Source organism: Acinetobacter sp. YH16051, from assembly GCF_013417135.1.
GTDB classification, from domain to species: Bacteria; Pseudomonadota; Gammaproteobacteria; order Pseudomonadales; family Moraxellaceae; genus Acinetobacter; species Acinetobacter towneri.
In genome coordinates, this window is record NZ_VPEN01000001.1 from 57,672 (window position 1) to 170,233 (window position 112,562).

125 protein-coding genes, 4 tRNA genes and 1 pseudogene (1 of these 130 only partly in view) are annotated in these 112,562 nt (G+C 41.9%); 85 read left to right on the forward strand and 45 right to left on the reverse strand.

Going from position 1 to position 112,562, the window contains the following annotated elements; all coding sequences use genetic code 11:
* Nucleotides 1-48: 48 nt before the first annotated feature.
* On the reverse strand, nt 49-672 hold the full coding sequence (gene gmk / locus FTV41_RS00270) for a guanylate kinase (protein ID WP_179995900.1): 624 nt from the start codon (nt 670-672) through the stop codon (nt 49-51).
* A 134-nt stretch (nt 673-806) separates the two neighbouring features.
* Here gmk and ispH point away from each other — a divergent pair, with 134 nt between their 5' ends.
* The 12 genes from ispH to rplS all read left to right on the forward strand — a co-directional run bounded on the left by ispH (nt 807) and on the right by rplS (nt 11,536).
* On the forward strand, nt 807-1,757 hold the full coding sequence (ispH, locus tag FTV41_RS00275; protein ID WP_179995901.1) for a 4-hydroxy-3-methylbut-2-enyl diphosphate reductase: 951 nt from the start codon (nt 807-809) through the stop codon (nt 1,755-1,757).
* A gap of 163 nt (nt 1,758-1,920) precedes the next feature.
* Nucleotides 1,921-2,472, forward strand: a complete 552-nt coding sequence (locus FTV41_RS00280; RefSeq protein WP_179995902.1) for a prepilin-type N-terminal cleavage/methylation domain-containing protein — start codon at nt 1,921-1,923, stop codon at nt 2,470-2,472.
* Complete coding sequence (gene pilV / locus FTV41_RS00285; RefSeq protein WP_168526218.1) at nt 2,469-2,993, forward strand: type IV pilus modification protein PilV; 525 nt, start codon at nt 2,469-2,471, stop codon at nt 2,991-2,993. The genes FTV41_RS00280 and pilV overlap by 4 nt, the downstream gene beginning before the upstream one ends.
* Nucleotides 2,990-3,904 (forward strand): PilW family protein, encoded by a 915-nt coding sequence (locus FTV41_RS00290; protein WP_168526216.1) that lies wholly within the window; start codon nt 2,990-2,992, stop codon nt 3,902-3,904. The genes pilV and FTV41_RS00290 overlap by 4 nt, the downstream gene beginning before the upstream one ends.
* Before the next feature lie 3 nt (nt 3,905-3,907).
* Nucleotides 3,908-4,648: a hypothetical protein gene (locus tag FTV41_RS00295; RefSeq protein WP_179995903.1), complete on the forward strand. Its 741-nt coding sequence runs from the start codon at nt 3,908-3,910 to the stop codon at nt 4,646-4,648.
* 15 nt (nt 4,649-4,663) lie between these two features.
* Nucleotides 4,664-8,302, forward strand: coding sequence for a hypothetical protein (locus FTV41_RS00300; RefSeq protein WP_179995904.1), 3,639 nt, complete (start codon nt 4,664-4,666; stop codon nt 8,300-8,302).
* A complete protein-coding gene (locus tag FTV41_RS00305) occupies nt 8,302-8,805 on the forward strand; it encodes a type IV pilin protein (RefSeq protein ID WP_168526210.1) in 504 nt (167 codons plus the stop codon). The genes FTV41_RS00300 and FTV41_RS00305 overlap by 1 nt, the downstream gene beginning before the upstream one ends.
* On the forward strand, nt 8,799-9,236 hold the full coding sequence (locus tag FTV41_RS00310) for a type IV pilin protein (protein ID WP_168526208.1): 438 nt from the start codon (nt 8,799-8,801) through the stop codon (nt 9,234-9,236). The genes FTV41_RS00305 and FTV41_RS00310 overlap by 7 nt, the downstream gene beginning before the upstream one ends.
* 138 nt (nt 9,237-9,374) lie before the next feature.
* The gene (gene rpsP / locus FTV41_RS00315) at nt 9,375-9,632 is read left to right on the forward strand and encodes a 30S ribosomal protein S16 (RefSeq protein ID WP_005094274.1); all 258 of its coding nucleotides are present in this window, start codon (nt 9,375-9,377) and stop codon (nt 9,630-9,632) included.
* 18 nt (nt 9,633-9,650) lie between these two features.
* Nucleotides 9,651-10,199, forward strand: coding sequence for a ribosome maturation factor RimM (rimM, locus tag FTV41_RS00320; protein WP_179995905.1), 549 nt, complete (start codon nt 9,651-9,653; stop codon nt 10,197-10,199).
* Nucleotides 10,200-10,241: 42 nt separating this feature from the next.
* Complete coding sequence (gene trmD / locus FTV41_RS00325; protein WP_179995906.1) at nt 10,242-10,991, forward strand: tRNA (guanosine(37)-N1)-methyltransferase TrmD; 750 nt, start codon at nt 10,242-10,244, stop codon at nt 10,989-10,991.
* Nucleotides 10,992-11,164: 173 nt separating this feature from the next.
* Complete coding sequence (gene rplS / locus FTV41_RS00330; protein WP_004974529.1) at nt 11,165-11,536, forward strand: 50S ribosomal protein L19; 372 nt, start codon at nt 11,165-11,167, stop codon at nt 11,534-11,536.
* A gap of 67 nt (nt 11,537-11,603) precedes the next feature.
* Here rplS and FTV41_RS00335 read toward each other — a convergent pair whose 3' ends face one another.
* The 3 genes from FTV41_RS00335 to FTV41_RS00345 form a co-directional block, all read right to left on the reverse strand.
* Nucleotides 11,604-12,572, reverse strand: a complete 969-nt coding sequence (locus FTV41_RS00335) for a triacylglycerol lipase (RefSeq protein WP_179995907.1) — start codon at nt 12,570-12,572, stop codon at nt 11,604-11,606.
* Nucleotides 12,573-12,748: 176 nt separating this feature from the next.
* Nucleotides 12,749-13,666 (reverse strand): triacylglycerol lipase, encoded by a 918-nt coding sequence (locus FTV41_RS00340; protein WP_225531238.1) that lies wholly within the window; start codon nt 13,664-13,666, stop codon nt 12,749-12,751.
* A gap of 414 nt (nt 13,667-14,080) precedes the next feature.
* Entirely contained in the window at nt 14,081-15,109 is a 1,029-nt protein-coding gene (locus FTV41_RS00345) for a lipase secretion chaperone (RefSeq protein ID WP_179995908.1), read from the reverse strand.
* A gap of 144 nt (nt 15,110-15,253) precedes the next feature.
* On the opposite strand from FTV41_RS00345, the gene truB reads away from it, so the two are divergent.
* Complete coding sequence (gene truB, locus FTV41_RS00350) at nt 15,254-16,159, forward strand: tRNA pseudouridine(55) synthase TruB (protein WP_179995909.1); 906 nt, start codon at nt 15,254-15,256, stop codon at nt 16,157-16,159.
* A gap of 203 nt (nt 16,160-16,362) precedes the next feature.
* Nucleotides 16,363-16,821, forward strand: coding sequence for a hemerythrin domain-containing protein (locus tag FTV41_RS00355; RefSeq protein WP_179995910.1), 459 nt, complete (start codon nt 16,363-16,365; stop codon nt 16,819-16,821).
* On the opposite strand, the gene FTV41_RS00360 is transcribed toward FTV41_RS00355, so the two are convergent.
* Nucleotides 16,818-17,696: a DMT family transporter gene (locus FTV41_RS00360; protein WP_004974539.1), complete on the reverse strand. Its 879-nt coding sequence runs from the start codon at nt 17,694-17,696 to the stop codon at nt 16,818-16,820. The two genes, FTV41_RS00355 and FTV41_RS00360, sit on opposite strands and share 4 nt — an antisense overlap.
* Here FTV41_RS00360 and FTV41_RS15075 point away from each other — a divergent pair.
* Nucleotides 17,650-17,805 (forward strand): hypothetical protein, encoded by a 156-nt coding sequence (locus FTV41_RS15075; protein ID WP_162164694.1) that lies wholly within the window; start codon nt 17,650-17,652, stop codon nt 17,803-17,805. The two genes, FTV41_RS00360 and FTV41_RS15075, sit on opposite strands and share 47 nt — an antisense overlap.
* Nucleotides 17,806-17,854: 49 nt before the next feature.
* Here the strand turns inward: FTV41_RS15075 and serA are convergent, their stop codons facing one another.
* A complete protein-coding gene (serA, locus tag FTV41_RS00365) occupies nt 17,855-19,087 on the reverse strand; it encodes a phosphoglycerate dehydrogenase (protein ID WP_178319397.1) in 1,233 nt (410 codons plus the stop codon).
* Between the two features lie 341 nt (nt 19,088-19,428).
* Here serA and FTV41_RS00370 point away from each other — a divergent pair, with 341 nt between their 5' ends.
* The 4 genes and pseudogenes from FTV41_RS00370 to FTV41_RS00385 all read left to right on the forward strand — a co-directional run bounded on the left by FTV41_RS00370 (nt 19,429) and on the right by FTV41_RS00385 (nt 23,026).
* A complete protein-coding gene (locus tag FTV41_RS00370) occupies nt 19,429-20,838 on the forward strand; it encodes an FAD-binding oxidoreductase (protein WP_004974544.1) in 1,410 nt (469 codons plus the stop codon).
* Between the two features lie 157 nt (nt 20,839-20,995).
* Nucleotides 20,996-21,367, forward strand: a complete 372-nt coding sequence (locus tag FTV41_RS00375) for a hypothetical protein (protein WP_179995911.1) — start codon at nt 20,996-20,998, stop codon at nt 21,365-21,367.
* 138 nt (nt 21,368-21,505) lie between these two features.
* Nucleotides 21,506-21,615 (forward strand): annotated as a pseudogene (locus FTV41_RS00380) (pirin family protein); the annotation flags it as partial.
* Between the two features lie 181 nt (nt 21,616-21,796).
* Entirely contained in the window at nt 21,797-23,026 is a 1,230-nt protein-coding gene (locus FTV41_RS00385; protein WP_096901250.1) for an MFS transporter, read from the forward strand.
* Nucleotides 23,027-23,149: 123 nt separating this feature from the next.
* Here the strand turns inward: FTV41_RS00385 and FTV41_RS00390 are convergent, their stop codons facing one another.
* The 4 genes from FTV41_RS00390 to FTV41_RS00405 form a co-directional block, all read right to left on the reverse strand.
* A complete protein-coding gene (locus tag FTV41_RS00390; RefSeq protein WP_179989060.1) occupies nt 23,150-23,446 on the reverse strand; it encodes a DUF3817 domain-containing protein in 297 nt (98 codons plus the stop codon).
* 340 nt (nt 23,447-23,786) lie between these two features.
* Nucleotides 23,787-24,275, reverse strand: coding sequence for a superoxide dismutase [Cu-Zn] SodC (gene sodC, locus FTV41_RS00395; RefSeq protein ID WP_249399394.1), 489 nt, complete (start codon nt 24,273-24,275; stop codon nt 23,787-23,789).
* 217 nt (nt 24,276-24,492) lie between these two features.
* Nucleotides 24,493-25,632: an AI-2E family transporter gene (locus tag FTV41_RS00400; protein ID WP_131260611.1), complete on the reverse strand. Its 1,140-nt coding sequence runs from the start codon at nt 25,630-25,632 to the stop codon at nt 24,493-24,495.
* Nucleotides 25,633-25,740: 108 nt separating this feature from the next.
* Nucleotides 25,741-26,385: a ParA family protein gene (locus FTV41_RS00405; protein ID WP_004974554.1), complete on the reverse strand. Its 645-nt coding sequence runs from the start codon at nt 26,383-26,385 to the stop codon at nt 25,741-25,743.
* A gap of 115 nt (nt 26,386-26,500) precedes the next feature.
* On the opposite strand from FTV41_RS00405, the gene FTV41_RS00410 reads away from it, so the two are divergent.
* Complete coding sequence (locus tag FTV41_RS00410; protein WP_004974557.1) at nt 26,501-26,974, forward strand: Holliday junction resolvase-like protein; 474 nt, start codon at nt 26,501-26,503, stop codon at nt 26,972-26,974.
* On the opposite strand, the gene FTV41_RS00415 is transcribed toward FTV41_RS00410, so the two are convergent.
* Nucleotides 26,971-27,597 carry a class I SAM-dependent methyltransferase gene (locus FTV41_RS00415; RefSeq protein WP_154320286.1) on the reverse strand — a complete coding sequence of 209 codons (627 nt, stop codon included), beginning with the start codon at nt 27,595-27,597 and terminating at the stop codon, nt 26,971-26,973. The genes FTV41_RS00410 and FTV41_RS00415 overlap by 4 nt on opposite strands.
* Before the next feature lie 171 nt (nt 27,598-27,768).
* On the opposite strand from FTV41_RS00415, the gene FTV41_RS00420 reads away from it, so the two are divergent.
* Nucleotides 27,769-28,335: a hypothetical protein gene (locus FTV41_RS00420; protein WP_131260609.1), complete on the forward strand. Its 567-nt coding sequence runs from the start codon at nt 27,769-27,771 to the stop codon at nt 28,333-28,335.
* A 166-nt stretch (nt 28,336-28,501) separates the two neighbouring features.
* Here the strand turns inward: FTV41_RS00420 and FTV41_RS00425 are convergent, their stop codons facing one another.
* Nucleotides 28,502-28,834, reverse strand: coding sequence for a HopJ type III effector protein (locus tag FTV41_RS00425; RefSeq protein ID WP_154320287.1), 333 nt, complete (start codon nt 28,832-28,834; stop codon nt 28,502-28,504).
* A gap of 234 nt (nt 28,835-29,068) precedes the next feature.
* Here FTV41_RS00425 and crcB point away from each other — a divergent pair, with 234 nt between their 5' ends.
* A complete protein-coding gene (crcB, locus tag FTV41_RS00430; RefSeq protein ID WP_004974593.1) occupies nt 29,069-29,446 on the forward strand; it encodes a fluoride efflux transporter CrcB in 378 nt (125 codons plus the stop codon).
* Between the two features lie 213 nt (nt 29,447-29,659).
* On the opposite strand, the gene FTV41_RS00435 is transcribed toward crcB, so the two are convergent.
* Nucleotides 29,660-29,908, reverse strand: coding sequence for a type B 50S ribosomal protein L31 (locus FTV41_RS00435; RefSeq protein WP_004974599.1), 249 nt, complete (start codon nt 29,906-29,908; stop codon nt 29,660-29,662).
* A 275-nt stretch (nt 29,909-30,183) separates the two neighbouring features.
* Here FTV41_RS00435 and FTV41_RS00440 point away from each other — a divergent pair, with 275 nt between their 5' ends.
* Together FTV41_RS00440 and FTV41_RS00445 are read left to right on the forward strand one after the other, a co-directional pair.
* Nucleotides 30,184-30,468 (forward strand): type II toxin-antitoxin system RelB/DinJ family antitoxin, encoded by a 285-nt coding sequence (locus tag FTV41_RS00440; RefSeq protein WP_218945131.1) that lies wholly within the window; start codon nt 30,184-30,186, stop codon nt 30,466-30,468.
* A complete protein-coding gene (locus FTV41_RS00445) occupies nt 30,468-30,788 on the forward strand; it encodes a type II toxin-antitoxin system PemK/MazF family toxin (RefSeq protein WP_004974601.1) in 321 nt (106 codons plus the stop codon). The genes FTV41_RS00440 and FTV41_RS00445 overlap by 1 nt, the downstream gene beginning before the upstream one ends.
* A gap of 158 nt (nt 30,789-30,946) precedes the next feature.
* On the opposite strand, the gene FTV41_RS00450 is transcribed toward FTV41_RS00445, so the two are convergent.
* The 3 genes from FTV41_RS00450 to FTV41_RS00460 form a co-directional block, all read right to left on the reverse strand.
* Nucleotides 30,947-32,245: an AarF/ABC1/UbiB kinase family protein gene (locus FTV41_RS00450; RefSeq protein ID WP_179995912.1), complete on the reverse strand. Its 1,299-nt coding sequence runs from the start codon at nt 32,243-32,245 to the stop codon at nt 30,947-30,949.
* Between the two features lie 145 nt (nt 32,246-32,390).
* Entirely contained in the window at nt 32,391-33,746 is a 1,356-nt protein-coding gene (locus tag FTV41_RS00455) for an MATE family efflux transporter (protein ID WP_179996008.1), read from the reverse strand.
* A gap of 44 nt (nt 33,747-33,790) precedes the next feature.
* Nucleotides 33,791-34,255, reverse strand: coding sequence for a DMT family transporter (locus FTV41_RS00460; protein ID WP_179995913.1), 465 nt, complete (start codon nt 34,253-34,255; stop codon nt 33,791-33,793).
* Nucleotides 34,256-34,377: 122 nt separating this feature from the next.
* On the opposite strand from FTV41_RS00460, the gene hemW reads away from it, so the two are divergent.
* The 5 genes from hemW (at nt 34,378) to FTV41_RS00485 (ending at nt 38,577) form a co-directional block, all read left to right on the forward strand.
* On the forward strand, nt 34,378-35,532 hold the full coding sequence (hemW, locus tag FTV41_RS00465) for a radical SAM family heme chaperone HemW (RefSeq protein WP_179995914.1): 1,155 nt from the start codon (nt 34,378-34,380) through the stop codon (nt 35,530-35,532).
* A 141-nt stretch (nt 35,533-35,673) separates the two neighbouring features.
* Nucleotides 35,674-36,783: a DNA cytosine methyltransferase gene (locus FTV41_RS00470; RefSeq protein WP_004974609.1), complete on the forward strand. Its 1,110-nt coding sequence runs from the start codon at nt 35,674-35,676 to the stop codon at nt 36,781-36,783.
* Complete coding sequence (locus FTV41_RS00475) at nt 36,767-37,618, forward strand: HpaII family restriction endonuclease (RefSeq protein ID WP_257221881.1); 852 nt, start codon at nt 36,767-36,769, stop codon at nt 37,616-37,618. The genes FTV41_RS00470 and FTV41_RS00475 overlap by 17 nt, the downstream gene beginning before the upstream one ends.
* Nucleotides 37,619-37,740: 122 nt before the next feature.
* Nucleotides 37,741-37,977 (forward strand): HpaII family restriction endonuclease, encoded by a 237-nt coding sequence (locus tag FTV41_RS00480; protein ID WP_373682942.1) that lies wholly within the window; start codon nt 37,741-37,743, stop codon nt 37,975-37,977.
* 81 nt (nt 37,978-38,058) lie between these two features.
* On the forward strand, nt 38,059-38,577 hold the full coding sequence (locus FTV41_RS00485) for a DinB family protein (RefSeq protein WP_179995915.1): 519 nt from the start codon (nt 38,059-38,061) through the stop codon (nt 38,575-38,577).
* 194 nt (nt 38,578-38,771) lie between these two features.
* On the opposite strand, the gene FTV41_RS00490 is transcribed toward FTV41_RS00485, so the two are convergent.
* Nucleotides 38,772-40,595: an acyl-CoA dehydrogenase C-terminal domain-containing protein gene (locus FTV41_RS00490; RefSeq protein WP_154320290.1), complete on the reverse strand. Its 1,824-nt coding sequence runs from the start codon at nt 40,593-40,595 to the stop codon at nt 38,772-38,774.
* 225 nt (nt 40,596-40,820) lie between these two features.
* Between FTV41_RS00490 and FTV41_RS00495 the strand changes: the two genes are divergently transcribed.
* A complete protein-coding gene (locus FTV41_RS00495) occupies nt 40,821-43,211 on the forward strand; it encodes a hypothetical protein (RefSeq protein WP_179995916.1) in 2,391 nt (796 codons plus the stop codon).
* 102 nt (nt 43,212-43,313) lie between these two features.
* Here FTV41_RS00495 and aroE read toward each other — a convergent pair whose 3' ends face one another.
* From aroE to hemF, 3 genes are all read right to left on the reverse strand, one after another.
* Nucleotides 43,314-44,102, reverse strand: coding sequence for a shikimate dehydrogenase (gene aroE, locus FTV41_RS00500; RefSeq protein ID WP_104852603.1), 789 nt, complete (start codon nt 44,100-44,102; stop codon nt 43,314-43,316).
* Between the two features lie 96 nt (nt 44,103-44,198).
* Nucleotides 44,199-44,405 (reverse strand): hypothetical protein, encoded by a 207-nt coding sequence (locus tag FTV41_RS00505; RefSeq protein WP_004974627.1) that lies wholly within the window; start codon nt 44,403-44,405, stop codon nt 44,199-44,201.
* A gap of 317 nt (nt 44,406-44,722) precedes the next feature.
* Nucleotides 44,723-45,667: an oxygen-dependent coproporphyrinogen oxidase gene (gene hemF / locus FTV41_RS00510; RefSeq protein ID WP_131260599.1), complete on the reverse strand. Its 945-nt coding sequence runs from the start codon at nt 45,665-45,667 to the stop codon at nt 44,723-44,725.
* Nucleotides 45,668-45,898: 231 nt separating this feature from the next.
* Between hemF and hemN the strand changes: the two genes are divergently transcribed.
* A complete protein-coding gene (gene hemN / locus FTV41_RS00515; RefSeq protein WP_096901232.1) occupies nt 45,899-47,272 on the forward strand; it encodes an oxygen-independent coproporphyrinogen III oxidase in 1,374 nt (457 codons plus the stop codon).
* A 44-nt stretch (nt 47,273-47,316) separates the two neighbouring features.
* On the opposite strand, the gene ribA is transcribed toward hemN, so the two are convergent.
* Complete coding sequence (gene ribA, locus FTV41_RS00520) at nt 47,317-47,919, reverse strand: GTP cyclohydrolase II (RefSeq protein WP_004974633.1); 603 nt, start codon at nt 47,917-47,919, stop codon at nt 47,317-47,319.
* 308 nt (nt 47,920-48,227) lie between these two features.
* On the opposite strand from ribA, the gene dxs reads away from it, so the two are divergent.
* The 8 genes from dxs (at nt 48,228) to FTV41_RS00560 (ending at nt 57,020) form a co-directional block, all read left to right on the forward strand.
* Entirely contained in the window at nt 48,228-50,138 is a 1,911-nt protein-coding gene (dxs, locus tag FTV41_RS00525; protein WP_004974635.1) for a 1-deoxy-D-xylulose-5-phosphate synthase, read from the forward strand.
* A gap of 104 nt (nt 50,139-50,242) precedes the next feature.
* A complete protein-coding gene (locus FTV41_RS00530; protein WP_019836885.1) occupies nt 50,243-51,073 on the forward strand; it encodes an inositol monophosphatase family protein in 831 nt (276 codons plus the stop codon).
* Between the two features lie 484 nt (nt 51,074-51,557).
* Nucleotides 51,558-53,408: a DEAD/DEAH box helicase gene (locus FTV41_RS00535; protein WP_179995917.1), complete on the forward strand. Its 1,851-nt coding sequence runs from the start codon at nt 51,558-51,560 to the stop codon at nt 53,406-53,408.
* Nucleotides 53,409-53,797: 389 nt separating this feature from the next.
* Nucleotides 53,798-54,616, forward strand: coding sequence for an ABC transporter ATP-binding protein (locus tag FTV41_RS00540; RefSeq protein ID WP_179995918.1), 819 nt, complete (start codon nt 53,798-53,800; stop codon nt 54,614-54,616).
* On the forward strand, nt 54,613-55,392 hold the full coding sequence (gene mlaE, locus FTV41_RS00545) for a lipid asymmetry maintenance ABC transporter permease subunit MlaE (RefSeq protein WP_004974646.1): 780 nt from the start codon (nt 54,613-54,615) through the stop codon (nt 55,390-55,392). Before FTV41_RS00540 ends, mlaE begins: the two co-directional genes overlap by 4 nt.
* Nucleotides 55,392-56,069, forward strand: coding sequence for an outer membrane lipid asymmetry maintenance protein MlaD (locus FTV41_RS00550; RefSeq protein ID WP_179995919.1), 678 nt, complete (start codon nt 55,392-55,394; stop codon nt 56,067-56,069). The genes mlaE and FTV41_RS00550 overlap by 1 nt, the downstream gene beginning before the upstream one ends.
* Before the next feature lie 15 nt (nt 56,070-56,084).
* Nucleotides 56,085-56,720, forward strand: a complete 636-nt coding sequence (locus FTV41_RS00555) for a phospholipid-binding protein MlaC (protein ID WP_004974651.1) — start codon at nt 56,085-56,087, stop codon at nt 56,718-56,720.
* Nucleotides 56,721-56,732: 12 nt separating this feature from the next.
* Nucleotides 56,733-57,020, forward strand: a complete 288-nt coding sequence (locus tag FTV41_RS00560) for an STAS domain-containing protein (protein WP_179995920.1) — start codon at nt 56,733-56,735, stop codon at nt 57,018-57,020.
* A gap of 224 nt (nt 57,021-57,244) precedes the next feature.
* Here FTV41_RS00560 and FTV41_RS00565 read toward each other — a convergent pair whose 3' ends face one another.
* The gene (locus FTV41_RS00565; RefSeq protein WP_096901036.1) at nt 57,245-58,258 is read right to left on the reverse strand and encodes a CorA family divalent cation transporter; all 1,014 of its coding nucleotides are present in this window, start codon (nt 58,256-58,258) and stop codon (nt 57,245-57,247) included.
* Between the two features lie 154 nt (nt 58,259-58,412).
* Here FTV41_RS00565 and FTV41_RS00570 point away from each other — a divergent pair, with 154 nt between their 5' ends.
* Both FTV41_RS00570 and FTV41_RS00575 read left to right on the forward strand, forming a co-directional pair.
* Entirely contained in the window at nt 58,413-59,015 is a 603-nt protein-coding gene (locus tag FTV41_RS00570) for a TIGR00730 family Rossman fold protein (protein ID WP_026438479.1), read from the forward strand.
* A 1-nt stretch (nt 59,016) separates the two neighbouring features.
* Nucleotides 59,017-59,430: an NUDIX domain-containing protein gene (locus tag FTV41_RS00575; RefSeq protein WP_179995921.1), complete on the forward strand. Its 414-nt coding sequence runs from the start codon at nt 59,017-59,019 to the stop codon at nt 59,428-59,430.
* 78 nt (nt 59,431-59,508) lie between these two features.
* On the opposite strand, the gene FTV41_RS00580 is transcribed toward FTV41_RS00575, so the two are convergent.
* Together FTV41_RS00580 and recG are read right to left on the reverse strand one after the other, a co-directional pair.
* Nucleotides 59,509-60,144: a ComF family protein gene (locus FTV41_RS00580; RefSeq protein ID WP_179995922.1), complete on the reverse strand. Its 636-nt coding sequence runs from the start codon at nt 60,142-60,144 to the stop codon at nt 59,509-59,511.
* Between the two features lie 18 nt (nt 60,145-60,162).
* The gene (recG, locus tag FTV41_RS00585) at nt 60,163-62,208 is read right to left on the reverse strand and encodes an ATP-dependent DNA helicase RecG (RefSeq protein WP_179995923.1); all 2,046 of its coding nucleotides are present in this window, start codon (nt 62,206-62,208) and stop codon (nt 60,163-60,165) included.
* Nucleotides 62,209-62,244: 36 nt separating this feature from the next.
* On the opposite strand from recG, the gene FTV41_RS00590 reads away from it, so the two are divergent.
* Nucleotides 62,245-63,066, forward strand: a complete 822-nt coding sequence (locus FTV41_RS00590) for an NAD(P)H-binding protein (RefSeq protein ID WP_179995924.1) — start codon at nt 62,245-62,247, stop codon at nt 63,064-63,066.
* Between the two features lie 53 nt (nt 63,067-63,119).
* On the opposite strand, the gene plsB is transcribed toward FTV41_RS00590, so the two are convergent.
* Nucleotides 63,120-65,684 carry a glycerol-3-phosphate 1-O-acyltransferase PlsB gene (gene plsB, locus FTV41_RS00595; protein ID WP_179995925.1) on the reverse strand — a complete coding sequence of 855 codons (2,565 nt, stop codon included), beginning with the start codon at nt 65,682-65,684 and terminating at the stop codon, nt 63,120-63,122.
* A gap of 304 nt (nt 65,685-65,988) precedes the next feature.
* Between plsB and FTV41_RS00600 the strand changes: the two genes are divergently transcribed.
* Together FTV41_RS00600 and FTV41_RS00605 are read left to right on the forward strand one after the other, a co-directional pair.
* Nucleotides 65,989-66,861 carry an acyl-CoA thioesterase II gene (locus FTV41_RS00600; RefSeq protein ID WP_004974677.1) on the forward strand — a complete coding sequence of 291 codons (873 nt, stop codon included), beginning with the start codon at nt 65,989-65,991 and terminating at the stop codon, nt 66,859-66,861.
* A 165-nt stretch (nt 66,862-67,026) separates the two neighbouring features.
* On the forward strand, nt 67,027-68,268 hold the full coding sequence (locus tag FTV41_RS00605; protein WP_179995926.1) for a dicarboxylate/amino acid:cation symporter: 1,242 nt from the start codon (nt 67,027-67,029) through the stop codon (nt 68,266-68,268).
* Between the two features lie 78 nt (nt 68,269-68,346).
* Here FTV41_RS00605 and FTV41_RS00610 read toward each other — a convergent pair whose 3' ends face one another.
* From FTV41_RS00610 to FTV41_RS00635, 6 genes are all read right to left on the reverse strand, one after another.
* Complete coding sequence (locus FTV41_RS00610; protein ID WP_179995927.1) at nt 68,347-68,760, reverse strand: VOC family protein; 414 nt, start codon at nt 68,758-68,760, stop codon at nt 68,347-68,349.
* A 216-nt stretch (nt 68,761-68,976) separates the two neighbouring features.
* The gene (gene yihA / locus FTV41_RS00615; protein ID WP_131260590.1) at nt 68,977-69,819 is read right to left on the reverse strand and encodes a ribosome biogenesis GTP-binding protein YihA/YsxC; all 843 of its coding nucleotides are present in this window, start codon (nt 69,817-69,819) and stop codon (nt 68,977-68,979) included.
* A gap of 130 nt (nt 69,820-69,949) precedes the next feature.
* Complete coding sequence (locus FTV41_RS00620; protein ID WP_004974689.1) at nt 69,950-70,393, reverse strand: Rrf2 family transcriptional regulator; 444 nt, start codon at nt 70,391-70,393, stop codon at nt 69,950-69,952.
* A 92-nt stretch (nt 70,394-70,485) separates the two neighbouring features.
* Entirely contained in the window at nt 70,486-71,697 is a 1,212-nt protein-coding gene (hmpA, locus tag FTV41_RS00625) for an NO-inducible flavohemoprotein (RefSeq protein WP_004974691.1), read from the reverse strand.
* 239 nt (nt 71,698-71,936) lie between these two features.
* A complete protein-coding gene (locus tag FTV41_RS00630; RefSeq protein WP_154320301.1) occupies nt 71,937-73,520 on the reverse strand; it encodes a helicase HerA-like domain-containing protein in 1,584 nt (527 codons plus the stop codon).
* Nucleotides 73,521-73,571: 51 nt separating this feature from the next.
* Nucleotides 73,572-74,762, reverse strand: a complete 1,191-nt coding sequence (locus FTV41_RS00635; RefSeq protein ID WP_179995928.1) for a PLP-dependent transferase — start codon at nt 74,760-74,762, stop codon at nt 73,572-73,574.
* 160 nt (nt 74,763-74,922) lie between these two features.
* On the opposite strand from FTV41_RS00635, the gene FTV41_RS00640 reads away from it, so the two are divergent.
* From FTV41_RS00640 to FTV41_RS00785, 30 genes are all read left to right on the forward strand, one after another.
* Nucleotides 74,923-75,660, forward strand: coding sequence for a type 1 glutamine amidotransferase (locus tag FTV41_RS00640; protein ID WP_179991489.1), 738 nt, complete (start codon nt 74,923-74,925; stop codon nt 75,658-75,660).
* Nucleotides 75,661-75,938: 278 nt separating this feature from the next.
* Nucleotides 75,939-76,250, forward strand: a complete 312-nt coding sequence (gene rpsJ, locus FTV41_RS00645) for a 30S ribosomal protein S10 (protein WP_000070912.1) — start codon at nt 75,939-75,941, stop codon at nt 76,248-76,250.
* A 59-nt stretch (nt 76,251-76,309) separates the two neighbouring features.
* Complete coding sequence (gene rplC, locus FTV41_RS00650) at nt 76,310-76,948, forward strand: 50S ribosomal protein L3 (protein WP_179991490.1); 639 nt, start codon at nt 76,310-76,312, stop codon at nt 76,946-76,948.
* A gap of 11 nt (nt 76,949-76,959) precedes the next feature.
* On the forward strand, nt 76,960-77,562 hold the full coding sequence (gene rplD, locus FTV41_RS00655; RefSeq protein WP_168418780.1) for a 50S ribosomal protein L4: 603 nt from the start codon (nt 76,960-76,962) through the stop codon (nt 77,560-77,562).
* The gene (gene rplW, locus FTV41_RS00660) at nt 77,559-77,879 is read left to right on the forward strand and encodes a 50S ribosomal protein L23 (protein WP_004974703.1); all 321 of its coding nucleotides are present in this window, start codon (nt 77,559-77,561) and stop codon (nt 77,877-77,879) included. Before rplD ends, rplW begins: the two co-directional genes overlap by 4 nt.
* Nucleotides 77,880-77,890: 11 nt before the next feature.
* The gene (rplB, locus tag FTV41_RS00665; RefSeq protein WP_004974706.1) at nt 77,891-78,715 is read left to right on the forward strand and encodes a 50S ribosomal protein L2; all 825 of its coding nucleotides are present in this window, start codon (nt 77,891-77,893) and stop codon (nt 78,713-78,715) included.
* Nucleotides 78,716-78,734: 19 nt separating this feature from the next.
* Nucleotides 78,735-79,010, forward strand: coding sequence for a 30S ribosomal protein S19 (gene rpsS / locus FTV41_RS00670; protein WP_004673001.1), 276 nt, complete (start codon nt 78,735-78,737; stop codon nt 79,008-79,010).
* A gap of 11 nt (nt 79,011-79,021) precedes the next feature.
* Nucleotides 79,022-79,351 (forward strand): 50S ribosomal protein L22, encoded by a 330-nt coding sequence (rplV, locus tag FTV41_RS00675; protein WP_001982638.1) that lies wholly within the window; start codon nt 79,022-79,024, stop codon nt 79,349-79,351.
* Nucleotide 79,352: 1 nt separating this feature from the next.
* A complete protein-coding gene (gene rpsC / locus FTV41_RS00680) occupies nt 79,353-80,105 on the forward strand; it encodes a 30S ribosomal protein S3 (RefSeq protein WP_004974711.1) in 753 nt (250 codons plus the stop codon).
* Nucleotides 80,106-80,108: 3 nt separating this feature from the next.
* Nucleotides 80,109-80,522 (forward strand): 50S ribosomal protein L16, encoded by a 414-nt coding sequence (gene rplP / locus FTV41_RS00685; RefSeq protein ID WP_004691317.1) that lies wholly within the window; start codon nt 80,109-80,111, stop codon nt 80,520-80,522.
* On the forward strand, nt 80,522-80,719 hold the full coding sequence (rpmC, locus tag FTV41_RS00690) for a 50S ribosomal protein L29 (RefSeq protein WP_004650482.1): 198 nt from the start codon (nt 80,522-80,524) through the stop codon (nt 80,717-80,719). The genes rplP and rpmC overlap by 1 nt, the downstream gene beginning before the upstream one ends.
* Nucleotides 80,716-80,973 carry a 30S ribosomal protein S17 gene (gene rpsQ / locus FTV41_RS00695; protein WP_004974714.1) on the forward strand — a complete coding sequence of 86 codons (258 nt, stop codon included), beginning with the start codon at nt 80,716-80,718 and terminating at the stop codon, nt 80,971-80,973. The genes rpmC and rpsQ overlap by 4 nt, the downstream gene beginning before the upstream one ends.
* Nucleotides 80,974-81,064: 91 nt before the next feature.
* On the forward strand, nt 81,065-81,433 hold the full coding sequence (gene rplN / locus FTV41_RS00700) for a 50S ribosomal protein L14 (protein ID WP_001982634.1): 369 nt from the start codon (nt 81,065-81,067) through the stop codon (nt 81,431-81,433).
* A 9-nt stretch (nt 81,434-81,442) separates the two neighbouring features.
* Nucleotides 81,443-81,760, forward strand: a complete 318-nt coding sequence (gene rplX, locus FTV41_RS00705) for a 50S ribosomal protein L24 (protein ID WP_004974717.1) — start codon at nt 81,443-81,445, stop codon at nt 81,758-81,760.
* 16 nt (nt 81,761-81,776) lie between these two features.
* A complete protein-coding gene (gene rplE, locus FTV41_RS00710) occupies nt 81,777-82,313 on the forward strand; it encodes a 50S ribosomal protein L5 (RefSeq protein ID WP_004974719.1) in 537 nt (178 codons plus the stop codon).
* 9 nt (nt 82,314-82,322) lie between these two features.
* Nucleotides 82,323-82,628, forward strand: a complete 306-nt coding sequence (gene rpsN, locus FTV41_RS00715; protein WP_004825185.1) for a 30S ribosomal protein S14 — start codon at nt 82,323-82,325, stop codon at nt 82,626-82,628.
* A gap of 12 nt (nt 82,629-82,640) precedes the next feature.
* Complete coding sequence (rpsH, locus tag FTV41_RS00720; RefSeq protein ID WP_004974720.1) at nt 82,641-83,036, forward strand: 30S ribosomal protein S8; 396 nt, start codon at nt 82,641-82,643, stop codon at nt 83,034-83,036.
* Between the two features lie 16 nt (nt 83,037-83,052).
* Nucleotides 83,053-83,586: a 50S ribosomal protein L6 gene (gene rplF, locus FTV41_RS00725; protein WP_004974722.1), complete on the forward strand. Its 534-nt coding sequence runs from the start codon at nt 83,053-83,055 to the stop codon at nt 83,584-83,586.
* A 14-nt stretch (nt 83,587-83,600) separates the two neighbouring features.
* Nucleotides 83,601-83,951, forward strand: coding sequence for a 50S ribosomal protein L18 (gene rplR, locus FTV41_RS00730; RefSeq protein WP_004281497.1), 351 nt, complete (start codon nt 83,601-83,603; stop codon nt 83,949-83,951).
* 2 nt (nt 83,952-83,953) lie between these two features.
* Nucleotides 83,954-84,451 carry a 30S ribosomal protein S5 gene (gene rpsE / locus FTV41_RS00735; RefSeq protein WP_004974725.1) on the forward strand — a complete coding sequence of 166 codons (498 nt, stop codon included), beginning with the start codon at nt 83,954-83,956 and terminating at the stop codon, nt 84,449-84,451.
* 6 nt (nt 84,452-84,457) lie between these two features.
* The gene (gene rpmD, locus FTV41_RS00740; RefSeq protein WP_004786899.1) at nt 84,458-84,634 is read left to right on the forward strand and encodes a 50S ribosomal protein L30; all 177 of its coding nucleotides are present in this window, start codon (nt 84,458-84,460) and stop codon (nt 84,632-84,634) included.
* A 3-nt stretch (nt 84,635-84,637) separates the two neighbouring features.
* On the forward strand, nt 84,638-85,078 hold the full coding sequence (gene rplO, locus FTV41_RS00745; protein WP_004974728.1) for a 50S ribosomal protein L15: 441 nt from the start codon (nt 84,638-84,640) through the stop codon (nt 85,076-85,078).
* A 45-nt stretch (nt 85,079-85,123) separates the two neighbouring features.
* Nucleotides 85,124-86,443 carry a preprotein translocase subunit SecY gene (gene secY / locus FTV41_RS00750; protein ID WP_171062591.1) on the forward strand — a complete coding sequence of 440 codons (1,320 nt, stop codon included), beginning with the start codon at nt 85,124-85,126 and terminating at the stop codon, nt 86,441-86,443.
* 20 nt (nt 86,444-86,463) lie between these two features.
* On the forward strand, nt 86,464-86,580 hold the full coding sequence (rpmJ, locus tag FTV41_RS00755) for a 50S ribosomal protein L36 (RefSeq protein WP_000867907.1): 117 nt from the start codon (nt 86,464-86,466) through the stop codon (nt 86,578-86,580).
* 107 nt (nt 86,581-86,687) lie between these two features.
* Nucleotides 86,688-87,044, forward strand: coding sequence for a 30S ribosomal protein S13 (rpsM, locus tag FTV41_RS00760; protein WP_004974734.1), 357 nt, complete (start codon nt 86,688-86,690; stop codon nt 87,042-87,044).
* Between the two features lie 19 nt (nt 87,045-87,063).
* Nucleotides 87,064-87,450 (forward strand): 30S ribosomal protein S11, encoded by a 387-nt coding sequence (rpsK, locus tag FTV41_RS00765; RefSeq protein WP_001040166.1) that lies wholly within the window; start codon nt 87,064-87,066, stop codon nt 87,448-87,450.
* Nucleotides 87,451-87,462: 12 nt separating this feature from the next.
* The gene (gene rpsD, locus FTV41_RS00770; RefSeq protein WP_004974744.1) at nt 87,463-88,089 is read left to right on the forward strand and encodes a 30S ribosomal protein S4; all 627 of its coding nucleotides are present in this window, start codon (nt 87,463-87,465) and stop codon (nt 88,087-88,089) included.
* A 17-nt stretch (nt 88,090-88,106) separates the two neighbouring features.
* On the forward strand, nt 88,107-89,114 hold the full coding sequence (locus FTV41_RS00775; RefSeq protein ID WP_004974745.1) for a DNA-directed RNA polymerase subunit alpha: 1,008 nt from the start codon (nt 88,107-88,109) through the stop codon (nt 89,112-89,114).
* An 18-nt stretch (nt 89,115-89,132) separates the two neighbouring features.
* Nucleotides 89,133-89,498: a 50S ribosomal protein L17 gene (gene rplQ / locus FTV41_RS00780; protein ID WP_004974746.1), complete on the forward strand. Its 366-nt coding sequence runs from the start codon at nt 89,133-89,135 to the stop codon at nt 89,496-89,498.
* Nucleotides 89,499-89,699: 201 nt separating this feature from the next.
* Nucleotides 89,700-91,190 (forward strand): NAD(P)/FAD-dependent oxidoreductase, encoded by a 1,491-nt coding sequence (locus FTV41_RS00785; protein WP_179989874.1) that lies wholly within the window; start codon nt 89,700-89,702, stop codon nt 91,188-91,190.
* 75 nt (nt 91,191-91,265) lie between these two features.
* Here FTV41_RS00785 and FTV41_RS00790 read toward each other — a convergent pair whose 3' ends face one another.
* Nucleotides 91,266-92,438 (reverse strand): acyl-CoA dehydrogenase family protein, encoded by a 1,173-nt coding sequence (locus FTV41_RS00790; RefSeq protein WP_179993949.1) that lies wholly within the window; start codon nt 92,436-92,438, stop codon nt 91,266-91,268.
* A gap of 185 nt (nt 92,439-92,623) precedes the next feature.
* On the opposite strand from FTV41_RS00790, the gene FTV41_RS00795 reads away from it, so the two are divergent.
* From FTV41_RS00795 to FTV41_RS15330, 5 genes are all read left to right on the forward strand, one after another.
* Entirely contained in the window at nt 92,624-92,881 is a 258-nt protein-coding gene (locus FTV41_RS00795; protein ID WP_004974752.1) for a succinate dehydrogenase assembly factor 2, read from the forward strand.
* Complete coding sequence (locus FTV41_RS00800; protein WP_096901367.1) at nt 92,874-93,296, forward strand: protein YgfX; 423 nt, start codon at nt 92,874-92,876, stop codon at nt 93,294-93,296. The genes FTV41_RS00795 and FTV41_RS00800 overlap by 8 nt, the downstream gene beginning before the upstream one ends.
* A gap of 445 nt (nt 93,297-93,741) precedes the next feature.
* Nucleotides 93,742-94,788, forward strand: coding sequence for a hypothetical protein (locus tag FTV41_RS00805; protein WP_004974758.1), 1,047 nt, complete (start codon nt 93,742-93,744; stop codon nt 94,786-94,788).
* A gap of 103 nt (nt 94,789-94,891) precedes the next feature.
* A complete protein-coding gene (gene rrtA, locus FTV41_RS00810) occupies nt 94,892-95,473 on the forward strand; it encodes a rhombosortase (RefSeq protein ID WP_104853260.1) in 582 nt (193 codons plus the stop codon).
* A 1,054-nt stretch (nt 95,474-96,527) separates the two neighbouring features.
* The gene (locus tag FTV41_RS15330) at nt 96,528-97,901 is read left to right on the forward strand and encodes a TRAP transporter large permease subunit (RefSeq protein ID WP_373682943.1); all 1,374 of its coding nucleotides are present in this window, start codon (nt 96,528-96,530) and stop codon (nt 97,899-97,901) included.
* 114 nt (nt 97,902-98,015) lie between these two features.
* Here the strand turns inward: FTV41_RS15330 and FTV41_RS00820 are convergent, their stop codons facing one another.
* The 6 genes from FTV41_RS00820 to rnr form a co-directional block, all read right to left on the reverse strand.
* A complete protein-coding gene (locus FTV41_RS00820; protein ID WP_004974770.1) occupies nt 98,016-98,909 on the reverse strand; it encodes a DMT family transporter in 894 nt (297 codons plus the stop codon).
* 101 nt (nt 98,910-99,010) lie between these two features.
* Nucleotides 99,011-99,421, reverse strand: coding sequence for a hypothetical protein (locus FTV41_RS00825; protein ID WP_104852579.1), 411 nt, complete (start codon nt 99,419-99,421; stop codon nt 99,011-99,013).
* Nucleotides 99,422-99,442: 21 nt separating this feature from the next.
* Nucleotides 99,443-99,652, reverse strand: coding sequence for a YheV family putative zinc ribbon protein (locus FTV41_RS00830; protein ID WP_171324836.1), 210 nt, complete (start codon nt 99,650-99,652; stop codon nt 99,443-99,445).
* A 40-nt stretch (nt 99,653-99,692) separates the two neighbouring features.
* The gene (locus FTV41_RS00835; protein WP_179995929.1) at nt 99,693-101,732 is read right to left on the reverse strand and encodes a M3 family metallopeptidase; all 2,040 of its coding nucleotides are present in this window, start codon (nt 101,730-101,732) and stop codon (nt 99,693-99,695) included.
* 74 nt (nt 101,733-101,806) lie between these two features.
* A complete protein-coding gene (locus FTV41_RS00840; protein ID WP_111885424.1) occupies nt 101,807-102,391 on the reverse strand; it encodes a hypothetical protein in 585 nt (194 codons plus the stop codon).
* Nucleotides 102,392-102,470: 79 nt separating this feature from the next.
* The gene (gene rnr, locus FTV41_RS00845; protein ID WP_179995930.1) at nt 102,471-104,894 is read right to left on the reverse strand and encodes a ribonuclease R; all 2,424 of its coding nucleotides are present in this window, start codon (nt 104,892-104,894) and stop codon (nt 102,471-102,473) included.
* Between the two features lie 264 nt (nt 104,895-105,158).
* Here rnr and FTV41_RS00850 point away from each other — a divergent pair.
* From FTV41_RS00850 to FTV41_RS00875, 6 genes are all read left to right on the forward strand, one after another.
* Nucleotides 105,159-105,248 (forward strand) — tRNA-Ser (locus tag FTV41_RS00850).
* A gap of 15 nt (nt 105,249-105,263) precedes the next feature.
* A tRNA-Arg gene (locus FTV41_RS00855) sits at nt 105,264-105,340 on the forward strand.
* A 49-nt stretch (nt 105,341-105,389) separates the two neighbouring features.
* Nucleotides 105,390-105,466: transfer RNA gene (locus tag FTV41_RS00860), tRNA-Arg, on the forward strand.
* 212 nt (nt 105,467-105,678) lie between these two features.
* A tRNA-Arg gene (locus FTV41_RS00865) sits at nt 105,679-105,755 on the forward strand.
* A gap of 193 nt (nt 105,756-105,948) precedes the next feature.
* The gene (locus tag FTV41_RS00870; protein ID WP_096901373.1) at nt 105,949-106,446 is read left to right on the forward strand and encodes a YcxB family protein; all 498 of its coding nucleotides are present in this window, start codon (nt 105,949-105,951) and stop codon (nt 106,444-106,446) included.
* A gap of 40 nt (nt 106,447-106,486) precedes the next feature.
* Entirely contained in the window at nt 106,487-107,125 is a 639-nt protein-coding gene (locus FTV41_RS00875; protein ID WP_154320311.1) for a fumarylacetoacetate hydrolase family protein, read from the forward strand.
* A 71-nt stretch (nt 107,126-107,196) separates the two neighbouring features.
* Here the strand turns inward: FTV41_RS00875 and msrA are convergent, their stop codons facing one another.
* The 7 genes from msrA to FTV41_RS00910 form a co-directional block, all read right to left on the reverse strand.
* The gene (msrA, locus tag FTV41_RS00880; protein WP_004974785.1) at nt 107,197-107,718 is read right to left on the reverse strand and encodes a peptide-methionine (S)-S-oxide reductase MsrA; all 522 of its coding nucleotides are present in this window, start codon (nt 107,716-107,718) and stop codon (nt 107,197-107,199) included.
* Between the two features lie 62 nt (nt 107,719-107,780).
* A complete protein-coding gene (locus FTV41_RS00885) occupies nt 107,781-108,248 on the reverse strand; it encodes an META domain-containing protein (RefSeq protein WP_004974787.1) in 468 nt (155 codons plus the stop codon).
* Between the two features lie 153 nt (nt 108,249-108,401).
* Entirely contained in the window at nt 108,402-109,457 is a 1,056-nt protein-coding gene (locus tag FTV41_RS00890) for a DUF4105 domain-containing protein (RefSeq protein WP_179995931.1), read from the reverse strand.
* Between the two features lie 70 nt (nt 109,458-109,527).
* Nucleotides 109,528-110,040 carry a dihydrofolate reductase gene (locus FTV41_RS00895; protein WP_004974792.1) on the reverse strand — a complete coding sequence of 171 codons (513 nt, stop codon included), beginning with the start codon at nt 110,038-110,040 and terminating at the stop codon, nt 109,528-109,530.
* Nucleotides 110,041-110,131: 91 nt separating this feature from the next.
* Nucleotides 110,132-110,974 carry a thymidylate synthase gene (gene thyA / locus FTV41_RS00900; protein WP_179989937.1) on the reverse strand — a complete coding sequence of 281 codons (843 nt, stop codon included), beginning with the start codon at nt 110,972-110,974 and terminating at the stop codon, nt 110,132-110,134.
* Between the two features lie 98 nt (nt 110,975-111,072).
* A complete protein-coding gene (locus tag FTV41_RS00905; RefSeq protein WP_004974797.1) occupies nt 111,073-111,456 on the reverse strand; it encodes an AzlD domain-containing protein in 384 nt (127 codons plus the stop codon).
* A 117-nt stretch (nt 111,457-111,573) separates the two neighbouring features.
* Nucleotides 111,574-112,562: the 3' portion of a hypothetical protein gene (locus FTV41_RS00910; protein ID WP_179995932.1), read on the reverse strand. 34 nt of this gene lie beyond the right edge of the window; 989 of the gene's 1,023 nt are visible here — the last part of the coding sequence; its start codon lies beyond the right edge, outside the window; the stop codon is at nt 111,574-111,576.

The window sequence follows — 112,562 nt, forward strand, 5'->3', positions numbered from 1 at the left end:
AACAGACTGTGCAGTATAAGGTGCTTTGCTTATAGACTCAAGTTTTAATCACGCGCTTGGCGGGCTAATTAACTTTTCAATCAGGGCTTGATGACGATGTGCCTGCTGCGCCGTCACCAAACGATTAGCCGTAATCACCGATTCTAAATCGTGCAGAGCCTTATTAAAGTCATCATTAATAATCACATAGTCAAAATTGACATATTGTTGCATGTCTTCAACTGCGCAGCCTAGACGGTGTTCAATTACATCGACTGCATCGGTGCCACGGTTAGACAAACGCTCGCGTAAATCAAACTGACTTGGTGGAAGAATAAAAATTTGCTTCGATTCAGGAAAAAGATTGCGTACTTGCTGAGCGCCTTGCCAGTCAATTTCAAGCAACACATCGTGACCTTTGGCTAACTGCTCTTTAACCGTCGCTTGCGCGGTGCCGTAATAATTGCCAAACACCTCTGCATACTCAATAAAACCGCCTTGCTCTACCAAGTCGATAAAATCTTGTTTTTGCGTGAAGTGATAATGCACACCATCGAGTTCGCCGGGACGTTGACCACGTGTTGTGTGAGAAACTGAAACGTGTAAATTATTCACACGCTCAAGCAGGGCTTTAACGAGGGATGTTTTGCCTGTTCCTGAAGCGGCAGAAACGACAAACAATAGACCCGACATGATATTTTTCCTGATATGATAAAATATCTTCTCTATTTTAGAGTAGACGCCCCTTAAACAAAATAGCCAAGATGGCTTTTGTTGGCATAAATTTTAAAACATCCCACCTATTTAACTTCAACATAGAGGGTTCTATGGAAATTGTATTGGCGAATCCACGTGGTTTTTGTGCAGGTGTAGACCGAGCAATTGCGATTGTAAATCGTGCCCTTGAGTGTTTTAACCCACCTATATATGTACGTCACGAAGTGGTACACAATAAGTTTGTGGTGGACGACTTGCGTCAGCGCGGTGCAATTTTTGTAGATGAATTAGATGAAGTGCCTGATGACAACATTGTGATTTTTAGTGCACACGGTGTATCTAAAGCAGTACAACAAGAAGCAGAACGTCGTGGCTTAAAAGTATTTGATGCGACTTGTCCATTGGTCACCAAAGTGCATATTGAGGTGACTAAGTATGCGCGTGAAGGCACCGAAGCTATTTTAATTGGGCATGAAGGCCACCCAGAAGTTGAAGGTACGATGGGACAGTACGACAAGAAAAATGGTGGTGAAATTTATTTGGTAGAAGATGAGGATGATGTGGCTGCACTTGCGGTTCAGCATCCAGATAAAGTGGCTTTTGTAACGCAAACTACTTTGTCGATTGATGACACTGCTAAAGTCATTGATGCCTTGCGCCAGAAATATCCGAATATTCAAGGGCCACGTAAAGACGATATTTGTTATGCCACCCAAAACCGTCAGGACGCTGTACGTGACTTGGCTAATCAGTGTGATGTGGTGTTGGTGGTGGGTTCGCCAAACTCATCTAACTCTAACCGTTTACGCGAGTTAGCCGAACGTATGGGGAAACACGCCTATTTGGTGGATAATGCAGACGAGTTGGAGCAAGCATGGTTTCAACCGAATACAAAGATTGGTGTAACTGCAGGCGCCTCTGCACCAGAAATTTTAATCAAACAAGTGATTCAGCGTTTGCAAGACTGGGGTGCAACTGCCCCTGAAGAGCTGGCAGGCCGCGAAGAAAATATTACCTTTAGTTTGCCCAAAGAGTTACGCATTCCTGTAACACAGGCTTAAACTGCGAATCATATAACACTTTAAAAAACTGATTAAAAATAGGCAGATAACCGTTAAATGACGGTTATCTGCTTTTTTATGCCTTTTATCCTGAAGTGTGAGGGTTTTGTAAAGTTGTTCGCTATTATTTTTAATAGGGCAAAGTCTGTGTCTTGGGGGGAGTATGCGAAAAAAAGAAAACGGGTTCACCTTAATTGAGTTGATGGTGACCATTGCGGTGATGGCGATTATCGCGATGATGGCGGCTCCGAGTCTTATGCCTTTAGTGTATAAAAAACAACTAGATACAAGTGCAAGAGAGTTAGCTCAAACGATGGCTAAAGTACGTGGAACGGCGATTGCTTTGCGAAAAGAAGTTTCACTTGAATTTAAAGATACAACAAACACAGACCATCAGTTTTACTGGTTGCCTGGTAATGATCAAATCCATGTTCTTGCAAAAGCAACTCCTGAAGGTATTACTTTTTCACCTGTAGGTTTAGCAAATAAAAGAACAACTTCACTTAAAAGATATGTAAGGAATCCTAATTACGATCCAAATTTGGATGAAGACCCATTAACTAATCCAAAGTTAATTATCGAATGGCAGGATACGGAAGATTTGGTGTTTGAATTATGTCATGAGAAGGTGAGAGAGATTAAGTCAATAAAAATATTCAAAAGTGGCTTGATTAGTAACATTGAAACAAAAGAAAAAGTGGGGAGTTGCACATGAATACTAAATATCAGCTAGGTGTTGGAATGATAGAGGTATTGGTGTCTTTGGTCTTACTTTCCATTGCTGTATTAGGTTTTTCTGCATTGCAGTTTAGGGCGCTAGATGCGATGCAGGAGGCGAGTGATAGAACTGTAGCAATGTCTTTGGCAAGAGATCTTGCTGAAAGAATAAGAGTAAATAGAACACAATTGGTTGAATATAAAACAAAAATTAATGGTTCTTCTTCTGGAGAGCCTAAGGCTTGTAAGGTAGCTGATTCCAGTGCGACAACAATTAGCACAACACCGATGTGTAATCGTGCTGAGATGGTGTCTTACGATGTGAGTCAGGTGCTTGGAGCTGCTAGACAAGCTGGGATGAAACTTGTAATAGATAGATGTCAGGGAGGGGATCGTGAGTGTGTGTATATCGCTTGGGGAAATACAATAATTAGTGCAACGAATGTATCTGCCTGTATGAGTGATGGGGTTTATGTAGCTGGAGCGACTTGTTTGGTGATGGAGGCATACGGAACATGAATACAGTACGTGGTTTTACATTACTTGAGCTTATGATTGCATTGACTTTAGGTTTGTTGATTAGTGCTGCAGCAATTCAGGTATTTGTTACAGCAAATCAGGGAATAAACTTTCAGCAAGGTGCGGCAAATATACAAAATAGTGGGATATTTGGTCTAGATTATATTGTTAAAGATATTCGTCGTTCTAATATCGATTCTAATCAGGCAGCCATGACTGTAGATACTCAGCATGGTGGTATCGTTCTAAAAGCTGAAAACCTTACATCTGTTGCATCCACTTTGTCCGATGATGTTAGAACTCAGTTAGAAAGTTTTTTGACAACTTCAGCAGTGGGGCCTAGTAATTTAAAAGATCTTAAGAGTGATCAGTTGGTCATTCAATATAAAAATACTATTGGTAGTCAATACAATTGTGAAGGAAAGCGGGTGCTTCCTAATCAATTTGTTGTGCAGCGCTATTTTGTAAAAGAGGAAAATGCATCTGGTGTTAAGTCATTTTCATTACGGTGTAAAGCTTATGAGTATTCAGGAGATAATGAAACTGTATTTAATTTGTCGGGTGATGGCGAAATGCTAATACCTAATGTTGAACACTTTAGAGTGCTATTTGGTATTGCTAAAGACACGGGAGTTTCTCCAGATGGGGTGATGGACCAGTTTGCATATGTTTCACCTTCCGAATATAAAAAACTTGCAGATAAGCCTCAGATTGTTTCTATACAAATGGGGATTTTATTGCGATCACCTGAAGCAGTTTCTAAGGGTACAGACAAAACAAGCTTTACTGTATTGGATTTGGTGAACAAAGAACTCATTTCCCACAATAGTAATTCTAAATATATAAGACAAGTTATTACTCAAACAATTGCTTTGCGTAATGGTTTTGGTGTGAAAAATCAAGCGGAGTAAGCCATGAAAACAAAACATACAGGCAATACCTTAATTGTGGTCTTGGTTTTATTGTTGCTGATAATGATTGTGGGGACTTGGGCAATTAGGGGGGCGATTACCTCATTGAATATTACTACTAATGCTCAAGCACAGTCTTTATTGGTACAGAACTCTGATGCTATTTTCTTTCAACTGGAAGCATATACCGATGATGCATTGAAGATTGCTGAATTACAGCTTGATAATGGCATGATTGGATTTGCGAATAAGAATGAAAACAAGGGTAAAGAACTTGTTTATTGTGTGCGTAAGAATGAGTCAACAGATAAATATAATTTAGGTAAAGCAAGTATCGTTTATTGGCAAGGTTCAACAATTAAAAAAAATGATTTAGGTCAGGATGGGTATTGTAAGAGCAATAAAAGTAATGACTATGTGTCTAATAGAAATGCAGTGATGACTCGAGTAGGGGTTCGGTCTGCTACAGAGAATCGTAAGGATTGGACGCACAAATATGAGGGTTCTGACTCAGAGACCTATGGTGGTAAAGATATTGGCACCATTATTGTGAACGCAACTTCATTTATTCCAAATTTATCTACAGCGTCTGCAGATGAAATTAATAAGTGTGTGATGGATTACCCAAGTTTTAATGTTGTTGTAGATGGTGTAACCAAAGATAGTGTTGCTGATTGTCTATCAAAATTGAATGTTCCATATAGTAGTCAAGAAATGGAATATCAGTTGCGCCAAGTGAATTAAGGTAGGAGAAATAAAATGAATATGAGTCAAATTTTAAATCATACTGCCTTAACTAAGGCAAGATTATCAGTATTGTCGGCATCTATTACAGCACTGATTTGTAGCAGTGTGGGTGCAAGTGATATTGATATTTATAAAGCACCAACAACGGGTGGTTCTACTACCACCTTAATGATGATGCTAGATGTTTCTGGGAGTATGCGTGTTACACATCCTACAAATAGTGTTGCCTTTGCTGCATGTGATTTTGATAAAAGTTTATCTTCATATGGATATTCAAAGTCTTCTAAAACTGTTAGTGGAGTAACATATGATAGGTATACATGTAATGGGTACAATAATAAAAGCGTTTTAGTTGATACTAAACTTGATCGTATTACAAGACTAAAAGATGCAATAGTATTGCTATTAGTTGGAGGGACGGATAGTAAAGGTACTACGGTTGAAAAATTAGATGATAAAATTATATTGGGTTTATCTACGTTAGGTGCTGTAAGCGGCAATAATACGCGTAATGCAGGGACGATATTGGTTCCTGCAAGAGCATTAAATGCAGATGTGATAGTGGGTGGGCGGACGATAAAACAGCGCCAGTTGATATTGGAAAAAGTATTGGCAATTAATCCTATTTCTGGCACACCAACAGCCAACTCCTACGCTGAAACGGCTGCATATTTAATGGGTAAAAGTACAAAAGGCTTAACGCCTACAGGGTTTGATTGGTCTGAAAGTTCGGTTGATACTCGTGATACAAGCACATATATCCAGCCTAAATCTATTAAAGATCAATATTCTTTGTCTGATGCTGCTAAAGAATGTCATGCGCAAGGCATATATGTGTTAACCGATGGTGAGCCGAATGATTTAGGAAATAATACGGGTACACGTGCTTTGGTTAGAGCAGCTTTAGATGATTCAAGTTTTGCTTGTGACGGAACAAAAGAAGGTTGGGATTGTATATATAAGTTGAATAACTCACTAGTTGATAGTACAAAAAATAAATCTAAAGTTAATTTTCTCACAGCTGTAATTGGTTTTGGTAAAGGATTTACAGTCATCCCTAATACAGCACAGACTGAAACGGCAATTGATGCATATTCTACTGTTTCACAGAATGTGCGAAATACCGCAAAATGGGGGGTTAGAGGTAAAGGAGGTTGGTATTCAGGTGAATCTACAGAAGATATTGTTAATAGTTTTAATAAGTTTTTGGGAGCGGTTAATACATCAATTCCTGGTATTAGTACTGGGACAGCAACTATACCTGTAGATGCCTTAAATAGCTCTGCTATACAGCCTTATGGTTATTTCCCACAATTTGTACCCAAGGTAGCCACAGAGCAAAAACAGCAAACATGGTACGGTAATTTAAAAAAATATTTTGCGGTCAATGGTTCTTTATATGGCACGAAAAGTGGTGCTCAGCCTGTAATGCAAAGTGATGAAATTAAAAATGTTATAGACCAATGGAATAACTCAAACTTTAGTAATAGCTCACCTGAAATTGCATTTCGATATGGTGCTTTAAGTCAGTTAATGCGAGGGTACAATGCTGACTTAAAACCTGAAGAACGGATAATTTTCACTGACTTTACATATAAAGATACTGAAATCGGGCAAAATCTACTTTTGAGCTCATTTGATCCAGACACAAATCAAATTGAACGTCAGGCAATTTCGACTTCATATAATTTAGATGCAACAGCACCATATCGTGAAGAATTAATGAACCTGTTGGGTTATGAAAATGCAACAGGTGGACAGGATTTGCAAGGGTTACCAGTAGGAGATATCTCTGACCGTGTAGCACAAATAGGAGCTATTTTACATTCAAAGCCTATTTTAATTACGCAGTCTGGAAAGCCATTTGTTAATAAAGTAACTAAGGCGGTAGATACTACAAATCGTGAAGATTATGTTCTGTTCGGCTCAACACAAGGCTTGTTACATGTATTGGATGCAGAAACAGGCAAAGAAAAATTTACATTTTTACCTAAAGAAATAATAGAAAATCAAAGTGAAGCATTTAAATATGATAGTGGTAACACTTTAGGTGGGAAAGAAAAATTATATTATGGTATTGATGGGGAGTGGACTGCACATACAGTTTATGTAAGTAAAACCGATGGGACGTTAACTGTGAATGGTGGTTCCCGCACAATTATTAATGATGATGATGATGAGGAGGAAATTAACTTAGAAGGGAAACAATGGGTATATGGTGGTATGCGTATGGGGGGACGAAGCTATTATGCGTTAGATCTTACTAATATTGATAGACCTCAGGTTAAGTTTCATATCGACCCAAATAATCGAAAAACTCATTATTTACATGGTTCAACAACTAAGTATCATGACATTTCTGAACTACAACACATGGGACAAAGTTGGTCTAAACCCACACTTGCATATGTAAATTGGTTCGGCACTAGAAAGTTGGTGATGCTTGTTGGTGGTGGTTATGATGCTGGTGGTACAGACGGAGATGGTTTATACACAACTAAACTTGTTGGTGGGGTTCGGGTTAAAGATAAAAGAAATGGTTATGAAGGATATGAAAAGCCTAACTATGATCAAACAAATAAAATCGGTGCTGGTGTTTATATGTTTGATGCAGATAATGGTGATTTGCTATGGTCTGTAAGTGGTAATTATACGAACACAACAACTGGCAGCCGAAATATTAAATTAAAAGGTAGCGGTGTTGGTATGGATTATAGTGTTGTAAGTTCAATCAAAACCGTAGATCGTAATAATGATGGATTGGTGGATCATTTATATTTTGCTGACCTAAAAGGTCAAGCTTTCCGTGTAGACTTTAACCCAACAAGTGGCGAATTTAATTCCCAAGTGAATAAAATTTTAGATATATCTTCGACAAAGCAGCGTTTTTATACCGAACCTACATTTACAATTCATTCTCAAGGTGTGGCTGTTGTAAGTTTTGCATCAGGGAATAGAAGTAGCCCAATGTATGGGAAATCTACAAGTGTGACTACTACAGATGGTTACGATGGAGTATTTGTTATATATGATTATGATAACTATTCAACCAAATATCCAACTACGGCTTTTAGCACTCGAACATTAGGAAATACAACTAATGGTGGGGTTTCTAAATTACGTCTATTAGATACACGAATGACTAATGATATATCGAGCGGCAACACTAAACGGCCAGTAATTAATAAAGAAGATGGTGATGGAGGTTGGTATTATTTGTTTGACAAAGAGGAGAATTTAACGGCTTCCGTATCTAAAGGTAAGCAAATTCTTAAGAGTTTTGCTCCATTGGTTGCAGTAGAAGGGGATCTTTATGTGCCTGTTTTTGATGCATCAAAAGCAGGAACTACAGGTAGTTGTAGTGCAGGTGTAGCCGGCGAGACAAGTTTACAGCGTTTCTGTTTACCTTATGGTCACTGTAAAGATAATATTTTCATTACCTTAGGAGCTGGTATAGGTGATCCGATTATGGGCGGTGGTCGAGATGGAGATAATAATAAGCGATCTTTTTTAATTTTAAATGAAGATAAGAAAAATGGAGGACCCTCAACAGGTGGTACTACGACTGTAACTCAAATCAAAGATTATGGAAGTGGATTGAAATTTATACCGAATCGCTGGTATGAGCAGTATGCTCAGGGTGGTGGTTAATGCAAACAGGAACTAAAGGTTTTACTTTAATAGAACTTATGGTTGTTGTGGTTATCGTAGCTATTTTAGCTGCGATAGCTTTGCCTAGCTACCAAGAGTATCTGCGTAAAAAAGATATGGCTTTAGCCCAGCAGGAATTGTTGAAATTAGCTGATCAATTGGAAAGGCACAAAGCTAAAAATTTTTCATATAAAAACTTTAATCCTCAGTTTTTATATGAAGGTACAACTAGTCCATTAAGTATTATTTATGTGCCAGGTGTTACTTTAGATGCAACAAAATCAAAATATAAAATTGAAATTAAAGATATAAGTTCAACTACGGTCACAAATTTACTTACAACAGATTTAGGTGCAGCTTGGTCTATGAAAGCTTCACCTGTAAATAATGATCCTAGGTTATATACTTTTCTAATCACAAGCCATGGCTTAAAGTGCAAAGCGCGTGAAAATAGCAACGTGTCTTTTGTTGCTTGTACAGGACAAGGGGTTGAAGAATGGTAGTAAACAAAGGACTTACTTTAATCGAGTTAATGATCGTGGTTGCAATAATCGCAATTTTAGCTGCTATTGCTTACCCTTCTTATCAGGAATATGTGCAAAGAACGAAGAGGGTCGAGGCACAAGTTGAGCTAATGGAAATTGCGAACAAATTGGCTAGTTATAAATTAGCGAATGGTTCATTTTATGGAGCGAATTTAACAAAGGTGTATGGCAGTAGTAGTATTTCTAAATCTGGTTCTGCAACATACAGCTTAGAATTATCAAGTACAGAAATAGATCCCACCCATAACTGGGTATTGACTGCTAAACCTATTGGTTCCCAAGCTAAGACTGGCGCTATGACGATAGATTCTACAGGGCGCCAATGCTGGTTTAAAGGTAAGGATTCACCAGTAACAACAGATACTTGTTCCGCTTGGTCCGATAAATAAATTCTAACTGCTGATAACCTAAAATTTGATCTTTCATTCAGGGCGAAATTCACGTAAAATACTGCCCTCTATGAAAGGGGTTTGAAATGTATCGATGGTCGATGCAGGGATAATCCGTAAAAACTATAAGGTTGTATCATGGTAGTTATTCGTCTTACTCGTGGTGGTGCTAAAAAGCGTCCATTCTATCAAATCGTTGTAACTGACAGCCGCAATGCGCGTGACGGTCGTTTCATCGAACGTATCGGTTTCTTTAACCCAACAGCGCAAGGTAAAGCAGAAAAACTTCGTTTAGATGCTGACCGTTTTGCTCACTGGGTTTCTCAAGGTGCTCAACCTTCAGATCGCGTTGCTTCTTTAGCTGCTCAAGCTAAAAAAGCTGCAACTGCTGTTTAATATGGTAGTAGATTGCCCATGACACCAACACAGAATGTGCCCGAAGATCGTATTCAGATTGGACAGCTACGTTCAGCATATGGATTAAATGGGTGGCTCTGGGTCTATTCCAACACAGAACCTATGAGCAACATATTTGACTACCTGCCTTGGTACATTGAAACCAAAGCAGGTTGGCAAATGGTCGATGTAAAACGTTGGAAACCACATGGCAAAGGCTTGGTGGTCAGCTTAAAAGGTGTGAGTGATCGTACCGCAGCAGACAACTTGGTTGGCGCAAATATCTGGATTTCAAAAGCGCAACTGCCTCAACCAGGCGTGGACGAGTATTATTGGTCTGATTTAAAAGGTCTAACAGTGTTAGGTCTGGACGATGACGAACAAGAAGTGAACCTCGGTCAAATCCATGAACTGTTTGAAACAGGTGCCAATGACGTGATGGTGGTTCGCGCAACTGCCGATAGCGTCGATAGCGAAGAGCGTATGATTCCATGGCATAAAGATGTGGTACAACACGTTGATCTCGAAGCGAGTCGCATCTATGTCAATTGGGGCGTAGATTATTAATCCTTTTAGGATTCGCAGAGCAGGAAAATAGAGGAGTCTGCGGTGTTTTTTGCAGTCATTACGCTTTTTCCTGAAATGTTTGAAGCGATTACAGCTTACGGTATCAGCGGACGTGCAGCAAAACGTGACTTGATGCAAATTCATTGCATTAATCCACGTGATTATGCACAGGGCAACTACAAAAGGGTGGACGAACGTCCATTTGGTGGTGGTCCAGGTATGGTGATGATGGCAGAGCCTTTAGCGCAAGCAATCCAGCATGCCAAACAGCTTGCACAGCAAGCAGGAGCAGTTCATGTACCTGTGGTGTATATGTCGCCACAAGGTAAAACCTTAAACGAAACTGCAGTACAACAATTCGTTAAATATGATGGATTAATTGTATTGTGTGGTCGCTATGAAGGGGTCGATGAGCGTTTAATCCAAAACTATGTTGATCAGGAATGGTCAATTGGGGATTATGTTTTATCGGGTGGCGAGCTACCTGCGATGGTGTTGTTGGACAGTATTATCCGGAGACTTCCGGGTGCTATGTCTGATGAGCAATCTCATGTGCAAGACTCATTTGTGGATGGTCTTTTAGATTGCCCACAATATACCAAGCCAGACGATTTTGAAGGTTTGGATGTCCCTGAAGTACTAAAGTCGGGACACCATGCCAATATTGAAAAATGGCGGTTTTTGCAGCGTTATCAACGGACTTTAGAGCGTCGACCTGAGTTGATTGAAAAAGTTGAGTTGAGCAAGCAGCAAAAAAAATGGCTAAAAGATTCGCAAGGACAGACCAAGTAATCGGTTTGTCTAAGCAAAATTGCTACAGACAGTGTGTTTGTAGTTTTTAAATAGGCTCTTTATGCATTGAAGCGGTCAGGCATAAAGGGAAAGTCAATCGGGTCTATGCGCTTTAGCCTCTATACCCAGTGGAAATCAGACCTCTTCTGACCCACACATATTGGAGATACCCCATGAGTGGTAAGCATCCTTTAGTACAAGCTGTTGAGAATGCACAGCTTAAGCAAGACATCCCAGCTTTTGCACCAGGCGATACAGTTATCGTTCAAGTAAAAGTAAAAGAAGGTGATCGTGAACGTCTTCAAGCATTTGAAGGTGTTGTAATTGCGAAGAAAAACCGTGGTTTGAACTCTGCGTTCACAGTACGTAAAATTTCTAGCGGTGTTGGTGTTGAGCGTGTTTTCCAAACTCACTCTCCAATCGTTGCGAAAATCGAAGTGAAACGTCGTGGTGACGTTCGTCGTGCTAAACTTTACTACCTACGCGAATTGTCTGGTAAAGCTGCACGTATTCGTGAGAAATTACCAGCACGTAAACAAGGTTAATTTTAACTTTGCTTTACAGCTAAAAAATGCGCCGTTTAGGCGCATTTTTTATGTCTGCTATTTGAGTTTATAAACCTTGTAGTTTTAAGCGATTGGCATGTTGACGATACACATCAACAGGATCTGGTGCAAAAATATCTTTCATGCCCAAGAGTTGATTGACTTCGTCCAAGTGGTTCCAATAGTAGTTATCACGAATGGTTTTACCAAATTTGGCGCTGCAGCGTGATACCAAACCATCATTATCACGACCATTATCAATCAACAAACTGGTCGCCAACATGGCTGAGTCTGGATCAAGTAAATTAGTGACAGCCGTATTGCCCGTAAATGAATAGAACTGGATGCCTTTTTCTTGATAAGCGCCCTCACCACAACTGGTGGTTGGCATACCCATTGGGAATTTGCTGTTAAATTGTGCTGAACCTGTGGTGCTCAAACTGTTGGCACCTGCCAACGAATCATGTGGATAGCTGTTTGGATCTAAACCTTGTGCCCAAGTGATGGTTTTGGAAACTAAATTGACCATGTCGATTAATGGCTTTTCAAGTGGTGTGCCTTGTACTTTTAAAATAAAGTCAGCTACAGGCGAGCCTTTGTTAGGTGAACCGACTGCAGTCAGTGATGCGACTTTGGACGGCATTACACCTGCTACATAACGAATGGTTGGTCCGCCATGTGAGTGACCAATTAAGTTGACCTTGCTTGCGCCTGTAATCGCAAGAATTTCATCGACTTGTTGTGCCAATTGTTCGCCACGAACTTCTGATGAGTTAAATGGAGATACGCGGGTTGCCCAAGCGTTAGCACCGTTACGTGCTAAATTGGGTAAAATTTGGTACCAATAATCGACACCGAGTTGATCGCCACCAATATTGATAAAACCTGCCATACCGTGAGTAAACACAATCGGATATTTGGTTTTGGCATAACTGGAGATCACGAAGTTAGATTTGACCTGTTCTGCATTGGATGCGTGCGCGGTACTGAAGGTACTAGCCGTAATTAAGCCTGCAATGAATAATCCATATTTCATATAACATCCTCTATTTTATTGTGCTTTCCTAGCATGACAATATCTATTGTCAAACATCATTATTCAGGAAATTTGCTAGATTGCAAGTTCTGAATGATTCATGGTTATTGAACTTCTTGCACTTGAGTTTCAAGCACAGGAAGATGGTTTTGCCAAGATTGAAATGAGCTTTACTATTACAAACCTTGTAATTTCAATCGGTTGGCATGTTGTCGATACAGTGCAACTGGGTCAGGTGCAAACAAGCCCGTTAAGCCAAACATCATGTTGGCAAGGTCGGTATGATTTAGTCGGTAGTTGTCACGAATGACGTGTCCAATGTGGGTACTACAACGTGCGACCATGCCATCGTTGTCTAAATTGCCATAAGACAGTGGGCCGAGTTGCATTAAAACAGTGTCAATATCCAGTAAATTGGTGGCTTGTGCTACACCTGTCCATGAATAGTAATGAATCCCGCGATCTACTTTGGCACCGCTGCTGCTACAATTTGCGGCCAAGGCTGTGGTTGGAAAACGACGGTTAAAATCTGCAGACGCTGTTTCGGTTAAAGAAGCCATCGATGCATCAAAATCGACAGGCATGTCTGGCTGTTGCTGCGCCCAAGTAATGAGAGGCGCCACCATATAGTCGCCTAAAATATTAAACGCGGTGCGTGATAAACGATTATTTTGAATATCATCGGCAACTTTGGAGCCACGGAATGTACCTGCAACGCCCGTAATTGATGCCACATATTCAGGTTTGGTCGCAGCTACATAACGTACTGTTGGGCCACCATGTGAGTGACCAATTAAATTGACTTTGGATTTGCCAGTGATTGCCATGACTTCTTCGACTTGGGCAATTAGTTGCTCACCTCGAAATTCAGTACGGTGTGCAGGGGAGAGTTGTGCGGCAAATACGGTTGCGCCATTACGTGCCATATCTGGCAAAATTTGATACCAATAATCCATATTAAAGGTTTCATTGCCAATGCGTGACCATCCGAGCCAGCCGTGTACCATGAGCAATGGATATTTGGTTTTGGCATAGTCAGATTTGGCCTGTTCCTGAATAGGCAACACGCTTGGAGCAGCTTGAGCGACACCCATTGAACCGAGCAAGCAGCCAGTGACAGCCAATGTAATTGCCCGTATGTTAGAGATGATGGTCATAAAACAATCCTGTGTTCTTTATTTTTATTACAAGTGAAGTGGTGGCTTCGCTTCCCTCCTGAAAGCTCAGATATGCAAATTGCCGTTGGTTACGGCACATTATTGTGAGTCATCCTCGACTATTTTTTGTACGCTCAGGTATTTTTTCATGCGTAATTTAGAAAAAACATATCATTTGGGGACAGTTATTGCGCATTGTCCCAGAGATTTGTAAATCTACATGCATATTGATATCTATTTAATATTTATAGACATTTGTATATTAAATCGTTGTGGTGAGTTTGTACTAAAACAGCTTTTCAGGCATAAAAATAGGGCATGTTGAATGCCCCAGTTTCCTATGTAGATATGTTAGTCAGCAAAGGGTAATTTTCCACCTTGATCATGTACCTGTTCAAAGGTTTCTAAACGCAATTGCTCTTGTGGATTTTGAAAATGCTGTCCGCGTAATTGTTTCACGGCTTGTTGCTTGGCTTGATCATTCATTCCACTTTGCATGATTTGATCACGCGCACTTAAATAATCCTCTACTCGTGATTTCCACTGACTGCGTTGCCCATCTAATTGTTCTAAACGTTGGGTTGCTTCTGGACCAACCAGATTTAAACGCATTTGGCGGATTTCAGCAGCAGAACCACCACGTGCTTTAATTGCCGCAGTCAAGCTGCGTAAATCTTGCAAGGTGTTCAGCTGTTCTAAATTTTCTTGCCAATCTTGAGGTAATTGTTTAAATAATTCCTGCAATTGTCGTGCTTTTTCAGCTTCAGATAATTTTTTATCATCCATGACTGCCATGCGCTTTAGGGTATATTCGTGATAGGCATCTTCCGTACCAAATAAACCTTCAATTTCATAATCAGAAAAATATTGTTTACGCAGATTTTGCATGCTGCTAAAAATGCTGCGGTAATATTGCGGATCTTCCTGATTTAAATTCGGTGCTTGCAGTTGTCCAAGCGCATTGCGATAGTCCAAATAACGCTGCCATAAATCTAAAATTTGCGATAAGGCAGGCTCTTTATGCCCTTGTTGAATATAGCTTTTAAAATCACCACGAATCTGTTCAATGCTTTTTTCGCCATATTGGGTAATAAAATATTCAAAACAGTTACGGGTTTGCTCATTCACAATCAGACGATGAGTTGCATCGAGTTTAAGCTGACAATTGACTTCGGTGTCCTGCTGACTTGGGCTTAAAAAATTTGCAGCAGGGTTATTTTGCATGGCTTGCTGCATGCTCAAAGCTTGAGCTGTTTCATTATTTGAGCTTAGCTGAGGCGATGTATGGGCAGAGGTTGATGGTGGCATTTGCCAATACACCAAAGCCGCAATCAGCAGTATCACTACGCCTAAAACAATCCATATTTTATGTTTCTGCATTCCAATGCACCTGTTTATCCATTTTATTTTTTTAATCCTAAGCGCCCAAATATGCCATAAAAGTAAGTCGCTGTTCTAGAAATGTTGTCATTTATCGCGGCAGATTGTTACCATGACGCAGTTTTGCTTTGACCTATGTGTGCTATGAAATCATCTGCGGCTAAAATCCAGCGTCGTGCCATTAGTGGTGTATTTTTATTGAATAAGCCTTTGGGCATCAGTTCCAATGCAGCGTTACAAAAAGTGCGTTGGTTATATCGGGCGCAAAAAGCAGGGCATACAGGAGCATTAGATCCATTGGCTTCGGGTTTGCTGCCGATTTGTTTGGGTGAAGCGACCAAATTTTCGCACTATTTACTCGATTCGGTAAAACGCTACCAAACCACCATTCAATTGGGACACAGCACCACCACGGGAGATGTCGAGGGTGAAGTGTTGTTGCAGCAGGCTGTACCTGCATTGAGCCAAGAAAGCATTGAACAGGTATTGGCACAATTTCAGGGCGATATTATGCAAGTTCCGCCCATGTATTCTGCCTTAAAAAAAGAAGGTCGTCCGTTATATGAATTGGCGCGACAAGGTATTGAAATTGAACGTGAAGCGCGTCCAGTCACAATTTATGCCATTGAATTGCTGTCTTTTACTGAACAGAGCATCACTTTGGATGTGACTTCTTCGAAAGGTACATATATTCGTGTTTTAGGTGAAGACATTGCCAAAGCCTTGGGTACTTATGGACATTTGACCTATTTGCATCGGATTAAAACGGGGCATTTTGACCTGATTCCGAGCTATAGCATTGAATATTTAGAAAGTTTAAGTGAAGCAGAACGCGAGGCTTTATTGCTGCCTGCTTATGCGCCTGTACAGCATTTTCCACAGGTTCAGGTGCCTGAAGGTCGGGCTGAATATTTTAGCCGAGGCATGGAAAGTAATATCGACCATCCTGCTGTTGCACAAGTATTGGTGTTTGATGGTGAGCGTTGTTTAGGCTTGGCAGAAATTACCGACAAAAAACGCTTGGTGCCTAAACGAGTGTTAAATCTTTAAAATGCAGTGAGATAGCTTATTTAAACTTGTGCTATGAAGACGTAAAGTTTCTCATACAAATCTTTGCAGGATTTCAGCTTCATGCCCTATACAGTAATTAGAGCTAAAAACTGAAATTAAAAACCGACAATAAAACCGAGCGTTGCGTTAGCCAGTGACATTTGCTTGCCAGCCAGCATCGGTTTAAAACAAGAGGTCTGCATATGAATATTTTTGAAGCTTTGCGCCAGAGTCACGAGATTCAACGAAATTTAGCCCACCAACTGACGCAAACTTCAGGTGATAGCCCTGAACGTAGAGCGATATTTGAACAACTTAAAAATGAATTATTTGCGCATGCAGTGGCAGAAGATCGCTATTTTTATATTCCCTTAATGATGACTGATGCGGGTTTAAATATCACTCGCCATGCTTTGGCAGAGCATCATCAAATGGATGAATTACTCGAACAATTAACCGAAACTGAAATGAGCAACACAGGTTGGTTGGCCATTGCAAAGCAACTGTCAGATAAAGTGCATCATCATTTAAAAGAAGAAGAACATGGCTTTTTTCAGCAGGCAGGCAAAATTTTGTCTGAACAGCAAAAACAAAGTCTAGCCAAGCAATATTTGGCAGAGTATGAAAAATACCAACAGATGTCTAAAAACAGTTTGGTTTAAACATTCTGCGGCTGTTTGGATTTTTTTACTGCTCTAAAAGTAACACCGACCGAAGCTAACATAATGCAGCATAAGGCGAGCCATTGCAGTGAAGTAATTTTCTCACCCAACAATACCAAGCCTGTCAGTGCAGCCAAAGCAGGCGACAAACTGGACAGTGTGCCATAACTCATTTTGCTGAGTTGTTTTAAGGCTTGTAAATCCAGCGCATAAGGAATGGCCGTGGCAAGCACTGCAATGGCAAGCGCCTTACCCCAATACTGGGTTTCAAACAGTGCGGGGGCATTGTTATACAGTCCGAAGGGAATCAAAGCCAAAGCCGAAATACTGATAGCGATGGTCAGTGCGTGCATGCCAATATTTTGTTGCACCACTTTTTGTCCAAAATAAATATAAAAAGCCCAGCACAATCCTGCACCTAGGGCACACGCTGCACCAAACAGACTAAAATGATCACCCTGCGCTTGTCCCCAAGGCACCATAAGAATAATGCCTAAAATTGCCAACAATACCCAGACATAATCTTTACGGTTTTGAATGGACAATAAAGCCAAGCCCAAAGGCCCGACAAACTCTAAACCCACCGCAATACCTTGTGGCAATTTACCTAAAGATAGATAAAACAGAATATTCATTAAGCCCAAGGCTGCGCTATAGCACAATAAATCACGCCATTTTAAATGTGCGAGCCGCGACAGAATTTGCCATGAGCGAAACATGATTGCCACAATTACACTGGCAAAGCACAGTCGCAAAATCGTCACAGTAAGCGGGTCAAGCACCTGAAACAATTGTTTGGCAAAAGAAGCACTGATTTGATAGGAGATCATGGATAAAACCATGAACAACACCGCAGTGAGTTGGGCGTTTGGCATGGGGCAGAAAAATACTCAACAGTGTGGAAATGGGAAGGTCAGGCAGATTATAGCAAGTTTAAAAATACAGGGCTGTGGCAACTCAAGGTTACTCATAGATCAGGCATAAAAAACCACAGTGCTAAGACTGTGGTTTTTTGTAGCACCAGCGTGTGGTCTTAGAACAAGACACGTACGCGAATTGTGCCTTCAACTTCGTGTAAAGTATCTAGTGCTTCTTTAGATGCAGTCGCATCAACATCCATCACTAAATAACCGACATCACCTTTGGTCATAAGTGATTGACCAGAGATGTTGATGCCGTGTTCAGCAAACAAGTTGTTGATTTTAGACAATACACCTGGAATATTTTGGTGAATGTGTAATAAACGGTGCTTGCCTTCAGTCAATGGCAGTGCAATTTCAGGGAAGTTCACTGCAGACAAGGTCATACCTTTATCTGAATATGCAACAAATTTCTCTGCCACTTCTAAACCAATGTTCGCTTGCGCTTCCATGGTCGAACCACCCACGTGCGGTGTTAAAATCACGTTTGGTAGGTTACGTAGTGGGGAAACAAATTCTTCACCATTGGCTTTTGGTTCTTTCGGGAATACGTCAACTGCAGCACCTGCAATATGACCAGACTTGATGGCATCTGCCAAATCTTCAATCACCACACAAGTACCACGTGCCGCGTTAATGAAAATTGCGCCTTCTTTCATTTGTGCAAATTGTTCTTTTGCCATGAAATTGCGGGTAGAGGGTACATCTGGAACGTGTAAAGAAACCACGTCAGCATTTGCCAATAATTCGCCCATAGAGCCAACTTGACGTGCATTACCTAACGGTAACTTGGTCACAGCATCATAATAAATGACCTGCATACCCAAGCTTTCAGCCAATACTGAAAGTTGAGAACCGATTGAACCGTAACCCACGATACCTAAAGTTTTACCACGTGTTTCAAATGAACCTACAGCAGACTTGTTCCAGCCACCTGCATGTGTATCGGTTGATTTTTCAGGTACGCGACGTAGCAATAAAATTGCTTCAGCCAATACCAATTCTGCAACCGAACGGGTGTTTGAATAAGGGGCATTGAAAACTGGAATACCACGTTGCATTGCTGCAGTTAAGTTCACTTGGTTCGTACCAATACAGAAACAACCTACCGCAATCAGTTTGTTCGCAGCTTCAAAAACTTCTTCAGTTAGCTGTGTACGTGAACGAATTCCAATGAAATGCGCATCTTTAATCGCTTCTTTTAACGCATCGCCCTCAAGCGCTGTTTTACGATAATCGATGTTGGTATAACCCGCTGCATTTAACACGTCGATTGCGTTCTGGTGTACGCCTTCTAACAACAAGAAACGAATTTTATCTTTAGGTAGTGAAAGATGTTGGCTCATTACGGCTCCGCTACAAAGGCCAAATTTAGTGGCGGTATGATAACATAGGAGATGGGTCGATATACATTTCCTTTATGACCAAGAGTGCAGGTATTTTTTGTCAGATATAATCTCTTTCAGAAATATTGCCCAAAATTACCCTGTTCTTACCACGTTATATTATTGGAATTGCCAATATTCAAAGGTTTTTCAAAAAAATCGCTTATAATAAGCGGCACACATGAAAGCCAACCCACGCTGTTGCTTTGATGTACATATTTAGTCTGCAGTATCTTCAAATTGATCAAGATATGCAGACAGTCGCTTTTCTTCCTGTTTAATTCTTGCTAGGTCTGCAAACGATGAATGCTCCAGTCGCTTTAACCCCTGAGTTATTGACCCAATTAACGGCAATAGTCGGTGAAAACCGTATTAAAACGGATGCCGATAGCCTCCAAAACTGGGGTCGTGACCATACAAAGCATTTTGATCCGAACCCATCGGTCATCGTTTTCCCATCAAGCACAGAGCAAGTACAAGCCATTGTAAAACTGGCGAATCAGTTTAATGTGGCCATTACTCCATCGGGCGGACGTACAGGTTTATCTGCGGGTGCGGTGGCAGCCAATGGTGAAATTGTAGTCAGCATGGACAAGATGAACCAAATCTTGGAATTTTTCCCTGCAGACCGTATGGTACGTGTGCAAGCGGGTGTGGTGACTGAGCAACTACAAAACTATGCCGAAGAACAAGGCATGTATTATCCAGTCGATTTTGCATCTTCAGGTTCTTCACAAATTGGCGGTAATATTGGTACCAATGCGGGCGGTATTAAAGTCATTAAATACGGCATGACCCGTAACTGGGTGTTGGGTCTGACTGTGGTAACAGGCAAAGGAGATATCCTGCGTCTGAACAAAGGCATGATCAAAAACGCAACAGGTTATGCGCTGCAACATTTATTTATTGGCGGTGAAGGCACACTTGGCTTAGTGACCGAAGCTGAAATTAAGCTAGAACGCCAACCGCAAGATTTGCAAGTGATGGTGTTGGGCGTACCTGATTTTAATTCGGTGATGCCTGTATTACATGCTTTCCAAGCTAAAATTGATCTGACTGCATTTGAATTCTTTGGTGAATTGGCGATGCAAAAAGTCTTGGATCATGGTCATGTGCAACGTCCATTTGAAACCCAATGTCCATTCTACGTGTTACTTGAATTTGAAGCGCCATTTGAGCCAATTATGGACAAGGCGATGGAAATTTTTGAACACTGTATGGAACAAGGCTGGGTGATGGATGGCGTATTGAGCCAAAGCCTAGACCAAGTTGAAAGTTTATGGCGTTTGCGTGAAGACATTTCTGAGTCGATTGCACCGTTTATTCCATATAAAAACGATATTTCAGTATTGATTACTCATGTTCCTGCATTTATTCAGGAAATTGATGCAATTGTGGCAGAAAACTATCCTGACTTTGAAATTTGCTGGTTCGGCCATATTGGTGATGGTAACTTGCACCTGAACATTCTTAAACCTGCCGATTTAAGCAAAGACGAATTCTTTGCCAAATGTCAGGTGGTAAATAAGTATGTATTTGATACTGTGAAGAAATATGATGGTTCTATTTCTGCAGAACACGGTGTAGGCATGACCAAAAAACCATATTTGGAATATTCACGTTCAGCTGAAGAAATTGAATATATGAAAGCGTTGAAAAAGGTTTTTGACCCTCAAGGCATTATGAACCCAGGCAAATTATTTGATTTGTAATTCCTTTCGCCTTTCATTTATTTAAGTGAATTGAAAAACGCATCCTCGTGATGCGTTTTTTTATGCCGCTGTTTTAATTTTACATTTCTGTTCTAGCGTTTCTGCTCGAACAAGGCATCATAGAAGCATAAATAATAATCAACATTTTGGAGGAGTTATGTTGCGTTTAATCACGGTTTCCGCATTGGGTGTTGCGTTATTGTCAGGCTGTGCGACTACACAGAATATTATTTCACAAGTTACGCCTGCAGAAACACCTTTGGCGCTGGTGCTCAAACAACGTCCAGATTTGCGTAAAGAATTGGCTACCGTTGAAATTCGTCAATACTTTAACCGTGTCGAAGCACCAACTGCGGCAGAAGTAAAAATTACCGAAACAGGCTTAATGGATGATTCGGTACGTTCAATTCGTAGTATTTATCACTTTAAAAATATTAATGGACAATGGCAGCAGGGTGATGTGCAAACCGCTTACTTATGCGCACGTGGTAAAAATACCAAGACTTTCCAAAGTAAAAAATGTCCTTAAATTGCTGTAGGGCTTAGGTAAATCTTGCATGATGTTCTAAAAATGCAACAAAGCGTCTGTGGATAATACTCGTGTTATCCACAGCTTTTATTTAGGATGACTTCATTCGATTCAAAAACGTGTGAGCGCAGCATGTCCATCAAAACGCTAGCATTTCTACACTGTAATGATCGCCTCATTGCCGTGGGTAGTTTTATCCTGTACTTTCGGTATTTTCATATTATGAATTGGGCAATACCGTATCGCCTTAACCCGCTGAAGGAGGTGATGCCTAACTTGGTCTGATGTCACATCAAGTGCCGCAATTTATTTAACGGACTTAAAAAATGCGCCATAAATTTGCCATTCAACTCTGTTAAACTGCAGCTCAATTTTCTATTTTTATGGGCTAAACGCGGCTGACTTGCATCGTTTTGTCCTTTATAACTCATGCCACAGCAGCAAAAAAATACCATTCAACGTGCCACACTCATGTTTCCCTTGGCTTTGGTCTTGTTTGAGTTCGCGGTTTATATTGGCAATGACTTGGTTCAACCCGCAATGTTGGCCGTCACACAAGATTTTGGTGTCAGTAGTGCATGGGCAGCTTCGTCCATGTCATTTTATTTGCTGGGGGGTGCTTGTGTGGCGTGGTTATTGGGGCCACTCTCTGACCGTTTGGGACGCAAAAAAGTATTATTGGGCGGCGTGGCATTTTTTACCCTAACCTGTTTATTGATTTTATTGACTCAGAACATTGAAAGCTTCCTTGTTCTTCGTTTTTTTCAAGGTTTTGGTTTGTCAGTCATTAGTGCAGTCGGTTATGCGGCTATTCAGGAAAACTTTGCAGAACGTGATGCAATTAAAGTCATGGCGCTCATGGCGAACGTCTCTTTACTTGCTCCCTTGCTCGGCCCAGTCTTAGGTGCATTTATGATTGAGCATGTTTCTTGGCATTGGGGTTTTATCGGCATAGCACTGTTGGCATTTTTGAGTTGGTTTGGACTGAAAGCCAAAATGCCTGAAAATCAGCAGCGTATTCCCAAACCTCCATTTCGAGATGTATGGGATGATTTTAAACAAGTTTTTCAAAATACCAGATTCTTAGGTTTGACATTGGCGCTGCCCTTATTGAGCATGCCTTTAATGTTGTGGATTGCGTTATCTCCTGTGATGTTGGTGGAAGAGTTAGGCTTTAGTAGTCTGCAATACGGTTTGGCGCAGTTTCCTGTTTTGGGTGGTTTGATTTTAGGCAATCTGGTACTGATGAAAGTCATTGACCGTTTACCTTTAGGAAAAACAGTCTTGATTGGTTTACCTTTAATGTTGTTGGGTAGTGTGCTGATCGTATTGGGGGCAATTTGGCAAAGCTATTTTGTTTGGTGTTTGGTGATTGGTATGAGCTTGATTAGTTTTGGTGAGGGAATGAGCTTCTCAGTCTTATACCGTTTCGCCTTAATGTCATCGGAAGTGTCTAAAGGTACTGTTGCTGCTAGTGTTTCAATGATATTGATGCTGTGCTTTTTTATTGTGATTGAACTGGTGCGTGTTTTATATATGCGGTTTGATATTTGGGCGTATAGTTTGGCTTGTTTGGTGCTGATAACGCTCTGGTTTAGTTTGCCACGCATGATGCTTAAACAGGTGATGCAGGAGCGAGTTGCTGCAGGGCAGTTTTAAGGGGTTAAATTTTTCAGCTGCATCATAAAACAAGGTGATGTGGCATCACCTTGCAAACATTTGATTTATAAATTAAATTTCAAAAAATGTGTAATATGATGAAAGCTGAAAAGGACTTGCAGATTAAGCTTGTACTGGTTGTTCCATCTTTTTCAATTTAGCATCAAAAACAAACGGGCCAAAAGGTAAAATTGAAGCAATTAAGCCCAAAATAAACATTTTAAGAGACCATTTTTGTTTTTCGCAAACCACAAAAAGCACTACTAAAAATGCGATAAACAATACGCCGTGTCCCATACCTACATATTTCACTAAAATTGGGTTATCGAACAAATATTTCATGGGCATAGCAATAAATAACAACAATAAGAATGAAATACCTTCTAGGAACCCAACCCAACGTAATGTTTTAATATTCATGCCTAAATCTTTTTCATGTCGATAAAACAGCAGTGTAGCGCAAATAGTGACAATCGCAAAGACGAGCTGTTGGGAGCTCTGCACATTGATGAGCTAGATACGATGGCTGCAAAATTGAGCTAATTTTTTGCAAATTAGTAGCAAGTTATTCAAAAACGAGTAAGTGTGGTTATGAAAGACGACCGATATAAAGCAAGAAGACCTGCATTGAGCGTCGTTTGAGAATAATCCTCAAAAAGATAAATTTTACTTTTTGCGGATAAGTCGAAAGGCATGTGTATAACCCTTAACTTATCCACAATTGGTAATAAATGTTTTATTGAAAATGCATCATGCTCGCTTAAATAATCCCACAGGCAATTCGCTCACCGCCGCCGCCCAATGGTTTTGGATGGTCAGCATAGTTATCACCGCCTGCATGAATCATCAAGGCCAATCCTTCAACTTGTGCCAATGTTAAACGGGGTGCAATCACGGTCACTTTGGCTGTTCCGTCGTTTGCAACACTTAAAGCCGGTAAGTCCCCTAAATGTCCTGTCAGCGGTGTACCATGATTCGGGATATTTTTGGGATTAAAATGTCCGCCCGCTGCCAAAGCAGCAACCATTTTTCCATCTTTTTCTGCTGCTGCACATGAACCTTTTTCATGGATATGAAAACCTCGTTCCCCTGCAGGGAGTTGCTGGAGTTGGGTGTGAATGACTAAGCCTGCTGCACTGTCACGCAGTTCAACCGTACCTAATTCCTTGCCAATCCCTTGTGCTGAAACAGCATGCATTTTTAAGATTTTAGATTTTTGTTGTGTGGTCGCGGTGGTGCTGCAACCCATGAGTACTAGGCCACTAAAAGCAGCAAGACTGGCAAATTTGAGTATTGAGCGCATAAAAGACATCCTATTTGTTGTGCATAATATTTAGGGATGTCTTGATTGAAGCAAAGTTAGCTCCGTTACAATACAACGTTTGCGTAGTAGTATGTATGTACTGTGTTGAGCTGATTTATTCAGATCAACACAGCCATGTGAGCAATATGATCAGTAAAACAGCTTAATCAAGCTTTGAATTGGATGATGAATCGTCTTCAGGGAGATCATGCGCAAGCGTGGCTTTGGGCAACATTAAAGCTTCGGGCTGGTTATTTTCATGCAACCATTCACGCCAAATAGCCAGTAACACGGCCAAAATCACAGGGCCAATAAATAGACCAATCAGACCAAAACTGGCAATTCCACCTAAAACTCCAAACATGATTAACAGGAATGGAATTTGAGTTGCACCTGAAATCACCAAAGGACGAATCACGTTATCGGCAGTGCTGACCACACATACGCCCCATGCCATCACGCCAATCGCTTCCATCGTATGCCCTTGGCTAAATAACCACAGCGAAACCGAACCATAAGCTAAAGGTGGGCCAAACGGAATTAAGGCAAATAAGAAAGTCACAATGGTTAGCACCATTGGGTTAGGTACCCCAGCGACAAAATAGCTCACGCCTGCGAGTAAAGCCTGCGCAATTGCAGTGAGTCCAACGCCATAAACCACAGCACGTGTGGTTTCAGAAATAGTATCTAAATAGTGATGAATACGTGGCCCAATCACCATTTCTAGCGCTTTGCTGACTTGATGCAAAATGGTGTGACCATCGCGGTAGAAAAAGAATAACGATAGCAGGGCAAAACCCAGTTTGATCAGGTTTTTGCTGACTTCATTAATCACCACTTTACCGTAATTCAAATGCCCTTGAATCCATAAGGAAATGGATTGCACAATGCTGTTCGGATCGTGATTAATTTCTTTAAGGGTGCGGGTGACTTCTTTACCAATAATAGGTAAATTGCGAATGAAATCAGGGACATTTAAGTGTCCGGAAAAGACCTGTTTTTGTAATTCGTAATATAAGTTGCGACCTTCATGTTGCAGGATAAAAATGGCAAAAGTGAGTGGAATGCCGACCACCAACGTGACCATCAGCATCATTAAGGCTGCGCTAAGCGTAGGACGATGACCGCATAAACGTAGCACCGACTGATATAGTGGCCAGCTCATATAGGCAATGATTGCTGCCCAAACAACAGGAACAATAAAATATTTGAGTATGTGAAAACCCAAAAAGATCAGGACAAAAAACAGTCCAAACAATAAAATTTTTTGTAATGTTGGCGCGTACTGTTGCACTGAATTCACTGAAACATTCCTAAGGTCATGTGCCATATTAACTGAAAAAAAAGCTCCCGAAAACGAGAGCTTGGTAAGTTCTGGTGAATAAGTTCTAAACGGTGGCGATTCTAGGCTTTAAAACCATTGAGCAGGGTCATCTACAATGGCATTCAGTACAGGCTGCCATTGATCTTGCATTTGCAGATAAGTTTTTTGGGTTTTATCAAAAATACTTAAACCTTGCATTGCCAATTGTCCATAGGCTGCACGTTCTGAAATCCATGCCACAGGCTGTTGCTCGATTTTCTGGAAAAAATCCTGAATATCTTTAGAGCTGGCAGAGTTGGGTTTGACCCGATTGGCCAACAGCAAAATTTGGACTTTGCCTTTACGAATCCGCTTAATGTCTTGTAAGTGTTTTAAGAAGCGACGGGTGGAGTCAATGTCAAAAAATGAAGGCTGTAGAGGTGTGATAATGGCATGTGCTTCGCTAATCAGCTGCTCGGCATGCTCACCCGATAACGCACCAGGTGCATCAATAATTAAATATTCAATGTTTTTGGGTGCATCGCCAATCGACTTTTCATGACGCCAATCTAAACTTTGAATTGGAGCGGCTGTTTCTGGTCGTTGTTTTAACCATTGCAGCGCAGATTTTTGATTGTCGGCATCCGCCAAAGCAACTTTATAGCCTTTTTGTGCAAGCGCAGATGCTAAACTAATAGCCGTAATGGTTTTTCCACAGCCACCTTTTTGGTTGGCAATTAATATAGTTTTCATGACCCTCGAATCGATTTTAATCTGCTCATCCCTAGCATATCATTGTTTTGTGCTCGGAATATGACAGTTGACAAAAGTCGTATCGAGTTCTGCAAAAAAGGTTTAGGAAGGTTTTATGTCAATCTGGATGGCGATGCTGATAGGTGCCTGTATAGGCGTGGTGCTGACCACCTTAATTTTAAGCAATAGCCGCAATGGACGGATTAAAGCCGAGTATGAACAATATATTGCAGAAATTGAACTGTCACATCAGCAGGCATTATTGCAGGCACAAAAGCGCAGTGTAAATACCAGTCGTGCGGTACTGAAAGGCAAAATGGCAGAGCAATTAGCACCGATTATGCCCGAATTTCAGTATTTACCGAGCGATGCCAAATTTTTAGGTGATCCTGTTGATTATATCGTGTTTGATGGCTATACCGATTATCGGGATGGCAATGGGCATGCCGAAGATATTGCAATCGTCCTAATTGATATTAAAAGTGGTGGCGCACGTTTGACCAAAGGTCAGCAAGCAATTGCGCAGGCCATTCAGCAGGGCAGACTGCGTTTTGAAACCATTCGGATTGATTTTGAGGATTGTGATTAAAGAGGTTTATGTACTCGCGCCAATAACATGCGCTGTGCAAGACTTGGAATGCCTGCAATATCAATATATTGGACTTCACCCAATTCAAAACCAGTTTCGAGTAGGGCAATTTCAATGTCACGGTTTAAGTGACAGCCATCTGCAACTTTCTTTTGAATTGGTGTGAGCAGATGTTGCAAACGCTGAATATTCAAGTTGTGTCGATTTAAAACGTGTTCTACGAGGTGCAAAGTGCCGCCCGGTTGTAAGACGCGATAAATTTCTCGCAGGCTTTGTTCTAGGTCTGGAATACTGCACAACGTCCAAGTGGATACCACATGCTGCAATTGATCATTTGTAAAAGGCAATTGTTCTGCGCTTGCGGTGATCTGCTCAACCACGAACGGTGTTGCATCAATTCGTTCCTGCGCCAATTGGAAAATTGCTGTATTGGGTTCTAAGGCATATACAGTATCTACACCTTGATAAAAAGGTAAATTTAAACCTGTGCCAAAGCCAATTTCCAAAACTTCGCCCGATACGCCAAATAAAAGCTCACGTCGTAAATCCATTAAGGATGGAGTTTGCATGACCTGATTCAGCAAGTGCGGGAAAATATGTTTTTGATAAAATTTATAGAGCATGTGCAGATCTGATTATTGATTTTTATACCGACAAGCTTAGCTGAAATTACAGGGTTTTTGCCATGTCAGAATGAGCCAATGACTGCATTTTGTTACCAATTTCAACTATTGTATTCATGATCTGTGATTAAGATAAATATAGATACACGAACTTGATAGGCAGATTTTAAGATGAACACGCATATTTCGCTAAAACTCACGGCATTGTTACTGACTCTGGCTTTGCCATGTTCCGTCTATGCTGCGGTCGAGCGTAATATTGCCAAAGGCTTGCCTCCTGTATTGAAAAGTCAGTCGATTGAAGTGTTGCAACCCTTTAAAGGTGATTTTCGGATTTTGGGTTCAAAAATCTATCAAGATGATGCCCAAGCCAAATTTTCTCCGATTGATTATGCGGTGAGTTGGGGCTTGTTTGCTGAGCCTGAAATTGCCCGTCATATCACAGTCAATCAATATGACCGCTATTTAAACTGGAAAATAGACCGTTTACCTGTGCCTGCTGAACAAGCCATGCAAATGGTATCTAATATGCACATCATTCCTGCCAACCCAAAAATTGCCAAAGACATTCAAAAAGTAAAACGAGGTGATTTGGTACGTTTAAAAGGTGAGTTGGTTGAAGTGAAAGATCACGACTTGGTTTGGACATCCTCTCTTACACCCACCGATACGGGGGATGGTGCTTGTGAAGTATTTCGCGTTAGTTCAATTCAGTGGATTGAAAAAGTCAAAAGCTGAGTGTGATGTTTAGTTTAGAGTTTGAATTGTAGATAGTTGCCGAAACCGCATCTTATACACGGTAAATAGCTTCAGTATTGCTCCACGTGAAACGTACACATCCCTAATAAAAAACCGCATGATTAGGTTTAACTTTCATGCGGTTTTTGCTTGGTTAAAGTTGTTTTTATTTGGCGCTAAGGGCTAGCGTTTCAAACTGAATACCATCCCAACCGTGCTGCATAAACTGGCGGATATTTTGATGATCAATTCCTTCAGGTGTCGCAAGTACCGAAGCATAATGTTCCGCAAATAGGCTGAGGGTTTGCGCCTGATTTAAGCCATTGAGTTTCGCAAATGAAAAGATTTTGGCACTGCCCTGATTTTCAGTGGCCGCATTGTTTTGTTGTCCATTTTTAAATGCGGTTGGGGTGTGGTTATAGTGTGCTTCAATGAATGCAATCACATCGGCAAATGTTGCACTGCCTGCCTCAACTTGAGCCAATAATTCTTTTGCCATGACATCCTCCACATGTGCCTAAATTGAAATAATATGCAGACTAGCGCAATTTGGTTTTGAGTGGAAAACTTTTTCGTGTATTTAACTTATGTGATTTAGGAAGATGTAAAATCTGAGCAAAGATATGGATGCTTCGGGCAAGAATATCTTGAAATACAGAGAGAGATCACATGTGACTAAAAATTATGGCTGTGAGAAATACACGACATAGCCGCAAAAAGGACAGTAGAACAGATGAATTGGCTATTGGTGGCAATTGGTGGTGCATTGGGGGCAAGTTTACGTTATGCCGCAAGCCTGTATTTATTTAAATCGGCACAGCATTTTCCATGGGCAACGTGGTCGGTCAATCTGTTTGGCTGCTTTTTGGCAGGTGTATTTTTTGCATTGAGTCAGAAATATCCTGTGTTGCAGCAGGAAGCCCGCTTATTACTGATGGTAGGTATTTTAGGTGGCTTTACCACTTTTTCCAGTTTTAGTTTGGAAACTTGGCAACTCTTAAGACATGGACAGCAAGGTATGGCGTTTAGTTATGCGCTTTCCAGTGTGGTTTTGGGAGTGATGTTGCTGGGATTGGGTTTTTATGTGATTCAACAGTTTTTAAAACATTAGATTAGGGTCTGTACCAAATCAATCGTTGAGTAGAAAAATCCATTAGATAAAAATTATAAATAAAAAGAAGCCCAAGCTGGAGGAGAGTGCTTGGGCTTTGAAGATAGAGGATATCCCATCGTTTCGATGAGCAATCTTGCTATGTTTAAAATATAAAACAGAAAACTTAACTGAATATGAAGTGATTGTGAGATTTTGCAATAAAACTCAAGCTTAGCGTTTGAAACGTGCAAAGCGTTTGTTGAAGCTCGCGACACGTCCTTCATTACTGGTTTGACGTTGTTCGCCTGTGTAGAACGGATGCGATGCGCTTGAAATATCCAAAGTCACATAAGGATATACTTTGCCTTCATATTCTTTACTTTGGCTGCTTTGTAAGGTGCTGCCAATCACAAAATAGGCATTGGCGTTGGTGTCGTGAAATAAAACTTCACGATATTCTGGGTGGATATTCGGACGCATGAGATTTCTCCAGACTAAGTGTGTAATTTGTGAAATGTTATAACATAACAATTAATTTGGCAAATAAAACCCACATGCATTCTTTCTAGTGAGTTTTACATCAAAAATTATCCAATCCCTTTTTAAACCTGTTGTATAAGGGCTGTCATTGAGGGAATAGTGTCTGCACAGATTAAATAATTTTTTCTATTGGAAGTGAAAAGGCATCGTAAGAACAAGTTTGACCCATGCCATTTTAAGGCATAAAATGGTATTCAGTGGTATGTATGGAGTAGATGGTGACAACATTGGTAAAAAAACGAGTTCAATACACGGTTGATCAGGCAATTATGGAATCGGCAGAATACATTATGACAAAAGTTGGTCTGACGCCTGCCACTGTAATGAGCATGGTTTACGCTGAAATTGCACGAACTGGAAAAATACCTGTCACGACTCAAGTGAGTGACGAGGATTTGAATACAGCAAGATTAATCGCTATGAGCCATAATGTTCCTAGTGTAAAAGTGTCTAGCGCTGCGGATACTGCTGCTTTTTTAGAAGATGATGGCGGCTACTAATGACCCAACAACTCTATTGGGCTTATGTTGGCTTTACAGATATTGCCGATGGTAAGACCAGACCTGTGTTGTATATTCGCCAAACGGACACCGACTATGTTGTATTCCGTTTAAGTAGTCAGTACGAAAATAAGTCTGCTTTTATTAAAAGCAAATATGTGGAAATTAAAAACTGGCAACAGGCTGGTTTAAAAAAGCCATCGTGGATTGATACAGTACAAACATATCAGCTGCCTATCCAAAAAACACAACTCACTTATATTGGACAACTGTCTGCCGATGATCTGGAATGCTTAATCAAACACCTTGAAATTCAATAATTTGAATTTCATCGTTTCAACTTGAATGAATCGGTTTAGATAACAAAAAATCCTCCTACATTTGGGAGGATTTTTTGTCTGGATTATAATTTTAGTTACGGAGCATAAAACAGATTGGGCTTTATTTTCAGCATCCTTTGCTGAGTCCAAAGTTGAGTCTAAGCTCGCGGTGAAACCAACTCCTCAAAAATATCATTTAAATTATCATGTACTTTTAAATGAATTAAATTCCAATAATGCCCTGAAACAGTTCGATTCACCATTAAGGTATCGGGAGAAGGCTTAAACACATCCCAATATTTCAATGAACTTTTGACCAACTCAACGCCATCATGATGGGCAGAATTTTCAGCAAAATCATAATGTGTGGTTAGCGGACGCATCAGCACTTCTAACCATTGCAAATATAAATCTTCAGGGAATTTACCCAATGCAGAAATTGCCTGCAGTGCATCTAGATGCTGTTCAATTTCGGCAATATCTTGCGCACGCGCAGCATGAATCAGTTGTCGAAAATGATGCACTACATCATTCGATAGAGTTTTGACGCCGCCGTAATCATAAATCACCACAGAACCATCTTGGCGGAACGCAAAGTTGCCCGGATGCGGGTCGCAATGAAAGCGTTTTAAATAAAAGATTTCTTGACCCATGGCACGCAATAAACGTCGTCCCAAAGTGTTGCGGGTACGCTGTGACCATGTGCTTGCCGTTTCTATATTTTCACCTTGTTCCAAACTTAAGGTGAGAATATGCCGCGAAGAATAGTCTTTAAACACTTGTGGGATAATAATTTTATCATCCAAAGCCGCGTGAAAGGTACGCGCTACTTCTAGGTTTTGTGCCTCAATCTGGTAGTTCAGCTCATTGTCTAAACTTTCCTGAATTTCCTGAAATAGACGGTCTTGTAATTTACGGTCTATTTTAAGTACACCCATTAAACGCAGTGCCAAACGGACTTGTTTCAGGTCACTTTCGCAGGCTTCATCGACCCCAGGATATTGCACTTTGACCACCACTTGCTCGCCATTGGGTAAAATGGCTTTATGCACTTGCCCAATAGATGCGGCTGCAAACGGAGTTTCATCAAAGTGTTTAAAAATTTTGTCGAGCGGTTTACCGAGTTCTTTTTCAACTTGTGCCTTAATTTCAGCAAAAGGCATGGCAGGTGCTTGGCGCTGTAATTTACTGATGGCTTTGGCAACTTCAGGCGGAAAAATATCTTTATATTGCGAGGCAATTTGCCCGACTTTCATCACCGCACCTTTCATTTCGCCTAAGGTATCAGCAATTTGGATACCAATATCCTGAAACAATTGGCTGCGTGCCGCATTTTTTTGTTCTTCATCTGCGGTGAGGTTTTTAATCGAGTTCGATACCGTTTTGGTTGCAATACTTGCTGTCATGCTCGCAAGTTTCATAAAGCGACGACCAGGTGTACGCGCCGTTTTTGCCATGCGATGTTCCTCAAGATCATCTTTACTATCTTTTGATCATAAGTGTTCGTGAGCAAAATGCCTACTTTTAATTGTTAAAGTATTTTTTGATCACAAGACCCACGTGCCAAAACGTATTTTGGCATGTAGGTGAGTAGGCTGAGGTTTATGCTGTAAATTGGCGTTCCAGTCGTTGATTGTTGAAATATAAACGGGTTAAGAGTAACACGCAGGCAATACTTAAACCAACAATCAGCCCAACCCAAACGCCTGCTGCACCCATGCTGCTGTAACGGGTTAAATACACGCCAATTGGGAAGGCGATGACCCAATAGGCAAGCATGGTAATCCACATTGGGCCTTGCGTATCTTGCATGCCACGTAAGCAACCTGCCGCACTGATTTGCCAAGCATCCATGAGCTGATAAGCAATGGCAAACAACAATAAATATAAAGTGACTTGCGCTACTTGCGGGTCATTGCTGTAAATAGAAATAATTTCAGGGCGGAAAAACCACATCAGTGCCATGGTGGAAAACGCAAACAGGGTGGCGGTGGCAAAACCCAATACCTGTACTTTACGCATGGCATGAATGTTCTGTTCACCATAATAGGTACCAATACGAATGGTCAGGGCAATTGCCAACGACATAGGAATCATAAACAGTTGTGAGGTCACGGACATGGCAATTTGATGTGCAGCCAATGTCGTTTCACCCAAAGGACTAATGACGATGGCAGCAGTACTGAAAATACTGACTTCAAAGAAAATTGCCAGACCAATTGGCATGCCAAGCAGCAAAATGCGCTTGATCCAGACTGCATCAAGTGCTTCCCATTGACTAAAAACCTGAGTGCTTTGATAGGCGCTGCTTTTAAAAATATACAGAGCTAAGCTAAAGAACATAAGCCATTGTAAAATTGCGGTGGCAAAACCACAGCCTGCACTGCCTAATTCAGGTAATGGCCCCCATCCATACATAAACATAAAGTTGAGAGGCACCAACAAGACCAAAGCCAACAGGCTAATGACCGTGACGGGACGTGGATAGCCCAATGCTTCAGAATAACCGCGCAAGGCGGCATACATGGTTACGGCAGGCATCCCAAAACCAATGGCATGTAAGAATAAACCTGCTTTGGGTTGTAAACTTTCAGGCACACCAAACACAGGCAGCAGAGCAGGCATGAACTGTAAAATCAGGCCTGCAATCACGCCTAAAATAAAGGCAATCCATAAGGACTGGCGGGCAATAGTGGCAATTTTTTCAGGGGTTCGTGCCCCTTTGGCTTCTGCCACCAAAGGTGTGGTGGCAATCATAATGCCACTAAACAGCAGCATAATGGGCATCCATAACCCGACCCCCACCGCAATAGCAGCCAAGTCGGTAGCAGACATGTGGCCTGCCATAATGGTATCAATCAGCCCGAGACCTGCTTGGGCAAACTGGGTGACCAAAATTGGAATCATGAGCTGAAACAGTTGTTTTAACTCAAAACGGGTGCTGGTCACAGAATTCATTTTTGACACAAAAATCTCAATATATGAGGTGCTTAGCGTTTCGGTTATGAGCGTTGTAAAGTGAGAAGCACACCAATAAAAATCACCACGCTACCTAAAAGACGTTGCCAGTTAATGCTGACTTTTTCCGTACCCAAGAACCCAAAATGATCAATCAGCATAGAAGCGAGCATTTGCCCAAAAATAATCCCCCCTGATAAGGTGAGCAAACTTAATTTTGGCGCACTATAAATACTGATGCTAATTGCATAAACCCCTAAACATCCACCCATCCATAAATACCATGGAATGTGTTGCAAGGTACTGAAGCTAGGTTTTTCGACTTGTTGGAAAAAAACCAAAATGGCTAAAACTATTGTACCAACCAAAAAAGAGAAAAGGGCAGCTTGTAGCGGAGAATATAAATATTCACGCAATTGGCTGTTAATTGCGGTCTGGAAAGCCATGGCAATCCCAATGCCCATGGCGAGCGGCAAAAGTAAGAATAGTTGACTGGAAATCTTCATCATTTTATCGCTTTTTCTTATTGGTGATTTTCTAGTCTAAAGCAAATTGTAGGGAATACAGCGGTGTCCTGCTGTAGTCATGTTAAAATCTGTATCACCGTTCTGATTTTGCACTGAGCCTTGCTTTGAAGCCCTTAATACCCACAGATATTCCTTTGTCTTTATACATTCACATGCCGTGGTGTGTGCGTAAGTGCCCCTATTGTGATTTTAACTCGCATGCTGTGCCTGACGGTAAGTTGAGTTTAGATTTAGAACAGGAATATCTACAGGCTTTGCTGGAAGATTTTAAAACCCAGACTCAGTTTGCGCAGGGGCGGAAAATTCACAGTGTTTTTATTGGCGGTGGCACACCTTCGCTAATTTCAGCACAGGGGTATCAATGGTTATTTACACAGCTGAAAGCCGTGCTAGCTTTTGAAGATGACTGCGAAATTACGTTGGAAGCTAATCCGGGAACAGTGGAGCATGATCCCTTTGCAGATTATTTGGCTGCAGGCATTAACCGTTTGTCGATTGGCGTGCAGAGTTTTAATACTGAGCATTTAAAAAAATTAGGGCGTATTCATTCTAATGATGATGCGATTGCCGCAATTGGCTTGGCGCGTGAAGCGGGCTTTCAGCGAATTAATGTCGATTTAATGCATGGCTTGCCTGAACAGACTTTGCAGCAAGCACTGCAGGATTTAAAAATGGCAGTGGAACATGGTGCAACGCATATTTCATGGTATCAATTGACTATTGAGCCTAATACTGTTTTTTTCCGCACTCAGCCAATTTTACCTGTAGATGATGTCTTGGAAGAAATTCAAGCGCAGGGTGAAGCCTATTTAACTGCGCAAGGTTTTGTGAATTATGAAGTGTCTGCATGGCGTAAAGAGTTGCCGTCTGCACATAATTTAAATTATTGGCAGTTTGGCGATTATTTGGCGATAGGTGCGGGGGCGCATGGCAAAGTGACTTTGCATGATGGTGTGTATCGCTTCCAAAAAACCCGTTTGCCGAAAGATTACTTAGCCAAAGTACCTGCGGAAAACTTGCAGTTTAAAGCAATTGCAGCCGATGAGTTGCCATTTGAATTTATGATGAATGCACTGCGCCTGAATGATGGGGTTGAGGCAAACTTGTATACTGCCCGCACAGGTTTAAACTTGGATGATTTGCAGGATATTTTAAATACATTGCGTCAGCGGCAATTGTTGCAGGATGATCCGAAGCGATTGGCATGTACTGCGCAAGGGCATGTGTTTTTAAATTCGGTGTTGGAAGCGTTTTTGTGATTTGAGTTCAGCTCAGGCATCTGTCCTAACGCTTATCGAATATTGTGCTAGAGCGACAGCTTGTGTCTTGCACTGCATGCTATTTAAGGTAAATTTTGTTATTGTAATGGCTTTGTTATTGTATCGCCTTGAAGGTTTGAGATGAATTCTACTAGTCCAAAAGTTTTAAAGGCTCATGGTGAATTAGTGGTAAACAAAGAGGAAAACCTTTCCCTCTTTGAATCAATCCCTTTTTATCCAGAATACCCAAGTAAATTTAAATTTATTGACCTATTCGCAGGAATTGGTGGATTTCGGCTAGCGTTACAAAATCTTGGTGGCGAGTGCGTATTTTCATCAGAAATAGACCTATATGCCCAAAAAACATATTCCGTCAATTTTGGTGAAACGCCTTATGGTGATATCACTTTAGAGTCTACTAAAAATGCGATACCTGATCATTTCGATATTTTATGTGGAGGCTTCCCTTGTCAGGCTTTTTCAATTGCAGGTAAAAGATCTGGATTTGAAGATACACGCGGTACGCTATTTTTTGACGTTGCGGATATTATAAAACGGAAACAACCTAAAGCTTTCTTTTTAGAAAATGTTAAAGGCTTAATTAGTCATGATAAGGGAAATACACTTAAAACTATTTTAAAAACATTAAGAGATGATTTAGGTTACTACGTTGCTGAGCCTCAAATTATAAATGCTAAAGATTTTGGTGTTCCCCAAAATAGAGAGCGAATTTTTATTGTAGGCTTCCATAAAGATACTGGAATTCAAAATTTCTCTTATCCACAACCATTAAATAAAAAAACCTGTTTTGCCGATATAAAGGAAACTCAGGTTGTACCTACTAAATATTACTTATCTACACAGTATTTAGATACCTTGGAAAAGCATAAAGCTCGACATGAAAATAAAGGAAATGGTTTTGGTTACGCTATTATTCCAGATCACGCAATTGCCAATGCCATAGTTGTAGGTGGAATGGGGAGAGAGCGTAATTTAGTTATAGATCATAGAATTACAGACTTTACTCCAACTACTAGAATTAAAGGAGAGGTAAATCGGAAAGGTATTCGGAAAATGACGCCAAGAGAATGGGCACGGTTGCAGGGGTTTCCAGATCATTTCAAAATCGTGGTTTCAGATGCCTCAGCCTATAAACAATTTGGAAATTCTGTTGCTATTCCAGCGATACAGGCAACTGCAAAAGAAATATTAAAAGCATTGAAGATTGGTGAGTATGATTACAGCAAATAAGGGGGAATGGAGTGAACTCTATGCCATTTTTAAATTACTATGTGATGGGGAGTTAAGTGCGGGTGATGAAAACTTAAATAAAATAAATAATTTAATTTATCCTGTAATTAGAATTTTACGTCAAGAACATCATCATTTATTCACTTATGTACCGCATAAATCAGAGGGTATAGTAGAGATTTTGCGGGGTGAAGATGTTTTTCAGATACCATTACAGGAACTCAGAGATATTACTCAGTTTTTGCTGGCAGAATTACAGAAAAAGCAAACGGCATCATTTACTATTCCAGATGTGGAAAACTTTATATCCAGATACCAATCAAATAAGATTAAAGCAAAATCTAGTGCGAAAAGTGATATTAGAATCGTAATTTATGATGCAAAAATTGGAACAATGCCTGAATTGGGATTTAGCATAAAGTCAAAATTAGGTAAACCATCCACATTGTTAAATGCAGGAAAGACAACAAATTTTATTTTTGAAATAAAAAATATTTGCCTAACCGAAAAAGAGATTGAAGATTTTAATCAGCTTGCATTGCCACAACCAATTATTAAATCTCGTATAGCACATTTAAAAATGTTGGGAGCCGATATTAAATTTTCCCATTTAAATAATGCTGTATTTGAGAATAATTTAATTTTGTTGGATAGTTTACTACCAAAAATTATGGCAGAAGCTATATTTAAATATTACACATCAACTCTTAATTCAGTTAAAGATATTTTTAATGAAATTTCTTATGAAAATCCAATGAAATATTCTTTTGAACATCAGCATCCTTTTTATCAGTTTAAAATGGCTTTGTTGCACAAAGATATCATAACTATATGATTTTAAAAGTTTTGATTATTTTTTGATCCAAAATTAAATTTATTTAAATCAGATGCTTACATATTTATGCAACAAAGCCGTTTAAAATTAAAAAATTATTGTGTGAAATAGCAATTGGAATGATGCCTGGTACAGTTTGGACAGGTAACGAAATTGATTCTACAGGTGGATATTTAGTAATTAAAGAAGATGGCGAGATCATTTGCTATCATCTGTATCATCGCCATGAATTTGAAGAGTATTTATACAATAATACAAAGTTTGAGATGGCAAGTAAAACCAAGCATGATTTTGGTCAATTATTTCTAAAGGACAATAAATTGTATCTGTCTTTAAATCTACAAATTCGCTTTAAATGATTAAAAATATATCTTTTATCTTAATATAGTTTGAACTTTTGATTCAATTTTCATAATAAAACTCAAATAGGATAATTTTAAATGGATTTAAAAACGTTTGAGTTACTTGCCCGCTATAATCTTTGGGCAACTCAAAAACTAAATCAGACTTTGCTATTGGTTTCAGATGATGATTTTTTCTTGGATCAGGGCTTATATTTTAAAAGTATTTTTGGCACTCTGAATCACTTGTTGGTCGGTGAGCATCATTTGTGGTTTCCACGTTTTGCTTTGCACAACTCACCAATTTTGCCATTAGATAGTATTGTGGAAACCAACAGAACACAGCTTGTTGAGCAACTTGAAAAGAAGGCTGAAAACTGGATTTATTTTTTAAATCAGGTGGATGAGAAAGTTTTTCATCAAGAGCTGCACTATAAAACATCAACTGGCGTGGAGATGCACTTACCCTATGCTGCAACCCTAATGCATGTGTTCAATCATGCAACTCATCATCGTGGGCAAATTACCGCGGCTTTAACCGCAATGGGATATGTCTGTCCTGAGCTTGATTTAATTTATATGTTGCTAGAAGACAAGGCTAAGAAGCGAATTGAATGAAACGACTAGAAATTTTATGTCTAGTGATTTTAATTTTTCTGATTTTATATCTGATTCAGTGGGTATTTCATGGTTTTCCAACAGCACATTAAAAGTAATTTTAATTGATGTGTAGATTCGAGTACTGACTTTCTGAAGTAAACACCAAAAGAGCGCATTACGCGCTCTTTTGATTTACATCTGCTTAGAATATTTTAGTAGTCAAAACTAAAATGTTCTGGTGCTAATGCAGTCATGGTTTTAGATGGATTGACCATTGCTTCTGCATGACCTTGGGTACGTGGCAATAAACGCTCAAAGTAGAAATCTGCAACTTTGATTTTGGCTTTATAGAACTCAGGTGTTTCCTGACCATTGCCTTCAGCCAATTTGGTCGAAGCCACAGCCGCTTGTTGCGCCCAGAAATAAGCCATCATGACATAACCAGAGAACATCAAGAAGTCTACTGAAGCACTGGATACGATGTCACGGTCTTTACGTGCTGCCAACATAATGCGCACGGTTAATGCGTTCCATTGAGCACATAGCTTGGTTAAGTCCCATGCAAAACGACGCATGTATTTGTTACGTGCATGCTGACCACAGAATTTCAAAATTTCAGCGGTGTAGTCACGAATCACTTTACCTTTAGAGCTTAACAACACTTTACGACCAATCAAGTCGAGCGCCTGAACGCCAGTTGTACCTTCATACAGGGTAGAAATACGTGAATCACGTACAATTTGCTCCATGCCCCATTCTTTAATATAGCCATGACCGCCGTACACTTGCATGCCGTGGTTGGCAGCTTCATAACCCATTTCAGTTAAGAAGCCTTTTAAGATTGGGGTATAGAAACCTAAATGGTCATCATGCGCTTCAAAAGCTGCAGTATCACCACGCATTAAAGCGTCGTTCATTTTATCTGCCAATTGTGCAGCATGATAAATCATGGCACGACCACCTTCTGCCACGGCTTTTTGCGTTAAGAGCATACGACGTACATCGGCATGGTGAATGATTGCATCAGCTACTTTTTCAGGGTCTTTTTTACCTGAAAGGGCACGCATTGACATACGTTCTTTGGCATACGGTAATGCACCTTGGAATGCCAATTCTGCATGGCAAATCCCCTGAATTGCTGTACCAATACGCGCAGTATTCATAAAGGTAAACATGGCATGTAAGCCTTTGTGTGGTTCACCAATCAAATAACCCACGGCATTGTCAAAGTTTAGGACTGCAGTTGCAGACGCGCGAATCCCCATTTTGTGTTCAATTGAGCCACAAGTGACAGGATTGCGTTCACCCACCGTACCTTCTGCTGTTGGCAAGAATTTCGGTACGATAAATAATGAAATACCTTTCGTGCCTGCAGGTGCATCTGGGAGGCGCGCTAACACAATATGAATGATGTTTTCAGTCAGGTCATGTTCGCCTGCAGAAATAAAGATTTTGGTGCCTGAAATTGCATAAGTACCATCAGCCTGCGGTTCTGCTTTAGTTTTTACCTGACCTAAGTCGGTACCGCATTGTGGTTCAGTTAAACACATGGTGCCTGACCAAGTACCTGCAACCAAGTGCGGTAAATAGGTATCTTTTTGCGCGTCTGTACCAAATTGCATAATGGTGTTGATACAACCCACGCTTAAACCTGGATACATTTGGAATGACCAGTTTGCTGTACCCATCATTTCAGATTTAATGAGGTTTAGCGACATTGGCAGGTTTTGACCGCCGTATTGTTCAGGATAAGACAGACCTTGCCAGCCACCTTGCACAAATTGGTCATAGGCTTCTTTAAAGCCTTTCGGTGTGGTCACATTGCCATTTTCAAAATGACAGCCTTCTTCATCGCCTGATTGATTGAGTGGAGAAAGTACATTTTCACAGAAATCTGCTGCACCTTCCAAAATCATATCGACTGTATCTGCGTCCGCAAGTTCACCGTTAGAAAGATTTTTGTAATGGGTCGGGTAATCAAGCACTTCGTTCATTAAGAAACGAATATCGTGTAATGGGGCTTTATATGCTGGCATAGTCTTAATCCTAATTTAGAAATAGTTTTGGATTATCTGTATCGATATGTTGATTATTCACACTCATGATCAAAAAACATTGATAAGAATAGCGAATAAAAATGTCAGAAATGCGAATACTGAAAATTATTCACCTTACAAAAACGAATGAAGTGTTATGTTACAATGTATCATAATCTATATGTTTTAACAGACCAATCTATAATGAATATAAGGTGTTTAGCAATGAAGATACAATTAAAATATTTATCTTTATGTCTTTTTAGTTTAGCTGCTACAGGTTGTTCGCAGCATGTCATTAAGACCAATTCCAATCAGACGGTAAGTATAGAACAAAAGGCAATTACGGGGTTAAATGCCATCTTTGAAACACCTAGTTATGATTTTCAGGGCAAATTACGGGTACAGAGCAATTTAGTTGAAGCAACACCAAAAGTAACGGATATTGCTCCTACCACACTTGATCCTGTACTTAAAAAGCAATTAGATCAGTATTTAAAACAGCAAAAAGTCCGTTTAAGTACACAAGAAAAACAAAACTTATATACGGCAATGGCTAAGGAACAAAACTCTGCTTCCTATGCTGCAGGGGCAATCGAAAAATCGAGTCCTTTTAATTTTCTGTTGAATGTATTGAATGATACTGAGTTTAGCTACGATGGCTCGGTGCATTATCGGCAAAAAATTGCTGCTTTGAATGTGGCAGCACGCTATGAAAAACCGACACTTTTGGTGCAAATGAAAGTACCGATGGTGGTCGATTTTAATGAATATAAGTTCTATACCAACTATTTTTCTTTGTTGCCTTATTTGGTGAATAAAGACAGTCAAAATGACTTTGCCTATATCGACTTTTCTAAATACAAAGCCGATTTTGAGCGGATTAAAGTGGCACAATTTGCCGAATACTTAAAAGCCATGAATGCGGTGCCGTATGTATTGGCAGATTCTAAACATATTCAAAAGTTATCTTTAACTGCACAAGACCGTCAGCAAAAAATTAGTGAAAAAATTCGTTTGAACAGTAGTTTGGAAGATATGTTGCTGCAGCTTGCCATGTTTGATCAGGTCAATGCACCGTATTTGCAACAGACTGTATTGGGGCAGGCGACCACAACCGAAGATGCTGCTGAACAAGCTGAAATTACGCAAGATACATCGGCCAAAGAAAGTGTTGAAGACTACTTGAAACACAATGAAACTGCTGAAGATTATGGCATGAGCCAAGAGGCTTTTGTGGCGTATCAAGCCACCCTTGCTTTACGTGATTTGGTCAGTCAGAAATTTTATGCAACTGAAACGACAGTGAGTAATGTGGCAGATTATTCAGCAGATGCCAGTGAAGATGCCATGATCGCAGCTGAACAAGCCGTTGAAGCGGCTGCTGAGCAGGCAGAAGATTCAGCAAGCACCGCAAGTATGCTAAGCGAACAAGACTGTCAGCGTTTGATCGAAACAGCAAAAACAGCCAAAGTTGGAGATTTAACCTACTGTGCTTATGCCTATGAATTAGAAGCATTTAGCCCAAGTCGTGCTGAGCAGGCACAATCGGTTTTAGATGAGCACTTTGCTTCACCGCAAGAAAAGCTAGCTAAAGTTTTTGAACCATACCGTTCGGAACAATTGGTCGATGCCGCTGCTTTTGCAGCTTTGTGGCAAAAACATCAGGCTGAAATTCAGCAGATTATGAACGCTACACCTAAAGATAAAAAAACACCGATTCAAATTGATGTGGCTTTAGATGATCAGGGGCGTGCTGCAAAAATTGATTATGCGTTGCAATTTAAACGCGAAAATTACGGCACAATTCATGTGTATAACGATGTCAGCATTGCGAATTATGGGCAAGCCAGCAAAATTGACCGTAGTGCGCTGCGTCAAGCCAAATCCATTCAAGAGGTCAGCAAAGACTCAATTTTAGAAAAATGGGTGACAAATTTAGGGCGTACCTTGGAGCAGGAAACTGCAGAAAATAAAGATAAGACCACTGCAAAACCCGCCTTAAGTTATGATGAAGAATTAGCGCAGTTGGCACAAAAAACCTATCAGCAAACAGAATCTTTTAGTCAGACTTATCAGACTTTATTTTTAGTGCACATGGCAGCAGAGCAAAGTGCGTGGGTAAAAAATCTTAGTCCACAAACCTTGCAGGAAATGGCAGAAGTGTATGCCTATTGGTTTAGTGATGAGCGCTACTATGACCCGAAAGGTACGGCGCTAAAACGGATTGAAGCCTTACAAGCCAAGCATCATTTAGAAGAAGATGAGCAATTTAATAATGCAATTGGTCGTCGTATCAATAATTTGACTGAAGATGCAGTCGATGAAAATAAAGTCGCACTTGAATGGCGTAAGCTGAAACAGCAATACAAGCAACCACAACAGATATTTGCTCAGCAATATTTAAAAGCCTATGAAGCAGCTTATGATTGGGATGTGCCTGACTTGGAAAATTTAAAGAAAACGGCAGATATTTTAGGGCAGACGTATGTTGATCGTCAGCAGGGCAAATTGAGCCAAAATTCAATTCGCACTTTAACTGAAGATCAGGCTGAACAGATTGATTATGAGTTATATATGGATGTGTATGAAGATATGCAGAAATTTGTAAAATAAACCGTGGGTGAAAAATGGGCAATCAGCGTTCAACAAGATTGCCCAGTTTAAATAAAAAAATAGCCCTTTGCTGCTCAAGGGCTATTTTTATTTGGTGATGATTTAGAGGAAATCTTTTAATTCAGGTTTCACGCCATTCCAAATATAAAAAGATTCAATCGCCTGTCCGACCAGCATGCCAAAACCTTCTGAGGTCGGTACGCCACGCGCTTTGGCTTGTTCTAAAAAGCTCGAAGGTTTGCCATAAGCCATTTCATAAGCAAAATTAAACTGCAAACACTCAGGCAAGGTGAGGGCATCTCCCGTTAAGCTGGCAGACGTCGCATTAATGGCTAAATCAAATTGACCTGTTAAATCGGTAAGTGCCATGGCTTGTAATTCTGCTTGCGGTACGGCAGCTTGTAGGTCAGCAACCAGTTGTTCAGCACGGGCAAGGGTGCGGTTGGCAATCACAATTTTTTTTGCGCCTGCTTGTACCAACGGATAAATTACCCCGCGGGTTGCACCACCAGCGCCAATAATCAAAATATCACTGTGCTCTAAATTCCAGCCCAAAGCACGAATGGCATCAACCAAACCCTGACCATCGGTATTGTCGCCATGCAAAACACCATCTTGCATCCACAAGGTATTGACTGCTTTGGCAATTTTGGCACGTTCGGTTAATACGCCACATTGGGCAAATGCTTGCTCTTTAAAAGGCACGGTTACATTCATGCCTACACCGCCCTGATTAAAAAAGTCTGCAACACTGTCTCTAAAACCATCAAGAGGGGCAAGGCGTTTGCTGTATTGCAGGTCAATGCCTGTTTTTTCTGCAAAGGCATGATGCAGTTCAGGAGAACGTGATTGTTCAATTGGGTTGCCAATCACGGCAAATTGTTTGCGCATTTGCCAAAATCCATGTGCTGAAATGTGCATCAATATACGTCAAATTCAGCGCGGACTAAAGCCTATGGTGGTATAAAACGGTGGGAGTCTTTGGACTTAAGGATTACAAATCTCTAAAACGGTTTCTAATACCAAAATAGTGGCAATCACGAACATGGCAATGCCCGCTAAAATGCTGCTACTAATGGCTAAGCCATCTGAAAGATGACTTTCAAAAATAAAGGTCATGCAAATTGAGCCAAGTAACATGGCAAAGGTTGCCCAAAATAAAAAGATTTTGTGTTTGAACAGCGGGCTAAACATGCGGATCTCCTGACAGATGTGGCGCAGTGTGACATAAGGCTTTGACAGTTTGATGAATTCGCCTTTGACTCATGGTTTGATGTATGGATAGTTAAATCCTATTTGTGCATGGTCGAATAGGGTGCGCGGTCACATCATCTATTAAAATCCATCCGCACTATCATGACAGTTAATTCATGCTGTGCATATTTATTGATTTGAAAATAAGCAATAAAGTTTGTAAGTAAAAAAGCGATTCGTGGAAGAATCGCTTTTTTGAACCTTGAATGTGATCTTTTTTACACTGCGATGTAGCAAGGTTTCACCAGTCGCGAGCTTTAACTCGTCTTGAGATTTAACCAATCGCGTGGTTTTAAATAATAGTCAGTGAGTTTTTTCTCTGCGGAATCTTCTGCCCATTCAGGACGGTACGACCATCCCGCCAAGTTCGGTAAGCTGACTAAAATGGACTCAATCCGTCCACCTGTCTGCAAGCCAAATAAAGTGCCACGGTCATAGACCAGATTGTATTCCACATAACGTCCACGACGGTAAAGCTGGAACTCACGTTGTGCTTCGGTATAGGCTTTGTCACGATTACGCTCAAAAATAGGCAGAATTGCAGCCAAATAACCGTTACCCACCGCCTGAATATAGTTGAAACAGGTGTCAAAGTCCCATTGATTCAGATCATCAAAAAATAAACCACCCACGCCACGCTGTTCATCACGGTGCTTTAAATAAAAATAGTCATCACACCATTGTTTATGTTCTGCATAGACTTGATCGCCAAAAGGCGCACATAAGTCATGTGCTGTTTGGTGCCATGCCAACACATCTTCATCATTTGGATAAAATGGTGTCAGGTCAAAACCACCACCAAACCACCAAATTGGCGGTTGTCCTTCAGGTTCAGCGACAAATAAACGCACATTGGCGTGCGAGGTGGGTACATGCGGGTTTTTCGGGTGAATTACCAATGATACACCCATCGCTTGCGCAGGTGCGCCTGCAATATTGGGATGACGCTCAGTTGCAGAAGCAGGCAGTTTGGAAATATTGATATGCGAAAACATCACCCCGCCTTTTTCAATGACTGTACCGTTTTGTAAGACACGGGAACGACCACCGCCACCTTCAGGACGTTGCCAGTCATCAATTTCAAACTGTGCGCTTCCGCCACCTGCCTGTTCTTGTTGTTCTAAAGCCGCACAAATTCGCGCCTGCAAATCGAGAAGAAATTCACGTACACGTTGAATATCCGCGTGAGTAGGATGCGACATGGCCACCTCAGGATAAAAATAAAATGGCTTACATCAAAACATAAAACTGTCTAAAAATTAAGGGGTTTATCCAGTTTGCTGCAAATCGCTCAGGCAATTGCGCAAGGTGCTTTGTATTTCAGCATGTATTCCGAGCAAAAGACTAGGTTGATTTCCATGCCTAAGCTCAGCACAATAGTTTTTACAATCTAAATTTTAGTCAGCAGCAATTAACTGAATGGGGCAGAGTGGATGACACAGCAGGCAAATTCTTTAATTCAAAAATACAATGTGCCTGGACCACGTTATACCAGTTATCCAACCGTACCTTATTGGGATGATGCTACTTTTTCAGCCGAGGCATGGCAGCAGACGCTGAAGCGTTCTTTTGATGAATCTAATGCCAGCGAAGGCATTAGTCTGTATATTCATTTGCCATTTTGCGAAAGTCTATGCACTTTTTGTGGCTGTCATAAACGTGTCACCAAACGCCATGAAGTTGAACAGCCATACATTCAGGCGTTATTAAAAGAGTGGGACTTATATTGCCAATTGCTCGAAAGCACTCCCATCATTAAAGAAATTCACTTGGGCGGTGGCACACCAACTTTCTTTTCTGTCGAACATTTGACGCAGCTCATTCAAGGCATTCTGGCAAAAGCCAAAGTGGCAGAACAGCACGAATTTAGTTTTGAAGGTCATCCCAATAACACCACCCGCGAACATTTACAGGCCTTATATGACTTGGGTTTTCGTCGGGTCAGTTATGGCGTGCAGGATTATAATGAAAAAGTGCAGCGCGCCATTCATCGGATGCAGCCTTTTGAGCATGTGCAACGTGTGACCGAGTGGGCGCGTGAAATTGGCTATGATTCTATTTCACATGATTTGGTTTTTGGTTTGCCCTTTCAAAATCTAGACGATGTACTGAATACCATTGAGCAGACCCAACGTTTAATGCCAGACCGTTTGGCATTTTACAGTTATGCGCATGTGCCATGGATTAAAGGCAATGGGCAGCGTGGTTTTAAAGATGAAGATGTACCTAAAGATGAATTAAAACGTCAGTGCTATGAAGAAGGCAAACAGCGTCTTTTGGCCTATGGTTATCATGAAATTGGGATGGATCACTTTGCCTTAGAACGTGATGGTATGTATCAGTCGTTTAAAAATGGTACCTTGCACCGTAATTTTATGGGCTATACCGCATCTAAAACGCAGCTTATGATTGGCTTGGGTGTTTCATCTATTAGCGACAGTTGGTATAGCTTTGCGCAAAATGAAAAAAGCATTGAAGATTATTATGCCCGTTTAGCCTGCAATGAAATTCCTGTGTTTAAAGGGCATGTGCTGGATCGGGAAGATTTGGTAATACGTCAGCATATTTTAAATTTAATGTGCAGCTTTGAAACGTCGTGGGCCAGTCCAGAATTGGCATTTCCTGAAATTGAGCAAGTGCTGCAACAGTTACAGGAAATGCAGGAAGATGAATTACTGCTCATTCAAGATCAGCACATTCAGATTTTGGAAAAAGGTAAACCTTTTGTGCGCAATATTTGTATGGCCTTTGATTTGCGTTTAAAACGCCGTATGCCGAATAATCGTATTTTTTCGATGACGATTTAAGTAAGTTGAGTAGAAATTATTTAATTCAAAAATTAAAAGGTGACTCAGAAGTCACCTTTATCATACATGTGCGCCATGCGTTCGTGTTTGGTTTGCAAATATTCTTCATTGAATGGATTTAGACCCACAGTTAAAGGCACACGGTCTACCACCGTAATCCCTTGTTCCTGTAATGCTTGAATTTTCAAAGGGTTGTTGGTGATTAAGCGCACAGCTTTAACCTGCAAATGATCTAGCATAATGCTGCACATATCATAGCGACGTGCATCGGCAGGTAAATTCAGCATTAAATTGGCATCCACCGTGTCATGTCCTTGATCTTGCAGGGCATAAGCACGAATTTTATTGGTCAAGCCAATCCCGCGACCTTCTTGGCGTAAATATAAAATCACACCTTGTCCTGCGTCATTAATCAGACGTTGAGTGGCTTGAAGCTGTGGGCCACAGTCGCATTTTAAAGACGCGAAAGCATCGCCAGTTAAACATTCTGAGTGAATCCGTACCAGAACGGGCTGGGTTGGCGCAGTGTCCAAACCTTTGGATAATGCCACGTGTTCTTCGCCAGTTTCAGGATCTTGAAATACCGTAATGTTGAATTCACCAAATGCGGTCGGTAATCGTGAGGTTGCGACAAACTTAATCGGCACTGTTTAACTCGTGAAATAGTCGATAAATTGTTTAAAGTATAGCGTAATGCTCAGACATTAGTAGAATAGCGAACACGAATTTATACAGAAGATTTTCTTTTTTGTATAAAGCGCACGATAATGGTTGATAAATAGTTAGATTATTCAGGATAATCTACCCACCCAACGTGTGCCCAACTGAAATCACTGCTCAAAACTACATCGCTAGAAATGTGGCTGATTGAAGGTAATACCATTCGGTTATATGATCGAGTAATTCCCATTGACCTCGCTTAGGATTTGCCAGGCTTTAGAAGGCTTTGCCACATATGCTGTATACAGAAATTCCAACTCAACGCCCTGTAACACCATTGCTCGATGAGATTGACCATCCGCAGCAATTACGTTTACTCGCGCAAAGCCAGCTTCCACAGGTGGCAGATGAGTTACGTCAATTCATTTTGTATGCCGCAGGTCAAAGTGGAGGACACTTTGGCGCAAACTTAGGCGTGATCGAACTGACCGTTGCGCTGCATTATTGCTTTAATACCCCACACGATCGCTTAATTTGGGATGTCGGTCATCAGGCTTATCCGCATAAAGCCCTAACAGGACGCCGCGAGCAACTCACCACCATTCGCGCCAAAGATGGTTTGGCTGCATTCCCTGCGCGTGAAGAATCTATTTTTGATACCTTTGGCGTTGGTCACTCCTCAACAGCAATTTCTGCAGGATTGGGGATGGCGTTGGCACGACGTTATCAACAAAACCCGTGTGAAGTTGTTGCCATTATTGGCGATGGTGCTATGACAGCAGGTATGGCTTTTGAAGCCATGAATGATGCAGTGGCTCACCAAGCCGATATGATGGTGGTGCTGAATGACAACGATATGTCAATTTCATGCAGCACAGGCGGCTTTGCTAAACATCTTGCTGCCATTTGGGAACGTGGTGAATCGGTTTATGTCAGTGAAACTGGCGAAGCTTACGTGCAGCCACATCCGAAATGGACGTATAACTCGCGTTTACACTGTGCTGCCACTGAAGCTGCAGACAACTTATTTAAAGCGATTGGGTTTGATTATTTCGGCCCTTTCGATGGACATGATGTTGAACAACTCACACACGTGTTTAATGCGCTGAAAAAACGTAAAGGCCCACGTTTAATTCACGTTTACACTAAAAAAGGCAAAGGCTTTGCGCCTGCCGAAGCTGATCAAATTAAATATCATGCCATTGGTAAAATTCATGCCAAAGCTGCACCAGTTAGCGCACCTAAATATTCTGATGTATTTGGGCAGTGGTTATGTGATCAGGCAGAACAAGATTCACGATTATTGGCAATTACGCCAGCCATGTGCGAAGGTTCGGGCATGGTGCAATTTGCCAAACAATTTCCAGAACGCTATTTTGATGTCGCGATTGCCGAACAGCATGCGGTGACTTTGGCTGCGGGTATGGCCTGTGAAGGTTTGAAGCCTGTGGTGGCGATTTACTCTACCTTCTTGCAGCGTGGTTATGACCAACTGATTCATGATGTCGCTTTGCAAAATCTGGATGTTACTTTTGGTATCGACCGTGCAGGTTTGGTGGGTGAAGATGGCCCGACCCATGCAGGTGCTTACGACTATGCCTATATGCGTACCGTACCGAATATCGTCATTATGGCACCAAAAGACGAAAATGAATGTCGTCAAATGCTGCACACGGCTTATTTATATAACGGCCCTGCAGCAGTGCGTTATCCACGCGGGCATGGTTTGGGTGTCGAAATTCAGCAGCAAATGACAGCAATTCCATTAGGACAAGCTGAAATTGTGGCGCAGTTCAATCCACAATATGATGACTATATTTCAGTGCTGGCTTTTGGTAGCCGTGTGCAAGCGGCAGTTGAGGCGGCAGAAGCATTTGCTCAGCAGCATGATGTCGCAGTACGTGTGGTGAATATGCGTTTTGTGAAGCCATTGGATGAAAAACTGTTAGCTGAGATTGCAGACAGCACTGCATTATTCGTCACTGTAGAAGAGCATGCGATTATGGGTGGTGCAGGCAGTGCCGTGAGTGAATACTTGGCGAAGGCCCAGATTGTCAAACCGATTATTCATTTAGGTTTAGAAGATAGCTTTATGCAACAAGCGACACATGGTCAAATGCTGCAACAGGCAGGTTTAGATGCACAAGGCATTGAAAAATCAATGCAAAATGCTTGGCAAAAACTGCATCAATCTATATTGAATTAATTTTTAGCAACACTTCTTCCCCAAAAGCCTCAATATTTGCTAAAATATTGGGGCTTTCATGCATTATTCTTTATCAAACTCTTCAAATTTGTAGTGGGTGTTCAATGGAACCTATGGTGGTGATGGCTGCGCGTGCGGCTCAAACAGTTGGTCAAGAGCTTTTAAAAGCGCATCAGAATCGTCATAAACTCGATCTACAAGTCGAAGAAAAAGGCATTGATGGTCCTGTAACGCGCGTAGATCGTTACCTCGAGCAATTGACCATTGATACATTACGCAAAAGTTATAAAAATCACAGCTTCCTGGGCGAAGAATTTGGCATGCAGGAAGGCAAAGGTCACGATGCCGACTGGTGTTGGGTGATTGATCCTTTAGATGGCACGCTAAACTTTGTTCACGGTTTCCCTCATTTCTGTATTTCGATTGCAGTGCAACACAAAGGTGTGACACAGCACGGTGTTATTTACGATCCTGTAAAAGATGAGTTGTTCTCTGCGAGCCGTGGCCGTGGTGCGATGATGAATCAACGTCGTATTCGTGTAAATGTAAAAGACAGTTTAGACAACACCTTCTTGGCAGTGGGTCATGCTTATCGTGCTAAGCGCGATGGCGAAATTGTTTCTTATGCCAAAAACCATTTTGAAAGTTTATTGAATGTGACAGAAGCAGGCGCTCAATACCGCCGTGCAGGTTCTGCTGCATTAGACTTGGCTTATGTGGCTGCAGGTCGTTTAGATGGTTATTTTGAACTTGGCTTAAAACCGTGGGATATTGCTGCGGGTGAGTTAATTGTGAAAGAAGCGGGCGGTACTGTGGTCGATGCACGTGGTGGCAGCGACTCTATGGAAAATGGGCAAGTTTTGGCATGTTCAATGAAAATGTTAAAACCACTTATGAAAGCGGTTGTGCCTGCTTGGGGCGAAGCAGCGAAATAATCAGCTGATCATATTTATACTTAAATAAGACACTTAGCAAAGCTCTCATCCTGAGGGCTTTTCTTTTACCTAACGGTCTAAAACTGCTGGTTTTAAATCTGTTGTTATCGTCCATATACTAGCCATAAAAGCAGAATCTATCACTGTTTACACAAAAAACTGCAAAAGTCGATTAAATAAGGTGACTTTTAAAATAATCCTGCTATAATCCGCGCACGCACTTAATTTCTGTTCATTACCTGAACATTTCTCTTCTAATCATTGTGTATGCGCGTGCGGTCCAAAGAGAGGACGATATCTCGCGCCCCAATCGCTAAAGCGATTCCTTCAGGTTAAGCCGTAATCATGCGTGCGTTATATCACATCGTCGTTACTCGGATCGCCGCTGAATCTTAAATTGTCAGCGATAATTGCTGTACCGCTTTTTGCCGATGTCCATCTGACTTTATTTAATGGAGCACCCATTTTCAGGGTGAAAATCTCTATGAGCAAAACTTTTGCTGATTTTTCTTTACATGAATCTTTACAACAAGCTTTAGAAGGCTTGAACTTTACTACGCCGACTCCTGTTCAAGAACAATCGATCCCAGCGGCACTTGAAGGTAAAGACTTATTGGTATCTAGCCAAACAGGTTCTGGTAAAACTGCTGCATTTTTACTCCCAACTTTAAACGTGCTTGCTAATCAAGATACTTTCGTTCCTTTTAAAGAACGCATGAAAGCCATTACTCAGCCATCTATTTTGGTACTTTGCCCAACACGTGAGTTGGCGCAACAAGTGAGCCAAGATGCGATTGCATTTGTACGTCACATGAAAGGTGTACGTATTGCAGCAATTATGGGTGGTATGCCTTTTGGTAAGCAAATCCAACAATTAAAAGGTGCACAAGTGGTTGTAGCGACTCCAGGTCGTTTACTTGACTTGGTGAACCGTCGTCAAATCAAACTTGATAAAGTTGATGCCTTAATTGTAGACGAAGCTGACCGTATGCTCGATTTAGGCTTCTCTGAAGACCTAGAAGCGATTAGCGATTTAGCTGCTAACCGTAAGCAAACCTTGATGTTCTCTGCAACTTTTGCAAGCCGTATTATCACACTTGCAGAACGCATGATGAATGAGCCTGTACGTATTGCGATTGAAACAGGTCACTCAACGAACATGGACATCACCCAGACTTTACACTGGACTGATGGTTTCGAGCACAAGAAAAAATTATTGTCACACTGGTTATCTGATGAAGGTGTAGATCAAGCGGTTGTATTCGCATCTACTCAAGAAGATACCGATATGTTGGCTGAAGAATTGGCTGAAGCGGGTCACTCGGTTGTTGCACTACACGGTGCAATGCCACAGACTGTACGTAACCGTCGTTTACGTAGCATTCGTGAAGGTCGTGCAAAAATTTTGGTTGCAACTGACGTAGCAGCACGTGGTTTAGACGTACCAACGATTTCTCACGTGATTAACTTCGGTTTACCAATGAAAAATGAAGACTATGTACACCGTATTGGTCGCACAGGTCGTGCGGGTCGTACTGGTAACGCGATTACTTTGGCAACTTACCGTGAGCGCGGCAAAATCCGTGCGTTGGAAGATTTCTTAGATGCACGTTTAAGCGTTTCTGAAATTGAAGGCTTAGAGCCATCTCCACCTCCAGCACGTTCTGGTCGTGACGGTGGTCGTGGTCGTCGTGATGGCGGTCGCGGTGGTCGTGGCGGTTTTGGTGGCGGTCGTCGTTTTGAAGGCGAAAGCAACTTTAAACGTCGTGAAGGTGGTGATGATCGTCCACGTCGCAGCTTTGATGACAAACCACGTGGTGAACGTCCTGCATTTGGTGAAGATCGTCCGCGTCGCGAGTTCAACTCAGACCGTCCACGTCGTGAAGGTGGTTTCGGTGATCGTCCACAGCGTTCATTTGAAGACCGTCCACGTCGTGAATTTAATTCAGATCGTCCACGCCGCGAAGGTGGTTTTGGTGATCGTCCACAGCGTTCATTTGATGATCGTCCACGTCGTGAATTTAATTCAGATCGTCCGCGTCGCGAAGGTGGCTTCAACGATAAGCCGCGTTTTGATGCGAATGATGACAACCGTGGCAACCGCGTAGATTACAAACCACGTCGTGAAGGTAGCTTCGGTGATCGTCCAAAACGTGATTTTGGTGATCGTCCTGCACGTCGTGAAGGTGGTTTTGGTGACCGTCAACCACGTTCGTTTGATGATCGTCCTAAGCGTTCTTTTGGTGGCGAAGATCGTCCACGTCGCGAGTTCAATTCAGATCGTCCACGCCGTGAAGGTGGTTTTGATCGCCCACGTCGTAAATTTAACGACTAAAACCGCGATAGTCATTTGTATAAAGAAAAACCAGTGCTCAGCACTGGTTTTTTTATGTTAAATATTTTTGCTTTAGATAAATAAAATGTATAATAGGTCACGTTTTTAACTCTATTTGCTAATTATGAACATCAATAGCTTACGATTGCTCATGCAGACGAGAGAGGGAATGATGCCGTATATTGGTTTAGCACTCATCTTATGCAATTTAATGTATTATATTATTTCTTCTTACTTTTAAATTGTTGCTGTCCTAAAAGTGATTTAAATAACAATAATAAGACTGCTTGAACAATACGTGCACAGTTTTTAAAAATTTGCTAGATAACATTTTGCGCTTCAATCCTTTATAGTATGCGTGCTGAAAAAATGCAGGAAGACCCTCAGCTATGAATAATCCAATGCCTCAACATGAGCCGTCATTGATTGAAGTCAATGAACTGAGCTTTAAACGAGGGAAACGTGTCATTTTCGAAAATGTCAGTTTAAAGATTCGCCGTGGTCAAATTACTGCCATTATGGGACCTTCAGGTACTGGTAAAACCACGTTATTACGTTTGATTGGTGGTCAGTTGACTCCCGATCATGGTGATATTTTTCTGGATGGAAAAAATCTTGCGCAAATGTCGCGTCAGGAGTTATTTGCTGCGCGCGCACGTATGGGCATGTTATTCCAAAGCGGTGCGTTATTTACCGATATGAGCGTATATGAAAACGTCGCGTTTCCATTGCGTGCACATACCCAGTTGCCTGAACATTTAATTGCAGAATTGGTGGCTTTAAAACTTGAAGCAGTCGGTTTGCGTGGTACAGAACAACTTATGCCTGCAGAACTCTCAGGCGGGATGAACCGTCGTGTGGCATTGGCACGTGCGATTGCGTTAGACCCTGAATTGATCATGTACGATGAGCCGTTTGCAGGGCAAGACCCGATTGTAAAAGGTGTGTTGACCCGTTTAATCCGTTCCTTGCGTGAAGCGTTGGATTTAACCACCATCATCGTCTCGCATGATGTTGGTGAAACTTTATCAATTGCCGACTACATTTATATTATCGCGGAAGGCGTGATTCAGGGCGAAGGTACACCTGCAGAATTACAACAGCATGAATCGGCATTTGTACGTCAGTTCTTAACAGGCGCTGCCGAAGGGCCAGTCGATTATCAATTTAGCCATCGGGCTTATTTAAGTGATGAGGTGCGTTCATGAATGCTATTGCCGCATTAGGTCAACGCGTCATTGAGCGTGTTCGTGGCATTGGTGTCGCCACCCAAATGTTGTTGCAAATTCTATTTTCCATGCCAACCCTGCTTGGGGTGAAGCTGTTCCTGTACCAAATGTACCGTGTTGGCGTGATGTCGTTATTGATTATTGCGGTGTCGGGTTTATTTATTGGTTTGGTCTTGGGCTTACAAGGCTACTCCATTTTGGTCAATATCGGTTCAGAAGCCATGTTAGGCACCATGGTGTCTTTGACTTTATTGCGTGAGCTTGCACCTGTAGTGGCTGCACTGTTATTTGCAGGACGTGCAGGCTCTGCCTTAACAGCAGAAATTGGTCTGATGAAAGCCACAGAACAATTGGCCAGTATGGAAATGATTGGGGTAGACCCACTCAAGCGTATTGTGTCACCACGTTTATGGGCAGGAATTGTCAGCCTGCCAATGCTCTCCATTATTTTTGCTGCGATTGGCATTATGGGCGGCAAAATGGTTGGGGTCGATTTTCTAGGTGTCGATGAAGGCTCTTTCTGGGGCGGTATGCAAAGCAGCGTGCAGTTCTATAAAGATATTTTTAACGGCACAATTATTAAAAGTTTTGTTTTTGCATTAATTTGTACTTGGATTGCAGTATATCAAGGCTATGCCTGTGTCCCAACATCGGAAGGCATTGCGACGTCGACCACACGAACCGTGGTGTATTCTTCATTATGTGTTTTAGGTTTTGATTTTGTGTTGACTGCGGTCATGTTCGGAGGTGTTTAATGAAATCACGTACAAGTGAGCTGGCCGTAGGTGTATTTGTCATTTTGACAGGCATTGCATTGTTTTTCTTGGCCATGAAAGTCAGTGGATTGGTGGGTACCAATTTGCGCGACAGTTACAATATGACCGCAACTTTTGACAACGTGAATGGTTTAAAACCACGTGCTAAAGTCACCATGAGCGGTGTCACCATTGGTCGTGTTAATGATATTACTTTAGACCCTGTATCGCGTTTGGCTACAGTTGAATTTGAACTGGATGGCAAGTTGACCAGTTTTAATCCTGAACAAATAAAAACAGTGCAAAATTATGCGCTTGAAGAATTGCGTTACAGTGTAGAATACCAAGAGGCAAGCCCTCAGCAACAAAAAGAAATGGAACAACAACTGTTGGGTAACATGAAATCCATCACCAGTATTGATGAAGATGCTTACATAATGGTAGCAACCAATGGTCTATTGGGTGAGAAATATCTCAAAGTGGTTCCAGGTGGTGGTTTGAACTTTGTGAAGCGTGGCGAAAGTATTGCCAACACGCAAGGCACCATGGATTTAGAAGATTTAATCAGTAAGTTTATTACTGGCGGTGCAGCGAAAACATCCAACGCAGCGTCAGACGCAGATAAAGACACAGCGACAGCTGAAACAACAGATGCAGAAGTGTCATTTGTTGAGTAATGAAGGAGATTGTCCGTGAAAACACTTTTAAAGCAAACTCTGGCGGTAAGTGTACTTTCAACCATGTTGGCAGGAACTGCATTTGCTGCACCTGCAGAAGCGCCACCAGCTTTTGTGAAAAAAGTTGCCGATAGCTTGATTGCACGTTTAAAAGCAGATCATGCTAAATTGCAGAACAATCCAGCATTGGTCAAAACGATTGTGCGTCAAAACCTTGATCCGTATGTAGATGCGCAAGCATTTACCCGTATTGTGATGGGTACTTATGCGACGAACCAATACAGTTCAGCAGCACAGCGCGCGCAGTTTGAGAAAAACTTCCGTGAAACCTTAATTGAGAACTATGGCACAGCGTTTGCGAAATTTAGCAACCAAAGCTACACCATGCGTCCTTATAAGGCGACCAACAGCAAGAACCCAGTGGTGACCATTGACTTCTTGCATAATGGTGAAAAAATTCCTGTGTCATTCCAGTTGGCAGACAAAGGCAGCCAATGGAAAATCCGTAACATTAACGTGTCGGGTATTGATTTAGGTTTGCAATTCCGTAACCAGTTTGCAGCGAACGTGAAGCGTAATGGCGGCAATATTGATAAAGCCATTGCAACCTTTAAGCCAGATGCAGAAGCTGCTGTTGAAAAGAAAAAATAGGTTAGGTGTGGCGTGATTGAATTATCAAATCAGGAATTATGTGTTTCTGGAAAAATAGATTTCAGTAATGCAAAGCAATATTACCAAAAAGGTCTGCAGTTGATTCGTCAGCAGCAGTTGCCTTTGGTGGTCAATTTGGCGCAGCTAGAACACGGGAGTACTTTAGCTTTGGCCGTTTTGGTGCAATGGTTGCGTCAGACGCCTGAAGCCAAAGGCTTACAGTTTAAAGCGGTTCCTGAAAAAATGATGAAGATCATTCAAGCCTGTCATTTGCAAGATGATTTGCAGCTAATCGTCTAAAACTGAAAAAACCATCAAAAAAGCACCTTCTTGTAAGGTGCTTTTTTATTGCGTTTAGTTTCCCGCTTTATTCAAGTGAGGTAGGCTTGCAAAGCTCTCTAACCCGCTGCTAAAAGGAGAAGAAAGATTGCAAACCTTTCTAACCCGCTTCTAAAAGGAGAGAAAAGATTGCAAACCTCTCCCTAACCCTCTCCTAAACCTAAAAAGAGAGGGAATAAAAGGCATCAAATCCATTTTTTCCATCTAAAGTAAATTAATGGGCCAATAAAGAAGCCAATTAAAATAATACTGACCACTATAAAACTGGTGGTGCCTTTGGCAAAAGGTAACACGTCGGTGTTCATGCCATAAACACTGGCAACTAGCATCGGTGGCGCTAACATACTCGGTAAAATCGAGAATCGACGAATCGTGTCGTTCTGTTCGGTGTTAATGAAGCCTGAAGTGGTATCGAGCAAGAAGCGCACTTTTTGGAATAAGAAGGCATCGTGTTCGACCAGTGAGCGTACATCTTCACTGAGTTCTCGAATGTCGGCATCGTAAATATGACTACCCAACGCACGCGGACGTGCCAAAAAGGTCAGGACACGACGTAAATCAATCAAACACAATTGCGCTTTTCCAAGCATGTCTTCTAATTGTGCCAGTCGGGTAATCATGTCATCGAGGTCTAAAATTTGCTCACGATGACGGTTATTCAGAACTTCTGTGGAATACTTTTCCAAGTCCTTGTGGATATCTTCTAAGATATCCGCAAGTTCGTCCAGTTTGGCTTCAAGCAAGCCTAAAAGCACCCAAGTCGGGTCTTTATAGTCAATTTCGTAGTCGTTACGTCGTGCACGCGCCCGAAATGCCCGAAACGCCACTAATTTTTCACCACGTAGGGTAAACAAGTGTTCTTTATGTAAAATAAAGGCGACGGTTTGCACAGTGGCTAAAATACTGGAATTGTCTTCAGTTTCGCCATCGACTTGATAGTTTTTATTTTTAGTTAAAAAATAGGTACTAATGTGTAAAATACCGTCATCATCGCGGTAGAATCGCGCTGAAGATGAAATATCTTCCAAAGATTTTAAGGTCGGTAAATTTTGTGAGTATGCGTCTAGTACCCATTGCTGTTCTTCTTGTGAAGGGGCAATTAGGTCAATCCAGACCAGATCTGGATGCAAATCAAAACCACCGTTAATGGTGGCATCTTCCAGACTACCGCGCTCTGTGGCATAAAAGGCTTCAAGCATTCGTCTTTTCTCCTTGCGCAGTATGGGTTTTGTGGATGGGTGTATTTTAGACAAGGATCTTACTAAATACACTGCTCAGAATGCTATTTTATTTAAAAATCTCCCTGAAGTTTAATTTTATGGCATGACAGCCAGATAACATGGTGAAAAAATGATGTCGTCAATTGCTATTTTCTGTGGTTCTGCCCCAGGAAAAGATTCAGTTTTTGTTGAAAATGCACGAAAAGTGGGTGAAACATTGGCTGCACAAGGCAAAACTTTAATTTATGGCGGTGGACGCTCAGGCTTAATGGGTGTGGTGGCAGATAGTACTTTGGCCGCAGGTGGGCGTGCAATTGGTGTCATGCCTGAAAGTTTGGCAGAGCATGAATTGGCGCATCCGCATTTGACCGAATTACACATCGTAGAAAACATGCATGCCCGCAAAATAAAAATGTCAGAATTGGCCGAGGGCTTTATTGCTTTGCCGGGTGGTTCTGGAACTTTAGAAGAAATTTTTGAGCAATGGACGTGGGCACAATTAGGAATTCACTCAAAACCCTGTGCCTTTTTTAATGTAGCTGGCTTTTATGATGATTTGCTGAAGTTTTTAAGACAGACCTCTGAAAAAGGTTTTACTCAGCCACGTTTTTGTGAGGCATTGATTGTATCGAATTGTATTGACAATATTTTGCAGCAATTTGAACAATACCGTGTTCCTGAAATGAAATGGGAAGTGCCTGAGCTAGAGTGGGTACAGCAGGAATTGGCGAAATAGAATGGCTGAGATCAACAGCAACATCATTACTGTTGCAGCCGCAATTATTTTAAATGCTAAACAGCAGTTATTGGTGGTGCGTAAACAGCACACTGCGTGTTTTATGCAGGTCGGTGGCAAATTAGAACCCAATGAAGCACCTGAAACGACCATGTTGCGAGAAATTGCCGAAGAAATTGGCTGTCAGGCGCAAATTCAACAATTTATTGGACGCTATGAAACAGCAACAGCCAATGAACCTGACTGTCGTTTGGTCAGTTATGTGTATTGGGTGCAGCTAGACCAGGCACCAAAAATTGCTGCTGAAATTGCCGAAATGAAGTGGGTGGATTTGGATGATCAAGATACTTTGTTAGCACCGCTGACCCATGAAGTGGTGATGCCATGGTTAAGACAATATTTACAACAAAATTAAGAGCTGTTGATCATTCGTCTATATTTCAAGTGCAATTTTTTAATGCGCTAAGCATATTCGCCTGAATAGTTTTGTTTTTTATTCAGCACTGGCTAGACAGACTGCTTCGACTTTTTGACAGCCGAGCTTGAGTAACTGTTGTTTGAGTGCATGAATCGAACTGCCCGTTGTGACCACATCATCCACAATTAAAACCCGACGATAACGGATTTTAGGTGCAGTCTGAATTTGAAATTGCTGTTGGATATCTTCCAATCGTTCTAAGCGACTTAAGCCTTTTTGCGCATGTTGTTGCAAACGGGTCACAGGTTGCCAAATCGGAACATTTAAATGCCGCGCCAGTCCTTTTGCTAACAATAAAGATTGATTGTAGCCGCGTTCAGTCAAGCGGGCAGTGGAAATGGGCATCGGTACAATGGCTTGAATTTTAGGATAAGACAATTGTTTTAGCGCGCCTGCCAAAAGCAGTTGGTAATGTAACTGCTGTTCATATTTAAATTGTTGAATGATGCGATTAATTGGATAGTGATAATCAAAGGCGACTTGAATCTGTATTTCTTGTCGTTGTACTGCTTGGCTACGCCACGGTAATTGTTGCCAACAGGTTTGACAGACTGAATGTTGCCATTGCGTGTCGCTATGGCAAAGCTGACACGGCTGCAGTTGGCGCAACCATTGTATGCCACGTTGTACTAGGCTAATCGGCTGAGTCATCTTGCGACTGTAATCCGTTTAAACATAGGCATAACGTGGTGCCTCAGGCAGCCAGCGTTTCAGCAAAGCTTCGGCATGTGCAGGATAATCTTTTAAAATTTGCTGTGCCACATGATGTGCCTGCGCCAGTAAATGATCATCCCGTTCTAATTTAGCCACCCGAAAGCCCATATCTCCTGTCTGTTTGGTTCCCAAGAGTTCCCCAGGGCCACGCAGTTCTAAATCTTTTTCTGCAATTACAAAACCATCGTTGGTTTCGCGCATAATCCGCAAGCGTTCTTGTCCATTTTGCGAAAGTGGATTTTTATACAACAGGGCACAAAAACTGGCTTTGGCACCCCGTCCGACTCGTCCACGTAGCTGATGTAGCTGTGAAAGTCCTAAACGCTCGGCATTTTCGATCACCATAATTGAAGCATTCGGTACATCGACCCCGACCTCAATTACTGTGGTGGCAATCAGCAACTGTAATTGATTGTCTTTAAATTGCTGCATGACGGCTTGTTTTTCATCGGCTTTCATTTTGCCGTGTACCAGCCCAATATTCAGTTCAGGAAAGCGTTCTTTAATTTCAGCAAAAGTCGCCTCGGCAGCTTGCGCATCTAAGGTTTCCGACTGTTCCACCAAGGTACAGACCCAATAGGCTTGTTTGCCTTCGGCACAATTGCTGGCAATGCGTTGTAAGACTTCTTCACGCCGATCTAGCGGAATAGTCACCGTTTGAATAGGTGTACGTCCTGGCGGTAGTTCATCAATCACCGAAGTGTCCAAATCGCCATAGGCGGACATGGCTAAAGTTCGCGGAATAGGCGTTGCAGTCATCACCAATTGATGCGGTGTAGTGTGATTGGCACCTTTATTGCGCAAAGCCAGACGTTGATCGACCCCAAAACGGTGTTGTTCATCAATAATCACCAAACCTAATTTGGCAAATTGCACATTGTCCTGAAATAACGCATGTGTCCCAACCACCAAATTGGCGCTACCATCTTGAATGCTCAGTTCAGCCGCTGCGCGTGCTTTGCCTTTTTGTTTGCCAGACAACCATGCCACTGTTAAGCCCAATGGTTCAAACCATTTTTGAAAGTTCAGATAATGTTGTTCAGCCAAAATTTCAGTCGGTGCCATCAGTGCAACTTGCCAACCTTCTTCTAGGGCATGGCATGCCGCAACCGCAGCAACCAAGGTTTTACCTGCACCGACATCGCCCTGTACCAAGCGCAGCATGGGTTTATTACGCTGCAGATCTTGCATAATTTCATGTGAAACCCGTTGCTGTGCGCCTGTCATTTGAAAGGGCATGCTACTGAGTAAAGCAGGTGCCAGTTTTTGACTAGGGGCAAATGCAGGCGAGGCAATTTGCTGAATATAGGCACGGCGGGTCAGTAAGCTGATTTGATGTGCTACCAGTTCTTCAAAAATCAGGCGTTGCTGTGCAGGATGTGAGCCTTGCGCCAATTGTAGCATATTGGCATCGGTGGGCGGATGATGAATATAGTCCAGTGCCTGCTTGAGTGCATAGCCATTGGTCATTTTTTCTGGCAGTAGCTCGGGTAAATCATCGCTATGTTGTGCCAAAGCTTGTTTGACGTATTCGCGTAATTTGGCCTGAGTCAGACCATCAGTACTTGGGTAAATTGCAGTCAGTTGGGTTTTAGGCAGAGGAGTATGTTCGGTAATCAGTTGCAGTTCGGGATGGTACATTTCCAAACCACGTGCACCCACCCGTACTTCACCAAATACTCTTAAACGGTTGCCATATTTGGCGCGGTCAGTAATACCTTTATAAATATGATAAAAACGCAAAGTGATTTTGCCAAATTCATCTTCTAAATTGACCGCCATCGACTTGCGTTTGCCAGGAGGGAAATCCACCCCTTTGACCACACCTTCGAGTAAATAGCTGCGCCCCACACTCAATTGGTTCATGGGGATGATCGTGCTACGATCTTCATAATCACGCGGTAGATGAAACAGTAAGTCATCTGTGGTGAAAATATTTAGTTTTTCGAGTAATGCAGCAGAGGCAGAGCCTACCCCTTGCAACTGATGGACTGCAGCCATGTCCCCTCAACTTCAAATGCTATGATTAGGTGCTGAATGCATATTCTATTTATTGGTTATGGTAAAACATCGCAGCGTGTTGCAAAACAACTATTTACGCTCGGTCATCAAATTACCACAATTAGCCGCAGTCCGAAAACAGATCCTGATATGACGCACCTTGTTCAGGAAATTCATCAGCTCGATTTATCACATATTCAACCTATTGATGCTGTTTATGTGTTACTTGCACCATCACGAAATATGGCTTTGAGTCCCGTAGAGGTGTATCAACACACTTATGTAGATTCTGTACAGCCGATTACAGCTGCCTTAAAAGCTCATCCTGTAAAACGAATCATTGTGGTGTCCTCTACACGAGTTTATGTTGAAAATGCAGGTGAATATATAGATGATGATACGCTGCCTAATCCGAGTGATGCACAAGGGCAGTTGTTGTTGCAGATGGAGCAATTGTGGCAACAGGCTTACCCTGAACAATGTGTGATTGTGCGCCCTTCAGGTATTTATGGTACTTCGGTTGCACGAATGCTCAAACTTGTGGAAAGCACGCAAAGTTACCCGAATATCCACTGGTCAAATCGAATTCATATTGATGATTTGGCACGCTTCTTAGCAGATTTACTTCACGTGGAACATCCTGAAAAATCATATATCTGCAGCAATAATCAGCCACTGCCTTTGCATGAAATCATTTTAAAACTTCAGCGCGCATGTGCTTTAGCTGAGTTGGTGCTGGAAAGTGAGCAGGAAACGGGGAAAAGGATTTTTGCTACGCGGATGGAGAAAATAGGATTTCAGTTAGAACATGCAGATTGCTTGGAGGATTATGCAAAGTTATTCGCAGAAATAGAATAATAAAAACTCCTTCTCTTGCGCCATATAGGGTGCAAGAGAAGGAACTTTAAAAACTATTTCTTTTTACGTTTCAAACGTTTCTTCGCTTGTTGTGCAGCCAGTGCATCTAAGGCTTCACGCAACTCTTCATCACTGAAGGTGGTGATGTGTTGTAACATTTGCAAAGTCACATCATCTAAAACCAAGTTGGCATATTGCGCGACATTTTTAAAGTTGTCGTCAAACACAATCGCATTGTCGCTATTGGTACTGATATAACCCTGTTGCGTCAGTACTTTAATAAAGCTTTGGAATAAAGCTTTATCAAAGAACTCAGGTGAGTTGAATTCATATAGAACTGATAAACGCTGACCGACCAAATGGCTCAATTCTTCGACCTGACGTGCCGAAATATTGCCTGAACCACGTTGTGTGATTAAAGCCAAGGTCATGTAATAACGTTCTAAACTCTGCATTACAGGTGCAGCTAAGACCACCAACTGGTTATGATCTTCACTGTTTGGTGCAGGAGAAATTAAATTGCCTTCAGTATCTTCAGAAATCAATTTGGCCTGAATTAGAGCTTCTACATAGGCACAAATTTTTTCTTTAAGCTCTTGATCTTGCCATTTTAAGAACAATTCAGCTTTCAAGAATGGATATAAAGTACGAATGACATTGATGAGATCGCCACGACGAATCGAACCGTTGTGTTCTACCAGCGCCGCAATTAATGATGGCAAAACAAAGGCATGCAAAATGTTGTTGCGGAAGTAGGTGAGCAGTACCGCCTGATTATCTGCAATTGCAATAATATCACCCAATACGTGCTGTACGCGTTTAATCAGTTTGAGCTTTAAGCCGTAGGCAATAATTTCTTTGCCTGACAATGGAGTGACTTGGGTGCGCTCATCATAAGGCAGGGCAGTGAGCAGATTACGGTAAGTGTCTAACTGCTTCACACAAATTTCTTCATCCAAGGTATGTTTTGGTGTTGCCAGTAAAATCAGCGATAACAAAGATACTGGGTTAATTACCGCAGCACGGTTAATGTTTTCCAAAATCGCATGTGCCGAAGTATTCACTGCATCTGACACTTGTGGTGGAATAGGATCATCATTTTTTTCAATGCTGATGTGTTCGGCATCGTGTTGTTTTAGAACATCATCTAAAAACACAGGTTCGCCAAAATTGACATGCACCTTGCCAAAAATCCGTTCAATCTTGCGCATGGTTTTTAAAATGCCCATTAGCGATTCAGATTCTTTTGGCTTGCCTTGCATTTCACCGACATAGGTTGAACCTTCCATCAGGCGTTCATAACCAATATAAGTTGGCACAAAAGCAATCGGTTTAGCACGACCACGCAAATGACTGTGAATGGTCATGGCGAGCATGCCTGTTTTTGGTGGCAACAAGCGGCCTGTACGTGAACGTCCACCTTCAATAAAGTATTCAAGCGGCGTGTTACGCGACAAAATACTGAATAAATATTCTTTAAAGACGGTTGTGTATAAGCCGTTGCCACGGAAAGTACGACGGATAAAAAACGCACCGCCACCACGAAGCAATTGACCTACAAATGGCATATTCAGGTTATCGCCCGCAGCAATGTACGGCACCATCATGCCGCGTTTGTAAATCACATAAGACAGCAATAAATAGTCGATATGACTGCGGTGACATGGGGTATAGATAATTTCATAGTCTTTGGCCAGTTCGCGCACGGTACTAAAATTATGCACTTCCACGCCATCGTACAATTGTGTCCATAAGCGGGTCAGTGCCATATCGGCAAAGCGTACCGCTGCATGAGAGTAGTCCGACACGATTTCATTTAAATAACCAATCGCACGACGCTCGGCTTCAATCACGCTAATTTTACTGCGTAAACTTTCACGACGAATGGCATCTTGCACATCGGGAGATTTAATCAGACTGAGCATGACATTGCGGCGGTCAGACAAGTCTGGGCCAAGTACGACTTCACGTTGTCCATCTAAGTAATTATTTAGAGTGTTAACAATAAAGGTCGCAGGCGACAGGTTCGGATGCTCAGTTTTGGCATGTTCAATTAAAGCGCGTAATGATTGTGGCTCGTGAAATTCCAAATAAGACTGACGACCATGCACCCCAATATTCATTAACTGCTTGACTGTGCCAGGCGTTGCCCACGTATCGGTAAACAGTAGTTTAAACCACGAATCCTCTTTGTCTGGAGAACGTCCCCACAACACGGTCACAGGTACCAATTCAATATCAAGTTCTGGGTGTTGTTCTAATTGTTCAATTAAACGTAACAAGCGTGGCGGAAAAGCATAAGGTGGTGGATTGAGTAGGTTGTTCTCATCGTGATGCTGTAAAAACAGAATCGAGGCTTTTTCTTTATGTGAACCCATCACCAATGGATCAAGCGCAGGCGTGAGTTTTAAGCGACGTGTTTCGCCATCGACCACCAAGGCATTGCTGCGTGAGTGATTTTGCAATACGTAGCAAGTTATCTTGGTGCGAGTGGCATTTGAGTCTACACTTTGCGCATCCTTGACAGGGACTTCACCCAAAACATGCGGTGTCACCACAAGGTCAAGCAGCTTACCAGAAAGCTGACGATACATTTGACCAAAACCACGCTTGGACATATTCACTCCTACTTCATCACCTAAGTCCCTAGCCAGTAGGGAATTTATTTTGCGTCATTGTATCTAATAATCGCGCTGCATTTTTAGATAATTTGCATGAATATTGTTAGATTTTATCGTTAAAAATCGTATTTTTAGCAAAATTGATCGGCTAAGTTGTGACACAGCGGTCAGTCTTTGATGGGTAAAAGATGCAGAATCTATGGCAAAATAGCAGGCTTAAAATAGTCAGTTTATTTTGACGATTTATTTTTTCATCGACTTCGATCCCGCATCCCCAATTTCCGCCATACATAGGTTAGTTATGAACGCACTCACACAAGAGCTGGTTGAACTTCTTTGTTTAGAAAAGTTAGAAGAAAATATCTACCGAGGTATCAGTCGTAACTTGGTGGGTAAACGTGTTTTTGGCGGACAGGTTTTGGGACAGGCTTTACGTGCTGCATCTTATACCACTGATCGTCCTGCGCACTCATTGCATGCCTATTTCTTGTTTGGTGGCGATGTCAACGCACCTATTATTTATGAAGTTGACCGTTTGCGTGATGGTAAAAGTTTTTCTAGCCGTCAAGTACGTGCCATTCAGCATGGGCGTACCATTTTTACTGCGATGGTGTCCTTTGCGCCGTTGGAAGACGGTCTGAATTATCAAATTTCAGAGCCAAACTATCCTGCAGCAGAAGCTTTAAAAAACGAAGCGGAACTCAAACAGCATATTGTCGAGTTTGTACCTGAAAATGTGCGTGCCAGTTTTATGCGTGATCGCTTGGTGGAGATTCGCCCGATTAATCCGAGCAATCCATTTTTACCGCAGCCTGAAGCACCTGCTTATGCACACTACATTCGTACCCATGACAGCATTTCACCAGAGGTGGATGAAGTGTCTTTGCATCAGGCAATTGCGGCATTTTATTCAGACTTCACGTTAATGACCACAGCACTGCGTCCGCATGGTTTGAGCTATTTATCACCAAGTTTGCAGTGTGCCAGTATTGACCATGCCATGTATTTCCATAAACCGTTCCGTGTGGATGACTGGATGCTGTACGACATGGAAGCCACCATTAGCACTAGTTCGCGTGGTTTGAACTTTGGGCGCATGTGGCAAAATGGTGAATTGGTGTGTAGCACCAGTCAGGAAGGCTTGATTCGTTTACGTGAAATCGAAACGCAATAAAATATAGCCTTTAAAATCTACATTCATCAGCCGACATTCATGTCGGCTTTTTTACATCCTGAAGCACGATCTGAACCTAATCAAAGTGCGCTAGAAAAATAATACTCGATTCAATTTCAGCCACATGGCATAGTCCACACATCACATTAAAAAACTCAATTGCGTATGAGCCTCAATACACAAATTCTAATTGCCGCAATTTTGGGTGTGGTGTTTGGTTTTATTCTGAATCTATTTCCAGACAGCACATTTTTTAGCGCCAGTTTGTATGGCATTGGTTTAATGAGCAGTATTTTTATTGGTTTACTGAAAATGCTGCTGATCCCACTAATTTTTAGCTCAATTGTGGTCGGTGTGTCGAACTTACAGGCTGTAGGGCAATTGAGTCGAGTCTGGAAAATTACGTTGGCGTGTTGTGTCACCACCACGACTTTGGCTTTAATTTTAGGTTTGGCGTGTGCGCATTTATTTGCAGTGGGTAAAGGCGTAGATATTGTGATGTTTCAAGATGCTATGGCGCAGCATCAAAGCCCAGACACGCTTACGCCGTCTTCGTTTTTTACCAATTTCATTCAAAACACCTTAATCAATCCGTTTAAAGCTTTTGCCGAGGGTAATGTTTTGGCAGTGGTGATATTTGCCTTATTGGTGGGTGTGGCGCTGGTCAAAGGCGGGGAGCACTTTAAAACGGTACGTAAACTCAGTCAGCAATTTTTTGAAATTATGATGTTGATGATTGGCTGGGTAATGAAACTGGCACCTTTGGGGATTTTTGCTTTATTGGCTAAGTTGGTTGCAACCGAAGATATTTCAGTCCTGAGTCGTTTGGCAGAGTTTGCTGCAGTGGTCACGGGCACCACGATTTTTCATGGTGTGGTGGTCTTGCCTTTGCTGTTGTGGATATTTGGCAAAATGGATCCGATCACCTTTTTTAAAGGCACACGTGCTGCCTTAATTACGGCTTTTGCCACCAGTTCCAGTTCTGCCACTATGCCACTTTCGATGAAATGTGCGCAGGAAAATTTAGGTGTGCGTCCGCAAACTGCAGGCTTTGTGATCCCGTTAGGTACACAACTGAATATGGATGGAACAGCATTGTATGAAGCTGCAGCGGCTTTGTTTGTTGCCAATTTAATGGGGCTGGATTTAAGTTTAGGACAGCAATTAATTGTCTGTGCCACAGCCATGATCGCTTCTTTGGGCGCGCCTGGTATTCCAAGCGCAGGTATGGTGACGATGATTATGGTATTACAATCGGTGGGTTTGCCTGCAGAAGCGATTGCGATTTTATTGCCGATCGACCGTTTGTTGGATACTGTGCGTACTGTGGTCAATGTGCAGGGCGATATGATGGTTAGTGTGGTGGTCGATCGGCATACTCGTGATGACCCTGCACTGCATTCCTGATAATGGGTTTAAAATCGAATCAAGTTTTCAGCATCATCCTGTTTTATTGTGCTATGTAAAGACATGAGCCAAAGCAGATTAATCCCAACATGGGCTGTAGGCCACTTCCCAAATATGACCATCTAAGTCCTGAAAATAACCTGCATAACCGCCGTAAAAGGTGCTCTGTGCAGGTTTTAAAATTTTCGCACCTACATTTTTTGCTTGTTTCAATACCTGATCGACCTCGAGTGGGCTATGTACATTATGTCCTAAAGTGATTTGTGCAGCACTGCTGGCTGTACCTGTTAAGCCTGTATCTTGTTGTAAACTTTGTTTAGACCATAAAGCCAGTTTTAAGCCTGCTTGCAGTTCAAAAAAGACCACCGCACCTTGTTCAAATTCCTGTCCAATAATGCCTTCAGTTACAAGTCCTAAGCCGTCGCGGTAAAAATCGAGTGCACGTTGTAAATCTTCTACCGCTAAGGTAATCACTGAAATGTGTGCCTGCATGTTTGATCTCCTTATCTTATGTAATTGTTTAAACGTTTAATTGTTATGATCTTGACAGTAGGGCATTTCTGGCTGCGTTGTAAAGTGCAACTTTGGTGGAGAGGGAGATTGTGATTACGGCGTAAAACTGAAAGTGGACATACAAATAAAAAGTCCTATTCGAGATTGAGCGAATAGGACTTTATATTATAGACCAATAGTCAGTAATTTAACGGACTATTTGGTTTCGGTATCAGATGCGGTTAAATCGTCAGTTTCTAAAAATTCAGGCTGATCAACATCAACATCAACATCATCGCCGGTCGCTTCTGGAATGCTGTCTAAATCAAATTGATGTGCTTGTTCTAAGGTGAAGTTCAAACGTCCGCCCATCACACTCGCAAGCTCTTCCAAACCTTGTTTGTTGAGTGATGAAAACAATTGAATCGAGAAATCTAGTTTCATCTTTTTCAACTGCTGTTTGACTTCAAGCAATACTTTATTGGCAGGGCCACGGTTGAGTTTGTCCGATTTTGTTAACAGTACATGCACGAACAATTTACGTGAATATGCCCATTCCAGCATCATCACATCAAAGTGTTGTAAGGGATGGCGAATATCCATTAGTAACACCAAGCCTTGTAAGCTTTTACGATGAATCAAATAATTTTCGAGTTCTTTTTGCCACACAATTTTCATGGCTTCAGGTACGGCTGCATAACCATAACCGGGTAAATCGACCAAACGCTGTTCAGGGTTGCCCAAACTAAAGAAGTTGATCATTTGAGTACGACCCGGTTTTTTAGAAGCACGTGCCAATTGTTTTTGATTGGTTAAAGCATTAATTGCACTGGACTTACCTGCGTTGGAGCGTCCTGCAAAAGCCACTTCGTAGCCAGTATCTTCTACACATAAATTCAGTTTAGGCGCACTCATTAAAAACTCGGCTTTACGCAGCCAGTTTAAGGCGCGAACAGAGTATTCAGTAATGGCAGGGTCTACTTTTTTCTCGTAGCTAATTTTCTGCCGTGGCTGTGCTGCTGCCTTACTGTTTTTCGATTTTCCTCTGCTATGGTGCATAACTTAACTTCAATTCATGGTCTACAAACAGGCATTATAAAGCAAGTCATACAGGCAAGCGACCTTTGCGCTCTGAATGCCCGAAAAAAGCAACATCTAGGATGATATTGCTTTGACCGTTTAAGTTGCTTTAAAGATGAATCAGTGGGATTGGAGATTGTGTACTGAACTGTAAATTGGGTACAGGCTGTAATACTTCACCCAAGCTGTATTGATCTAAGCTTTGATAAAACTGTTCCATTGCCTGATTGAGAATGCCTTTTAGTCCACATTGCGCACGCAGCACGCAGGGCGGGGTATTACATTCTACAATTTGATTTTCACCTTGCAGGATCCTCACCACATGGCCTAAACGCAAAGGCAGTGCTTCAGGATGCAAACGAATCCCGCCACCTTTGCCACGAGTGGTAATGAGCCATCCTTGCTTACCCATAAAGTGAACGATTTTAACCAGATGGTTCTGGGAAACATGCAAATCCTGTGCAATTTCCGCAATGGTATAGGGTACATCTCGTGGACGCGAGATATACATTAAAATACGCAGCGCATAGTCGGTGAATTTATTTAATTGCATGATCGCACAGATGTTTTTTTAAAATACAAATAAATTAAGGCTAGTCTAGCATAACTAGACTAGCCTTACCTATTAGCTTTTAACGCTTTAGATTAGTGGCGAACACCACCTGTACCAAACGCTTCGCTATGGATTTGCTCATCTTTGATGCCACGCGCAAGTAAAGCTTTGCGCTGTTCTGCCATGAATGGCATTGGACCACATAAGTAGTAATCTGCATCGGCTGGTAACAGCGCTGCATCTACAGTGCTGAGGTCTAAACGACCTGCAACATCGTAATCTTGACCCAGTACATCACCTTCGTTCGGGAACTCATACGCAGTCAACGTATGAATACGTGGACATTTTGCAGTTAAGTCTTGGAGATGCTGTTTCATGGCATGTACTTGTTTGCTACGACATGCGTGAATAAATGTCACAGGTTGTGGCACATCTAAAGTCACCAATTGATTCAACATTGCAATCATTGGTGTTAAGCCAACGCCGCCACTAATGAAGACATTGCGTTTGTTGCTGTCGATGAGGAAGAAGTTACCTGTTGGTGCAGATACTTCAACTTCAGAACCTTCTGGTAATTGGTGCAATACGTTCGATACCCAACCTGCAACTTTATCTGCACCATTGCCTGGCTCACGTTTTACAGAAATACGTAAGTAATCTTGTTGTGGGCTAGTCGATAGCGTGTATTGACGTGGTTGCTTCAAGCCAAGTTCAGGTACAAATACGCGTACTGAAATATATTGACCTGCTTCGTATTTTGGTAAATCGCCACCATCTACTGGCTCGAAGTAGATTGAAGTGATTTCGTCACTTTCTACAACTTTCTTGGCAATTTTGAAATTACGCCAGCCTAACCAGCTGCCTTTAGTTTGTTCGTGTTGTTCGTAGATTGCACGTTCAGCATTAATAAACACTTCTGCTAACTGACCATAAGCAGCTGCCCATGCATCAATTAGAGGATCTTCCATTGAAATATTTAATACTTCGCTAATAGAGTGAAGTAGGTTTTCGCCCACAATATTATAGTCAGGTGCTTGAATGTTTAAGCTCACGTGTTTGTGGGCAATCAATTCAATCACAGGCGCAAGCACAGAAGGATCTTCAATGTTTTCAGCATAAGCCAATACAGCACCTGCAAGCGCTTGAGCCTGCGCACCACTACGTTGGTGACCCATGTTAAAGGTTTCTTTTAGATCAGGATTATTCCCCAACATGCGGTTATAGAAATAACCAGTCAGTGCGACACCATTTTCACGGAGTACAGGAACAGTTGCTTTTACAAGGTCAATTTGCTGTGGAGTCATGTTCGATCTCTCATGGCTGTTATTTATAAGATGTATTCAAAATACATCTTATAAATAAGGATTGCAAACATTTTTTTGTGAAACCTTAAAAAAAATATGGATTATAAAAATATCCCATTATTTTTAAAGTTTTTATGGGGTTTGTAGATGTGACAGCGAGAGGTTTGTAAGTGTTCATTTAGGTTTTGGATGGTGCATCCATGAATGAAATCTATACAAACCTCATCGTTTATAACATGCTATTTCTTACCAAATAATGACCCTAACAAACCTCGTACAATTTTCTGCCCAGTAGAACCGCCTAAGCTGCGTGCTGCGCTTTTGGCAAAGGTACCCACAATATCTTGAGTCAGTTTTTCACGCTGTTTGGCAGCGCGTTCTGCTTCTTTTTGCTGTTCGCGGGCTAGACGTTCTTGCTCGCGCGCTTGTTGTTTGGCGAGTGCTTCGGCTTCTTTTGCCTCTTGCTTGGCGCGAGCTTCAGCTTCTTTGGCTTCAATTTTAGCTTGTTCTGCTGCTGCGGCTAGTTGCTGACGTTGTTCAACTTTTTGTTGCAGCATTTCATAAGCACTTTCACGATCTAATTGCTGCTCATACACACCTGCAATAACACTCTGGCTGATACAGGCTTGACGTTCTTCTGTGCTAATTGGGCTAAACGATGAGTAGGGCGGCATTACCCAAGCGCGTTCTACAATTTGCGGTGTGCCTTGTTCATCTAAGCAACTAATTAAGGCTTCACCTACCGCAAGTTCGGTAATGGCTTGTTCAACTTTAAAGTCTGGGTTGGCACGGAATGTATCTGCGGCAGTTTTTACTGCTTTTTGGTCTTTGGGTGTAAAAGCACGTAAGGCATGCTGAACACGGTTACCCAATTGTCCCAATACGCTTTCAGGCAAGTCCAGCGGGTTTTGGGTCACAAAATAAATCCCCACGCCTTTAGAGCGAATTAAGCGTACCACTTGTTCAATTTTTTCTTGTAGCGCGCTGCTGGCATTGTCAAATAACAAGTGTGCTTCATCAAAAAAGAACACCAGTTTTGGCTTGTCCATATCGCCCACTTCAGGCAATTGTTCAAACAGTTCCGATAACATCCATAATAAAAAGGTAGCGTACAGCTTTGGCGTGTTCATGAGTTTGTCTGCAGCCAAGACATTAATATTGCCGCGTCCCTGACTGTCAGTTTGAATAAAATCCAAAATATCCAAACTCGGCTCACCAAAGAATTTGTCACCGCCCTGATCGGCTAAAGCCAATAAATTACGCTGAATCGCACCCAAACTGGCTGGGGAAAGATTGCCATACTCAGCTTTAAATTCACTGGCGTGTTCGCTGACATAGGTCAGCATGGCTTTTAAATCTTTAAAATCAATCAGTAATAAACCCTGATCATCGGCAATACGGAATACCGCAGACAACACGCCCTCTTGGGTGTCATTCAGGTTCAGCATTTGCGCCAATAATAACGGGCCAATTTCAGAAATGGTGGTACGAATCGGATGACCTTGTTCGGCAAATAAATCCCAAAACACCACAGGAGATGCTGCAAACGGAATGCTTTCGATACCTAAGCTCTGAATACGTGCATCAAACTTTGGGCTGCTGCTGCCTGCTTTGGCTAGACTGGAAACATCGCCTTTGGCATCGGCTAAAAATACGGGTACACCAATTCGTGAAAAGCTTTCTGCCAAGACTTTTAAGGTGACGGTTTTACCTGTACCTGTTGCACCTGCAATTAAACCGTGGCGGTTGGCAAACTGTGAATGTAAAACCACGTCTTGTTGAACGTCGGCAGTTTTTTTACCAATAACGATTGCTGTACTCATATTTTTATCCTGATTTATATAGCTATTGTTAAAATGATGATCTGTGCTGCATTAGTCGCTGAAGCGTTGTAAGGCATTTTGAATATCGTGAATTAAATCTGTAGGATGTTCTAGTCCAATACAAAAACGCACCAATAATCCTTCAGCCAAGTGAGAATGATCTAAGGTACGCATGGTCTTGAGATCGTAAAGCATCACTAAACTTACAGGGCCGCCCCAGCTAAAGCCGAGTTTAAATAAAGATAAAGCATCGCAGAATTGACGTACAGCGGCTAAATCATATTCAGGCTTAAAAATCACACTGACCAAACCTGCGCTGTGTCCATCGCGGCAAATTTCTTTCCAATACGCATGCCCCGCAGATGTGGCATCAGCAGGATGCAACACCTGAGCAAATTGTGGTTGTAGTTTCAGCCAGTTCAGTAACTGCAAACAGCTTTGCGCTTGGTGTTCATAGCGCAATTGCATTGAGGCTAAGCTACGTTGTACTTGCGCAACATCATCGCCCGATACACAAATGCCTTGGATGGCATGCATACGAAATAATTGATGATGTAAATGTTGATCACGGGTCACCACAGAACCCATTAATATATCGCCACCACCACTTGGGTACTTGGTTAGGGCATGGACACTTATATCGACACTTAAATGATCGTCACCAAAGTCGAAAGCATTAAATGCTAAGCCCGCACCCCAGGTATTATCTAAAGCGGTGAGGATATTCTGTGCCTTGGCTTTTTTGACTAAAGCGGTGAGGTCAGGAAACTCCAGTGTGACGGAGCCTGCTGCTTCCAGCCAAATGAGTTTGGCTTTTTCAGAGGGTTGAAAGCTTGTGGCATCAATCGGGTTATACACCTGAACTGTAATGCCGTAACGCTGCTCTAAATTACGCAAATGCTCCATGTTAGGGCCGTAAATATTGTCGGCCACCCAAACTTCATCGCCATAACTTAAAAAACAGGAATTAACTAAGTTGATTGCAGACAGGCCGCTAGGCGCCAGTAAGCAATATTGCCCGCCTTCTATTTGTGCAATCTGATCACCAAGTGTAAAGGTGGTGGGTGTGCCATGTGTACCATAACTATAGTCATAAGCATCGGTCCAATGGCGGTTGAATAAGGCATTGGTATTTTCAAAAATAATGGTCGATGCACGAAATAGGGGAGGTTGTACACTCGAAATATATTGTGGGGCACGTCTTGGTGCATGAATTAAAGCAGTTTGAGCATTTTTTTTCACAGGTTCACTCAGGTAAATCAGTCTGTATTGGCTTTAGCTTAAGAGAAACACAGACTTTAGGCTATAAAAAAGCGGAACTGTTTAAAAATACAACATGACTATTGAAGTTGGCGCTATTTTTGCAGAAGCTCAGGGGTAGACATGAGAAAGGATGAGTAAAATGCAAGCGCCATTAAGAGTGCATTATTTTCAGCACATTGCTGGAGAAGGGTTCGGAAGTTGCTATTCCTATTTAAAGCAGATGCAGGCACAAATCAGTGCAACAGAATTTTTTGCCTTGCCGCCTGAACAAAATATCGAAATTGAAGCCCTGCCACGGGTAGAAGATGTCGATTTGTTGATTGTGATGGGGGGCGCCATGAGTGTAAACGATGAGGCAAATTTCCCATGGTTAAAAATAGAAAAACGCTGGATTCGTCGCTATTTGTCTTTGGGTAAGCCTGCAATTGGTTTGTGTCTGGGTGGGCAATTAATTGCTAATGCACTTGGCGCAGCAGTCAGTCGTAATCCTGAACAAGAACGTGGTTGGCATGATGTGTATAAGGTCAGCGATGTACCAGCTTCCTGTTTTGAGTTGCCTGACCAAATTAAGGTGATGCAATGGCATGGTGAAACCTTTGAATTACCTAAAGGTGCTATACGCTTAGCTACCAACCCCGTTTGTACCAATCAGCTCTATCAAATAGGCAACCATGTCCTCGGTTTTCAGTTCCATCCTGAAATCACCCCACAGGTACTACAATTGTTTTTAGATAATGATGCTGAGAAAAATATCTTTGCAGGAACTTATGTACAGGCGGCGGCTGAATTGAAACGTAGTACAAGTCGTCAGTTTCAGCCGGGTAATCAATTGCTAAACCAAGCAATTGATTATTTACTCGCACAAACAAGCACTTGAAAGCAAATGGTTGTAATTGATCCATTATATAATTAGTAGAACATGAAAAATAAAGCAATAAAGGCTAAAAGGGATTTGCTTATGCATTAAACAATCGTTATAATGGGCGACCCTTTATACAAGGGGGTTAACTGCGAAGAAAGTAGTTAACATCGTGACAGTCGTGGCATCGATCATGACCTTAGTGATAATTCACTGCCTTTGACACTTGCCTTAAATTAGTGGGGTGAGATGCGTCAAGGGTGATTCTTTATATATTTGGCTTGGAGTTAACTGGTATGTCTAACCAGAGAATTCGTATCCGTTTGAAGTCTTTTGATCACCGTCTGATTGATCAATCTGCTCAAGAAATCGTAGAAACCGCTAAGCGTACTGGCGCACAAGTGTGTGGTCCAATCCCGATGCCAACTCGCATCGAACGCTTCAACGTTTTAACATCACCACACGTAAACAAAGATGCGCGTGACCAGTACGAAATTCGTACTTATAAGCGTTTGATCGACATCGTTCAACCTACAGATAAAACTGTTGATGCGTTGATGAAATTAGATCTAGCAGCTGGTGTTGATGTTCAGATTGCATTGGGTTAAGGCTTTCGGTTAATTAACACTCTAAGTTAATTAGGCCGCTTTTTTAGAGGTTTATGCACATGGCTATTGGTTTAGTCGGTCGCAAGTGCGGTATGACCCGTATCTTTACAGATGCTGGTGTTTCTGTACCTGTTACAGTGATTGAGGTTGATCCTAACCGCATCACTCAAATCAAAACGCTTGAAACAGATGGTTATCAAGCAATTCAGGTTACTACTGGTGAACGTCGCGAATCTCGCGTAACTAACGCTCAGAAAGGTCACTTCGCTAAAGCGGGTGTTGCTGCTGGTCGTTTAGTTCAAGAATTCCGTGTTTCAGAAGCTGAGCTTGAAGGTCGTGAAGTTGGCGCTACTATCGGTGTAGATCTGTTTACAGTGGGTCAAATTGTTGACGTTACTGGTCAGTCTAAAGGTAAGGGCTTCCAGGGTGGTGTTAAGCGTTGGAACTTCCGTACTCAAGATGCTACTCACGGTAACTCTGTTTCTCACCGTGTTCTAGGTTCTACAGGTCAAAACCAGACTCCTGGTCGCGTGTTCAAAGGCAAAAAAATGGCTGGCCATTTAGGTGCTGAACGCGTAACTACACAGGGTCTTGAAATCGTTGCTATTGACGCAGAACGTTCAGTTCTAGTTGTTAAAGGCGCGGTTCCTGGTGCTACTGGTGGCGACGTAACTGTTCGTCCTACGATCAAGGCCTGAGGGGAAATAACGTGAATTTAAAAACTGTTTCCGGCTCTGCTGTTGAGTTATCTGAAGTTGCTTTCGGACGTGACTTTAACGAAGCACTTGTACACCAAGTTGTTACAGCTTATTTAGCTGGTGGTCGTCAAGGTTCTAAAGCACAGAAATCACGTGCAGACGTTGCTGGCGGTGGTAAAAAACCATTCCGTCAAAAAGGTACTGGCCGCGCTCGTGCTGGTTCTATTCGTAGCCCAATCTGGGTTGGTGGTGGTAAAACTTTTGCTGCTCGTCCACAAGATTGGTCTCAAAAAGTTAACCGCAAAATGTACCGCGGTGCAATGCAATGTATCTTAGCTGAACTTGTTCGCCAAGATCGTCTTGTATTGGTTGAAGAGTTTGCTGTTGAAGCTCCTAAAACTAAAGAGTTGCTTGCAAAACTTAACGACTTGAATGCAACTCGCGCATTGATCGTAACTGAAGCTGTAGATGAGAATCTATATCTTGCAGCGCGTAACCTTCCACATGTAGATGTGGTTGATGCTACTGCAATCGATCCTGTTAGCTTGATCGCGTTCGACAAAGTTGTAATGTCTGTTGCTGCTGCTAAGAAAATTGAGGTAGAACTCGGATGAACAACGAACGTTTATATCAAGTCCTACAAGGACCTGTATTTTCAGAAAAAGCACAAGTTTTAGGCGAAACTGCTGGTGTTCAAGTATTTAAAGTTGCATTAAATGCAAACAAGCTTGAAATCAAAAAAGCTGTTGAGCAATTATTTGGTGTGGAAGTTGTTAAAGTTAACACGACTATCACTAAAGGTAAGACTAAGCGCTTTGGTCGTACATTAGGACGCCGTTCTGATGTTAAAAAAGCATACGTCACCCTGAAAGCTGGCCAAGATGTTGAAATGGCTGACTTGGGCGATACCGCTGAAAGCGCAGCGGAATAAGGACGAAATTTATGCCGATTCAAAAATGTAAGCCAACGTCTCCAGGACGTCGCTTTGTAGAGAAAGTCGTTCACGACCATCTTCACAAAGGTGCGCCTTATGCGCCGTTGGTAGAAGCTAAAAAACGTACTGGTGGTCGTAACAACAACGGTCACATTACTACACGTCACGTTGGTGGTGGTCATAAGCAACACTACCGTATCGTAGACTTCAAACGTAACAAAGATGGCATTCCTGCTGTAGTTGAGCGTATTGAATACGATCCAAACCGTACTGCACACATCGCATTGTTGAAGTATGCTGACGGTGAACGTCGTTATATCATTGCGCCTAAAGGTTTACGTGCTGGTGATCAAGTTCAATCTGGTAACGATGCTCCAATTCGTCCAGGTAACTGCTTACCACTTCGTAACATGCCTATCGGTGCTACTCTTCACAACATCGAACTTAAAATCGGTAAAGGCGCGCAATTAGCTCGTTCTGCTGGTACTTCAGTTCAATTGTTGGGTCGTGACGGTTCATACGCAATCGTTCGTCTACGTTCAGGCGAAATGCGTAAAGTGCACGTTGAATGCCGCGCTGTGTTAGGTGAAGTATCTAACTCAGAAAGCAACCTACGTTCACTTGGTAAAGCAGGTGCTTCGCGCTGGCGTGGTGTTCGTCCTACCGTTCGTGGTATGGCGATGAACCCGGTTGATCACCCACACGGTGGTGGTGAAGGGCGTACTAAAGGTATTCAACCTGTAAGCCCATGGGGTCAAAAAGCTAAAGGGTACAAGACACGTACCAACAAGCGTACGACTAAGATGATTATTCGCGACCGTCGCGTTAAGTAACAAGTAAAGGAATCTGACAATGCCTCGTTCTCTGAAAAAAGGCCCATTCGTCGATGCGCACTTGTTCGCTAAGGTTGAAGCGGCAATCGCGGCTAATAACCGTAAGCCGATCAAAACTTGGTCGCGTCGTTCGATGATCCTCCCGGATTTTGTTGGTTTAACAATTTCTGTTCATAATGGTCGTAACCATGTTCCAGTGATTATTTCTGAACACATGGTTGGTCATAAACTCGGTGAATTCGCGCCAACTCGTACCTATCGTGGTCACGGTGTTGACAAGAAGTCTAAACGTTAATAGGTGCTATGATGGAAGTAACTGCTAAATTACGCGGTGCCGCTATCTCGGCACAAAAAGCACGTTTGGTTGCAGATCTTATCCGCGGCAAATCTGTTGCGCATGCACTTAACATTTTAAACTTCAGCAACAAAAAAGCTGCTGTTTTAGTTAAGAAAGCATTGGAATCTGCAATTGCAAATGCTGAACACAATAACAGTTTAGATGTAGACGACCTTAAAGTATCTACGATTTACGTTGACGAAGGCATGAGCCTTAAACGTATTATGCCACGTGCTAAAGGCCGTGCAGATCGTATTACTAAGCGTACTTGTCACATCACCGTTAAGGTAGGGGTTTGATATGGGTCAGAAGGTTCATCCAATCGGTATCCGCCTAGGTGTTGTGAAACGTCATAACGCTAACTGGTATGCGAATCCGAAACAATACGCTGAATACTTGCTTAAAGACCTTCAAGTTCGTGAGTTTTTAACTAAAAAACTTAAGAACGCAATGGTAAGCAATATTCTTATCGAACGTCCAACGGGTGCTGCTAAAGTAACAATTAGCACTGCGCGTCCTGGTATCGTAATCGGTAAAAAAGGCGAAGACATTGAGAAATTACAACGCGAATTAACATCTATTATGGGTGTTCCTGCGCAAGTAAGCATCAACGAAATTGACCGTCCAGACTTAGATGCACGTTTAGTTGCTGAAGCAATCGCTTCTCAATTAGAAAAGCGTGTAATGTTCCGTCGTGCTATGAAGCGTGCGGTACAGAACTCTATGCGTGCTGGTGCTAAAGGTATCAAAGTTGAAGTTTCTGGTCGTTTAGGTGGTGCAGAGATTGCACGTACTGAATGGTATCGTGAAGGTCGTGTACCTTTGCATACACTTCGTGCGGACATCGACTATGCAACTATGCGTGCTGAAACTACTTACGGTACGATTGGCGTTAAAGTTTGGGTATTCCGTGGTGAAATCTTGGGTGGCATGAAACAAGTCATGAACCCAGCACCTGCTGAAGAACGTCCAGCTAAACGCGGTCGCGGTCGTGGTGAAGGTCAAGAGCGTCGTGGTCGTCGCAATGATCGTTCTGCTGAAAAAGGAGAATAATCCATGTTGCAACCTAAACGTACTAAATTCCGTAAGGTGCAAAAAGGCCGTAACACTGGCTTAGCGCACCGTGGTAGCTCAGTATCTTTCGGTACTATCGCTCTTAAATCAGTTGAACGTGGTCAAATGACTGCGCGTCAAATTGAAGCGGCACGTCGTACAATCAGCCGTCGTATTAAGCGTGGTGGTAAGATCTTTATCCGTGTATTCCCAGACAAACCAATTACTTCTAAGCCTCTTGAAGTGCGTATGGGTAAAGGTAAAGGTTCTGTGGAATATTGGGTTTGTCAAATCAAACCAGGTAAAGTCTTGTACGAAATTGATGGTGTGAACGAAGAATTGGCACGTGAAGCATTTACGCTTGCTGCTGCTAAACTTCCGTTTAAAACCACTATCGTGACTCGGACGGTAATGTAATGAAAACTAAAGATCTACGTGAAAAGTCGGTAGAAGAGTTGACAGCTTTGCTTGATGAGCAACAGCTTAACCAATTCCGTCTTCGTATGGCGAAAGCAACTGGTCAATTGGGTAAATCGCATGAAGTTGCGCTTACTCGTAAAACTATTGCACGCATCAAGACCCTCCTTACCGAAAAACAGGGGAACGGGCAATGAGTCAAAATACAGTCCGCACGTTAACTGGCAAAGTTGTAAGCGACAAAATGGAAAAATCTATTGTTGTTCTTATTGAACGCCAAGTTCAACACCCGTTGTATGGCAAATTGATTCGCCGTTCAACCAAATTACACGCTCATGATGAGAACAATACCGCCAAGATTGGTGATGTTGTAACCATCAAAGAAAGCCGCCCAATGTCTAAAACTAAGTCATGGACTTTAGTTGAAGTTGTTGAAGCTGCTGCTGAGTAATTAACGTTCTTGTTGCATCATCGGTCAATTTCGAGTACTCTTTGAGCCTTTCGAAATTGTGACCGGTGATGCTCGGTTTTGGAGTAGGGCAATGATTCAAACCGAAACGATGCTTGACGTAGCTGACAACAGTGGTGCTCGCCGCGTACAATGTATTAAAGTACTAGGTGGTTCACATCGTCGTTATGCTTCTGTTGGCGACATTATTAAAGTTACTGTAAAAGAAGCTATTCCACGCGCACGTGTTAAAAAAGGTGACGTGATGAATGCTGTTGTTGTACGTACAAAGTTCGGTATTCGTCGTCCAGACGGTTCTGTGATCCGTTTTGATGATAACGCTGCTGTTATTTTGAATAACAACAAAGCACCGATTGCAACTCGTATTTTCGGACCAGTGACTCGTGAACTTCGTACTGAACAGTTCATGAAAATCATTTCATTGGCTCCTGAAGTTCTATAAGAGGCAATCATGGCTAAGATTAAAAAAGGCGATCAAGTAATTGTGATCGCAGGTAAAGAAAAAGGCAAACAGGGTACTGTTCTGTCAGTTTCTAATGACCGTGTTAAGGTCGAAGGTCTTAACTTGGTTAAGAAGCACCAGAAGCCAAACCGTGCTACGGGCGCTGAAGGCGGTATCGTAACGCAGGAAGCTTCGCTTCATATCTCAAACGTGGCAATTTTTAATGCTACAACCCAAAAGGCTGACCGTGTTGGTTACCAAACGATTGATGGCGTGAAAACTCGCGTTTATAAATCGAATGGTGAATCAGTGGCGGTGGCGAAGTAATAGGTTGAAATAGGCAATGGCCAGACTTAAAACACGTTACAACGACGAACTTAAGGCTCAATTACAAGAACAATTGGGCGTTAAGAATGTGATGGAGATCCCTCGCATCACTAAAATTACCATCAACATGGGTGTTGGTGCTGCAGCTGCTGACAAGAAATTGTTAGATGGCGCTCTTTCTGATATGCAAGCTATTGCTGGTCAAAAACCAGTTTTAACATTAGCTCGTAAATCAATCGCTGGTTTTAAAATCCGTGATGGTTGGCCGATTGGTTGTAAAGTTACTTTACGCGGCGAACGTATGTACGAATTCTTAGACCGTTTGATCTCTATCGCGATCCCTCGTATCCGTGACTTCCGTGGTTTCTCTTCGAAATCATTTGATGGTCGTGGTAACTACTCTATGGGTCTCAAGGAACAAATCATGTTCCCTGAAATCGATTTCGATAAGATTGATCAAATTCGTGGTATGGACATCACCATTACTACGACTGCTCGCACCGATGACGAAGGCCGTGCGCTTATGCGTGCATTCGGCTTCCCGTTCAAATAAGAGGTCGATATGGCTAAGAAAGGTATGATTAATCGCGAATTGAAACGCGAAGCTACTGTTGCTAAATACGCTGCAAAACGTGCTGAATTAAAAGCAACGATTGCAAACGTAAATGCAAGCGACGAAGAGCGTTTCGAAGCGATGATGAAATTACAAGCATTACCACGTAATGCGTCTCCAGTACGTCTTCGTAACCGTTGTGGTTTAACTGGTCGTCCTCATGGTTACTTCCGTAAGTTCGGTTTAAGCCGTAACAAATTACGTGACACAGTAATGCAAGGTGATGTACCGGGCGTTGTTAAGGCAAGCTGGTAAGGAGCACTATAAATGAGTATGCAAGATACCGTTGCCGACATGCTAACGCGTGTTCGTAACGCTCAAATGGCAAAGAAACAAACTGTTTCTATGCCTAATTCTAAGTTGAAGGTTGCTATTGCAAACGTACTTCAACAAGAAGGTTATATCGCAAATGTAGAAGTGGCTGACAACGAAGGCAAACCTACATTAACGATTACTTTAAAATACTATGAAGGCAAACCAGTTATCGAAACTGTGAAACGCGTAAGCCGTCCAGGTCTACGTCAGTATCGCGGTAAAGATGCACTTCCAAGCGTTAAGCAAGGTTTAGGTATTGCAATCGTTTCTACAAGCAAAGGCATCATGACTGATCGCGCTGCACGTGCTGCAGGTATCGGTGGTGAAGTTATTGCTTTTGTTTCTTAATAATAGGTGATTCCTCATGTCTCGTGTGGCTAAAGCCCCAGTAACTGTACCTAACGGTGTTACAGTTACTCAGAACGGCCGGCAGGTCGAAGTGAAAGGCAGCAAAGGTACATTGTCTTTCAACCTGCATGCGCTGGTCGAGCTAAAACAGGAAGACGGTATTTTAGCTATTGCTCCTAAAGCTGAGTCGAAAGACGCTTGGATGCAAGCTGGTACTGCTCGCGCTGTGCTTAACAACCTTGTAAAAGGTGTGAGCGAAGGCTTCGAACGTAAGTTGCAATTGATTGGTGTTGGTTATAAAGCTGCGGTAAAAGGTAACGTTGTTAACCTTAACCTTGGTTTTTCACACCCAATCGATTACACCCTTCCTGAAGGTGTGACTGCAGAAACTCCAACTGCAACTGAAATTATCCTTAAATCTGCTGATAAAGCAGCTTTAGGTCAAGTTGCTGCGGATATCCGTGGATACCGTCCACCAGAGCCATATAAAGGTAAAGGTGTTCGTTATTCGGATGAAGTTGTTCTTCGTAAAGAAGCTAAGAAGAAATAAGGCGCGAGGTTCTTATGAACGAAAAGAAACAATCCCGTTTGCGTCGTGCGAAAAGCACACGCTTGCACATCCGTGCATTGGGTGCGACTCGTTTGTGTGTAAACCGCACGCCGCGTCACATCTATGCCCAAGTTATTTCAGCAGATGGTGGCAAAGTTTTAGCGCAAGCTTCAACTTTAGATGCTACTTTACGTGCTGGTACAACTGGTAACGTTGAAGCAGCTCAAAAAGTAGGTGCTTTAATTGCAGAACGCGCGAAAGCAGCTGGTGTAACTAAAGTTGCGTTTGACCGTTCTGGTTTTAAATATCATGGTCGTATCAAAGCCTTGGCTGATGCTGCTCGTGAAAACGGCTTGGAGTTCTAATCATGGCTAAAGTTGAACAAAACGAAGGTCTTGTTGAAAAGCTGGTTGCCGTTGATCGCGTAGCCAAAGTTGTTAAAGGTGGTCGTATCTTCTCTTTCACAGCATTAACTGTTGTGGGTGATGGTAATGGTCGCGTAGGTTTTGGTCGTGGTAAAGCACGTGAAGTTCCAGCTGCTATTTCTAAAGCACTTGAAGCTGCACGTCGTAACATGATCACTATCGAATTGGCAGATGGTACTTTACAACACCCGATTCATGCGCGTCATGGTGCAAGCCGTGTTTACATGCAACCAGCATCTGAAGGTACTGGTGTAATTGCGGGTGGTTCTATGCGTGCAGTTTTAGAAGCTGCAGGTGTACGTAACGTATTGACTAAATGCCGTGGTTCTACTAACGCTGCAAACGTAGTGAACGCAACTTTCAACGGTTTGCGTGACATGACAACTCCTGAAAAGGTTGCTGCGAAACGTGGTCTTTCAGTAGAACAAATTCAAGGGTAATCAATCATGAAAACGATTAAAGTTACCCAGACTAAATCTGCATCGCACCGCTTGAAAAATCACAAGCTTAGCCTTAAAGGTTTAGGTCTGCGTCGTATTGGTCATACTGTAGAAGTGCAAGATACGCCTTCTAACCGTGGTATGATCAACCAAGTCTACTATATGGTTAGTGTAGAGGAATAAGCCATGACTCTGCGTTTAAATGAACTTGCACCTGCAGAAGGTGCTAAGCGTGAAGCCCGTCGTTTAGGCCGTGGTATCGGTTCTGGCGTTGGTAAGACTGGTGGTCGTGGTATCAAAGGTCAAAACTCACGTAAGAGCGGTGGTACACGTCCTGGATTCGAAGGTGGTCAAACTGCGTTATATCGTCGTTTACCTAAATTCGGTTTCACTAGCCAAATCGCTTTGAAAACTGCTGAAGTACGTTTATCTGAGCTTGCTAAAGTGGAAGGCGACATCGTTAGCCTTGAAACTTTAAAAGCAGCGAACGTTGTACGTAAAGATATGGCTCGTGCTCGTATCGTACTTTCTGGTGAAATTACTCGCGCATTCACTATTCAAGGTGTTGCTGTGACTAAAGGCGCTAAAGCTGCTGTTGAAGCGGCTGGCGGTAAAGTCGAGGAGTAATCCCCAGTGTCTATGTCTCCTAGTTCTTCAGGTCATGTTCACATGATGAAAGGCCAACCATTTCACGTGAAATACCGTGAAATTATACGCCGAATGATGTTTCTCATTGGTGCGTTGTTGGTATTTCGACTAGGAGCGCATATTCCAGTACCAGGCATTAATAATGCCGCACTTGAACAATTGTTTAATGCAAACCAAGGTACAATCCTTGGTTTGTTTAACATGTTTTCGGGTGGTGCATTAGAGCGGATGTCGATTCTTGCTTTAGGGATCATGCCATACATTTCTGCTTCGATTATCGTACAGTTAATGTCTACCGTGGTTCCTTCGCTTGAAGCTTTGAAAAAAGAAGGCGAGCAAGGCAAACGCAAAATTAATCAATATACGCGCCAAGGCACATTGTTTCTTGCACTTGTGCAAGCGATTGGGATGTGTGCAGGTCTGATTGGTCAAGGTATTACCTTAACGTCAGGTCTGGCTTTTTACGTTCCAGCTGTGACCTCTTTGGTTGCAGGCACAATGTTCTTAATGTGGTTGGGTGAACAAATTACCGAACGCGGAGTGGGCAATGGTATTTCCATGATCATTTTCGCAGGTATTGTTGCAGGCTTGCCTAATTTAATTATGCAATCCTTCACATCTATTGACAGTGGCCAGTCAAGCCTGATTGGTTTGGCAATTTTTGGTTTATTGTCTTTGGGTGTACTTGCAGCAATTGTGTTTATTGAGAAGGCGCAGCGTCGTATTCCAGTAAACTATGCTCAAAAACAACAAGGTCGTCGTGTATTTACTGCTCAGCAAACGCATTTGCCATTAAAAATTAATATGGCAGGTGTGATTCCAGCAATTTTTGCCAGTTCATTGCTTTTGTTCCCAGCGAGCTTAGGTCAATGGGTCGGCAGTGCGGATCCTAGTGCTGGATTAATCAAGCGTAGTCTACAAGACTTGGCATTGGTATTGTCGCCTGGACAACCGTTGTATTTGGTGCTCTTTGGTGCGTTAATTATCTTTTTCTGTTACTTCTACACTGCGCTAGTTTTCAGCCCTAAAGAAGTTTCGGAAAACTTGAAACGCAGCGGAGCTTATGTGCCTGGTATTCGCCCAGGTGAGCAAACTGCTCGTTACTTAGATCATATTCTCAGTCGTTTGACCTTTATTGGCGCGATTTACATCACTGTAGTCTGCTTAATGCCGATGATTCTACAAAGCTCATTTGGAATTCCATTTAGCTTAGGTGGTACATCATTATTAATCGTTGTAGTGGTTGTGATGGACTTTATGGCTCAGCTTCAAGCACATCTCACCTCGCACCAGTACGATAATCAAACGTTAATGAGAAAAACGACTGCTCATCCTAAGGGATAAGCGCACTTAGAGGTTTCATCATGAAAGTACAAGCTTCTGTAAAGAAAATTTGTGGTAGCTGCAAAGTTATCCGTCGTAATGGGGTTATTCGCGTAATTTGCAGCGCAGAACCTCGTCATAAGCAGCGTCAAGGTTAATTTGATTAAGACCTGTTGATTTCAGTAGGCTAATTAGGTTATTATCCGCCCCTCAAGATTTTTGTGGGGCGGTTGATTATCTTAACTGCCTTTTTGGAGAAAATTGAATGGCTCGTATTGCCGGTGTAAACATTCCGGATAACAAGCACGCTGTTATCTCTCTCACTTATATCTTTGGTATTGGTCGCCACACTGCTAAGACTATCTTAGCTGCTGCTGGTATCGCACCAACAACAAAGATCCGTGAATTAGATGACGCTCAGCTTGATGCGATTCGTGCAGAAGTTGCTAAGGTTCCGACCGAAGGTGACTTACGTCGCGAAATTTCCATGAACATTAAACGTTTAATGGATTTAGGCTGCTACCGCGGTCTTCGTCATCGTCGCAGCTTGCCTGTCCGTGGTCAACGCACCAAAACTAACGCACGTACCCGTAAAGGTCCGCGCAAACCGATTAAGAAATAAGATTTCTGGAAGCTAAAAGATGGCTAAAGATACTCGCACACGCAAGAAGGTCACTCGTACCGTCTCTGAAGGTGTTGCACACATTCACGCTTCTTTTAATAACACCATTGTGACCATTACCGATCGTCAAGGTAATGCACTGGCTTGGGCTACCTCAGGTGGACAAGGCTTCCGTGGATCACGTAAATCAACTCCGTTCGCTGCTCAGGTAGCTGCTGAAGTTGCTGGTAAAGCTGCTTTAGATTACGGTTTGAAAAACTTGGACGTCCTTGTTAAAGGTCCTGGTCCAGGTCGTGAGTCTGCGGTTCGTGCATTAGGTGCAGTGGGTTATAAAATTAACAGCATTACCGATGTGACTCCAATCCCTCACAACGGTTGCCGTCCACCTAAAAAACGTCGCGTGTAAGGAGAAACATTCATGGCTCGTTATATTGGTCCAAAATGCAAACTCTCTCGCCGCGAAGGGACAGACCTGCAACTAAAATCTGGCGTTAAACCATTTGACGTCAAAACTAAAAAACACGCTAAAGCTCCTGGCCAACATGGCGGGGCTCGTGGTGGTAAGCAATCTGAGTACTCACTACAATTACGTGAAAAACAAAAAGTACGTCGTATGTACGGTGTTTTAGAGCGTCAATTTAGTAACTACTATAAAGAAGCTGCTCGTGTGAAAGGCGCAACAGGTGAGAACTTGTTGAAATTGCTCGAAAGCCGTCTTGATAACGTTGTTTATCGCATGGGTTTTGGTTCTACACGTGCAGAAGCTCGTCAGCTTGTATCTCACCGTAGCATTACTTTAAATGGTCGTCGTGTTAACATTGCGTCTATTCAAGTTAAAGCTGGTGATGTAATTGCAGTTCACGAAGGTGCAAAACAACAATTACGTATTAAAAACGCAATTGAATTGGCTGCTCAACGTGGTATCCCTTCATGGATGGAAGTTGACCATTCTAAATTTGAAGGTACGTTTAAAGCTGCACCAGATCGTTCTGATTTACCTGCTGAAATCAACGAAAGCTTGATTGTAGAATTGTATTCTAAATAATCCTTGAGGTAGCAATAATGACGCGTACTGCAAATGAGTTTCTTACTCCGCAAGCGATCAAGGTCGAAGCGGCAAGCGGGACCTCGGCAAAAGTTATTCTAGAACCATTAGAGCGTGGCTTTGGTCATACTCTTGGTAATGCTTTACGTCGCATCCTTCTTTCTTCTTTACCTGGCGCAGCTGTGGTAGAAGTTGAAATTGAAGGTGTCGAGCACGAGTACAGTACTTTGGAAGGCTTGCAGCAGGACATCGTCGAGCTCTTGCTGAACCTGAAAGGATTGTCTATTAAGCTGTTCGATCAAAATGAAGCTTATTTGACATTGGAAAAACAAGGTCCAGGCGATGTAACTGCTGCAGACCTTCGTTTACCGCATAATGTTGAAGTGGTTAACCCTGAACACTTGATCGGCACTTTAAGTGCTACAGGCAATTTAAAAATGCGCCTGAAAGTTGCTCAAGGTCGTGGTTATGAAACATCTGACTCACGTTTCCCAGAAGGCGAAACTCGCCCTGTAGGTCGTTTGCAGTTAGATGCTTCTTATAGCCCAATTAAACGTGTGTCTTACATCGTAGAAAATGCGCGTGTAGAACAACGTACTGACCTTGACAAGTTGATCATTGATCTTGAAACCAATGGTACAGTTGATCCAGAAGAAGCAATCCGCAAAGCGGCAACAATCTTGCAACAACAAATTGCAATTTTTGTTGATCTTCAGAAAGATCAAGCTCCTGTTGCTCAAGAGCCTCGTGAAGAAGTTGACCCAATCTTGCTTCGTCCAGTAGATGATCTAGAGCTTACTGTTCGTTCTGCTAACTGTTTGAAAGCAGAAAATATTTACTACATTGGTGATCTTGTACAGCGTACTGAAGTTGAGCTACTTAAAACGCCTAACTTGGGTAAAAAATCGCTTACAGAGATCAAAGATGTTCTGGCTTCTAAAGGCTTACAGCTCGGCATGCGTTTAGAGAACTGGCCACCGGCTAGTCTCCGTATGGACGATCGTTTCGCCTATCGTAGCCGTTAATTAAGTAGGACTATCACCATGCGTCATCGTAATAGTGGTGTGAAATTAGGCCGTACAAGCAGCCATCGCAAAGCGATGTTCCAAAACTTGGCTAATTCTTTGTTCGAACACGAGTTAATCAAAACAACTGTTCCTAAAGCAAAAGAATTACGTCGTGTTGCTGAGCCTTTAATCACTTTAGCTAAAAACGATACAGTAGCAAACCGTCGTTTAGCGTTTGCTCGTACTCGTTCAGCAGCAACTGTTGGTAAATTATTTACCGTTCTTGGCCCTCGTTACAAAGAGCGTAACGGCGGTTATCTACGTGTTCTTAAAGCGGGCTTCCGTGCGGGTGATGCTGCACCGATGGCTTACGTTGAGCTTGTAGATCGCGAAGTTAAATAATTTCGCTAAGAATAACGCACGTTGTTCAGAAAAAGACCGGTTTTACCGGTCTTTTTTTATGAAAAAAATATATTGAATCTCAATAAATGATGAAATTGTCCCGAATTGATATAAATTTTAGTAACTTTTGCTAAACTTGACATTGTGTATTGTCAAATTTATGCTTTAATAAAAAACATCATTCAAGCTGGACAATAAAACATGGATAAGCAGGTTGATATATTAATTATTGGGGCAGGGATTTCGGGCATTGGTGTAGCAGCACATTTAAGTCAAAACTGCCCACAGCGTTCTTTTGAAATTATTGAGCGTCGTCAAAGTTTTGGTGGCACTTGGGATTTATTCCAATATCCGGGCATTCGTTCAGATTCGGATATGTCGACTTTTGGTTATAATTTTAAGCCTTGGAAAAAAACCAATGTACTTGCCGATGGCGCATCTATCAAAGACTATCTAGAAGAAGTCATTCAAGAAAAAGCCTTACACTCAAAAATTCATTTTCAGCATCGTGTGTTATCTGCCAATTATGACTCTCAAACACGTAAGTGGATGTTACGTATAGAAAATGCAGTGCAACAGATTGAAACTTGGGTGGCTAATTTTGTTTTAGGTTGCACAGGCTATTACAATTACGATCAAGGTTTTCAGCCTGACTTTCCGAATCAACATGCGTTTAAAGGTACATTTATTCACCCACAGCATTGGCCTGAGAATTTAGATTATCGTGGTAAAAAGGTCTTAATTATTGGTAGTGGTGCAACCGCCATTACCTTAGTACCTGCTATGTCAAAAGGTGGTGCAGCGCATGTCACCATGCTACAACGCTCGCCGACTTATATTGCTTCAGTGCCTGCAATGGATTTTGTTTATCAGCAAATGCGTAAAGTTTTGCCTGAAGATGTTGCTTACAAAATCACGCGCGCACGTAATATTGGCATGCAACGCGCAATTTATGCTTTAGCACAAAAGCAGCCGAAATTACTGCGGACTTTGTTGCTGAAATCTATCCAAATGCAGCTCAAAGGCAAGGTGGATATGAAGCATTTCACACCACATTATAATCCGTGGGATCAGCGTTTATGTGTTGTGCCTGATGGTGATTTATTTAAGATTTTACGCGAAGGACATGCCTCGATTGAAACTGATCAAATTGCTAGTTTTACTGAAACAGGTGTGCAATTAAAATCAGGTAAACATTTGGATGCCGATATTATTGTGTCTGCGACAGGTTTGAATATTCAAATTCTAGGCGGTATTCAAGCCACAATTGATGGTGAGCCTTTGGATACCTCCAAACACATGCTGTATCAAGGTGTGATGGTCAGCGATGTGCCGAATATGGCGATGATTATTGGCTATATTAATGCGTCTTGGACACTTAAAGTGGATGTGGCTGCGGATTATATTTGTCGTTTGCTCAATTATATGGATCGACAAGGTTATGACGAGGTGATTCCTCAAGGTGACCAAACAGAGTTGTTAGAAGATACGGTGATGGGCAGTTTGAGTTCGGGCTATATCGCACGTGCTGCTGATGTGATGCCAAAGCAAGGCAAACATGCGCCATGGCGAGTCACTAACAATTACTTAGAAGATCGCAAAACTTTAAAACAAGCAAGCTTTGAAGATGGTATTTTAAAGTTCAAACAGGCTGTGCCTGCACAGCAGCGTAAACCTAAATTAGTGTCTTAAATCGTTGGGTGCAAAAATAATATGGTGCAAGGGATTTAAAATCTCTTGCGCCATTTTTATGTTGAAGTGGTAATTTTATAAAGAACGTGAAATCAGCTCTTTCATAATTTCATTGGTGCCTGCATAAATACGATTGGCCCGATTGTCTAAGTAAGCACGTGCAATTGGATACTCAAGCATATAGCCATAACCACCATGCAGTTGTAGACATTCATCCACCACTTTGGAGTACATCTCTGAAATTTTATATTTGGCGGCCGCTGCAGCTTCAACACTGAGCTGATCTTGAAGTTGTAACTGCATACATTGATCTAAAAAAGCACGACAGAAATCAATTTCGGTGCGTAATTCTGCCAGTTTAAAGCGCGTATTTTGAAAGCTATGAATACTTTTGCCAAAGGCTTGACGTTGCTGAGTATATTGCAGTGTATGTGCAAAAGCAGCTTCTGCACCTGCTTGGCAAATAATCGCGACAATTAAGCGTTCCCAAGCCAGTTCTTTCATCAGCATGATAAAGCCCATGCCTTCTGCACCCAATAAATTGCTGCGAGGCACGCGGACATTATCAAAAAATAATTCGCAAGTGTCCTGACCTTTCATACCAATTTTATTCAGTGGTTTGCCTTTGCTAAATCCCGCACGGTCTGCTTCTACCAATATTAAAGACAGATTGGCTGAACCTTTGTCTGTGTTCGCTGTTTTACATACCACAATCGCCATGTCGCACAAATAGCCGTTGGTAATAAAAATTTTAGAACCATTAATCACGTATTCATCGCCATCCAATACCGCAGAGGTACGCACAGCTTGTAAGTCTGAACCTGTACCGGGTTCGGTCATGGCAATCGCGGTTATCACTTCGCCTGTGGCCATGCGGGGTAACCAGTGTTGTTTTTGTTCAGTTGTGCCAAAGTTATTAATGTAATTGGCGACAATATCTGAATGCAGTGAAAAACCGGTAGCACTGTCACCTGCATAGGCTTGTTCTTCAATCAAAATCATGCTGTATAAGCGGTCTACCCCTGAGCCTGCATATTCTTCAGGCATGGTGCTACACAGCAAACCCAAAGCACCTGCTTTACGCCATAGCTCACGATCTACATGCTGCTGCGCTTCAAATTTTTCAGTATGGAGGATGACTTCCTGCAAATAGAATTTTCGTACCAAATCACGAAAACTGTCGTGTTCAGCACTGAATAAGGTGCGCGGTAACATATTGGCAATGGGGCGAATTGCGGCAGATTGCATGGTTTTATCTTCCTGATGTTGTTATTTTGAATTCACCTTAGAAGAATTTATAGGGGGCAACAAGGTGCAAAAGTTTCAATTGCAAATGAAAGATGATGCTTTTGGTCAATGCTGCATAAAAGTCATCGAAACTTTAAAAGGGGTCGGTTAAACTAGCCTGAGTTTAGTTTTAATGGGGAAACCGCATGAGTGATGACATCAGCTTAGAAGAACGCAAAGTGATTTACCGTGCCCGTCGTGGTTTAAAGGAAATTGATGTCTATTTTGACCCGTATGTGAAAAATCATTATTTGACTGCCAGTGCGGAAGAAAAACAAATGTTTGCCGATTTGGTTGAGCAGGAAGACCCAGATTTATTGGATTGGTTTATGGAAGTGTCTGAGCCACCACGTCCTGAGTTGAAAGATTTTATCCGTAAACTAAAGCATTATGTGCATGGCTAAGCAGCAGTTTCAGCTGAAACCTAGTGTCATCGCAATAGTGTTTCAGCTGATGATCGCTCTACTCATCGTTTGGCTTTTACTACAAGTGTTAAAGCCATGGCTTAGCGTTGTATGTATTGTCATTATGGGCTGGACATATTTTAAATTTGTTCGTGCAAACCGAATTGTTGGTTTAGATCAATTAGATGACCGTGAATGGTCAATTTCCTATCTCGCGCCTCGTGTAGTATCACAACAGATTAAAAGCACAGCTCGCCAAATTGAAATTCAGCGTGTGCAACTGCGTCAAGTGATAGATCATCAAATTTATATCGTCATGGAATTTCAGCAAGCCTTTAAACCTCTGGTGATTTGGTGTGATCAGGTTTCCAAGGCGGAATGGAAGGCTCTAAAAGTATTGGCGAAAATGCTCTAATTTACAGACAGCTGTATATTTTTATAATAATAAAAAACTATAAGTATCATAAAGATAAAATTATCATCTATTTTTCGTGTCCTGATCAGTCATTTTATATTGGCATAAAAGATTACACATATCCCTATTTTCAGTTATATTCATTCCAGACAAGTGTAGATCAATACAAATCAGATTCCTGAAATGTGCAGATTTAAATTTAGTCGAAAGATTTTTTAAGATAAGCCCGAATTGGGCATCAGTTAATAAGTAGCATGTGCTGAACCGTCGCAATGCTACTTTTTTTTGCCTAAATTTTGTCGGATGACAGATTTCAGTCAATTTTAGTCACTTTAAAACATGGCAAAGTTATCCATCTGAAGCAGCAAGTAGACGCTTTTATTCAGATATTTCTTCTGCTATGTTTGTTGCAATGGACATAAACACAATTATAGAGGACAGGAAAATGTCGCAAGTCCAAAAAATAGGCCAGGGTGTGGCCGTATTTGCAATCACAAGTTTATTATTATCAGGTTGTTCACAAGTGATCAAAACAGGTGCCAATGTCGCACTTGGATTTACTGAAAAACATATTGTGCCGCCAATTTTAGCGATGGAAGATGCTGAAATGGTGTGTAATTCTGGTAATTCCTTAACCCCTGCCATTATGGCGACTAAAGATATGGGCGCAGACCCAACCCGTGTTGCGGTACTAATGTATTCGGCTGCGGGTATTTGTGCCGAAGAAAAAGCTTTGGATGCTGAATTGCGTTATTTACGTGCAGCAAAAGCAGGGCAAGTGGGCGAAGCGCAAGATGCGCGGATTCAGCAAAAACGTTGGGCGGCTTTGGCGGCACAGCGCCAATACACAGGCTATCAATTGTTTCAGCATCGTTGGGAAAAGAAATATCGGAAACCTTTGGGCGAAGGTTGTCCAAAAATGAACAGTGATATTGATCAAACTGTGTATATGTTGGGGATGTTGAGTGGCTTGCAAGCCATGACCAATGATATTAATTCAGGCGGGGCAGTGCATGTGCCTAAAGATATTGCCGCGATTGTTGAACGTGGTATGACCTGTTTAAACAATGAAAAATTCTGGGGCGCACCAGAGGCTACACGTGCCGTAATTTGGACTTTGCTTCCAGGTGCGGGAGATGGCAAACCTGATCCGTATCAAACCTTAAAGCAGTCGATGCAAATTGGTGAAAATAAAGGCGTGCGTTTATCACACGCTTTATATGCGGTTGCTGCCCAAGCCAGTGGTGAAGATGCCAAAATCCGCGATGCACTCAAAGCCTTTTCTAATGCACGCAGTGACGAAAAACCTGTAAATCCACAATTTAAATTGATTGATGCCATGGCGGGAAGCATGGTACAAGGAATTTCAGACCGTTACTGGACTGAACATACAGGTGTGCGTACTGGTGATCAGCAACGTTTCTGGGATGAACAAGATGATTCATCTGAATTAGATGATTTATTTAATGAGGATACGGCAGCTCAATTGTAAAAATATCAAGATTGCCCAATTCAATATAGACAAGAAATTTTAGGATTGGGCAATCCGTTTGCCGAAGCACATAACAAGAATAATTTGGAGGATGCCAGCGCCTATGCAATATTCATCTCAATTTCTCAGTCGAAAAATTGTGTTTATTGCGGCATGTATGTCGGTTTCGGCATGTTTGCAGATTTTTGCAGAGCATTTTATTTATTGGTCTACACATTTATTGGATGAATTCTGGCGCTTATGGACAGGGCATTGGGTGCATGTGGGCTGGATTCATTATTTGCTTAATATGATCGCCTTTGCCTGTTTACCTTTTATTTTTCCGCATGCCAAAGTATGGCACTTTGTGGCGCTTTTGTTGGTACTACCGCCAGCGATTAGTCTGAGTTTCTATTACTTCCTTGCCGATATTGATGCCTATGCAGGACTTTCTGGGGTGTTGCATGGTGCTTATGTGGCGGTGGCATGTGTGCATTTGCTTTATAAAAAAGAACGTGGCTTTGCCACATTGGTCTTGCTGCTTATTTTATCTAAACTGATTTGGGAAAATACAGTGGGCAGTTTGGGTACAGCAGAATTAATCGGCAGTCCTGTATTAGTTGAGGCACATTTATTGGGGGTGATTTGGGGAGTAATTTTTGCACTGGCTTATATTATTTGGGCCTATTGCATTGATCCGCATTAAAATTACATCAAAATGATGGCAAAAAGGGCTCACAAGAAATCTCACAATTGACCATTTTTACTTAAAAGAAAATCTATATTGTCATTTTAAAAATAACGACGTTCATTCACATTTAAACTGAATACAAAAATGCTCAATGGAAGATGGATATTCCGTTGAATAAGGACAGACAGAAATTCGAGTGTCTCGGTTTCTGCATAGAATAAAAACAGGAAAATATATGCACAATAACGGACAACGCAGGTCTGGCTTGGCTTTGCTCAGACATATATGGACAGAATGGATTTCTACATTCGTTATTTTGATCTTGTTGCTACTGACACTTATTATTGGTACAGGTGAAATGGTACATGGTCAGTTGTTGCGCATGGGTGAACGCCTATACGGTGACCCTGCAACGGGTATGCAGTATTCATTTTTGCGTGCCGAACCCACTGCACCTGACTGCGAACGCAACCCCGATATCGATGCACAAGTACATGCCCAAATGCAAGCCAATGCTGCTGATGAGTTTGCCGATATTTTTGGTACTGCCTCTGAATCAGATGTCCGCGCTTCCATTTTAGCAGCCAAACAAATTTGTGAAGAAAAATTTCAATTTCATGATCAGGCGATTCAGCATATTCAAGCCCATCCAAGCTTGAAAATGTATCGAACCATTGAAACCTCTTTTTTTGGTATTTTTAAATTTGGTACTGAAAACCGTGCCATTTTATTGGTATTGATGGTGGTCTTTGCTGCAATTAGTGCCACTTTAAAGACCCATCACATTGGTTTACGTGGCCCTGCGACCAAAATTGACTTCAAGGTGTATTCGACCTTAATGGTGGTGGCGAATGGTTTCTTAACCTCGTCAAGTATCAGTCAATATCGTTCAGTACTCAATTCAGGCGTACCGATGAGTGGTGAAACGCAAATCATTTACTGGATGTGGATGATTCTGTTTGCAACTCTGACTTTAATTAGTTTATTCCAGCTTATTAAGCCACCTGCACCGACCCGTGAAGGCGGTAGTTTAGGTCTTGCTTTCCTGAGCGTACCTTTGTATGCCTATATGGCAATTAGTACGGGTTTCTCTTTTACCTTCCTGATGGATTATCCAATGGGGCAAGGGATTTACCTAGGGCAACTGGTCGAATTCTCTAGTATTTTCTTGAACTTGGCTTTGTTTATTTGGGCGGGGATGTTGCTCAAACAAACCCGAATTGTGGATTTGTTCCTGAATATTCTGCGTCCGTGGAATTTGGCACCTGAAACTTTAACCTGGCTGATTCTGATTGCTGCTGCATTACCAACGGCTTATACCGGTGCATCGGGGATTTTTGTCATTGCTGCAGGTGCGATCATTTATAAAGAAGTTTGGAATGCGGGTGGACGACGTCAGTTTGCACTGGCGGCAACAGCTATGTCGGGTTCAATGGGGGTCGTGCTTCGTCCATGCCTATTGATTGTTGTGGTGGCATCGCTGAATAAAGAAGTCACAACGGACATGCTGTATCACTATGGTTTGTATGTGTTCCTACTGACTTCAACCCTATTTTTAGTGATTTCGTTGTTCTTTGCTGAAAATAAATTCCGCATTGCTGCACCGAACATAGCTGCGCCATTGTCCTTACGTGCTTTTGGCCCTGTACTACCATATATCCTCATTTTTGTGTTGATTTGGTTGTTCTATAAATATGCTTTAGACACCAATATGAATGAATTTACTGCACCTGTAATGATGCCGGTTATTTTATTGATGATGGTGTTGTTTGATAAATTGCGCCATGAACCTGCGCCTATTCCAGCGATGGGGCAGTGGGATCAGACTTTAGATCACAAGCCTGTAGCACAACAGACAGCAGCTTCATCTGAGCGCTCATTATTGACTGCACCTGATTCACCATTGCGTCAGTATGGTTTCTTCAAAGCTCTGCATTTATCGACCAGTGAAACGGTGGGACATATTGGGGCATTGGTAATTTTGATGGCGCTTTCAGTCAGTGTAGGTGGCTATTTAGAACGCATTGAAATTATGGAAGCGTTCCCAACCGACATTAGCAGCATCTTTATTGTGATTAGCCTGATTGTTGCCTTGATGATTTTTGTGGGCATGATTATGGATCCATTCGGTGCGGTGATTCTAATTTCTGCAACGGTTGCGCCTGTAGCTTATCAATATGGGATACATCCTGCGCATTTCTGGATGATTACCCTAATTGGTTTTGAATTAGGCTATGTGACGCCACCTGTAGCGCTGAATCACTTATTGGCAAGGCAGTCGATTGGAGATGAAGAAGTCGCTGCAGCCGATGCAGAAGTTCGTCATAAATCGTTCTATTATCGTTATGAGCGTTGGATTTTGCCTATGATTGTGATGCTTCCTGCGATGTTGATTATTGCCTATGCACCGTATGCGTTCAAGCTATTCGGCTGGTATGAATAAGCACATGGATACTTAATCACTGTCATCTTATTATTTAAAAACACCCTGTGGTTCACTGCGGGGTGTTTTTTTATAAGGTTTATGAGGCTGATGTGTAGGGAATACAAAGCAGCATTATGAATGCGGGGAGTGATGATTCAGGTGTTTTTGTAACAGTGGACTGCACAAAATAATGGCAAGCAAAATTAGGGCAAAGCCAATTAAACTAAATAAGTCTGGCGTTTCATGCCAAAAGCTAAAGCCCCAAATCCCTGCAAAAATAATCGCAATGTAATTGACAGGGCCAATTTGCCCAGCAGGGGCAAGACGGTAGGCATTGGACATAAAGATCTGACTGATATTGGCCAGCAATCCTGCACCAATTAAAAAACTCAATTCTTTTAAGTTGTAAGGACGCCATGACCAGAACATCGGTACAACAGAAATGAGTGTCCCAATCATGCAAAAATAAAACACAATGCGTTCAGGCGGTTCGGTTTGAGTCAGGGCGCGTACCGTGACAAAAGCCATCGCTGCTAAAAAACTGGCACTGAGTCCAATTGCGGACATGCTATTAAACATACCTGCATCGGGTTTGGCGACAAATAACACGCCAAATAAACCAATGAACGCAGCCCATAGCATTGGTTTGGTGATTTTTTCTTTAAGGAATAGCCATGCAATTAAGGGAATAAAAATAGGCGATGAATAGGTGAAGACCATCGCATTGGACAGTTTTAGATTGGCAATCGCGTAGAAAAAACCATACATGGCGGTTAATCCGACTACCGAACGCCAAGTGTGCATCCATAACTTTTCAGTTTTAAAAAAGCCCAAGCCTTTATTGAAAATGAGCGGGATAAAAATAAACAAACCAATGAAATTACGGAAAAATACCACTGTGGCATTATCTACCGTTTCTGAGGCGTAACGAACGCACACTCCCATGAGTGAAAACAGAAAGGCAGAGCAGGTCAACAGCATAATTGCTTTGAGCAAATTTTGTTGGGCAGAACCAGAAGATGTCATACAAATAAAGCCAGAATAACCTCTGGCTATTCTAGCTTAAATTGGCTACAACACTGACCCTTTATCGTATTTTAAAATGACTGATGTGAAGCAGAGGAGGCTTACTGTGCCAGTTGGGCTTCCAGTATTTTGATTTGTTCTTCTTTCAGTTTAATCAATTCATCAGCATCGTTATGTTGCTGTTTTAATAAGGCACGTTGATCATTCAGCTGATTTTGAATGTCATCTAATTTAGCCACTTCTTCTTTGGCAAGCGCTGCATTCTCAGATACAGGTGCTTTGAGTAAATCTTCTGTGACCAACTGTTTTGGTGCTGCTTCATCTTCTTGCAATGGCGTTGCTTCAGCAGGTACAGCTTTCGCTACAGACGCCGTAGTTGGGGCAGTTTCTATAGGCGCAGTATTGTCGCTATCGCCCATCCATTGAAAGATAAATACGGCAATAATGACAATAATTAACCCACCCGTAATCGCCCATAAAAGCTTAGGGTTATGTCGTTGATCTTCAGTCATGCGTTGTTGAACCTTATTGTTTTACTTTGACTGACGCGGCTTAAACTGGATCACCCCAATTTCATCTGAAACCTCTGGGATTTCAGGTTCATCAATATGTGTTGGACGGTTTTCCGTATAATCACACTCGATACATTCGATCCATTCAGCTTCGTCAGCGGTGAGCATGACAACCCGATCCATCGCCTGACATTTCGGACATTTTGCGCCTGCAATGAAACGACGTTTAATGGTCATCACGACTCCCCTAACTTCATCTAAAGTTCTTAGTTTAAGCGTTTTTGACTATGTTCGTCCAACCTTGATGACGTAATAGTGCGTCTATTTTTGGCTCGCGTCCGCGGAAATTGATAAATGCGTCAAGCGCTGAATCTTTTCCGCCAACTGCTAGAATAAACTGTCTAAACTGCTTGCCAGTTTCGGTGTTAAATAGCCCTTCATTTTCAAAGCGATCAAAGGCATCGCTGGCCAAAACCTCTGCCCATTTGTATGAATAATATCCTGCAGCATAGCCGCCTGCGAAAATATGGCTGAAGCTGTGCTGGAAGCGGTTGTAAGCTGTAGTTGGTGCAACGGCATAGTTTTGACGGATGTCATCTAGCATGGCTTGAATCTGTTCCGCATTTAAAGCAGGGTTGCTGCGATGAATACTTAAATCGAACAGCGCAAATTCAATTTGGCGCAGGCTTTGCATTCCCGACTGGAAGAAACGTGCATCTAACAGCGCTTTAAGCAGGTGTTCAGGCAGGGTGTCTTGGGTTTCAATATGCGCACTCAGCATATCTAAACTGTCTTGATCCCAAGTCCAGAATTCCATGAATTGGCTTGGTAATTCCACCGCATCCCAAGCGACACCGTGTGTACCTGCCACAGCAATATTATCTACTTCAGTCAGCATGTGATGTAAGCCATGTCCAAATTCATGGAATAGGGTGATGACTTCATCATGCGTTAAAAGCGCGGGTTGGTCTGCAACAGGTGGGGTAAAGTTACACACCATATAGCAAATTGGTTTTTGTAAACCTTGTGCCAATTGCATGCGTGAACGGAAACCACTCATCCATGCGCCGCCGCGTTTGCCTGTACGGGCATATAGATCAAAGTAAAAACCACCAATCACTTGACCTTGATCTTCAAGTTCAAAATAACGTGCATCAGGATGCCAAACAGGGGCAGCGCGCTCAATAATATCGACATCGTATAAACGCTTGACGATGCTAAATAGACCTTCAACCACTTTCGGTGCAGGGAAATATGGTTTTAACATTTCTTGTGAAAGGTTAAATTGCTGTAATTTTAATTTTTCAGAATAGTAGCCTGTATCCCACGGTTGTAAGGTATCAATCCCATCTTGGGCGGCAATGGCTTTGAGTTCGGCAATTTCTTGTTCTGCAGGTGCACGAGCATGTTCTGCCAGTTCACGCAGGAATTGATCGACTGCTTCGACACTTGGCGCCATTTTGCTGGCAAGGGATAATTCTGCATAGTTGTTAAAACTGAGCAATTGCGCCATTTCTTGACGTAAACGCAAGATTTCTTCCATGACTGCTGTATTGTCAAATTCAGCAGAGTCTGCCTGATCAGAAGCACGTGTGGTATAGGCTTTATAGAGCGCTTCACGCACTTCGCGGTCTTCTGCATAGGTCATAATGGCAATATAAGACGGGAAGTCGAGTGTGGCTACAGCCTGTTCGAGTTCGCGTTGCTGACCATATTGTTTCAGAAGTTCAATACTGCCTTGAGGTAGTCCTTTGAGCTGCGCTTCAGTTAAAGGTTTGAAGTAGGCTTGTGTAGCATCGAGCACGTGATTTGAGAAGTCAGAAGAAAGCTGTGACAGACGTGAAGAAATTTCTGCATAACGTGTTTTTGCTTCACCTTCTAAAGCGACACCTGAAAGCTTGAAATCACGCAGTGCAAGTTTAATCGCACTTTGCTGTGCTGTAGGTAGGTCACTAAAAATAGGAGCATCGTGTAGATGCTGATAGGTTTGATATAACGGTGTATGTTGACCAAGTTGTGTGTAGTATTCACTTAAACTTGGTAATAAAGCCTGATGAACTTCACGTGTTTCGGCATTATTCATGACAGCATTGAGGTGCGAAAGCACGCCCCATGCTTCACTCATGTTATTTTCAAGGGTATCGACGTGTTCGAGTACTTGTAGTTGTGCTTGTACGGATTCGGGTACATCCGTTAATTCTTTTAAAAATGCCTGACCTTGGGCAATGCTCTGTTCAATCTTTTGTTTTAAGTCTGCAAGGGTAATTTGGTCAAATTGTGGAACAGGCAAAGTTGCCTTTTCTAATGTCATGTCGGTCTGCCGATTTATTTCCTGTGTTATTTGTAGAAGTAAGGCTTCTAGAAGGATAAATCAAGCCTTGGGTGCTATTTATTCGCTCTTGTTTCACCGTGGATAGATTGAATATCTTGGATGTAGGTGCCAAAGCGCCCCTCAATGACCGATAATTTTATGAATAGATTTTGATTTTTGTAGTGTTCATATTCATCTACATTGATTCGAAACATACCAGTAGAGTCATACGGTGTTTCAATAGAATAGTAGACACTTCCTTTTTTACCATGTTTTTTAACAGCGCTTGCTTCCAATGTCACCACAGTAGGTGTACCCAAAACTAGGGTATGAAGCAGAGGAGGATAGACAACTAGATTTAAGTAAAGAAACAGAATTACAAAAATAGGGAAGAGGAGTAAAAAATAGAATTTTGGCTTTTTTTGTACATTTGTCCATGTACGTGGAATGATCCATTGTCCGTATCTATGCAGAACATAAAAGTAGATCAAAACAGCCAAATAAATCAACGTTGCAACAATGAAGGCTGTGATTTTGACTTGATTTGTTGGGGTGAAGTCTATAAAAAAGAGAGCAATCAGTGCTGAAATACTAAGTACAAAGACTAAGCATATTACATATTCATGGTAATAGTATTTAGTAATTTTCTGTGATGTCATGATTTTTAAGTGGTTTATTTTTATAGAGATATATTAAATGAAAAAGAGCACCGTAGCACTCTTTTTTATTTAGTAAAATTTACTCACCCTTTGCTTTGGCATTGGATTTTTTCTTTTTCACCTTGGTCTTTTTTTTGGCTTTGTCTTTCGGTTTGATTTCCGACTTCGCTGAGGTTTTTTTACCGTAAGAACTCGGTTTGCTTTTTGGTTTTTTCTTCGGCACAGGTTGCTCACCGTTTTCACTTAAAGTCGCCTTGCTTGGACGCTCAGAAAAAACTTCTTCGGTGGCTTCACGGCTGAACGGTTTTGCCACGCGCGGTGCGCGCATACGAATAGCACGACCTGCATGGGTGAGTTGCTGCATGAGCTCAAAATCAATTTTGCGATCTTCTAAATTGACAGCCGCGACTTTAATTTTAACTTCATCGCCCAAGCTAAAGCTTTGACCACGTACTTGTCCAATTAGACTTTGGCTGGCTTGGTCAAATACAAAGAAGTCATCGCCCAACTGGCTGACATGAATCATGCCATCGACATAAAGGTCTTTGAGAGTAACAAATAAACCAAATTCGGCTACTGCAGAAATTACGCCCACAAATTCTCCACCCAAATGCTGCTGCATATAGTGGCATTTTAGCCATGTGGTGACAGAGCGTGAGGCTTCATCGGCACGACGTTCAGTTGCAGAATAATGTTCGCCTGCATCATCTAAAGCTGCGCCCGAAAGTGGTGATGGTTTTTGTTTTAAATGCGCTTTAATGGCACGATGCAACAATAGGTCAGGGTAGCGACGGATTGGTGAAGTGAAATGCGTGTAGGCATCATAAGCTAAACCAAAGTGTCCTGCATTGTTGGCACCATAATAGGCTTGCATCATTGAGCGTAATAACACCGCGTGAATACTTGGTGCATCAATACGATCTTTAGTGGCTTCAATCACCGCTTGATAGTCGGCCTGAGTGGGTTGTTCTGGAAAATGTAGCCCAAGTAATTTGACAAAATCACGGACTTTTTGAATACGTGAAAACTCTGGCGGTTCATGCACACGGTACAGCATCGGCACATCATGTTTGAGTGCATATTCTGCTGCTGCGACGTTGGCGAGTAACATACATTCTTCAATCAGTTTATGCGCATCGTTACGGCTGCGCGGCAAAATTTCTTTAATTCCACCTAACTCATCAAAGGTCATGTAGGTTTCAATGGTTTCAAATTCCATGGCATGACGTTCGGCACGTAAGCCTTTAAGCACTTGATACAGTTGGAACAGGGTATTTAATGATTTGCGCATTTCCCGATCTTCAGGAATTGCCGCACTATCACCCTCAAAATATTGTGCCACTTGAGTATAGGTTAAACGTGCTTTGGAATGCATGACCGATGGATAAAATTCAAAACCTGTGACACGACCTGCGCGTGACAGTTTTAAATCGCAGACCATACACAAACGGTCAACCTGCGGATTCAGCGAACATAAGCCATTCGATAAAGCTTCAGGCAACATCGGCAATACAAAATGCGGGAAATAGACTGAAGTCCCACGTTCCTGAGCTTCATCATCCAACGGTTTGCCTGTGCGGACATAATGGCTGACATCGGCAATTGCCACCACAACACGATAACCACCACCCAGACGTTTTTCCGCATACACCGCATCGTCAAAGTCGCGGGCATCTTCACCATCAATAGTCACTAAGGCTAAATCGCGTAAATCAACACGTCCTTCACGGTCTTGGGCAGTCGGTTCTTGAAAGCTTTCAGCTTCTTGAATGACATCTTCAGGAAATTCATACGGCAGACCAAATTCTAAAATGGTTTGCGGAATAATAATTTCAGTTTCGGCTTTGTCTGCCATCGACTGAATAATATGTCCTGTGGCAAATTCTTCGCGGGTTGGATAGTCATCAATCGCAATGCGCACAGAATCGCCCAATTTAACTTGGGCATGTTCAATTAATTCTTTTTCAAGGGTAATGGGTTGATGGCTATTTGGCTGGGCAGGCTGAATAAAATATTCACCATCGTATTCTGACAATTTACCAATGATTTGTTTGACACGACGCTGGGTGACTTCGGTAATAAACCCCCATGCCTTGCCTTTACGATCTACCGATGTCTGGCGGACTTTGACTTGATCGCCATTAAACACCAAACGTAGTTCGCGTTCAGGCAATAAAATATCTTCATGACCTGCAATATTGGCTGTGCCTAAACCTTTACTGTTGATGTAAACCGTGGCGTCATGAGTCGGTTGTTCTGCAGCCAGCTGGAACTTGAATCCATCTTTCATGAGCTGACCATCACGTACCATGGCAATTAAACGATGGCTCAGGGCATCAATACTTTTTTGATCGGCAATCGCAAAATGCTCTACCAAGTCTGCATGTGACTGTGCCGCTTGCAAGGTTTCAATGGTTTCTAAGATTAAGGTACGGCTTGGAATAGGATTTTCGTAGCGTTCGGCTTCAGCTTTCGCTTCAGGATCGACCCAATTTTTCATCATGGAATAAACTTCATGTCAGAAGATAGGTTTAGCATAAGTCATGTACGGAAAGACTGCACGTAAATGATTGCAATAATGTGTTTTCTGTCGTTATTTTACGATGTTTCTAGTTTTTGTGCAGCGATTGCCAAAAGTTCAGGCGTAATTCTGGTGATGAATCCTGAAAATTGTTTAAAAAATATTTAATTGAGCAAAAATATGCAAAAATTGTGGTATCGAAGCTTGCAGTGCTAGCACTTAATTTGTATTATGGCGGCACGTTACGGTGAGATGGGTGAGTGGCTGAAACCACGTCCCTGCTAAGGACGCATACGGGTAACTGTATCGAGGGTTCGAATCCCTCTCTCACCGCCACGCTTTACTTATGTCGCGCTCATAGCTCAGCTGGATAGAGCACTTGGCTACGAACTAAGGGGTCGGGAGTTCGAATCTCTCTGAGCGCACCAATAAGTAAACCGAACAGTAACGTATCGCCTAAATTGGCACACAAGTAATGCGCTCATAGCTCAGCTGGATAGAGCACTTGGCTACGAACTAAGGGGTCGGGAGTTCGAATCTCTCTGAGCGCACCAACTTAAACAATCAACCGCTTAAATGCGGCTTTTTTGTGCCTGAAATTTAGTAAACTCAAACAATAATCAGTTTATTAAAAAGAATAGCGTACTCATGGTTTTACGTTAAAATTCTTTTGAATCGTCCAATATCTGTGCATTTGATTGCAAAATGATGAATTAATACTTAACAGCCAGAAAAAAACACGTATAATGCACCCCATCAAGTCGTCGCGCTCATAGCTCAGCTGGATAGAGCACTTGGCTACGAACTAAGGGGTCGGGAGTTCGAATCTCTCTGAGCGCACCAACTTGAAATAAAAAACCGCACTTTTGATGCGGTTTTTTTGCATCTACACTATCTAAAAATGATGAAATTTTTGTGTCAAAAGCATGACCATTGTTTTACGTCTGGCTTTGAGCGAATAAACACGAAAAAAATAAGGAAAGTGCTCAATCTAGTGTAAGATTTAGCTCAATTTGAATGACTTGATGATGAGCTTATGTCTGACACGCAGCCAGCATTGTCTTTGCGCTATTTTTTAAATTTAGAAGAATCTCAAGACGGCTTTGCCCTTGCGACTTTTGGTAAAAAACAATTTACCCGTTTTATTACACCGTTGATTAGTGTGGCGATTATTGCTTGGGGCTTTTATTTGGGCTTCGATGGGGTAGGTCGCTATTATGTTGCACTCGGTGCTTTCTTTTTAATCTTGCAAACTTTAATGCGTTATTGGTTTTTGCCAATGATGTTTAAACGCCAGTTTGTAAAATACCAATTTGGAAAAAGCGAGCAAGGCATTGATTTATTTCAGGACTATGCCGAGCTGTATGCCAATGGTCGTAAACAGGTATTTCATTATAACGAGGTGCAAAATTTCGCTGTGGGTAAACTCACCTATATGCTGGAATTAAAAAATCGTACAGTGGTGATTGTACCGAAACGTGCATTTAATCTGCCTGCAGAACAAACGGTTTTTGAAAATACTTTTAAAAAGTAAGTTCTAATTTTCCCAATTTACGAGTTATTCGAGGATGATCATGAGTACACGTCCATCTAAAATTGTCTGTGTCGGTCGCAGTTATGCAGACCATGCCAAAGAATTAGGTAATGCTGTACCTGATCATCCTGTGTTATTTATTAAACCGCCAAGCAGTTTACGCAGTTTAAGTGATGGGATTACGTGGAATAAGGTCTGGGGCAATTGTCACTATGAATGTGAATTGAGTTTACGCATTGACCAGCCTTTAAATGCAGACACAGATCCTGCCAAAGTATTGGATGCTGTAAGTGCAGTGACTTTGGGCTTGGATTTAACTTTGCGTGAATTGCAGGATGAACTTAAGAAAAAAGGACAGCCGTGGGAACGAGCCAAAGCGTTTGACGGTTCTTGTGTGTTGGCAGATTGGGTGGATGTATCGGAAATTCAGGACTGGAAAAACGTGCAATATCGTTTGGACATTAATGATGAATTACGTCAGCAAGGCGATACCAGTTTATTGATTTTTGATATTGCGGCATTGTTGGCAGATATTAGCCAAGTATTTAGTTTAGAACCTGGTGATGTGGTAATGACTGGTACACCTGCAGGGGTGGCAGCATTACAGTCGGGCGATCAGCTGAAGATGACCTTACAAGGACGTACTCAGGCATTTGTCTGGACGACTTTTGTAAAATAAATAGTGGTGTAAACGGTGATGTCATCAAAAGATGAGTATCACCGTTTTGTACTTGCTTTTAAATCCAATGGTTATACTTTCAGTAAATGCTGAAATTTACTGCGTAATTTATTCAGTTTCGGTGGAATGGAAAAATTGCAGTAGCCCTGATTTGGATTTTTGGCAAAGAAATTCTGATGATAGTCTTCTGCAGGGTAAAATTCAGGTGCTGCACTGAGTTCAGTCACAACATTCACACCTTCAGCTTGTAAGGCTGCAATCATCTCGGCGGCAGCTTGTTGCTGTGTAGCATCTAAATAATAAATCACAGAGCGGTATTGTGTGCCGACATCATTGCCCTGACGGTTTAATGTGGTTGGGTCGTGTGTGGCAAAAAACACCTCAAGTAATTGTGAATAGCTGATCTGCTGCTCATCAAAATCAATCAAAATGACTTCTGCATGTCCGCTGTCGCCACGGCAAATATCTTCATAGCTTGGGTTTAAGGTATGTCCACCTGCATAACCGCTGGTGACTTTTTCTACGCCTTGCAGTTGTAAAAATACGGCTTCGACACACCAGAAACATCCGCCACCAAACAATGCTTGTTGCATGATTTTGTCCTTATATTTTATGAATAAACCATTTTAAGCCTGTCTATTATTAGGCTTAGCCGTTAACGTGCAGCCGTTGGTGTTTCAAATTGAATCAGTAAATTTCCATGGCGATCTAGCAATTTCAGGGTTTTACCATAGACCTGATAATGCGTCACTTTATTTAGGGCTTCATGAAATTTCTGATCTAAGTTGTTGTTATTTAAGCAAGCCATTCGCGTGGTTGCCAATTGCCCCAATTGTAGGGTGTCACGTCCTGCGACATAACTACCGCTGAGTCGGTTACAACTATCTGAACCTGTGACTGTTTGTGTGGCGGCATCAAAGTTTAAATATGGCAAGTTTTGGCGGTTTGCTTCTGTTTTTAACATGCTGTTGCCCAATTGCGTAGCAGTCCATGTACGTTGTACTAAGTTGGCTTGATTGATTGCGCTAATTTGGCTTGCACTCGTTTGAGTTGGCATAGTTTCACATCCTGATAAAGCAATCATTGCACCCAATAAGGTGATCCCGAAGTATTTTTTTAGCATGGAATGATCTCTAATTTTTTGAAATTGTTGCTATCTAAACAAATTATGCGCCGTGGCTCTAGTTAAACTTGTATGTTTGCTGCAACTTTTTCCAAGATATGGTGTGGTTTTTTCTCTGAATTGATTGTATCTGCGCAAAATGACCAAAATAGGTCAGGGCAGCACTTTGTTCTGATAAGTCGGATGCGAATAAGGCGTGCTGATGTTTGCTGAAGAATCGAGCTGCACGCCTTGTCGAATGAGCGCGGAAAAGTCTTGGCTGTGGATATCTTTTAAGTTTTCCACACGTGGGTTAATGTGGGCACGTTGATACCAAGTTTGCATATCCCAACGATGATCCAGCGCATGCAAATCATATAAATAATTGGGTAAATAACCCGAAGCAAACAGACGATAGTCGGCAGGGAAACGTTTTTGAGATACTGCCTGAATCATGTCAAACAGTAGCGTGGTGCAATTACTGGTCAACGTATTATACCAACGCGCTTTGGCGGCTAAAGCATCGGCTTTATGCAGATATTCCTGAAACAGTGCTTGTGCTTCTTGTGGATTGAGCTGGATCGGGAAAAAATAAACTTGCTCACCCCGAATATTGCTGCGGGTGTAGATGATATCTTTTTCATCGGCAGCGACAAGGCTGAGTTCATATTGCCGAAAGAAGCCACCAATCGCAGAAAACTCTTCGTGTTTTTCTTTGCGAATTTCAATGGAAAAGGTGAGTGGCGCTTGATCGGCAAAGTCAAAACTGACTAAGGTATGCGCAATTTTTGGCCCCATCCAGTAAGAGGTGATGATATTCACCCCCGTAATCTGTTTCAGGTTAAATTGGCGGGTTTCCCAACGTTCGGTATAGCGACCATCGGCATGCCAGTCAAAATTGCGGACATTGTGCAGCGTGACCTGATCTTGTACTTGTTCATAATGCAGCATACGGACTACTTCAGGGTTCCAGTCACGGTCTTGCTTGGCATCCATCCCAAAATACCAAAACAGCCCCAAGGTAAAACCCAAAAGATAAACCAAAATATCCTGATTGCGACTGAGCAAATGCTGAGTGATATAAATGCCCAAAATGCTGAGGGTGAAGGCTAGCCAAGTCCCAATCAGCACACGGCTCATTAACCAACCCAAAGGCTGATGAATCCACAAGGCCATACTGAGCCAAATAGAAGAAAGAACGACACCTAAACTGAAGATGAAATGCAGCATCCGCCATTCCTGAGGCAAAGTTAAATTCCGTTTAAGTCATCATAATCAAATATTGCCAAGGCTGTCAGCATTATTTTTGATAGCGGGCAAACTCAAAGGCAATCCCTGATTTTTCATCGACATGCTGTTCTGAGGCCACTTTTTTAAACTCGGCAGGAATGGCAGGATAATGCGCATCTCCCTGAACATCTAGTTCAATATGTGTCAGTTCCAAACGGTCAGCAATCGGCATAGTTTGGCTAAAAATTTCACCACCACCAATAATAAATAAAGTGTTTGGTTTTTCTGAGGCTTGAACATCGGCAACGGCTTGTTGCAAGGCATCTTCAATGCTATGCGCCACTTTTGTGCCTTCAAATGCCCAGTTTGGGTCGCGGGTAATCACCCAATTGACACGTTTAGGCAGGGTGCGTCCCATCGACTCCAAGGTTTTGCGTCCCATAATCACCACGCCACCTTGGGTGATTTCTTTGAAGTGTTTTAAGTCTGCCGAAATATGCCACGGCAATTGGTTACCCTGACCAATGCAGCGTTGTTGATCCATAGCGACTACGTGTACAACTTCTAAATTTTGAAATGACATAATTAGGCTCGTATTTTCTTAGTCTGCCAAGCATCTTTTGGGGACGTTGGGGCAATTTAAATGTTGAGATGATAAATCTAGCAACAGGCAATTAAACAGCGACAGGTGCTTTAATTGCAGGATGTGACTCATAGCCTACAATTTCAATATCTTCAAATTTAAAATCGAAAATATCTTTGATTTCAGGATTGAGTTTTAACTGACATAACGCCAGTGGTTCACGGCTTAGCTGTAACTGTGCCTGTTCAAAGTGGTTGGCATATAAATGCGTATCGCCACCTGTCCAGACAAAATCTCCGACTTCTAAATCACAGACTTGCGCGATCATGTGGGTTAGTAAAGCATAGCTGGCAATATTAAAAGGCACGCCTAAAAACACATCGGCACTGCGTTGATATAGCTGGCATGAGAGTTTGTCGTTGTGCACAAAAAACTGGAATAAAGTATGGCAAGGCGGTAAAGCAACTTGACCTGCTTCTTTCGGGTTCCAGCCTGACACGATTAAACGCCGTGAATTTGGATTGGTTTTAATTTCATTGATTAACCATGCAATTTGGTCAAAACCATCTTGCTCATACAGACCATCGGCTTTTTGTGTTGCACCAAAATTACGCCATTGATGTCCGTACACTGGGCCAAGTTCACCTTCAGGACGACCAAAGCGCGCGGTTTGTTCTGCGGTAGACCATTCATCCCAAATACTGACTTTATGTTCTTGTAGATATTTGACGTTTGTATCGCCTTTTAAAAACCATAACAGCTCAATTACGATAGAACGGAAATGTACTTTTTTGGTAGTCAGCAGTGGAAAACCTTGTGCAAGGTTAAAACGCATTTGGTGCCCAAACACTGAACGTGTGCCTGTTCCGGTACGGTCACCTTTGTCGCCACCATGGTCAAGAATATGTTGGAGTAGGTCTAAATACTGGCGCATAGCGTTCTCTGGTCAAGCAAAAGAAATATTTTTTGTTTGGGCAATTCGATGCCCAGTAAATCAGAAAGAATAATAGCAGAGTTTTTAAAGTTGTGACTTTATTGTGTGTCGGAAGCGTGATGTTGATGCAGTAAAGCCAACGGCGAAAACAGGCAAATAGCCAAAGCGGTAAAGCCAATGCCTTGAGCGCCCGACAGTAAAATTTCACCGTGTTGAATCTGCATGAAAATTATTGCGAGTAACAACGCCAGTGGAATCCAAGTCAATAGTCGTGCCAACCAACCTGTGGGATGTTGTGCAGTAAAATGAATTTTGCAGTAACGACAAATTAAAAAAACAATACCTGTGGCCAGAAACATTAAAATCGCATCGAGCTTTAAGGGTTCTAAGAAGTATACCGCTGCAGTGACCAGCGCGATCACCATCAGCAGGGCAATTTTCTTTGTGACCGCAACCTGTGGGTTAAACCAAAATTCAAGCATTTGCAGTCTTCAATTGTTTAAACGAACATTTAGAATTTTTACTTTAGCACAAAAAAGGCGAAGATTGACTTCGCCTGAGTGACTCATTTTTGAGTTTTAAATAGAGTAGATTTGATTTTATGGGGTAGGTAGTTTTTCTATAGCTGTTCTTAATGTATTGGCTGCAGACTTGTTATAAAGATTACAGATACCATTAGAGAATTGGTTGGAAGAGTCATAATTTTCTATAGCTTCCTGGAGTTTTCCTGCGTCATATAGTCCTGTATATAACTGACCATCCATTGTAATAGCGGCATCTGTACGATAACCTAAGTCGCGGTGATGATTTAAATGGGAATCATTTGTGACATATGCAACTTTAAAATTTGCCCATGTGTCTTGCTTAACTGTATTACCTTTAGCTGTTTCATCAGTTACCCACTGTTCAATCGTTTGAGTGCTGCTGAAATTTCCAAAAATAATATTAGGTTGATTGAATTGTTGAGTCAAATATTGATGGCAAATAGCTCCAGGTTCAAAGGTGGTTGGTAATTCAGAGATAGCATTCTTAATTGTATTTAAATTAGTATCTGAATTATCTATCATCCTATTGAATAAGTCTGTGGTCACTCTTGCAGAGCTTAGTTTCTCATTTGAGAGATCAATATTTTTAAAGGTAATGGTATTAGTTAAACTTGGAGTGCTATTGTCATAGGCGAGTATGATTTTTGAATCAGTATTTTGAAGAATATATTGTGTAAAAACCCCATCTTTAGAAGTATATAATTTATCTTTTGTTAGTATATTTTCTTTTTGAAAATTCCATGAGAAATTGTACTGATTGTTTTGGGTGTAACGAGATTGAATACTTTCTGATAAAACATCGTTTATTTGAGTCTTAGTATTTTCTGCTACAGAGTGAATTATAGCAGCAGGACCAAGACTAATACTTATAATTTCAAACTGGCTAACAGGAAAAGTTAAAATGTTTTTTTGTGCAGTATGTGGTGGTTGAGTAGGGTTTGAAGGGACTGTTGGTGTATTTGTATCGGGTAAAGCACTTGTCTGAGAGCCGTTTGAGTCACTTCCACCACCGCAGGCTGTTAGTGTAATACTTGCAACTGAAA

Excerpts from the sequence above, each read along its gene's own strand:
- FTV41_RS00885 (WP_004974787.1), bottom strand. The coding sequence starts at position 108,248 with ATGCTAAAAAAATACTTCGGGATCACCTTATTGGGTGCAATGATTGCT.
- FTV41_RS00375 (WP_179995911.1), top strand. The coding sequence starts at position 20,996 with ATGTTGCGTTTAATCACGGTTTCCGCATTGGGTGTTGCGTTATTGTCA.
- FTV41_RS00800 (WP_096901367.1), top strand. The coding sequence starts at position 92,874 with ATGGCTAAGCAGCAGTTTCAGCTGAAACCTAGTGTCATCGCAATAGTG.
- recG (WP_179995923.1), bottom strand. The coding sequence starts at position 62,208 with ATGGCTGCAGTCCATCAGTTGCAAGGGGTAGGCTCTGCCTCTGCTGCA.
- rpsP (WP_005094274.1), top strand. The coding sequence starts at position 9,375 with ATGGTAGTTATTCGTCTTACTCGTGGTGGTGCTAAAAAGCGTCCATTC.
- rplF (WP_004974722.1), top strand. The coding sequence starts at position 83,053 with ATGTCTCGTGTGGCTAAAGCCCCAGTAACTGTACCTAACGGTGTTACA.
- FTV41_RS00290 (WP_168526216.1), top strand. The coding sequence starts at position 2,990 with ATGAATACAGTACGTGGTTTTACATTACTTGAGCTTATGATTGCATTG.
- rplR (WP_004281497.1), top strand. The coding sequence starts at position 83,601 with ATGAACGAAAAGAAACAATCCCGTTTGCGTCGTGCGAAAAGCACACGC.
- rplO (WP_004974728.1), top strand. The coding sequence starts at position 84,638 with ATGACTCTGCGTTTAAATGAACTTGCACCTGCAGAAGGTGCTAAGCGT.
- FTV41_RS15075 (WP_162164694.1), top strand. The coding sequence starts at position 17,650 with ATGGATAAAACCATGAACAACACCGCAGTGAGTTGGGCGTTTGGCATG.
- FTV41_RS00825 (WP_104852579.1), bottom strand. The coding sequence starts at position 99,421 with ATGACTGAAGATCAACGACATAACCCTAAGCTTTTATGGGCGATTACG.
- FTV41_RS00420 (WP_131260609.1), top strand. The coding sequence starts at position 27,769 with ATGAACACGCATATTTCGCTAAAACTCACGGCATTGTTACTGACTCTG.
- rplE (WP_004974719.1), top strand. The coding sequence starts at position 81,777 with ATGGCCAGACTTAAAACACGTTACAACGACGAACTTAAGGCTCAATTA.
- FTV41_RS00305 (WP_168526210.1), top strand. The coding sequence starts at position 8,302 with ATGCAAACAGGAACTAAAGGTTTTACTTTAATAGAACTTATGGTTGTT.
- FTV41_RS00820 (WP_004974770.1), bottom strand. The coding sequence starts at position 98,909 with ATGACATCTTCTGGTTCTGCCCAACAAAATTTGCTCAAAGCAATTATG.
- rpmC (WP_004650482.1), top strand. The coding sequence starts at position 80,522 with ATGAAAACTAAAGATCTACGTGAAAAGTCGGTAGAAGAGTTGACAGCT.
- mlaE (WP_004974646.1), top strand. The coding sequence starts at position 54,613 with ATGAATGCTATTGCCGCATTAGGTCAACGCGTCATTGAGCGTGTTCGT.
- FTV41_RS00280 (WP_179995902.1), top strand. The coding sequence starts at position 1,921 with ATGCGAAAAAAAGAAAACGGGTTCACCTTAATTGAGTTGATGGTGACC.
- FTV41_RS00535 (WP_179995917.1), top strand. The coding sequence starts at position 51,558 with ATGAGCAAAACTTTTGCTGATTTTTCTTTACATGAATCTTTACAACAA.
- rpmJ (WP_000867907.1), top strand. The coding sequence starts at position 86,464 with ATGAAAGTACAAGCTTCTGTAAAGAAAATTTGTGGTAGCTGCAAAGTT.
- FTV41_RS00805 (WP_004974758.1), top strand. The coding sequence starts at position 93,742 with ATGTCGCAAGTCCAAAAAATAGGCCAGGGTGTGGCCGTATTTGCAATC.
- FTV41_RS00490 (WP_154320290.1), bottom strand. The coding sequence starts at position 40,595 with ATGCCAGCATATAAAGCCCCATTACACGATATTCGTTTCTTAATGAAC.
- FTV41_RS00340 (WP_225531238.1), bottom strand. The coding sequence starts at position 13,666 with ATGGGTGTCGCTCAAGCTGCTCCAAGCGTGTTGCCTATTCAGGAACAG.
- FTV41_RS00295 (WP_179995903.1), top strand. The coding sequence starts at position 3,908 with ATGAAAACAAAACATACAGGCAATACCTTAATTGTGGTCTTGGTTTTA.
- FTV41_RS00905 (WP_004974797.1), bottom strand. The coding sequence starts at position 111,456 with ATGCTTGAATTTTGGTTTAACCCACAGGTTGCGGTCACAAAGAAAATT.
- rplV (WP_001982638.1), top strand. The coding sequence starts at position 79,022 with ATGGAAGTAACTGCTAAATTACGCGGTGCCGCTATCTCGGCACAAAAA.
- FTV41_RS00835 (WP_179995929.1), bottom strand. The coding sequence starts at position 101,732 with ATGACATTAGAAAAGGCAACTTTGCCTGTTCCACAATTTGACCAAATT.
- FTV41_RS00590 (WP_179995924.1), top strand. The coding sequence starts at position 62,245 with ATGCATATTCTATTTATTGGTTATGGTAAAACATCGCAGCGTGTTGCA.
- hmpA (WP_004974691.1), bottom strand. The coding sequence starts at position 71,697 with ATGACTCCACAGCAAATTGACCTTGTAAAAGCAACTGTTCCTGTACTC.
- FTV41_RS00475 (WP_257221881.1), top strand. The coding sequence starts at position 36,767 with ATGATTACAGCAAATAAGGGGGAATGGAGTGAACTCTATGCCATTTTT.
- FTV41_RS00840 (WP_111885424.1), bottom strand. The coding sequence starts at position 102,391 with ATGACATCACAGAAAATTACTAAATACTATTACCATGAATATGTAATA.
- FTV41_RS00480 (WP_373682942.1), top strand. The coding sequence starts at position 37,741 with ATGCCTGGTACAGTTTGGACAGGTAACGAAATTGATTCTACAGGTGGA.
- FTV41_RS00360 (WP_004974539.1), bottom strand. The coding sequence starts at position 17,696 with ATGCCAAACGCCCAACTCACTGCGGTGTTGTTCATGGTTTTATCCATG.
- FTV41_RS00485 (WP_179995915.1), top strand. The coding sequence starts at position 38,059 with ATGGATTTAAAAACGTTTGAGTTACTTGCCCGCTATAATCTTTGGGCA.
- FTV41_RS00405 (WP_004974554.1), bottom strand. The coding sequence starts at position 26,385 with ATGAAAACTATATTAATTGCCAACCAAAAAGGTGGCTGTGGAAAAACC.
- FTV41_RS00495 (WP_179995916.1), top strand. The coding sequence starts at position 40,821 with ATGAAGATACAATTAAAATATTTATCTTTATGTCTTTTTAGTTTAGCT.
- thyA (WP_179989937.1), bottom strand. The coding sequence starts at position 110,974 with ATGCGCCAGTATTTAGACCTACTCCAACATATTCTTGACCATGGTGGC.
- FTV41_RS00450 (WP_179995912.1), bottom strand. The coding sequence starts at position 32,245 with ATGGCAAAAACGGCGCGTACACCTGGTCGTCGCTTTATGAAACTTGCG.
- FTV41_RS00455 (WP_179996008.1), bottom strand. The coding sequence starts at position 33,746 with ATGAATTCTGTGACCAGCACCCGTTTTGAGTTAAAACAACTGTTTCAG.
- FTV41_RS00470 (WP_004974609.1), top strand. The coding sequence starts at position 35,674 with ATGAATTCTACTAGTCCAAAAGTTTTAAAGGCTCATGGTGAATTAGTG.
- FTV41_RS00600 (WP_004974677.1), top strand. The coding sequence starts at position 65,989 with ATGAACGCACTCACACAAGAGCTGGTTGAACTTCTTTGTTTAGAAAAG.
- rplS (WP_004974529.1), top strand. The coding sequence starts at position 11,165 with ATGAGTGGTAAGCATCCTTTAGTACAAGCTGTTGAGAATGCACAGCTT.
- pilV (WP_168526218.1), top strand. The coding sequence starts at position 2,469 with ATGAATACTAAATATCAGCTAGGTGTTGGAATGATAGAGGTATTGGTG.
- rpsD (WP_004974744.1), top strand. The coding sequence starts at position 87,463 with ATGGCTCGTTATATTGGTCCAAAATGCAAACTCTCTCGCCGCGAAGGG.
- hemN (WP_096901232.1), top strand. The coding sequence starts at position 45,899 with ATGACACAGCAGGCAAATTCTTTAATTCAAAAATACAATGTGCCTGGA.
- rplC (WP_179991490.1), top strand. The coding sequence starts at position 76,310 with ATGGCTATTGGTTTAGTCGGTCGCAAGTGCGGTATGACCCGTATCTTT.
- FTV41_RS00370 (WP_004974544.1), top strand. The coding sequence starts at position 19,429 with ATGAATGCTCCAGTCGCTTTAACCCCTGAGTTATTGACCCAATTAACG.
- FTV41_RS15330 (WP_373682943.1), top strand. The coding sequence starts at position 96,528 with ATGGCAATTAGTACGGGTTTCTCTTTTACCTTCCTGATGGATTATCCA.
- FTV41_RS00540 (WP_179995918.1), top strand. The coding sequence starts at position 53,798 with ATGAATAATCCAATGCCTCAACATGAGCCGTCATTGATTGAAGTCAAT.
- FTV41_RS00890 (WP_179995931.1), bottom strand. The coding sequence starts at position 109,457 with ATGCTGCATTTCATCTTCAGTTTAGGTGTCGTTCTTTCTTCTATTTGG.
- FTV41_RS00530 (WP_019836885.1), top strand. The coding sequence starts at position 50,243 with ATGGAACCTATGGTGGTGATGGCTGCGCGTGCGGCTCAAACAGTTGGT.
- rpsC (WP_004974711.1), top strand. The coding sequence starts at position 79,353 with ATGGGTCAGAAGGTTCATCCAATCGGTATCCGCCTAGGTGTTGTGAAA.
- FTV41_RS00550 (WP_179995919.1), top strand. The coding sequence starts at position 55,392 with ATGAAATCACGTACAAGTGAGCTGGCCGTAGGTGTATTTGTCATTTTG.
- rplQ (WP_004974746.1), top strand. The coding sequence starts at position 89,133 with ATGCGTCATCGTAATAGTGGTGTGAAATTAGGCCGTACAAGCAGCCAT.
- FTV41_RS00425 (WP_154320287.1), bottom strand. The coding sequence starts at position 28,834 with ATGGCAAAAGAATTATTGGCTCAAGTTGAGGCAGGCAGTGCAACATTT.
- FTV41_RS00390 (WP_179989060.1), bottom strand. The coding sequence starts at position 23,446 with ATGAATATTAAAACATTACGTTGGGTTGGGTTCCTAGAAGGTATTTCA.
- ispH (WP_179995901.1), top strand. The coding sequence starts at position 807 with ATGGAAATTGTATTGGCGAATCCACGTGGTTTTTGTGCAGGTGTAGAC.
- crcB (WP_004974593.1), top strand. The coding sequence starts at position 29,069 with ATGAATTGGCTATTGGTGGCAATTGGTGGTGCATTGGGGGCAAGTTTA.
- serA (WP_178319397.1), bottom strand. The coding sequence starts at position 19,087 with ATGAGCCAACATCTTTCACTACCTAAAGATAAAATTCGTTTCTTGTTG.
- FTV41_RS00345 (WP_179995908.1), bottom strand. The coding sequence starts at position 15,109 with ATGCAGAAACATAAAATATGGATTGTTTTAGGCGTAGTGATACTGCTG.
- rplB (WP_004974706.1), top strand. The coding sequence starts at position 77,891 with ATGCCGATTCAAAAATGTAAGCCAACGTCTCCAGGACGTCGCTTTGTA.
- FTV41_RS00410 (WP_004974557.1), top strand. The coding sequence starts at position 26,501 with ATGTCAATCTGGATGGCGATGCTGATAGGTGCCTGTATAGGCGTGGTG.
- plsB (WP_179995925.1), bottom strand. The coding sequence starts at position 65,684 with ATGTCCAAGCGTGGTTTTGGTCAAATGTATCGTCAGCTTTCTGGTAAG.
- gmk (WP_179995900.1), bottom strand. The coding sequence starts at position 672 with ATGTCGGGTCTATTGTTTGTCGTTTCTGCCGCTTCAGGAACAGGCAAA.
- FTV41_RS00640 (WP_179991489.1), top strand. The coding sequence starts at position 74,923 with ATGCAAGCGCCATTAAGAGTGCATTATTTTCAGCACATTGCTGGAGAA.
- FTV41_RS00385 (WP_096901250.1), top strand. The coding sequence starts at position 21,797 with ATGCCACAGCAGCAAAAAAATACCATTCAACGTGCCACACTCATGTTT.
- msrA (WP_004974785.1), bottom strand. The coding sequence starts at position 107,718 with ATGCAACAAGCATTGTTTGGTGGCGGATGTTTCTGGTGTGTCGAAGCC.
- rpsH (WP_004974720.1), top strand. The coding sequence starts at position 82,641 with ATGAGTATGCAAGATACCGTTGCCGACATGCTAACGCGTGTTCGTAAC.
- rpsN (WP_004825185.1), top strand. The coding sequence starts at position 82,323 with ATGGCTAAGAAAGGTATGATTAATCGCGAATTGAAACGCGAAGCTACT.
- rplX (WP_004974717.1), top strand. The coding sequence starts at position 81,443 with ATGGCTAAGATTAAAAAAGGCGATCAAGTAATTGTGATCGCAGGTAAA.
- FTV41_RS00460 (WP_179995913.1), bottom strand. The coding sequence starts at position 34,255 with ATGATGAAGATTTCCAGTCAACTATTCTTACTTTTGCCGCTCGCCATG.
- FTV41_RS00445 (WP_004974601.1), top strand. The coding sequence starts at position 30,468 with ATGACCCAACAACTCTATTGGGCTTATGTTGGCTTTACAGATATTGCC.
- sodC (WP_249399394.1), bottom strand. The coding sequence starts at position 24,275 with ATGGGTTGCAGCACCACCGCGACCACACAACAAAAATCTAAAATCTTA.
- rpsQ (WP_004974714.1), top strand. The coding sequence starts at position 80,716 with ATGAGTCAAAATACAGTCCGCACGTTAACTGGCAAAGTTGTAAGCGAC.
- dxs (WP_004974635.1), top strand. The coding sequence starts at position 48,228 with ATGCTGTATACAGAAATTCCAACTCAACGCCCTGTAACACCATTGCTC.
- FTV41_RS00415 (WP_154320286.1), bottom strand. The coding sequence starts at position 27,597 with ATGCTCTATAAATTTTATCAAAAACATATTTTCCCGCACTTGCTGAAT.
- rpsJ (WP_000070912.1), top strand. The coding sequence starts at position 75,939 with ATGTCTAACCAGAGAATTCGTATCCGTTTGAAGTCTTTTGATCACCGT.
- yihA (WP_131260590.1), bottom strand. The coding sequence starts at position 69,819 with ATGCACCATAGCAGAGGAAAATCGAAAAACAGTAAGGCAGCAGCACAG.
- rnr (WP_179995930.1), bottom strand. The coding sequence starts at position 104,894 with ATGATGAAAAATTGGGTCGATCCTGAAGCGAAAGCTGAAGCCGAACGC.
- rpsS (WP_004673001.1), top strand. The coding sequence starts at position 78,735 with ATGCCTCGTTCTCTGAAAAAAGGCCCATTCGTCGATGCGCACTTGTTC.
- secY (WP_171062591.1), top strand. The coding sequence starts at position 85,124 with ATGAAAGGCCAACCATTTCACGTGAAATACCGTGAAATTATACGCCGA.
- aroE (WP_104852603.1), bottom strand. The coding sequence starts at position 44,102 with ATGCGCAAACAATTTGCCGTGATTGGCAACCCAATTGAACAATCACGT.
- truB (WP_179995909.1), top strand. The coding sequence starts at position 15,254 with ATGAAATCATCTGCGGCTAAAATCCAGCGTCGTGCCATTAGTGGTGTA.
- FTV41_RS00355 (WP_179995910.1), top strand. The coding sequence starts at position 16,363 with ATGAATATTTTTGAAGCTTTGCGCCAGAGTCACGAGATTCAACGAAAT.
- FTV41_RS00580 (WP_179995922.1), bottom strand. The coding sequence starts at position 60,144 with ATGACTCAGCCGATTAGCCTAGTACAACGTGGCATACAATGGTTGCGC.
- rplN (WP_001982634.1), top strand. The coding sequence starts at position 81,065 with ATGATTCAAACCGAAACGATGCTTGACGTAGCTGACAACAGTGGTGCT.
- FTV41_RS00620 (WP_004974689.1), bottom strand. The coding sequence starts at position 70,393 with ATGCAATTAAATAAATTCACCGACTATGCGCTGCGTATTTTAATGTAT.
- FTV41_RS00575 (WP_179995921.1), top strand. The coding sequence starts at position 59,017 with ATGGCTGAGATCAACAGCAACATCATTACTGTTGCAGCCGCAATTATT.
- FTV41_RS00795 (WP_004974752.1), top strand. The coding sequence starts at position 92,624 with ATGAGTGATGACATCAGCTTAGAAGAACGCAAAGTGATTTACCGTGCC.
- FTV41_RS00610 (WP_179995927.1), bottom strand. The coding sequence starts at position 68,760 with ATGCAGGCACACATTTCAGTGATTACCTTAGCGGTAGAAGATTTACAA.
- rpmD (WP_004786899.1), top strand. The coding sequence starts at position 84,458 with ATGAAAACGATTAAAGTTACCCAGACTAAATCTGCATCGCACCGCTTG.
- hemF (WP_131260599.1), bottom strand. The coding sequence starts at position 45,667 with ATGTCGCATCCTACTCACGCGGATATTCAACGTGTACGTGAATTTCTT.
- FTV41_RS00630 (WP_154320301.1), bottom strand. The coding sequence starts at position 73,520 with ATGAGTACAGCAATCGTTATTGGTAAAAAAACTGCCGACGTTCAACAA.
- FTV41_RS00335 (WP_179995907.1), bottom strand. The coding sequence starts at position 12,572 with ATGAAATATGGATTATTCATTGCAGGCTTAATTACGGCTAGTACCTTC.
- FTV41_RS00895 (WP_004974792.1), bottom strand. The coding sequence starts at position 110,040 with ATGTCATTTCAAAATTTAGAAGTTGTACACGTAGTCGCTATGGATCAA.
- FTV41_RS00790 (WP_179993949.1), bottom strand. The coding sequence starts at position 92,438 with ATGCAATCTGCCGCAATTCGCCCCATTGCCAATATGTTACCGCGCACC.
- FTV41_RS00435 (WP_004974599.1), bottom strand. The coding sequence starts at position 29,908 with ATGCGTCCGAATATCCACCCAGAATATCGTGAAGTTTTATTTCACGAC.
- rpsM (WP_004974734.1), top strand. The coding sequence starts at position 86,688 with ATGGCTCGTATTGCCGGTGTAAACATTCCGGATAACAAGCACGCTGTT.
- FTV41_RS00505 (WP_004974627.1), bottom strand. The coding sequence starts at position 44,405 with ATGTTTAGCCCGCTGTTCAAACACAAAATCTTTTTATTTTGGGCAACC.
- FTV41_RS00875 (WP_154320311.1), top strand. The coding sequence starts at position 106,487 with ATGAGTACACGTCCATCTAAAATTGTCTGTGTCGGTCGCAGTTATGCA.
- FTV41_RS00870 (WP_096901373.1), top strand. The coding sequence starts at position 105,949 with ATGTCTGACACGCAGCCAGCATTGTCTTTGCGCTATTTTTTAAATTTA.
- FTV41_RS00310 (WP_168526208.1), top strand. The coding sequence starts at position 8,799 with ATGGTAGTAAACAAAGGACTTACTTTAATCGAGTTAATGATCGTGGTT.
- FTV41_RS00565 (WP_096901036.1), bottom strand. The coding sequence starts at position 58,258 with ATGCTTGAAGCCTTTTATGCCACAGAGCGCGGTAGTCTGGAAGATGCC.
- FTV41_RS00785 (WP_179989874.1), top strand. The coding sequence starts at position 89,700 with ATGGATAAGCAGGTTGATATATTAATTATTGGGGCAGGGATTTCGGGC.
- FTV41_RS00605 (WP_179995926.1), top strand. The coding sequence starts at position 67,027 with ATGAGCCTCAATACACAAATTCTAATTGCCGCAATTTTGGGTGTGGTG.
- FTV41_RS00775 (WP_004974745.1), top strand. The coding sequence starts at position 88,107 with ATGACGCGTACTGCAAATGAGTTTCTTACTCCGCAAGCGATCAAGGTC.
- rrtA (WP_104853260.1), top strand. The coding sequence starts at position 94,892 with ATGCAATATTCATCTCAATTTCTCAGTCGAAAAATTGTGTTTATTGCG.
- FTV41_RS00570 (WP_026438479.1), top strand. The coding sequence starts at position 58,413 with ATGTCGTCAATTGCTATTTTCTGTGGTTCTGCCCCAGGAAAAGATTCA.
- rimM (WP_179995905.1), top strand. The coding sequence starts at position 9,651 with ATGACACCAACACAGAATGTGCCCGAAGATCGTATTCAGATTGGACAG.
- rplP (WP_004691317.1), top strand. The coding sequence starts at position 80,109 with ATGTTGCAACCTAAACGTACTAAATTCCGTAAGGTGCAAAAAGGCCGT.
- rplW (WP_004974703.1), top strand. The coding sequence starts at position 77,559 with ATGAACAACGAACGTTTATATCAAGTCCTACAAGGACCTGTATTTTCA.
- FTV41_RS00440 (WP_218945131.1), top strand. The coding sequence starts at position 30,184 with ATGGTGACAACATTGGTAAAAAAACGAGTTCAATACACGGTTGATCAG.
- rpsK (WP_001040166.1), top strand. The coding sequence starts at position 87,064 with ATGGCTAAAGATACTCGCACACGCAAGAAGGTCACTCGTACCGTCTCT.
- rpsE (WP_004974725.1), top strand. The coding sequence starts at position 83,954 with ATGGCTAAAGTTGAACAAAACGAAGGTCTTGTTGAAAAGCTGGTTGCC.
- FTV41_RS00300 (WP_179995904.1), top strand. The coding sequence starts at position 4,664 with ATGAATATGAGTCAAATTTTAAATCATACTGCCTTAACTAAGGCAAGA.